Source organism: Micromonospora sp. RL09-050-HVF-A, assembly GCF_019374995.1.
Taxonomy (GTDB): Bacteria; Actinomycetota; Actinomycetes; order Mycobacteriales; family Micromonosporaceae; genus Micromonospora; species Micromonospora antibiotica.
The window spans coordinates 6,057,678-6,171,255 of sequence record NZ_JAGKQP010000002.1; the positions used below are offsets into that span (position 1 = coordinate 6,057,678).

Sequence of the window (113,578 nt, forward strand, 5' to 3'; positions counted from 1 at the left end):
CGGGCCAGGCTGGACTCCGGCTCGTGGCGGGTCAGCGCCCAGTCGGCGTGTTCGGGGTGGATGTGCCGGTAGGCCAGGCCGTCCAGGTCGGGCACCCGGCCGTCCCGGTCCACCTCGGTCGGGCGGCGCAGGTCGATCACGGTGCGGATGCCGAGGGCGCTGAACGCCTCCCGGTCGGTGCCGTCGATGCGGTGTGGGGAGTCCGACCGGTAGAGCCGCCCCCAGCGGACGGTCTGGGCGTCGTGGCCGGGATAGCCGCCGACGTCGCGGAAGTTGAACATCGCGGAGAACGGGATACGGCGGCTGTCCTCGGTGGGGTTCACCCGGACACGGTAACGGCCGGCGGGGCGTGGATGCCGCCCCGCCGGCCGTCGTCGTCGATCGACGGGTCTGGTGTCCGGGGTCTGCCGGTGCGTCGGAGCGCCCGCCTGTCGCCTACCGGGCGGTGCCCGGGGGGAGGTTGCCGTAGGTGTCGTCGTAGTAGCCGCCCAGCTTGTCCCGGTAGGCCGGGTCGCTGTGGCTGGTCTCGTCGTACTCGGGGGCGGCCTTGATCTGGTCCCTGGTGCGGTCGACGTGGACCTTGCGGTCGTCGTGGTCGACCTGGTTGATGGTGCCGGCGGGGAGCATCACCTTCTTGCCGAAGATCCACGGCCCGGTGTCGACGACCAGGTAGCTGCCGCCGACCTCGTGACTCGCCTCGTCGATCTTGCCGATGCCGCCGTCGGTCGCCTCGACCTTGTAGCCGACCAGGTCGGCGTCGGTGACCCCGGCCTCGTCGCGGTAGCTCCACGGGTTGAACGCCCCACCGGGGGCGCCGCCGGCGATCGCGCCCTGACCGTCGTCGACCATCGGGTCCGTGGTGCCGTGGGCGGTGTGCGGATCGAGCCTGTCCATCGGAACTCCTGCCTCGACTGTGGTAGTCGTTATCGGAGAAAAGCGCTTCGTGTCCGCATCTGGGGTACCCGAGGGGAGACGTCCCACACATCCCGTCCCGGGATGTGGATTCTGTCTCCCAGATTCGGGTGGGAGTGGCAGAGTGGCCACCGTGACCAGCTCCGCCCGCATTATTGGCAGCTAGCGCGCCGGCTTCCCCTCCGCCGAGCGCGCAGACCTCCCGCATCCGCGGGGGGTCTTTTTGTTGCCCCCCGCAAGGTTCGACGGTCCGAAGAAAGGGACTCGCGATGACGTTCCAGGTCTACGACACCACGCTGCGCGACGGCGCCCAGCGCGAGGGGCTCAGCTACTCGGTGATCGACAAGCTGGCGGTGGCCCGGCTGCTCGACGAGTTCGGCGTCGGTTTCATCGAGGGCGGGTGGCCGGGCGCGGTGCCGAAGGACACCGAGTTCTTCCGCCGCGCCCGCACCGAGCTGGACCTGCGGCACGCCCTGCTGGTCGCGTTCGGTGCCACCCGCAAGGCGGGGATCGCCGTCGCCGACGACCCGCAGGTGCGCGCGCTGCTCGACGCGCAGACCCCGGCCGTCGCCCTGGTCGCCAAGGCCGACATCCGGCACGTCGAACGCGCGCTGCGCACCACCGGCGCGGAGAACCTGGCGATGGTCCGGGACACGGTCGCCCACCTGGTCGCGCAGGGGCGGCGGGTCTTCGTCGACGGTGAGCACTTCTTCGACGGGTTCCGGCACGACCCGGCGTACACCGCCTCGGTGGTCGAGACCGCGCTCGCCGCCGGGGCCGAACGGTTCGTGCTCTGCGACACCAACGGCGGGATGCTCCCGTCCCGGGTGACCGCCGCGATCGCCGACCTGACCGCGCGGACCGGGATCGCCCCGGAGCTGTTCGGCATGCACGCCCAGAACGACACCGCCTGCGCGGTGGCCAACACGATCGCGGCCGTCGAGGCCGGGGTCCGGCACGTCCAGGGCACCGCCAACGGGTACGGCGAACGCCCCGGCAACGCCGACCTCTTCGCCGTCGTGGCGAACCTCCAACTCAAGCTCGGGCTGCCCGTCCTACCCGACGGCTGCCTGGAACAGATGGTGCGGGTCTCGCACGCCATCGCCGAGATCGCCAACATCGCCCCCGACACCCACCAGGCGTATGCCGGGGCCGCCGCCTTCGCCCACAAGGCGGGGCTGCACGCGAGCGCGATCAAGGTCGACCCGTTGCTCTACAACCACGTGGACCCGTCGGTGGTGGGCAACGACATGCGGATCCTGGTGACCGAGATGGCCGGCCGGGCCAGCATCGAGCTGAAGAGCCGCGAGCTGGGTCTTGACCTGGCCGGCCATCCGGACGCCGTGTCGAAGGTGACCACCCGGGTCAAGGAGCTGGAGGCGGGCGGCTGGTCGTTCGAGGCCGCCGACGCGTCGTTCGAGCTGCTGGTCCGTTCCGAGCTGCCGGACGCCGCCCCGGTGCGACCGTTCGCGCTGGAGTCGTACCGGGTGCTGGTGGAGCACCGGGAGGACGGTGCGGTGGTCTCCGAGGCGACCGTGAAGATCCGGGTACGCGGTGAGCGGGTGATCGCCACCGCCGAGGGCAACGGACCGGTCAACGCCCTCGACGAGGCGCTGCGGGTCGGGCTGTTGCGGTACTACCCGGAGCTGCGCCACTTCGAGCTGGCCGACTACAAGGTGCGCATCCTGGAGGGCACCCACGGCACCGGGGCGGTGACCCGGGTGCTGGTGGAGACCGCCGACGGGACCGGCCGCGACTGGACCACCGTCGGTGTGCACCCCAACGTGGTCGAAGCCTCCTGGCACGCCCTGGTCGACGCCCTCACCTACGGCCTGGACCGGGCCCGGGTCTGAGCCGCCGCCCCGGCCTCAGCGGGTGGGCAGCCGCAGGGTGGCCAGCACGGCACGGTGGTCGGTGGCGGGCACCCGGTGGACGGTGACCGCGCTGACGGCGATCCGGCGGTCGACCAGGACGTGGTCGATGGTCACCGGCGGGATCGGGGTGCCGTCGTACGGGCCCCAGGTGCCCACCAGGCCGGCCCCGACGGCGTCGGCGGCGTCCACGTAGCCGCTGGCCAGCAGGGCGCGCAGCGGGGCGTGGTCGAGGGTGGCGTTGAAGTCCCCGGCGAGGATGCCGAGCTGCCCGTCGGGGGTGGCGCGCGGCTGGCCGGCCAGGTCGGTGCGCCACTCGCCGACCACCTCGACCGACCAGGGTGCCGCCGGGTGGGCCGACTCCACTCGCAGCGGGGGTGCGTCCGGCACCGCCACCGTCGCGTACGCCTGGGTGAACGCGAAGCCGGCGTTGCGGCGGAAGCCGCCGTCGGAGAGCGGGAAACGGGCGTAGAGCCCGGAGCCGGTGGTGCCCACCTCCGGGTTGAGCTGGCGGTGGGGGAGCAGGCCGGCGAGGCCGGCCCGGTCGAGGGCGTCGCGCGCCGCCGGGGTGAACTCCTGCACGGTGAGCACGTCCACCCGGTGCCGGCGGACCAGCTCGACCAGGGTGGCCGCGTCGGCGCCGCCCTTGAGCAGGTTGGCGGTGAGTAGCCGCAGCTCGGGCCCGTCGACCGTCGGCTGCCCGGTGGGCAGGGCGCGGGGTGCCACCGCCCCGACCAGGGCCAGTGCCGCCACCGCCGCGGCCACCGCCGGCCACCGGCGTCGCAGGGCGAGGGTCAGCGTCAACACCAGCAGGCTCCACCCCGCCACGTACGGGGTAAACGCGAGCGCCTGCACCAGCGGGCCCCGGTCCAGCCCGGCGAGGCGGACCACCGCCCAGGCGAGGCCGGGGGCCACCGCCAGCCAGCAGAGCAGGGTGGCTGCGGGGCGACGGGTGGTGGGCGGCGTCAGGCTCGTGAGCACGGCGGTCAGCCTAGTGACCGACGCCGTCCGCAGCGCCCCGGCACCCATTCGTGAATGGTCGAGAGTTCATCTTTCGCAATTTTCAACATCGTTTTCGAGATGGCAAAACGGGTTGGTCCGCTATTGACGCTCCGCTTTTGTCGGTGTTAGGTTCCTCCTCGTTGAGGTGCCACAACAGAGCGTAGTAATCCCAGCTCAGGCCGGTCGGGAGTGTTGATCGGTCAACATTTCCGACGCGGATGGAGCTCTTCTGTCCGCGTCATTTCCGGCCCGTCCGCACCAGACCCATCCGGCTCTCCGAACGGTGGGCCGGCCGTATCGCCACGGTCACAAGAGGGAGACCTGTCATGGCCACATTCTTCAGGCGTAAGGCGGCGGCGGTGACGCTCGGCGTCCTGGCGCTCACCCTGGCCGGCGGCGGGATCGCCGCCGCCCAGCCCACGACCAAGGCCCCGGCCGAGGTGGCTCAGCCGGGGGCCCGGCTGGCCGGTGCCACCGGTCAGCCGCCGGTGACGGCAGCCGAAGCCAAGCAGGCCCGCGCCGCGCTGAAGGTTTCGCTCGCCCCGCCGGCTGCGGGTTCGGTCGCCTGGGCGGTCGTCACCAGCGGCGGCACCCTGCTCCAGCACTCGGCCAACGTCGTCTCGGCGACCAAGTACGGCACCGGCCAGTACCAGGTGCTGCTCGACTACAGCGTGGTCGGGAAGGCGTTCCAGGCCACCATCGGCACCAACGACCAGTTCAACGTGCCGCCGGCCGGTGAGATCTCGGTCGCGCCCCGCAACCAGACCCCGAACGGCGTCTTCATCCAGACGTACAGCTCCGGCGGATCGGCCTCGAACAAGCCGTTCCACCTGTTCGTCGCCAACTGACGCGCGGCCGCGTCGACGGTGCCGGCCCCCAGCCCGGGGGTCGGCACCGTCCGTTGTGGAGCAGGTTTCCCGCCGCCGGGCGGGGGTCGACGCGCGGCACCTGACGTACCGGTCCTGCCGTCCCACGGTGTTGCCGCCCCTACGGGCGGGTCGTCCCGGTCCGGCCGGGAAAGGGCCTGCCAGGGGCGGAAATTCCGACGTTTGCCTACCCACCGCCCCGGGAAGCAAGCACCGTGACGGACATCTCGGACACCCTGGCCAGCCTGCCCAGCCCGGTCGAAGCCGACGCGGCAGGCGCCGAGTTGGAACAGACCCTCTTCGAGGTCAGACGCGTGATCGTCGGGCAGGACCGGCTCGTCGAACGACTGCTCACCGCGCTGATCGCCGACGGGCACTGCCTCCTGGAAGGGGTGCCCGGGGTGGCGAAGACGCTGGCCGCGCAGACCCTCGCCACCGTCGTCGGCGGCACCTTCACCCGCATCCAGTTCACCCCCGACCTGGTCCCCTCCGACATCGTCGGCACCCGGATCTACCGCGCCTCGACCGAGAAGTTCGACGTCGAGCTGGGCCCGATCATGGCCAACCTGGTGCTCGCCGACGAGATCAACCGGGCCCCGGCCAAGGTGCAGTCCGCGCTGCTGGAGGCGATGGCCGAACGGCAGGTCACCATCGGCGGCCGGAGCTGGCCGGTGCCGGAGCCGTTCCTGGTGCTGGCCACCCAGAACCCGATCGAGTCCGAGGGGGTCTACCAGCTCCCCGAGGCACAACGCGACCGGTTCCTCATGAAGATCGTCGTCGACTACCCGGGCGACGCCGACGAGCTGGCCATCCTCTACCGGATGAGCAGCGACCGGCCCCGCCCCCGTCGGGTGCTCGACCCGGTCCGGTTGCGCGACTACCAGCGCCGGGCCGCCCACGTCTTCGTGCACCACGCGCTCGCCGAGTACGTGGTCCGGCTGATCCTGGCCACCCGCGACCCGGGCCGCTTCGGGCTGCCGGAGATCGCCCCGCTGCTGGCGTACGGGGCGAGCCCTCGGGCCACCCTCGGCCTGGTCGCCGCCGCCCGCGCCCAGGCGCTGCTGCGGGGCCGCGAGTACGTGCTCCCCGAGGACGTCCGCGAACTCGCCGTCGACGTGCTCGCCCACCGGCTGGTGCTCTCGTTCGACGCGGTCGCCGACGGGGTCAGCGCCGAGGCGGTGGTGCACCGGCTGGTCCAGGCGGTGCCGCCGCCGGTGCTCGCCACCGGCCACCCCGAGTACACGCCCGACCTGGCGGCGGCGTGAGACCCCGGACCGCCCCGGCACCCGCCGGCCCGACCCTGGCCGACCTCGCCCCCGAACAGCGGCTGCGCCGCCTCGAACTGACCGTCACCCGCCGACTGGACGGGCTGCTCCAGGGCCAGCTGCGTGGCCTGCTGCCCGGCCCCGGCAGCGAACTCGCCGGCAGCCGCGAGTACCGCCCCGGCGAGGACGAGGTACGCCGGATCGACTGGGCGGTCACCGCCCGCACCACCGTCCCGCACGTCCGCGAGGTCGACGCCGACCGGGAGTTGACCACCTGGCTGCTGGTCGACGCCAGCCCCAGCATGGAGTACGGCACCGCCGAGCTGGACAAACGGGAACTCTCCGTGGCGGCCGTCGCCGCGATCGGGTTCCTCACCGCAGGCACCGGCAACCGGCTCGGCGCACAGGTGCTCGACACCGACGGGCTGCGCCGGTTCCCCGCCCGCAGTGGGCGTACCCACCTGCTGAGCCTGCTCCGTGCGCTGCTGCACGCCCCCCGGGCGGACGCCGAGCCACCGGCCACCCCGCCGGTCGGCCCCGACCTGGCCGCAGCCCTCGCGGCGGTGCAACGGACCGCCGTACGGCGGGGGCTGGTGGTGGTGGTCTCCGACTTCCTCGACGGGCTCCCCGACGACCACGACACCCCGGCACCCTGGGAACCGGCGCTGCGCCGGCTCGCCGCCCGGCACCAGGTGCTCGCGGTCGAGGTGACCGACCCCCGCGAACTGGAGCTGCCCGACGTCGGCCTGATCACCCTGGTCGACCCGGAGACCGGCCGGCGGCGCGAGGTGTGGACCGGTGACCCGGGGCTACGCCGCCGGTACGCCGACGCCGCCACCGCGCAACGCGCCCAGGTGGCCCGCGCGCTGCGCCGCAGCGGAGCCGGTCACCTGGCGTTGCGCACCGACCGGGACTGGACCGCCGACATCGTGCGGCACGTGCACACCCAGCGTCGGCTGGCGGCCGCGCCCGCCGCCTCCCGGGGAGGTCTCGCGTGAACTGGCAGTCACCCGTCCGGCTCCTGCTGCTGCTGGGGGTGGTCGCGCTGGCCGCCGGCTACCTGCTGGCGCAGCGCCGACGCAGCCGGTACGCCGTCCGCTTCACCAACCTGCGACTGCTCGACCGGGTCGCCCCGCAGCGGCCCGCCTGGCGGCGGCACGTGCCCGCCGGGCTCTTCCTGGCCATGCTGGCGCTGCTGGTGGTCGGCTTCGCCCGGCCCACCGCCGAGGTACGGGTGCCCCGCGAGCGGGCCACCGTGATGGTCGCCGTGGACGTGTCCACGTCGATGCTCGCCACCGACGTCGAACCGGACCGGTTGACCGCCGCCAAGGAGGCCGCCCGGACCTTCGTCGACGGGCTGCCCGACGAATTCAACGTGGGACTTGTCGCCTTCGCCGGCAGCGCGGCGGTGCTGGTGCCGCCGAGCACCGACCGGGGCGCCCTGCACGACGGGATCGACCGGCTCGCCGAGGGGATCACCGGGGTGCAGGGCACCGCCATCGGCGAGGCGATCAGCGCCTGTCTCGGCGCGGTCAAGAGCCTCGACGACAAGGCGGCCAAGCAACCGCCGCCGGCCCGGGTCATCCTGCTCTCCGACGGGGCGAACACCTCCGGCGCGGACCCGATGGAGGCGGCCTCGGCGGCCGTCGAGGCGAAGGTGCCGGTGCACACCATCTCGTTCGGCACCCCGGGCGGGTTCGTCGACCGGGGTGGCCGCCCGATCCAGGTGCCGGTCGACGGGCAGACCCTGCGGGCGGTCGCCGACCAGACCGGGGGCGGATTCCACGAGGCGGGCAGCAGCGCCGAACTGCGCGACGTCTACGAGGACATCGGCTCGTCCGTCGGCTACCGCAAGGAACGTCAGGACATCTCCGCCCGGTTCATCGGGCTCGGGCTGGTCTTCGCCATGGGGGCGGCGGCCGGGTCGATGCGCTGGTTCTCCCGCCTGCCCTGAGGGGGACGACGCGGGCCCACCTGCCCCTGATCCGTCGCAACAGTGAGGAGCGGACGTATGGCAGTACAGACCGGTCTGGGGGAACCCCGGGGTCCCTGGTTCCTCTCACCCGACCTGGGGCCGGACGGCCGGCACCGGTGGGACGTACCGGATCCGGGGGAGGACCCGTCCCGGCGGCGCTGGCGTGGCCGGTTGTGGACCGCCGTGGCGGTGGTCGCCCTGTCCACCGTCTCCGGGGCGGCGGCCGGCGGTTGGGTGGCCGGCCAGGGCGGGGCGGGCCCGACGGCGGCCTCCGCCGCCCCGGTGCCGGCGGAACTGGTCACCGCCGCCCAGAAGACCGTCCCCGGGGTGGTGTCCGTGCTGGTCGGCGGGGGTGCCACCGGGCAGTCGGCGACCGGTTCCGGCTTCGCCATCGACAACGAGCAGCACATCGTCACCAACGACCACATCCTGGCCAAGGGGGGTGGTGGCGCGGTGACCGTGGAGATGCCCGACGGCCGCCGGTACGCCGCCGAGGTGGTCGGCCGGGAACCCGGCAGCGACCTGGCCGTGCTGAAGGTGCCGTCGGCCGCCGGGTTGGCCCCGTTGCCCCTGGCCAAGCCCCGGTCCACCCGCGTCGGTGAGCCGGTGCTCGCGGTCGGCTCGCCGCTCGGCCTGGCCGGCACGGTGACCGCCGGGATCGTCAGCGCCCTCAACCGGCAGGTACGACTGGGCACCAACCGGCGCAGCGCGGTGCAGACCGACGCGTCGATCAACCCGGGCAACTCCGGTGGCCCGTTGGTCAACGCCCGGGGCGAGGTGGTCGGGGTGAACACGGCGATCGCCACCATCGACGGCAGCGGCTCGATCGGCATCGGCTTCGCCATCCCCATCGACCAGGTGCAGCAGACCGCCGACACGATCATCGGCAAGGGCGGCTGAGCCTCCCGTGCGGGTCCGGCGGGCCGCGCCCCGGTGACCGCGCCGCACGGCGTCGGGCGGGGGCGTTAGCCTCGCGGGGTGGACGACGGACTGCGGGTGACCGATCGGTGGACCGTGCCCGCCGCCGAGCTGCGGGAACGGTTCTCCCGCTCGTCCGGGCCCGGCGGGCAGGGTGTCAACACCACCGACTCCCGGGTCGAGCTGAGCTTCGACCTGGCCGGCACCACCAGCCTGCCCCCGGTGCTGCGGGAACGGGCGCTGGAGCGGCTCGCCGGCCGGCTGGTCGACGGGGTGCTCACCATCGCCGCGAGCGAGCACCGGGCGCAACTGGCCAACCGGGAGGCGGCCCGGGAACGCCTCGCGGCGCTGCTGCGCGCCGCCGTCGCCCCACCGCCACCGCCCCGCCGTCCCACCCGGCCCTCGCGGGGTGCCAAGGAACGCCGTCTCGCCGACAAGAAGCGGCAGTCGCAGCGCAAGCGGGACCGCCGCGCCGACGGGGACTGAGCCGCCCCCACCGGAACCGGCCGTGCACGGCGAAACCCGGGCCGGTGTGGCCCGGCGCTGCCTAGGCTGGCGGGCATGTCCACCGACACCCTGGTCACCCTCGCCGGCACCACCGCGCTCGCCGGAGCCGCCGACGGGCCGAGGATCTGCGGCGGCGACGACGCCACCGGCGTGATCGGCGCGGCCCTGGGCCACGGGGTCGGCCTGGTGGTGCTGCCGGTACGCCGGCTCGCCGTCGAGTTCTTCACGCTGCGCACCGGGGTGGCGGGCGAGGTGGTGCAGAAGTTCGTCAACTACCGGCTGCGGCTGGCCGTGGTCGGTGACATCTCCGGGCACGTCACACGGAGTACCGCGCTGCGTGACTTCGTCGTCGAAGCCAACCGGGGTGGCCAGCTGTGGTTCGTCGACACCCTGGCCGCGCTGGAGGAGCGGCTGCGCGTCGAAGCGCTTCGCCAGGATGCGGGAGGGCGTTGAGTCGGGGCACCCGGTCTGCTGGGATGTCCGTGGGAGCAAACCGGGCCGTCACCGACCGCACGTCGTCACGTGACAGGAGTCCCCTCACCATGCTCCGAAGGCCGTTCCTCTCCGCCCTGCTCGCCGCGTTCGCGGCGGTCCCCCTCACCCTGCTCGTCGGGCTGGTCGCCGCCACCCCGGCCCGGCCCGCCGCCGCCACCCCGGTCCGTGTCATGCCGCTCGGCGACTCGATCACCGGCTCGCCCGGCTGCTGGCGGTCCATCCTCTGGAACCGTCTCCAGTCCACCGGTCACACCGACGTCGACTTCGTCGGCACCCTCGGCCCGCAGGGCTGCGGCCAGCCGTACGACGGGGACAACGAGGGCCACGGCGGTTACCTGGTGACGAACGTCGCCAACCAGAACCTGCTGCCCGGCTGGCTCGCCGCCACCCGCCCCGACGTCGTGCTGATGCACTTCGGCACCAACGACGTGTGGAGCAACATCGCACCGGCCACCATCCTGGCCGCGTACTCCAAGCTGGTGGACCAGATGCGGGCTAGCAACCCGGCGATGCGGATCATCGTCGCGAAGATCATCCCGATGGCCCCGTCGAGCTGCGCCGAGTGCGGGCAGCGGGCGGTGGCCCTGAACGCCGTGATCGACGGCTGGGCGGCGGGGAAGACCACCGCCGCGTCGCCGATCGTGGTGGTCGACCAGTGGACCGGATTCAGCACCAGCACCGACACCTACGACGGGGTGCACCCCAACGCGGCCGGCGACCAGAAGATGTCCGACCGGTGGTACCCGGCGCTGGTGGCCGCCCTCGGCGGCACCACCCCGACCGCCTCGCCCACCCCGACCGCCTCGCCCACCCCGACCGCCTCGCCCACCCCGACCGCCTCGCCCACCCCGACCGCCTCGCCCACCCCGACGGTCAGCCCCACCACCCCGCCCACCCCGACGGCGAGCCCCACGGTCAGCCCCACCGGGTCACCCACGGTGGACCCGCCGACCACCTCGCCGCCGGCGGGCGTCGCCTGCACCGCCAGCTACCGGATCACCAACCAGTGGCAGGGCGGGCACCAGGGTGAGGTGACCGTGCGCAGCACCGGCACCGTGCGGACCACCGGCTGGCGGGTCACCTTCACTCTGCCCGCCGGGCAACAGATCACCCAGACCTGGAACGCCGAGCTGACCCAGACCGGCAGCGCGGTCACCGCCCGCAACGTCAACTGGAACGGCGCGCTGGCCCCGGCAGCCGAGGCCACCTTCGGGTTCCTCGGCACCCACACCGGCACCGCCACCGCCCCCACGGCGACCTGCACCGCCAGTTGACCGGCCCACCCGTTCGCCGAAGAACATCCGCAACATCGTGCTGAACCCACGAAGTAGTGGCCTCCCGGACGACGGAGGCCACTACTTCGTGGTTCGAGCGTGATCACGCAGGAGACGGGCGGGCAGCCGGCAGTCGAGGCACGCGTCGGACGGTCAGCTGTGGACAGCCCCGACGAGGTCCAGGGCGGCCAGCAGCCGGGCGCGGAGCACGGCGGCCTGCTCGGCGAAACCCCGCTGCGCCGCCGCGTACTCGGCCCGGCCCTCGGGGGTCTCCACCCGGACCGGGGGATAGCCGAGGGCCGCCAGGTCGTAGGGGCTGGCCCGCATGTCCAGCGCCCGGATCTGCCGGGCCAGCGCGAAACAGTCCGCGACCAGCTCCGAGGCGACCAGCGGGGAGAGCTTGTACGCCCACTTGTAGAGATCCATGTTGGCGTGCAGGCAGCCCGGCTGCTCCAGCGCGTGCTGGGTCTCCCGGGTGGGCTGGAGCAGGTTCAGCGGCCGGGCCGGCGCGGTGAAGAACCGGAACGCGTCGAAGTGGCTGCACCGCACGCCCCGCTCGCGTACCACGGCGGCGGTGTCGTCCGGGCTGAGCCGCAACGGCCAGGCGTTGTGCCGTACCTCCTCCTGGGTCTGCCGGTAGACCATCGCCCACTCGTGCATCCCGAAGCAGCCCAGGTGCGCCGGCCGGCCGGCGGTCGCGGCCAGCAGACCCCTGATCCAGGCGATCGAGTCGGCGCGGCGGTCGCGTACCCCGTCGGTGTCGAGGGTGACCCCGGCGGGGCCGGCGCGGTAGTCCCGGCCGAACTCGGCCGGGTCCGCGTCGCGCAGCAGCACCCCCGCACCCGGATGCCAGCGGCGCAGCTGCGCCGGGCGGTGCGAGTAGTAGGTGAACAGGAAGTCCTCCACCGGGTGCCGGCCGCCGGTGCGACGCCGGGCCAGGTGCGGGTCCAGCCAGCCGGCCACCCGCGCCTCGTGGGCCGCCCGCCGGGCCCGCCAGTCGGCCGCGTCGAGAGCGGCGGGTGCGAGGGCGGCGGTCACACCCACCAGGGTACGACCGCCGCCCGCCCCCGGTCAGCGCACGTCGCTGCCGTCCGGCGTGTCCCGCCGGGTCAGGGCACGTCCACCCGGACACCGGCGGAGAACACCCCGCTGCGCAGCTCCAACTGCTCCGGCTTCTGCATCCCGTGCACGGTGAAGACCAGCGGCAGCACCACCCGGCTGCCCGCCGACACGGGTTGGGCGAAGACGTCCCGCCCCAGGTTCGCCAGCCGGGTGGCGTCCTCGTCGGTGCTGACCCAGGTGCCCCCCGGCAGGTACGCCCGCTGGAGCTGACCGTGCCAGCTCTGCTGCTCCGCTGTGACGTTGCGGACCCCGACCGTGGCCTGGCACTGCTGGCTCGCCGCGTTCGCGGTGCCGCAGGCCACCCGGTAGACGGTGAACTCGAACGCCTTCTCCCGCAGCGGGGTCCCCACGGCACCGGACATGGTGGTGCCCGTCCAGGCCCCGGCGGTCGGCTGCTTGGTGGTGTCGATCGCGGCGACCTCCCGGGTGGCCGTCCACGCGGCGGCGAAGACCACCCCGGCCAGCACGGTCGCGGCCACCCCCACCACCAGCCACACCGACGGGTTACGTCGTCGCGCGGGCTGTCCCGGGGCGGCGGGGCGCGGGTACACCGTCCCGCCACCCGGGGCCGCCGGCCCGCCGGCGTACGACGGGTGACCTGCGGCTACCGGCGCGGTGCCGGTCGGCTCGACACCGCTCACCCGTCGTCGGGCCCGCAGCCACCACCACGAACCGCCGGCCAGCAGCGCCAGCACCACCACGGCCGCCCCGAGCAGGATCGGCGGTTGCCGCCAGGCCGGCGTCGCGGGCACCGCCGCCTCCGGGACCGCTGCGCTGCGCCAGGTGGCGGTCGCGCAGTCGTACGGCTGGTCACCGTCGCTGGTGTACGCGCAGGCCGGTGCGGTCAGCGCCTGGCCCGGCGCGGTGGCGGCCAGGGCGGTGTCCAGGGTCCGGGTCGACCCGGCCGGCACGACGAGCCGCCAGGTGACCTCCCCGCCGCCGGTGGCCCCGCCCGGCCGGGTGGCCAGCCCACCCGCGCTGACCGCGGTGATCGAGGCGCCCGCCGGCACCTCCTGCCGGACCATGGTCTGCACCGTCGCGCTGCCGGTGTTGCGCACCATGATCCGGTAGCCCGGCACCGACGTCGCGGCGGGTGCCACGGCCACGGTGACCTGCGGAGCCGGTCGGGGTACGCCCGGGTTGCCGGCGGTGGTCATCCCCGGGGCGGGTGCCGTCGGGGTGACCGGCACGACCGCGCCGCTGGCCGCCACCCCGGGTGCGGCCGGGGCGGCCCGTGGGCGTACCGCCGGTGGTGGTGTCTCCCGGGCCGCCGCCACCGGCGTGGCCCAGGCGGCGAGACGGGCCGGTGCGGCGACCGCCGGGTCGAACTCACGGCCCCGGCGTGCCGCCGGGGCGCGGCCCGGATCCGCCGCGCCGGCCGGGTCTGCTGCCGGTGCCCGGCCCGGTGCCGTGGTACGTCCCGCCCCGGTGGCGGGCTCGGCGGCCGGTGCCCGGACCACGGGCGTGCCGGTCGTCGCCGGGGTGGCCGCGGCCGGGGTGGTCGTCGCCGGCGCGCGGGGCGCGGGGTCCGTGCCGGGCAGCGCCGGTACGGCGGCGAGAATGCCCAGGCAGTTCACGAAAACCGCGAGGGCCCTGTGGTGTCGTCTCGATGCAGGCATACCAACGAACCTCCGGAGCCGACGTTAGGAGCGGGGACCCTCCGGGCGGGTACGAAGCCCCGAACCCCGCCCGCAGCGCCGACCGATGGCCTACGCTGCGCCGACGTTTTCCGGTGGCCGACGGGCGACGCCGCCGTGGGGGATAGATTGGCCGGGTGCGTATCGCTCGTTTCGCTCATGCCAAGGGAATGTCGTTCGGGGTCGTCGAGGGCGAGTCGGAGGCCGGGCCGCAGGGCCTGACCATCGCCGAGATCGACGGCCACCCGTTCGGGCAGATCCAGTTCTCGGGCGCCCGCTGGGCGCTCTCCGACGTTCGGCTGCTCTCGCCGATCCTGCCGAGCAAGGTGGTCTGTGTCGGGCGTAACTACGCCGAGCACGCCGCCGAACACGGCAACGAGGTGCCGAAGGAGCCGTTGCTCTTCCTCAAGCCGTCCACCTCGGTGATCGGCCCCCGGGACGCGATCCGGCTGCCGATCTTCTCCAAGCACGTCGAGCACGAGGCGGAGCTGGCCGTGGTGATCGGTGCGCCGGGTGCCCGCCGGGCCGACCGGGCCGCCGCCGAGCGGGCCATCTTCGGCTACACCTGCGCCAACGACGTCACCGCGCGGGACCTGCAGCGTTCCGACTCGCAGTGGACCCGGGCCAAGGGCTTCGACTCGTTCTGCCCCATCGGCCCCTGGATCACCACCGGCCTGGACGTCTCCGACCTGGAGGTCCGCTGCGAGGTGGGGCGCAACCCCGACGAGATGGAGGTACGCCAGCTCGGTCGGACCAAGGACATGGTGTTCGACGTGCCGGCGCTGGTGTCGTACATCTCGCACGTGATGACGCTGCTGCCCGGGGACGTGGTGCTGACCGGCACCCCGGCCGGGGTTAGTCCGCTGACCGACGGGGATACGGTCACCGTGCGGATCGAGGGGATCGGCGAACTCACCAACTCGGTGGTCCCGGTCGCCTGAGCCGTACGACACCCCCTGTTTCCGCAGTTCAAGGGCGGTTTGGGGGATCGGATTTGGCCTGTTGGCGCGGGGAGGGTAAAGTTCCTTCCCGGCGCCACAAGGGGCCAATGGGGTATGGGGTAATTGGCAGCCCAACTGATTCTGGTTCAGTTAGTCTAGGTTCGAGTCCTGGTACCCCAGCGCAACCACAGGTTCACCCGAATCTGCGGACGCTGGATTCTGACGGTGATCGACACCGCTCCCGCCACGGGAGTCGAGTTGATCTCTGATAGAGTGCAGCTTCCCCGCCCGGCAGGGCAGGGAAGCACAAGCTATGTTCTGGCCCCGTCGTCTAGTGGCCCAGGACGCCGCCCTCTCAAGGCGGTAGCGCCGGTTCGAATCCGGTCGGGGCTACAACGCTGACAGCCCGTCCCACCTCGCTGGGGCGGGCTTCTTCGCATCCGTTCTGCCCGCCCGGCCGTTCTGCGCCGCCTGTCCGCCGGCCGTTCCGCGCCCGCCTGTCCGCCTGTCCGCCTGCCCCGCCTGCCCGCCCGGGCCGTCCTGCCCGCCCGGCCGGGCAGACCCGCACGTGGGGCGCTGTTGCGCCATCCCAGCCACCAGGCACCGCTACTTTGCCCCGGGGCGCTCACATCCCCGGGGCGCTTATGCCCCTGGGGTGCCCGCGTCCCCGATGCTGGCCGGCGATGGCCCGATCGGCGCACGACCGTAGGGCCCCGACCCCCGTCTTGGGGGCCGGACGTCGGTGCCGTTAGACTAATCCCGCGCCGCCCCCCGGGGCGGTGAAGCAGGAAAAGTGCCTGGCCCCGTCGTCTAGTGGCCCAGGACGCCGCCCTCTCAAGGCGGTAGCGCCGGTTCGAATCCGGTCGGGGCTACCACACGATCGGCCCGTCTCGCCCCGCGAGGCGGGCCGATCGTCATCTCTACCGCTCCCGCTCCCCGCCCCTGCCCCGCTCCCGGCCATCTCCCCTGCCCTCCCCGCTCCCGCCGGTCTCGCCTCGGTGATCAAGAGGTTTGCGTCAGTTGATCAAGAGGTTTGCGTCACTTTGATCTCTAAACATGACGCAAACTTCTTGATCACCGAGGCGGGGCGGGCGGGGGAGGGGTGGGGGTGGGTGGGGGTTAGAGGCCGGAGAGGCGTTGGCCGGCGCGGACGACGGCCATGGCGTGGCGTTCGCCGGGGCGGCGGCCGAGGCGTTCGATCGGGCCGGAGATGCTGATCGAGGCGATCACCCGGCCGGTGCGGTCCCGGATGGGGGCGGAGACGCTCGCCACACCGGCCTCCCGTTCGGCGACGCTCTGCGCCCAGCCCCGGCGGCGTACCTCGGCGAGGGTGCGGCCGGTGAACTTGGACCGGGGCAGCAGCGGCATGACCGCCTCGGGGGGCTCCCAGGCGAGCAGGATCTGCGCGGCGGAGCCGGCCGTCATGGGTAGCACCGAGCCGACCGGGACGGTGTCCCGTAGGCCGCTGGCCCGTTCGGCGGCGGCCACGCAGACCCGTTCGTCGGCCCGGCGCAGGTAGAGTTGGGCGCTCTCCCCGGTGGCGTCGCGCAGTGCGGCCAGGAGTGGCTCGGCGGCGGTCAGCAGGACGTCCGGGGCGGCGTTGGCCAACTCGCCGAGCCGGGGCCCGGGACGCCATCGTCCCTGGGTGTCCCGGACCAGCATCCGGTGGATCTCCAGTGCCTGGGCCAGCCGGTGTGCGGTGGCTCGGGGCAGCTTGGTGCGTTCGACTAGTTCGGCCAGGCTGGCGCCGTCGACACAGGCGGCCAGGATGACCACCGCCTTGTCGAGCACGCCGACACCGCTCATACTGTGTCCCACAAGCCGAAATTTACCTCCCAGAATTTAGGATGTCCAGATGGTGGGAGTCACTCAACCGAGGACCCTGGCCGAAAAGGTCTGGGACGCACACGTCGTACGGACCGCCCAGGGCGAACCGGACCTGCTCTACATCGACCTGCACCTGCTGCACGAGGTGACCAGCCCGCAGGCGTTCGACGGGCTGCGCCAGGCCGGCCGGCGGGTCCGCCGCCCCGATCTCACGCTCGCGACCGAGGATCACAACACCCCCACCGGGTACGACGATCCCGCGTTCCGCCTGCGCCGGGGCGACCTGTTGACGATCGCGGACCCGACCTCGCGTACCCAGATCGAGACGTTGCGCCGCAACTGCGCCGAGTTCGGCCTGCGGCTGCACCCCCTGGGCGACGAGAACCAGGGCATCGTGCACGTGATCGGCCCCCAGCTGGGCGTGACCCAGCCGGGGATGACGATCGTCTGTGGCGACTCCCACACCGCCACCCACGGCGCGTTCGGCGCGCTGGCCTTCGGCATCGGCACCAGTGAGGTCGAACACGTCCTGGCCACCCAGACCCTGCCGCAGGCCCGCCCGAAGACCATGGCGGTCAACGTCACCGGTCAGCTCGGCCCCGGCGTCACCGCCAAGGACCTGGTCCTCGCGCTGATCGCCCAGGTCGGCACGGGCGGCGGACGCGGTCACATCGTGGAGTACCGGGGCGAGGCGATCCGGGCGCTGTCGATGGAGGGCCGGATGACGGTGGCGAACATGTCCATCGAGTGGGGCGCCAAGGCGGGCCTGATCGCGCCGGACGAGACCACCTTCGCGTACCTCAAGGGCCGGCCGCACGCGCCGGCCGGGGCGGACTGGGACGCGGCGCTTGCCTACTGGCGGACGCTGCCCACCGACGACGACGCGACCTTCGACGCCGAGGTGACCCTCGACGCGAGCCGGATCACCCCGTTCGTCACCTGGGGCACCAACCCCGGTCAGGGCGTCCCGCTCGGCGCGGCCGTGCCGGACCCGGAGGAGTTCACCACCGACGCCGAGCGGACCGCCGCGCGCCGGGCCCTGGAGTACATGGACCTCACCCCGGGCACCCCGCTGCGCGACCTCGCCGTCGACGTGGTCTTCGTGGGTTCCTGCACCAACGGCCGGCTGGAGGACCTGCGGGCCGCCGCCGACGTGCTGCGTGGCCACCGGGTCGCCGACGGGGTACGCATGCTGGTGGTGCCCGGCTCCGCCGCCGTGCGGGAGGCCGCCGAGGCGGAGGGCCTGGACAAGGTCTTCGCCGACGCCGGAGCGGAGTGGCGGTTCGCCGGCTGCTCGATGTGCCTGGGCATGAACCCGGACACCCTGAAGCCGGGCGAGCGTTCGGCCTCGACCTCCAACCGCAACTTCGAGGGCCGGCAGGGCCGGGGCGGGCGTACCCACCTGGTGTCGCCGCCGGTCGCCGCCGCCACCGCCGTGACCGGCCGGCTCGCCGCCCCGGCCGATCTGTAGAAGGGCAGCCGAGAGATGGACAAGTTCACCACCCACACCGGCACCGCCGCGCCTTTGCGGCGTTCCAATGTGGATACCGATCAGATCATCCCGGCCGTGTATCTCAAGCGGGTGACCCGGACGGGCTTCGCCGACGGGCTCTTCCGGGCCTGGCGCGACGATCCCGCATTCGTGCTCAACAACCCGGCGTATTCCGGGGCCAGCATCCTCGTGGCGGGGCCCGAGTTCGGCACCGGGTCGTCCCGGGAGCACGCTGTGTGGGCGCTGCGCGACGGTGGTTTCCAGGCGGTCGTCTCGCCCCGGTTCGGTGACATCTTCCGGGGCAACGCGCTCAAGGAAGGGCTCCTCCCGGTCGAATTGGAACTGGCCGCGGTCGAGCAGATCTGGGACCTCGTGGAGGCCGATCCGACCACGCCGGTGACGGTCGACCTGACCACCCGTGAGGTCCGGGTCGGGGACTCCACCTGGCCGTTCCCGCTCGACGACCACAGCCGCTGGCGGCTGATGGAGGGCCTCGACGACATTGGACTCACCCTGCGGCACGTCGCCGACATTGAGGCGTACGAGGCCGGCCGACCGTCGTTCACCCCCGCCGTGGTCTAGCCGTACGCCGGGCCACGGCACCGTTTTCGCCCCCACCGGTTCATCCGGTGGGGGCGAATCCGTTACGACACAAGGGCTTTTTTCCACCGAATGTTTGTGTCCAGGCAGCACAGGGCATACGGTGCGCGCAGAATGGCTCGCGTCGAGTCAGTTGCACAATCGGGAGGAAGTCGTGAACAAGGCCGAGCTCATCGAGGCGCTCGCCGCTCGCCTGGGGGACCGGAAGTCGGCGACGGCGGCGCTCGACGCGGTCCTCGCCGAGGTCCAGGCGGCGGTCACCAAGGGCGACAAAGTGGCGATCACCGGATTCGGATCGTTCGAAAAGCGTGTCCGGGCGGCGCGAACAGCGCGCAACCCGCGTACCGGTGAGGCGGTGAAGGTCAAGAAGACATCCGTGCCGGCCTTCAAGCCGGGCGCCGGTTTCAAGGAGATGGTGGCCACCGGCAAGGTGCCGAAGAACGCCGCTCCGGCGAAGAAGACCACCACCACGGCGGCCGCCAAGGCCACCGGCACGAAGGCCACCGCCGCCAAGGCGGCCGGCGCCAAGGCCACCGGCGCGAAGGCGACCACGGCCAAGGCGACCACGGCCAAGAAGACGACCGCGGCCAGCAAGGCGACCGGGACGAAGGCGACCGGCGTCAAGGCCACCGCGGCCAAGAAGACGACCGCGGCCAGCAAGGCCACCGGTGCCGCCAAGACCACCGCGGCGAAGGCCACCAAGGCCGCCACCGCGACCAAGGCGGCCACGAAGAAGGCCGCTCCGGCGAAGAAGACCGCCACGGCGACCAAGTCGGCTCCCGCCCGGAGCACGGCGGCCAAGAAGACCGCTGCGGCCAAGAGCACCACCGCCAAGGCCACCACCGCCAAGGCCACCACCGCCAAGGCCACCACCGCCAAGGCCACCACCGCCAAGGCCACCACCGCCAAGGCCACCACCGCGAAGAAGGCGCCGGCGAAGCGGACCGCCGCCAAGCGCTGATTTCCCGGTACGACGAAACGGGCGCCCACCGTCACGGTGGGCGCCCGTTTCCGACCTCCAACCGGGGGCCGGCCTTGACTGTCCGGCGTCGGCCGGGTCGTGAGGGTCCTGCGTCTGGTCGGCCGCGAGGGCGCAGCGGCGTCCGGCCGCGACTGTCCGGCGTCGGCCGACCGTTAGGGTCCAGCGCCCGGTCGGCCGCGATGGTGCAGCGGCGAGTGTCCGGGGCCGGTCGGGGGTGGGTGTTCAGAGGCGGTCGGCGGCGAGTAGCCGGTCGGCGGTGAAGGCGAGCAGCCAACCGCCCCCCTTGGCGGTGCCGAAGTCGTCGTCGCGCCCGGCGAGCCGGGCCAACGCCCCCGGGATCACCTTGCCCTGGCTGCACACCCCGACCGGCTGCCCACGGGCGGCCAGCTCGGCCAACCGGCCGGCGGCGGCCAACGCGCACTCGTCGACCTGCTGACCCGGCTGCGGCTCGTCGAAGTCCCCGCACACCTCGATCGGCAGATCCAGCAGGTCGGCCACCGGGTCCAGGGTCTGCACGCAGCGGCGGGGCGAGGCCGACAGCAGCCGTACCGGGCGGACCAGGGCGACCAGCGGGGCCAACGCCCGCGCCTGGGTGACCCCCTCGGCGTCCAACGGCCGGCCGGTGTCCGGTCCGGACCAGGTCGCCCGCTTACCGGCGTGGGCGTGCCGGACCAGCGCCACCGTGCCGGTGACCCTGGGCAGGGCGGCGAACGCGGTCAGCACCTGCGCGTCGTGCGGGTAGCTGACCCGCCGGACGGCGGCGTCGACGTCGAGCCAGCACACGTCGTCGACCTCGGTGTCCGGCTGGAACCCGCCGGTGGCCACGGCCCGCATCGACCAGTAGTCGACCACCTTCGGCCGGCCCTCGCTGCGGTACCGCACGGTGGGCAGCCGGACCTGCGGCACCGCCCGCACGTCGGACTCCTCGGCCACCTCGCGGACGGCGGCCAGCAGCGGGTGCTCGCCGCGTTCCAGCTTGCCCTTGGGCAGCGACCAGTCGCCGTAGCGGGGTCGGTGCACCAGGCAGACCTCGACCCCGCCGTCACCGGCTGGCCGCCAGGCCACCCCACCGGCCGCCCGGATCCCGGCCGCCTCCTCGTCCACCATCTGGTCACCCTACGTCCGGAGAATCGGTCGTGCCGGTCGCCCGTCTGGCCCGCCGCCGCCCGCCTGGCCCGCCGCCCGCCCGGCCCGTCGGACGGGCGACCTGACGGTCAGCCGGCGGAGCTGCCCACCCGGCGCAGCAGCAGCTCCTGCAGGTCGTGCAGGGGCTGCTCGGCGCTGCCGGTACGCCGGGTCCAGTTGCCGTCGGCGGCCAGCTCGAACGCGTCCACGTCCGGGCTCATCGCGGTGGTCATCACCTGGTCCAGTTCGGCTCGGGCGACCGGGTCGCTGACCTGCACCAGCGCCTCGACCCGGCGGTCGAGGTTGCGGTGCATCAGGTCGGCGGAGCCCATCCAGAACTCGGCGTCGCCGTTGTTGCCGAACCGGAAGATCCGCGAGTGTTCCAGGAACCGGCCGAGGATCGAGCGGACCCGGATGTTCTCCGACAGCCCCGGCACCCCGGGCCGCAGCGTGCACATGCCCCGGATCAGCAGGTCCACGTGCACGCCGGCCCGCGACGCCCGGTAGAGCGCGTCGGTGATCTCCTCGTCGACCAGCGAGTTCACCTTGAACTGCACCAGCCCCGGCATGCCCAGCCGGACGTGCGCGATCTCCCGTTCGATCCGCTCGATCAGGCCGCTGCGGATGCCCTGCGGGGCGACCAGCAACCGCCGGTACGCGGTCTGCCGGCTGTAGCCGGTGAGCACGTTGAACAGGTCGGTCAGGTCGGCGCCGATCTCCGGGTCGGCGGTGAGCACGCCGAAGTCCTCGTACAGTCGGGCGGTCTTGGGGTGGTAGTTGCCGGTGCCGATGTGGCAGTACCGGCGGATCTGGTTGCCCTCCTGGCGTACCACCAGGGCGGTCTTGCAGTGCGTCTTGAGCCCGACCAGTCCGTAGACGACGTGGCAGCCGGCCCGTTCCAGGGTGCGCGCCCAGCCGATGTTGGCCACCTCGTCGAAGCGGGCCTTCAGCTCCACCAGCACCACCACCTGCTTGCCGGCGGCGGCGGCGTCGACCAGCGCGTCGACGATCGGGGAGTCGCCGCTGGTGCGGTAGAGGGTCTGCTTGATGGCCAGCACGTTCGGGTCGGCGGCGGCCTGCTCGACGAAGCGTTGCACGCTGGTGGCGAACGAGTGGTACGGGTGGTGCACCAGCACGTCGCCGTCGCGCAGGGTGGCGAAGACGCTGCGCGGCACCTCGCCCTCGGCCAGCCGGGGGTGGGTGGCCGGCACGAACGGCTTGTCCTTCAGGTCGGGGCGGTCCGCCTCGCCGTAGAGCTGCCACAGCGCCGACAGGTCCAGCAGGCCGGGCACCCGCAGCACGTCGTGCCCGTCCATGTCCAGCTCGCGGACGAGCAGCTCCAGCATGTGGTCGGAGATGGAGGCGGCCACCTCCAGCCGGACCGGGGGGCCGAAGCGTCGCCGGGCCAGTTCCCGTTCCAGGGCCTGGAGCAGGTCCTCGTCGCGGTCCTCGTCGACCTCCACCTCGGCGTTGCGGGTGACCCGGAACAGGTGGCACTCGACCACCTGCATGCCGGAGAAGAGCTGCCCAAGGTGCACCGAGATGAGTTCCTCGACGGGCAGCATCCGCAGCCCCGGCTGGTCGCGGGCCACCCGGACGAAGCGGGGCACGTTGTTGGGCACCTTGACCCGGGCGAACAGCTCCGAACCGCCGTCGGGGTCGCGCACCGCCACGGCGAGGTTCAACGACCGCCCGGAGATGTACGGGAACGGGTGCGCGGGGTCCACCGCGAGCGGGGTGAGCACCGGGAAGATGTGTTCCCGGAAGTAGGTGCGCAGCCGTTCCCGTTCCGGGTCGTCCAGCTCCGCCCAGCGCAGGATCCGGATGTCCTCCCGGGCCAGTTGCGGCAGCAGGTCGTCGACGAAGCAGGCGGCCTGCCGGGCGACCAGCCCGGCGGCGCACTCGGTGATCCGTTCCAGCTGGGTACGCAGCGGCAGCCGGTCCCCGCCGCGTACCGGCAGACCGGCGGAGAGGCGGCGCTTGAGCCCGGCCACCCGCACCATGTAGAACTCGTCGAGGTTGCTGGCGAAGATGGCCAGGAACTTCGCCCGTTCCAGCAGCGGCGTGCCGGGGTCCTCGGCCAGGGCCAGCACCCGGCCGTTGAAGTCGAGCCAGGACAGCTCCCGGTTGAGGAACCGGTCCGCCGGCAGCGGTTCGTCGGCGGGTGCCCCGTCGGCGGTGCTCGACCCCGTGGCGGTGGACGTGCCGTCGGCGGTGGGCCGGTCGCCGGTGTCGAGCACCTCGTCCAGGCCGGCGGAGGCCCCGGCGGCGCTGGCGGCGGGGGAGTCGGGTGCCGTGGCGGCGACGTCGGAGGGGGCGCGGCGGGTGCGGGAACCGCCCCGGCGGCGGGTGCCGTTGCGGGTCGGGTCGGTGGCGGCGGACGGGCTGGTGGGGTGCTCGCGAGGGGTGCTCACCCGCTCATAATCACCCGATTACGGTTAACGCAAAATGAACTTGGGCCGGGTTGTTCAGGCCATCGTCGGCAATGTCACCCGGACGACGCCGCCGTCCGGATCGGTTTCCACCCGGAGCCGCTGGCCGAGGCGGAGCAGGCGCAGCCCGGAGGCGTCGAAGGCGCGGGCCGGGAAGGGCAGCTCGGTGCCGTCGTCGAGGAGCAGCACGCCGGTGCGGGTCTGCGCGTCGAAGGTCGCCACGGTGCCCTGCATGTCAGCACCGTACACCTGTGGTGTCGCCGGGGTGGGTGGTCGGTCCGGGGCCGCCGGCCGGTTCAGCCGGGCCGGCCGGGACGACGCCGGTCAGCGCGCCGGTGGCCGGGCCGAGGCCGAGCCGGGCCGCGTCGGCCAGGTCGGCGGCGGTGTCGACGTCGCGCCGCAGGCTCGGCCAACCGCCCGGCAGCGGCACCGCCCCGGAGGCCAGGTGGGCGGCGGCCGAGTCGACCCCGAACCGGGGGTCCAGCGGCACCCCGGGAGGCGCGACGAGCAGCGTGGTGCCGGTGCCGGGGGCGTCGGAGACGAACCGGCGTACCCCCGCCGGGCCGGTGCCGACCGCGTGCAGTGCGGCGGCCAGTTCGGCCGGGCGCAACGCCGGCAGGTCCGCGGTGAGCGCCGCCACCCAGGTCCCGCACCCACCTCCGGCCGTATCGTCACCGTCGGTGACCGCCACTTCGACGCCGTGCCGTAGGGCGGCGTTCAGCCCGGAATCCGGGCGGTCCGGCACCACCCGGGCGCCCGCCGCGCCGACCGCCGCCGCCACCTGCGGGTCGGCGGTGACCACCAGCACCTCGGCGACCGCCGGGCAGGCCAGCGCCGCGCCGACCGTGTCGGCCGTCAACGCCAGCGCCAGCTCCTCGTGGGGTACGACCGGCAGCGCCCCCCGCAGTCGGCTCTTGGCCGCACGGAGCCGCTTCACCGGTACCACCACCACCCACCTCGCCTGGCCCACGTCGACAATCCTGCCAGCGCCGACGGCGGTACCCCTCACTGGCCGTACCGGGGACGAGCAGGCATGATTTCCGCTGCGGGCCGCAACGGTGGGGGTGCGGCGCGCGGGCGGGGTGACGAGGAGGCAGGGGTGACACGGCGCAGGCTGGGTTTCTGGCGACGGTTCGCCGTGGCGCTGGTCAAGCCCGTGATGCTGGCCTGGACCCGGCGCACCTGGCACGGGGCCGAGGAGCTGCGCCGTCCGGGGGGCGTCATCATCGTCCCCAACCACCTCTCGCACACCGATCCGCTGGTCTGCGCGCACTTCATCTACGACGCCGGCCGGTGGCCGCAGTTCCTCGGTAAGGCCAGCGTGTTCCGGGTCCCGGTGGTCGGCTGGATCCTGCACCGCTGCCGGCAGATCCCGGTGGAACGGGAGACGTCCGTCGCGGTCAAGTCGTTGGACCGGCTGGTCGCCGCGCTGGACGCGGGCGGCGCGGTGGTCATCTACCCGGAGGGCACCATCACCCGGGAGCCGCAGCTGTGGCCGATGCGAGGCAAGACCGGCGCGGCCCGGCTGGCCCTGGCCACCGGCGCACCGGTCATCCCGGTCGCGCTGTGGGGCCCGGAACGGCTCTTCGACCCGCGTACCCGCCGGGTGGGGTTGCGGCCCCGGACCCCGGTGACGGTGGTGGCCGGTCCGCCGGTCGACCTGAGCCGGTGGGCGGGGCCACCCCCGGCCGGGTGGTGCTGGAGGAGATGACCGACCAGATCATGTTGACCCTGCGTGACCTGCTCGCCGGCATCCGGGGCGGGACACCGCCGCCGCTGTGGGAACGTCCCGTCAGTCCGCGTACTCCCGAGGTGACCGAATGAGCGAGTGGATCGACCGGCACGACGCACGGACGGCAGGGGCATGAGCGGACGGACCGGGCGGACCGGCGCGTGGGCGTACGGCGTCACCGACGGTGGGGAGGCGACGGCGTGAGTGGCCACGTGGCGGTGCTGGGGGCCGGTTCCTGGGGGACGGCGTTCGCCAAGATCCTCGCCGACGCCGGCCGGGAGGTGACCATCCTGGCCCGGCGGGAACAGGTCGTCGAGGCGATCCGCACCCACCGGCGCAACCCCGACTACCTGCCGGAGCTGCGGCTGCCCGACCGGGTCACCGCGACCGGCGACGCGGCCAAGGCGATCTCCGGCGCGGAGCTGGTGGTGCTGTCGGTGCCGTCGCAGACGCTGCGCGGCAACCTCGCCGAGTGGGCCGGTCACCTCGCCCCGGACGCCACCCTCGTCTCCCTGATGAAGGGGATCGAGCTGGGCACCACCCGGCGGATGAGCGAGGTGATCGTGGAGACCGCCCGGGTCACCGCCGACCGGGTGGTGGTCGTCTCCGGCCCCAACCTGGCCCCCGAGATCGCCGTCGAGCAGCCGGCCGCGACGGTGGTCGCCGGCACCGACGCCCGCCGCACCGAACTGGTGCAGCAGTCGATCCGCACCCCGTACTTCCGGCCCTACACCAACGACGACGTGATCGGCTGCGAGCTGGGCGGGGCGGTCAAGAACGTGATCGCCCTGTCCTACGGGATCGCCACCGCGATGGGCTTCGGCGACAACACCCGGGCGATGCTGATGACCCGGGGGCTGGCCGAGACCGCCCGCCTGGGCGTGGCGCTCGGCGCCGACCCGATCACCTTCGCCGGCCTGGCCGGCATGGGTGACCTGGTAGCGTCCTGCTCGTCGCCGTTGGCCCGCAACCGCACCTTCGGCGAGCACCTGGGCCGGGGGGAGACCCTGGAGCAGGCGCAGGCGGCCACCCGACAGACCGCCGAGGGCGTGAAGAGCTGCCTGGCCATTCGGGACCTGGCCCGCGCGCACGGGGTGGAGATGCCGATCACCGAGCAGATCGAACGGATCTGCCACGAGGGGATGGACCCGAGGCTGGCAGTGGACACCCTGATGAGCCGTACCGCCAAGCCGGAGTCGTACGAGTGAGCGGCCAGCCGGTCCCACCGGGGGAGCACGGGCACTGGCACGACGGGACCCGGTGCGTGCACGCCGGGCTGCCGGAGCCGGCGCCGGGGCAGCCGTTCCTGCCCGGCCCGGTGTTCGCCGCGCCCTATCACCTCGACCCGTGGCAGGGGCCGGCCGGGGCGCCGAACGGCTACGGCCGCCCGGACAACCCGACCCGCCGGCTGCTGGAGACGGCCATCGGGGAACTGGAAGGGGGCGACTGCCGGGTCTTCGCCTCCGGGCAGGCCGCCATCACCGGAATGCTGCTGGCGGTGCTGCGCCCCGGCGACACCGTGCTGCTGCCCGCCGACGGCTACTTCCCCGTCCGGGCGTTCGCCACCGACACCCTCGCCGGGATGGGGGTACGGGTCAGCTTCGTGCCCACCGCCGGGCCGTACCCGTCGTTCGACGGGGTACGGCTGGTGCTGCTGGAGACCCCGGCGAACCCGGGCCTGGACGTGGCCGACATCGCCGCCGTGGCCGACGCGGCGCACGCGGCCGGCGCGCTGGTCGCGGTGGACAACACCACCGCCACCCCGCTCGGGCAGCGCCCGCTGGACCTGGGAGCCGACCTGGTGGTCGCCTCCGGCACCAAGGCGCTGACCGGCCACTCGGACCTGCTGCTGGGCTACGTGGCCTCCCGGTCGGCGCAACTGCTGGAGACGGTGACCGGGTGGCGGACCACCACCGGTGCGGTGCCCGGGGCGTTCGACGCCTGGCTGGCCCACCGGTCGCTGGCCACCCTCGACCTGCGGTTGGCCCGGCAGTCCGCCAACGCGGCGGCACTGGTCGAGCTGCTCGCCGGCCGGGCCGACGTGACCGGGCTGCGCTGGCCGGGCCGCCCGGAGGACCCGGCGTACCCGGTGGCGTCGCGGCAGCTGCGACGGATGCCCGGGGTGCTCTCGTTCGACCTCGGGGACGCCGACCGGGTGGCCCGGTTCATCGTCGCGTCCCGGCTGGTCACCGCCGCGACCTCGTTCGGTGGCCTGCACACCAGCGCCGACCGGCGGGCGCAGTGGGGCGACGACACGGCCCCCGGCTTCGTCCGGCTCTCCTGCGGGGTGGAGGACACCGCCGATCTGGTCGCCGACGTGGCCGCCGCACTGGACAGCGCGGGGGCGGCCGGTCCGCTATCGTGATGCCGGCCCGTACGGGCCCCGACCGGAGGAGGTGAGTCCGATCCACCAGACATCAGGACCGGCGCTCCCCGTCGAGTCCCCGTCGCTGCGGTAGCGACGGTGGGAGCGCCGACGTGCGCTCCCGAAAGGCATCACCATGGCATCCGACCTGTTTCCCCACGATCACGCCGCCCTCGTCGCCCGGCTGCGCGCCGCCGGCTGCGTCTATGCCGAGGACGAGGCGACGCTGCTCGTCTCCGCCGCCGACTCGCCGCAGGTGTTGACCGCCCTGACCGACCGGCGGGTCGCCGGTGAACCGTTGGAACACCTGCTCGGCTGGGCCGAGTTCTGTGGCCGTCGGGTCGCCGTCGACCCGGGGGTGTTCGTACCCCGGGCCCGGACCGCGCTGCTGGTGGAAGCCGCCGTGTCGGTCGCCGGGCCGGCCCCGGCGCTGGTCGACCTCTGTTGCGGCTCGGGCGCGATCAGCGTCGCGCTGGTCGACCGGCTCGCCCCCCGCTGGCTCGCCGCCGTCGACGTGGACCCGGCCGCCGTGGCCTGCGCCCGCCGTAACCTGGCCGGCCGGGACGTCACCGTCGTGCAGGGCGACCTGTACGACCCGCTGCCGCTTCAGTGGCGGGGCCGGTTGGACGTGGTGGTCGCCAACGCCCCCTACGTGCCCACCCCGGCGGTGGCTCTGATGCCGGCGGAGGCACGGCTGCACGAGGCGTCGGTGGCGTTGGACGGCGGCAGCGACGGGCTGGCCGTGTTGCGCCGGGTGGCGGCCGGTGCGGTCGACTGGCTGCGGCCCGGCGGTCACCTGGTGGTGGAGGTCAGCGCCGGGCAGGCCGGGGCGTTGTGCGAGGCGATGACCGGGCTGGGTCTGCTGCCGACGGTGCTGCGCGCCGAGGAGTGGGAGGCCACCGGGGTCCTCGCCCGCCGCCCGGACTGAGCGGCCCCGCCGCCGACCGGGTGCTCTTCGACGCCGACGACCGCTCCGAGGTCGAACGGCCGGTCGGGTCCGACCGGGGCGACCCGACGGCGGGTTCGCCCCGGTCGGGGGCGTGACGGGCGGCGGGAACGGGAACTAACCTCGCAGCAGACCCAGGTGGAGGTGGCGGATGGTCGGCGTGGACGTGCCGGTGGTGGTCGGCCTCGACAACGGTGGCACCAGCAACAATGCCACCGTGCTCCGCCTGGACGGCCGGTTCCTGGTCGATGGGCTGGTGGAGACCCCCAGCGAGGTGACCGCCGGGCCGCAGGTGGCGATCGAGGCGCTGGCCCACGCGTTCGACGGGGTGCTGGCCCACACCGGTGTGCCCCGCGAGCAGGTCCGGGCGGTGGGGTTGGACACCCCAGGGCCGGCCAGCGCCACCGGCGTCATCTCGTCCCGGGGGTCGACGAACTTCGCCCAGCCCGCCTGGCACGGGTTCGACGTGCGGGGCGCGCTGGAGCGACGTCTCGGCCTGCCGGTGATCTATCACAACGACGGCAACGCCGCCGCGCTCTACGCCCACCACGTCCACTTCGGAGCCGAGGCGGCGACCCGGTCGTCGGTCGCGGCGATCGTCGGCACCGGTCTCGGCGGCGGGCTGGTGATCGACGGCCGGGTGGTCACCGGCGCGGCCGGGATGGCCGGGGAGTTCGGCCACGTGCACATCCCGCTGGCCGGGCTGCTCGCCCCCGGTCAACCCGAACCGCGGTGCGCCTGCGGCTTCGTCGGGGACGCGGAGAGCGTCGCCTCGCTGACCGCGATCGGCCGCAACCTGCTGCCGTACCGGCTGTCCCGGCAGCCGGAGCATCCGTTGGCGCAGGAGCCGCCCGAGCGTGCCGCCAGGCTGCTACGGGGGTACGCCGAGCGCGGTGATCCGCTGGCCCGGGAGGTCTTCGCCCAGCAGGCGGCGGCACTCGGCCGGTTGTTCACCATCGCCGCGAACTTCGCCGACCCGCATGCGTACTTCGTCGGTGGTGGGGTGGTGGAGGCGACGCCGGAGTTCCGCGACTGGTTCCTCGACACCGTCCGGGCGCACACGGTGCTCCGGGCGGAGCAGGCCGCGCTGGTCACCTTCGCCCTGGTCCCGGACCGGGACATGGCCGGGGCGCGTGGGGTGGCCATCGCCGCGGCCGAGGCGGTCCGCCCTGCCGCCGCCCCGCCTGCTGCCCTGATCGACTGACCCGTCCGCCCCCGCACCGCTTCGGTGCGGGGGCGGTGCCGGGTCAGTGGCGCTGTGGGGCCGGCGGCGGGGCGGTGGCGAAGGCGGCCCAGGCCGTGGGTGGGAAGAGCAGCACCGGGCCGCCCGGGTCCTTGGAGTCGCGGATCGCGACCCGGCCCGGCAGTGACGCCAGCTCGACGCAGGCCCCCTCGTCCCCGCTGTGGCTGCTCTTGCGCCAGGCGGCCCCGGACAGGGCCACGCCGATCGTCGGTGTCATCGGTCTCCTACCGTCCCTTCATCAGTTGCAGCAGTCGGTCGCGGCTGTCCGCCGGGCTGAGCGCGACGGTCCGCAGATGTTCCATGATCTTGGTGCAGGTCCGCAGGTCACCCGGCCGGTCCAGGACCATCTGACCGGCCACGGTCTCCACCGAGGCGATCAGCGGGTCCTCGGGGTCGGCGAACTCCAGGATGTGCAGCGAGCCCCGGGTGCCCCGGTGGTAGCCGGCGGAGAGCGGGATCACCTGGACGGTGACGTTCGGCAGCTCCGCCGTCTTGAGCAGGTGGCTCAGCTGCGCCTCCATCACCGTGCGGTCGCCGACGGGACGCAGCAGCGCGCCCTCGTCGATGATCGCGTCGAAGATCGGGGGTTCGGCGGCGGTGATCCGTTGCTGCCGGTCCAGCCGGAGCTTGACCCGCTGCTCGACCTGGTCGTCGGTGAGGGTGTGCGGCCCGCCCCGCATCACGCCCCGGATGTAGTCGGCGGTCTGGAGCAGGCCGGGCACGATCGAGGGTTCGAAGTTGGCGATCGCGGTGGCTTCGGCCTCCAGCGCGATGAAGTCGATCGTGCGTTTGTCCAGTAGGTGTGAGTAGGGCACCCACCAGCCGGGTTTACGGGTGTCCTTGGCGAGCTGGACCGCTGCGGCGATCTCCTCGGGCCGTACCCCGTAGAGGCTGAGCAGCGCGCGGACGGTGGCCGGGTTGACCAGGGTCTGTGCGTTCTCGTAGCGGCTGAGGGTGCTGCGGGTGCTGTTGATCTCGTCGGCGGCGGCCTCCAGGGTGAGGCCGGCCGCTTCCCGGTGGGCGCGTAGGGCGATGCCCAGGCGGCGAGCCCGAGCGGTCTTGGGAGCCATACGTCGATGGTGGCATATGTCTTTGGGAACTTGTGCATGAGAGAACGTCGATGAGAGTTGCATTCACGCCTGTCCACCTGTCAATCTGTAACGGAGTCCTCACCAACGGTTGTCGTGGCGACGGCGGTGGTGAGTGACCGGAGGGGATGAGGCGCGTGGCGATCGGGTTTACTCCCCCGTTCCCGATCGCCACGTGCCGCCGCCGCCATCCATCGTCTGGAAAGGACTTCGGACTGTGAGGGGCCTGATGACGGCGATGACGCGGTTCCTGGTGGTGCTCAGTGACGTCCGGCCGGTGGAGGCGCAGGTGCGCGACGAACGGGCCTGCCCCGAGCGCCGTCGCCAGGTCGTCGGCGCGAACAGTCGGGAGGCGGCAGACCGGATCGCCGGGGCGTTCATGGCCCTGGGCATGGTCCGGGCCGGGCGGCAGCGGGTGAAGGTGATCGCCGTCGGGCGTCGCCGTCGCGTCCTGCCCGCCGACCCGGGCTGAGCGTCACGTACCGTATCGGGGTGGATGACCGTTTGCGAGGGCGGTTCGCGTCCTGCCGGGTATCACCATCGGGGTGTCGCCACCCACAGTAAGGTCAGTCGGGTGAGCGCAACTGACGGCTCCGCAGGCGCGTACCGAGAGGTGACCCGAGTGACCACCCCAGGCAAGACCCGCGTGGCGATCGTCTTCGGCGGCCGCAGCCCCGAACACGGCATCTCCTGCGTCAGCGCCGGCAGTGTGCTCGGCGCGCTCGACCCCGACGAGTACGACGTGGTGCCGGTCGGCATCACCCGGCAGGGCCAGTGGGTGCTGACCAGCGGGGACCCGGGCGAGTTGGCGATCCGGGCCCGCAAGCTCCCGGAGATCACCGCCGGGGCCGGGGCCGAGGTCGTGCTGCGGACCGACCCGACCGCAGGGGGCCTGCTGGTGCTCGACCCCACCGAGGGCCCCCGGGCACTCGCCGACGTCGACGTCGTCTTCCCGGTGCTGCACGGCGCATACGGCGAGGACGGCACCATCCAGGGCATGCTGGAGATGGCCGACATCCCGTACGTCGGCGCGAACGTCTTCGCCTCCGCCGCGGCGATGGACAAGGAGTTCACCAAGAAGCTCTGCGTCGCCGAGGGCATCCCGGTCGGCCCGTACGCGGTGCTGCGCAACGGGATGACCCTGAGCGAGACCGACAAGCAGCGGCTGGGGCTGCCGGTCTTCGTCAAGCCGTCCCGTGCCGGCTCGTCGTTCGGCATCACCAAGGTCGACGACTGGGCGCAGCTCGACGCCGCCGTGGCCACCGCCCGGGAGATCGACACCAAGGTGCTGGTCGAGGCCGCGATCGTCGGCCGGGAAATCGAGTGCGGCGTGCTGGAGGGCGAGGCCGGCGGGGCGCCGGAGGCGTCCGTGCTGGCCGAGGTGCGGATGGTCGGCGACCGCGAGTGGTACGACTTCGAGGCCAAGTACCTCTTCGCCGACGAGGTCTGCGAGTACGACGTCCCCGCCGGGCTGCCCGACCGGGTCACCCGTCAGGTCCAGGAGTACGCCACCCGCGCCTTCACCGCGCTGGACTGCGCCGGCCTGGCCCGGGTCGACTTCTTCGTCACCCCCGACCTGGACGTCTACCTCAACGAGATCAACACGATGCCCGGGTTCACCCCGACGTCGATGTTCCCCCGGATGTGGGCGGCCAGCGGCCTGGAGTACCCCAAGCTGGTCAACCGGCTGATCCGGACCGCCCTGCACCGGCACTGACCCCTGCACCGGCACTGACCCCTGCGCCGGCACTGACCTCCGTGCCGGCACTGACCTCCGCCGCCGGCCCTCCCGCAGACCGGCGTTCGGGCATCCTCCCGACGTCGGTCGACCATGTTGTCGGTCCCTGATTCGGGCGGTCCTGGCCGGGGCCATTCTGTCAATGGGCGAGAGTAATCCACCGGCATATCCCACGGGCAATAAATCCGATGGTGGTTATGGCAATTTTGGTGGGGTGGCACGGATTCCTGACAACCATTGTTCGGCGTTGTGATCAATAGTGAAAACTCAATATGCTGCCGGAGTTCGGATACCTGCAAGGGGCAAATTGGAGGTCCTCTTGAAATCCGCTCTGCGTTGGTCCGTGAGTGCCGGTGCGGCATTCACCCTGATCCTGACCGGTGCGCCGGCAGCCGAGGCGAATTCGACCACGGTCGACCAGAAGGGAAACATCACGGCAATTGCCCGTACCCTGGACGGCCGGGCGATCACCAATGAGAAGATCGCGCAGGAGGTCGCCGACTTCTGGACCCCGCAGCGCATGGCGTCCGCCGTCGACCTGGACTTCCCGAAGTCGGGCAGGGCCGCCGCGTCGTCGAGCCACGCGCCGAAGCCCACCGGACCGGCCGGTACGGTCGCGCCGGTGGCACCGAGCGTCGCCAGTGGCCCCAGGACGATGCTGAACGAGGCGGTGACCGTCGGCAAGGTCTACTTCACGGTCCCCGGCGGCGGCACCGCCTCCTGCTCGGCCAGCACCGTCGCCAGCGCCAAGCGGCGGCTCGTGGTGACCGCCGGCCACTGCGTGCACCAGGGCGGCGGTGGTCAGTGGTACACCAACTGGCAGTTCGTCCCCCGGTACCGCAACGGGGTGCGGCCGTTCGGCACCTTCGTGGCCTACAGCCTCTCCACCCGTGGCGCCTGGGCCAGCTCGTCGAGCTATGCCGAGGACATGGGCATCGCGGTGATGTCCAACGGCGGCATCTACAACGCGAAGGTCGTCGACACCGTCGGCGGCAACGGGCTCCGGTGGAACTGGGGCTACAGCGTCTCGGTCACCGCCCTCGGCTATCCGTCCAACCTCGGCGGCGGTGAGAGCCAGCAATACTGCCAGAGCACCACCTGGGACGCGGGCGGCCAGCAGATCCGGATGTACTGCAACATGACCTACGGTTCCAGTGGCGGGCCGTGGTTGCAGGAATACAACGACTCGATCGGTGCCGGCTACATCAACAGCACCGTCAGCCACGGCGACAATCCCGGCAACGGGCAATTCGACGGCCCGTACTACGACGACGACATCAAGAGCCTCTACGACTACGCAGAAGCCGGCTCTCCCGCGTAATTCCCTCCCCGGACAGCGCCCCGGCCACCGGCCGGGGCGCTGTCGTGCCGTGCGGCCCCCGGAATACGAATTGTCAGGGCCTCGGCGTAATCCGGGTGCGGGCCGTCGTGCGGGTGGGCTGACGCGGGGTGGCGCGCTGCGGCGGTTGCCGCCCCTGGTCCGCCGGCCGCACCCCGGCGCGCTGCACGAAGATGCTCCGCCGGGCCACCGCCCGGTCCCGGGCGTCGAGCTGGTAGACGTCCAGCCAGACCCACCCGTCGTACGTCGGCCGGTCGTCGATACGGATCAGCCGGCACCTGATCGGGCGGATGAACTGCACGCTGGCCGCCCGGGTGATCAGCAGCAGGTCACCGGGCTTCACGGCGCGGCCGGCCGCTGCTGCTCACCGGCATCGGGGCCGGCATCGGGGGCGGTGTGGTGGCGAGGTGGGTGGTCGGGCCGGTCGCGCCAGGCGCGGAGGGTCTCGGCGGCTGCGGTGAGGCGGCGGCAGGAGCCGTCGGGCTGGCAGCGGGGGCAGGCGTTGCGGTGGTGGAAGTCGACCACGTAGCCGGCCATCAGGACGCGGAACGGTGGTTCGGGTCGCCCCTCAAGCATGGCGGGTGCCCCGCTGGACGTGTCGTCCCTCGTCCCCGCTCGACCATGTGCGCCGGGGCGACGGCCTCATCGGCGGTGCTCCTCGACCGCGTGCCGGGCCCGCCACCGCGCGGCCAGGGTCATCAGTGGTCGGTCCCGCGCGAAGATCACCGTCGGGCTGTTCCGCGCCGGCCGTCCCGTCCCGCCTTTCCTGGGCTCCCCGCACCGTGTGCCGGGCAGGCCGTCCGGCGTGATCGACTCACGTGAGGCGATATTGCGGTTTCCTGGCGCGGCGATACCGCTGTTTCGCAGCAGCGTAGATCGCGGTCGGCCGGCTCCGGCCGAGGCGTCCACTCCGGTCGGTGGATCAGGCGGGTCTGTTCGTCGGGCAAGGGGCGGACGGCCCACGCCATCAATCGGATGATCTTTTCGCTGAAACCACTTCCATCGGGCCACGCGCCACCTCCACTGCTCGTCGACAGGCGCTCTATCAGCCACGATCCGAGAACAGCGGCGACCCGTGCAATGCTCCTGGTGAGACATTCACCTGTGAGGCACACCTTGCGGGTGACGAAGCGAAGGGCGTCGCACGGCGTGCCTGATGACGTGTCGTGGTGAGACGGGAAGGATGGTGTCCGTGACGGAGATCGGCTCGACCGTGCCGAGAAGGGAACTCGGCCGACTGTTACGACAGGCCCGGGAAGTGGCCGGCTTCGGCCTGGAGGCTGCCGCGTCCGACCTGGAGTGGTCACGCGCCAAGATGTACCGAATAGAGGCGGGGCAGACGCCGCTGCGCGCACTCGACGTCGACCAGATGTGCCGCCTCTACGGCACCCCGTCCGAGCTGACCGAAGTCCTCGTGAGCCTGGCCAAAGAGTCGAAGAGTAAGGGCTGGTACCACGCCTATGGCGAGGTCATCCCACGCTGGTTCCAGTTGTACGTCGGCTTGGAGGTGGCGGCCAGCCGCCTCCGCACCTACGAACACGCGCTGGTGCCGGGCCTGCTCCAGACCTCGGAGTACGTCGCCGAGGTGGCACGCACCAGACCCGGTATCGCGGATGAGGACGTGGTGAAGCTCGTCGAACTTCGACAGGAACGTCAACGCCTGCTCACCAGGAAGCGGCCGGCGGCTCCCGAGTTCGAGGCGATCATCGAGGAAGCGGTATTGCGCAAGCGGGTGCCCTGCATGGCTGGGCAGTTGGACAGGCTGATCGAAGCTAATCAGGCCCAGAACATCACGGTCAGGATCGTTCCGCTCGCCTCGGGGCTGAGTCGGGCAGCGATCGCAGGGAGCTTTGTCATCCTGGATTTTCCCACCAGGGGAGCCCGGTCCGCCGAACCGACGACGGTCTACAGCGAAGGGCTGTCCGGGGCGCTTTACCTTGATCGCATCGAAGAGGTCAAGGCTTACGCCCATGTGTGGAACACGCTCGATGTCCAGGCGCTGGGCGCGGAGGAGTCAGGCAAGCTGATGCAGGAGATCAAGGAGGAGTTCGGTGACTGAAATCAGCGGGCCGACCTGGCGTAAGAGTAGCCGCAGTAGTGACCAGGGCAACTGCGTGGAGGTCGCCGACAACCTGTCCGCTGCCGTGGGAGTGCGGGACAGCAAGGACGTCGCCGGCCCGGTGCTGGTGTTCTCCCCTCAGGCGTGGCGGAGCTTCCTCGCCACCATCGACCGCCACCACTGACCGACCCACCCGGCTCACCCGTCCGCGCCGGACCGGGCCTCCGGCCCGGTGGCCCGGGGCCCGCCAGAGGGTCCCCGGGCCGGTGGGCGTGGTGCGTTCAGTGGAACTGTCCGGGCTGGTAGGTGCCGGCCGGCTGCCGGGTGATGATGTTCATCCGGTTCGCCAGGTTCATGAACGAGACCAGGAGCACCAGCGCGACCAGTTGCTCGTCGTCGTAGTGCTTCGCGGCGTGCGCCCACACCTCGTCGCTGACCCCGCCGGCCGCGTCCGCCACCCGGGTCCCCTCCTCGGCCAGTGCCAACGCGGCCCGTTCGGCCTCGGTGAACACCGTGGCCTCCCGCCATGCCGCGACCAGGTTCAGCCGCACCGACGTCTCACCCGCCGCAGCGGCGTCCTTGGTGTGCATGTCGACGCAGAAGGCACAGCCGTTGATCTGGCTCACGCGCAGCGCCACCAGTTCCTGGGTGGGGGCCGGCAGCGCTGACTCCTTCAGCGCCCTGCCTGCCGACATCAGGTGCTTGAAGGCCTTGCCGGCGGTCGGGTCGGCGAGGAAGTTCAGTCGGGCGTCCATGGTGTGCTCCTCTGCGGTCGTTCGTGGCTGCACCTCCTCGGACGGGGTGGCCCGCCTCCCCGTGACACAGCTGAACGTGACCCGCGTCTCGCCGCTCGGCGGCTGACGTTGCCCGCTAACGGGGGCGGGAACCCCGGAGGAACTGGTCGACGGCGGTCCGGGTGATCCCGTCGAGCAGTTGCGGTGCGACCATGTTGCCGTTGACCAGCGTGGCGATGCCCTGCAACGTGGCGAACAGCACGATGCCGGCGAGTTCCGGCGGGCCGGGCGCCAACACGCCCTGGGCCTGCCCCTGGCTGATCAGATCGTGCATCAGACCGAACGGGCCGGCGGCGGCGACGACGAGATGGCCGGCCCCCTCGCGGTGCTTGGCGGCGAACATCAGCTCCAGCAGGGCGGCGTCCTCGGTGGCGAACCGCAGGTAGGCGGCGGCCATGGCGTGCAGGCGCGGCGCGAAGTCGTCCCCGGCGGCGACGAGCGCCGCGTGCAGTTCGGCGTGCAGCCGGGCGAATCCGGCCTCGGCGAGGGCGTCCAGCAGCGCCTGCCGGTCGGCGAAGTGCCGGCGCGGCGCGGCATGACTGACGCCGACCTCCCGGGCCAGTTCGCGCAGCGAGAGCTGGCCGGCGCCGTGCTGGCGCAGGCTGCGCTCGGCTGCGGCGAGCAGCGTCGAGCGCAGGTTTCCATGGTGGTACGCGGGCACGACGGTCATGGTAGTCGAAAAAATGTCGTCGTTGCCGACATTGTTGTCGCCGTATACATTGTTGGCCATGACAACATTCAGGAGTGCCCAGGTTCCCACCATGACCGGCCGTACCGTCATCGTCACCGGCGCGAACAGCGGCATCGGCCGGGTCGCCGCCGGGGTGCTCGCCGCCCGGGGTGCCCGCGTCGTCCTCGCCGTCCGCGACCTGGCCAAGGGGCAGTCCGCCGCCGCCGGCATGACCGGCGACGTCGAGGTGCGGCGGCTCGACCTGGCCGACCTAGCCTCGGTGCGGGAGTTCGCCGAGGGTCACACCGGGCCGATCGACCTGCTGATCAACAATGCCGGGCTGATGATCCCGCCGCTCGGCCGTACCGCCGACGGGTTCGAGCTCCAGTTCGGCACCAACCACCTCGGGCACTTCGCGCTCACCAACCTGCTGCTGCCGCAGATCCGGGGCCGGGTGGTCACCGTCGCCTCCTCCGCGCACCGGGGCGGAAAGATCGACTTCGCCGACCTGAACTGGGAGCGCCGGCCCTACCGGGCGTTCCCCGCGTACGCCCAGTCGAAGCTGGCGAACCTGCTGTTCACCGCCGAACTGCACCGCCGCCTCACCGAGGTCGGCTCGCCGGTGCTGGCGACCGCCGCCCACCCCGGTCTGGCCGCCACCAACCTGCTCGGGCACCTCGACGAGGATCGCTCCCTGTGGAACCGGCTCCAGACGACCCTGGTCCACCGCTTCGCGCAGAGCGGCGACGACGGCGCGCTGCCCACCCTCTACGCGGCGGTGGCCGACGTGCCGGGCGGCAGCTACGCCGGGCCGGACGGCCTCTTCGAGGGGCGTGGTGCGCCCAAGCTCGTCGGCCGGTCGAAGGCCGCCCGGGACGCGGCCGTCGCCCGTCGGCTGTGGACGGTCTCCGAGGAACTGACCGGCGTCAGCTTCCCGCTCGCCGCCCAGCCCACCCGGTAGGTGACCGTCGGCGGCACGGGCCGGACCCGCTGGTCGCCGACGGGGCGGTTCACCCTGCGGGGCAGCGGGCGTCGACACCGGGCAGGGTCAGGTCGACGAGGTACCTGTCGACCACGGCGACGGTGCACGCGTTGCGCAGGTAGGTCCCGTGGCCCGAGCCCTCGTAGGTGACCAGGCGTCCGTGCCGGCCCAGTTGCCGCGCGACGTGGGTGGCCCAGGCGTAGCCGGTGCGGGGATCGTGCCGGGCATTGAGCAGCAGCAACGGCGTGCGGGTCTGCACCCGTGGCTCGTGCGGTGGATTCCGGACCGGGGACTGCCAGCCCAGACAGGTGTGCACGGCCAGCAGGCCGGCACCGTAACGGACGTCCGGTGCGACGGCCCCGGCAGCCCGGACCAGGGCCGCGTACTCGCGGTGGTCGCGGACGGTGGCCGGCCAGTCCGCGCAGAAGACCGCCACGGCCACCGGGAGCTTCACCTCGGGCGGCGGCATGCCGGCGGCCATGTCCCGGACGGCCTCGGCCAGCTGCGGGAAGCGGGGGCCGGCGAGCATCCCGAGGGCCACGGCGGTGACGTCGAAGGCGGTGCGCGGGGCGTACCCGTCGTTGTCGGCGCGGGCCAGCACCGCAGCCCACACCGCCCGGACGTCCCGGCCGTGCAGCACGCACCCGGGCGAACTGTCGCACCAGGCCACGAATTCGTCGAAGGCGTCCTGGAGCGCCGCCGCCTGGGTACGGACGAAGGACCGCACGTCCAGGCTGTGGTCGAACACGCCCTCCAGCACCACGGCCCGTACCCGGTCGGGATACCGCTCGGCGTACTGCTGACCCAGCAGCGTGCCGTACGAGCTGCCGTGGAAGGTCAGCCGCCGCTCACCCAGCGCACGCCGCAGCGCCTCCAGGTCGTGCACGGTGCTGAGCGTGTCGGCGTACGCGAACACCGGGCTGGTCGGGCGACACCGGTTCCACAGCGCCCGGTTGTAGGCCACCGCTGCGTCGAAATCGGCCTGGCCGGTCAGCACGACGGGCGGCCTGCGCAGCTCCGGGTCGGGGGTGCAGACCGGGGCGGCGCTGCGGGCCACCGTACGTGGATCGAAGCTGACCAGGTCGAACCGGTCCAGCAGTTCGTCGCTGAACCGGTCCCCCCGGCGGATGCGTTCCACCCCCGAGTCCCCGGGGCCGCCCGGTCCGAACACCAGCGTGCCCACCCGCTGCTGCGCCACCCGGGCGGCCCGGCGGGCCACGACGAGCGTGAACGTGCGCCCGTCCGGCCTGGCCCAGTCCACCGGCAGGCGCAGCGGGGCGCACCGCACGCGCGGGTCGGGTGGGACGTCGGGCAGATCGTCGGGACACTCACCCCAGGTGAGGCCCGGCGGTGGCCCGGGACGCGCCTGGGCCACCGCCGGGAGAGCGGCGAGGACGGTGAGTACGGCGACGACGACGGTCACGGTACGACGGAACACGGCGGACCTCCCGGGCTGTGGCTATCCGTCCACCCTGGCCCCCCGGCCGACCCGAGTCATATGCGGAGGAACCCGGATCTCGTCCCTGAGGTTGCGCTCCGACCACCTCGACGGGGGGATGAGTCCTCTCGTCGTTTGTGGACGGTCCGACCGGGGAACAGGGCCGGTATGGCGAACGGACAGGTGAAGAACGTCGGTGGTCTGCTGCGGGTTCTCGGTGTGCTGCTGGTCGTGGTGGGTGTGCTGGGGGTGCTTGCCTCGCTGACCCAGGGCAACGTCGTCGGGATCGTCCTCGGTGTCGTCCTCGTCGTCGGGGGTGCGGTGCTGGTCAAGCGTTCCGGGCGGGCCGGCCGGTCGGGAGCGGTGGCGTCGACCCGGTGACCGCGCGGCGCGTGGTTAGGGTGGGGCCATGGTGTTCTGGCAACTGACTGTCGACGCGAACGACCCGGCCCGGCTGGCCCGGTTCTGGGCCCGGGCGTTGGGTTACCAGCCGACGCCGCCGGCCGAGCCGTCGACCACCTGGAACGCGCACTTCCGTGGCCGGTTGGGTGGGGCGGCGGCGTTCGAGGACCGGCTGTTCGACCCGGCCGGGCTGCGTCCGCCGCTGTGGTTCCAGCGGGTGCCGCAGGAGCATGCCGGGAAGAACCGGCTCCACCTGGACCTCTACCCCACCGGTCGGGACGATGCCCTGCCCCAGGCGCGGCGGATCGAGATCGTCGAGGCGAAGGTGGCCGAACTGGTCGCCCTGGGCGCGACCGTGCAGCGCCGGACCCGGGGCGACGACCCGGCGGACCTCTACTACTACGTCACTATGCACGACCCGGAGGGCAACGTGTTCTGCGTGAGCTGACCCCGGGCCGGTCGACCGGTGCGCGCGCCGACGCTCAGCGGCGGCGTAGCGCCGGGTCGAGCAGGGCCGGCGGGGTGTCGTGCTTCTCGCCGGGGGCGAGGTCGACGCCGGGGGCGACGATCGCGTCGATGGCGTCGAGCACGTCGGCGGTGAGCACGGTGTCGGCGGCGGCGAGTTGGCTGTGCAGGTGCTCCGGCGTACGGGGGCCGATGATCGCGCTGGTCACGGCGGGGTGTGCGGTGACGAAGCCGAGCGCGAGCTGGATCAGGGTGAGCCCGGCCTCCTCGGCGACCTTGGTCAGCTGCTCGACGGCGTCGAGCCGGGCCCGGTTGCCGGCGATGGTGAGATCGAAGCGCTCGGGCAGGACGTCGGCGCGGTGGGTGGTGATCTCCCGACCCGCCCGGACCGCGCCCGACAGCCACCCGGAGGCCAGTGGGCTCCAGGCGAGCACGCCCATGCCGTACTGCGCGGTGACGGGCAGGACGTGGGCCTCGATGCCGCGTTGCAGGATCGAATAGCTGGGCTGTTCGGTGACGTACCGACCCAGGTGGTGTTCCCGGGCGGCCCACTCGGCCTGCACGAGCCGGTACGCGGGGAACGTCGAGCAGCCGAAGTAGCGGATCTTGCCGGCCCGCTGGAGGTCGGTGAGCGCGGACAGCGTCTCCTCGTCGCTGGTCGTCGGGTCCCACCTGTGGATCTGGTAGAGGTCGATGTGGTCGACGCCGAGCCGACGCAGGCTGTCGTCGAGCGCGGTGACCAGCCAGCGTCGGGAGCTGCCCTGGTGGTTGCGCTCGTCGCCCATCGGCATGGTCGCCTTGGTGGCCAGCACGATGTCGTCGCGGCGGCCGGCGATGGCCAGGCCGACCATTTCCTCCGACTCGCCCTGGCTGTACCGGTCGGCGGTGTCGATCAGGTTGATCCCGCCCTCCAGGGCGGCGTCGATGATCGCGGTGGCCTCGGCCTGGCCGGTGCGGCCGATGGCGCCGAAGTTCATCGCGCCGAGCGCGAGGGTGCTGACCTGGACGCCGGTGCGGCCGAGGGTGCGGTACTGCATGATGGTTTCCTCCACGGGGTGACGGGGTGGCGGCCGGTCGGGTGGGCCGGTGCCGCCGGGAACCACGGCGCGTGCGGACGCGCCGTGGGCTGGTGGCGAGGGACGGGGCTGGTGGCCGGCCGTCCGGCTCTGGCATCATGGGGCAAGCGGAACGGTGTTCCGCTCTGAACTATACGGAACGCTGTTCCGTTTGCCAAGGGTGCCCGGAGGTGATGGCGCGATGGTCGACGGTGAACCGGGGCCGCCCACCCCACCCGGGCGCACCGGCGCACCCCGGAAACGGGCCGACGCCCGGCGCAACGAGGCGACCCTGCTGGAGGCCGCCGCCGCGGCCTTCCTCGCCGCCGGTGTCGACGTGCCGGTACGCGACATCGCCGCCCGGGCCGGCGTCGGCGTCGGCACCATCTACCGCCACTTCCCGACCCGGGCGGACCTGATCGTCGCCGTCTACCGGCACCAGGTGCAGGCGTGCGCCGCGGCCGCGCCGGCCCTGCTCGCCACCAGCGGCACCCCGCACGCCGCCCTGACCGCCTGGATCGACCTCTTCGTCGACTTCCTGGTCACCAAGCACGGCCTGGCCGGAGCGTTGAACTCCGACACCGCCGCCTTCGACACGCTGCACGGCTACTTCCTCGACCACCTGGTGCCCGCGTGCACCCGCCTGCTCGACGCCGCCGTCGCGGCCGACGAGATCCGTCCCGGCGTCGACGCCCGGGAGTTGTTGTTCGCCGTCGGCAACCTCTGCGCCGGCCGTGCCCCCTACTACGACGCCCGCCGCATGGTCGGGCTCCTCGTCGCGGGGCTGCGCCTGCGGTGAGGGGTGGCACGCGCCACCCCTCGGGCGACCGCGTCCGCTCAGCCGTGCCGCTCGGCGGTGGGCCGGCGCGCATGGTGCTCGGCGGCGGTGGGCCGGCGCGCGTAGTGCTCGGCGACGGCGGCGAACGCGGCCTTCGGCTCCCAGGGCAGCCCGGGGTAGGTCTCGCCGGTGCGGCCGTCGAGCACCTTGACGATCCCGGGGCTGGCGAGGTCGAGGTCGTACCGGGGATCGCCGTCGGGCCGGTGCGGCAGGCTGGGCAGCGCGAAGAGGTGGACGAAAGCGCTGTCGACCCCCTCGCTGTCAAAGATGTCGAGCAGTTCGCGCAGGTAGGCGGCCTGCCCCTCCTCGTCGCGCTCGTACCTGCCGTTCAGCCGGTGGGGGGCGCCGCTGGCGTCGTACTCGATGATCTCCATGCTGCGCGGCGCGACGTCCCCCGCGCCGCGCCAGGTCGCGGTGCCGAAGCCGGTGACGGCGACCGGCTTGTCCTGGTCGACCAGCCGGCGTACGCCGGCGCGGAACTGGTCGGCGACCTCGGCGGAGCGGATGAGTTCGAGGGTCACCACGTCGAACAGGTCCCAGTCGACGCCCTCGAACGGGATCGCGGCGTAGGTGACCCGCCCGTGGAAGCGTTCGCGGACCGCCGCCACGGTGGCGCGTAGGAACCGGTCGAGGCGGACGCCTGCCTCGGCGATGCGCTCGGCCCGGCCGTCCGGGTCGGCGAACAGGTGGTCGAGGCGGTCGGCGAGGCGGTCCCCGTCGACGAATCCACGGTTCATGAGGCTCAGCTCGGCGCCGGTGACGAAGACGACCTCCGCCCCGGCCGCGCGGAGCCGTTCGGCCCGCTCGGCGCAGTCGAGGAACAGGGCGCGGATCAGGTCGGGTTCCAGCTCCAGCGGGTACGGCGAGAACCAGACCTCCAGGCCGAGCGCGGCGGCGGTACGGCCAGCGGACTCCAGCCGCCCGGGATCCCCGCCGACCAGGTGGACGGCGGTGCAGTGCAGGTCGTCCCGGATGATCGTCAGCTCCCGCCGGACCACCTCGGGGTCCCAGTGTGGCACCGAGCTGACGCCGTCGGTGACGAAGCCGGTGTCGTAGGCCATGCCTCTGGCACGCATGTCGGTCCCTTTCCGTCGTGGTGCTGCGGAGGTTCGGGGGGACCGTAGCATAATTTTGCGTGCGCGCAATTTTGCGTGCACGAACCGTGTGTGCGACAGTGGCACCGTGACCGGTCCACCGACGTTGCGGGAACGGAAGAAACGGGCCACCCGGGAGGCGCTCCAGTCGGCGGCGCTGCGCCTCGCCCTGGAACGCGGACCGGACAACGTCCGCGTCGAGGAGATCGCCCAGGCCGCAGGCGTGTCGCCCCGGACCTACAACAACTACTTCGCCAGCCGGGAGCAGGCGATCGTCGCCGGGGTCGCCGCGGACCGCGCGGTCGCGGTCACGGCCGCCGTGCTCGCCCGGCCCACCGGGGTCAGCCTCGGCGACACGGTCGTCGACGCCGTCGTGGGTCTCTACACCGACCCCGGCGACCACCCGCCAGCCGCGCTGCTGATGATCGCCGCGAGCCCCGCGCTGCGAGCCTGCTACGTCGACGCCGTCACCACGATCGAGGAGCCGCTCGCCGAGGCGCTGACCGCCCGCTGCCCTGGCCTCGACCGGCTGACCGCCCAGGTGCTCGCCGCCGCCGTCGGCGCGGCGGTCAGAGTGGCGCTCCGGCAGTGGCTGCACGGCACGAACGAGGTGCCGGCGATGGTCGGTTTCGTGGTCCCGTCCCGGCCGCTGCCGGACCTCGTCCGGGCCGCCCTGGCGCCGCTCGCCCCCGCCCTCGACGCCGCGACGCCCTGACCACCCGCGACGCCCTGACCTGCCGCGACGTCGCGCCCCGCCGGGCCGCCGCCCGCTGTGCCCTCGGCGGTGGCTGGCAGCCACCTGCCGTGCCGTCGCCGGGGGCGGACCGCCACATCCGCCGTGCCGTCGCCGGGGGCGGACCGCCACATCCGCCGTGCCGTGGCGGTGGGCGGGCTGCCGTCCCGCGAGCCCGCCCCCGCCGGGCGGAGCGGGTCGCGCGTGGTGCCGACGCGCGACCCGGTCCCGGCCCGACGGGGGCGGGTGTTCGAGGTGGGACCGGACCGGCCCCGGACCGGCGGGGCAGACGCCCCCGCCGGATGATCAGGTACGGGACAGGGCGCGGTCGCTGACCGAGGACTGGAGCCCGAACTGGCGGGCCCGGCGCTCCGCGAAATCGGTCAGCCCCTGGCTGTCGGCGTAGTCGAGGCTGTAGAGGTCCAGCTCCAACTGGAGCAGCTGCTCGGCGATCTGGGCGTGGAACTCCAGCACGTCGGGCGGCCACGGCGCGTAACCCTGGTCGGTCCACCGGGCCGAGAACGACTCGAAGACGATCCCGTCGACGATCTCGGCCAGCCGGGGCAGCATCCCGAAGCCCCGGTTCGCCAGCAGGTACGCCGGTCGGGCCTCCTCCCGGATGGCGGCGACCAGGGTGAGCAGGTGCGGCACGTCCTCCGGGAAGGTCAGCTCGACGTTGAGCGTGTCCAGGAAGAGCCCCGCGAATCCCTGCGCGATCGCCTGCTTCGCCTGCCCGATCACGTGCGCCACCCAGAGCGGGTGGTCGACGTGGACGAACGCGCCACCCCAGTCCGGGTTGCGTTCCCGCCGCTGCCAGGGCGCGGGTGGCCCCTGGTCCTCCGACAACGACAGGTAGCCGAGGGTCTGCACGTCCTGCGCCGCGAGGTAGCGCAGTTCGGCCGGCCGGTAGAAGTCCGGTTGCAGGACCACCCGCACGTACCGGGACAGCTCGGGCAGTCGGCCGTCGCCGTAGTAGAAGCAGATGGGACGTCGGCTCATCACGCCCACCCGTGCTCCCGGTACCAGGCGAACGTGCTGCGGACGCCCTCCTCCAGGCTGACACCCGGCTCGTAACCGGTCAGCTCCCGCAGCCGGGACAGGTCCGGGCAGCGGCGGGCGACCGATCCCGGCGGCGCGCTCTCGGGTGCGATGGCGGGGCTCACCCCGGCCACCCGCAGGACCAGCTTGGCCAGGTCGCCGATGTTGGTCTCCTCCCGGTCGTTGCCGATGTGCACGATCTGACCGGCGGCGGCCGGTGCCCCCATCAGCCGCAGCATCGCCTCGACCGCGTCGTCGACGTGGCAGAACGCGCGGTACTGGTCGGCGCCGGGGACCGGGAACGGGTCGGCCCCCCGCAGGGCGCGCAGGGACATCTCCGGGATGACGTGGTCCGCGCCCATCCGGGGGCCGTACACGTTGTGGAACCGGCCCACCACCGTCTCGAAGCCCTTGGCGCGGGCCGTGTGCAGGAACGCGGCCTCACCGAGCAGCTTGCTGGCCGCGTACGCGAAGCGGGGGGCCGCGACGTCGGAGATCATCGCCGGCACCGTCTCGGCCGTCGGCACCGGCACCACCCCGGCCGTCACGCCCCCGGCGTAGACCTCGCTGGTGGAGGCGAAGAAGACCCGCTCACCCGGGGTCACCCAGTCGAGCAGGTGCAGCGCCGACAGGGTGTTGACCCGGATCACCCGGGCCGGGTCCTGCTCCACGTTGCGCACCCCGACCACGGCGGCGAGCAGGTAGATCTGGTCCCATCCGGTGGGCAGGGCGGCCCAGGTGTCCGGGCTGGTCAGATCGCCGGAGATCACCTGGACGGCCGGATCGGCGCGCAACCGGTCGAGGTCGGCGTCGTCGCGGCCCCGGGAGAAGTCGTCCACGATGGTGACCTGGTGACCGTCGGCGACGAGCCGGCGGGCGAGGTGCAGGCCGATGAAGCCGGCGCCGCCGAGCAGCAGGGCCCTCATGCCGACACCGCCCCGGCGGCCGACGTGCCCGCACCGGCGGCAGTGCCGGCCGCACCGCCGTCGCCCGGACCGGTCGGCGCGGGAGGCAGGTAGCCGAGTCCGGCGTAGCGGACCCCGGCAGCCCTGACCGCTTCGCCGTCGAGTACCCGCCACGAGTCGTAGACGAAGGCCGGCGGCGTCGCCCCGAGCACCTCCGGCACCCGCAGCGCCCGGTAGTCGGGGTGGTCGTTGATGATCAGCACGGCGTCCGCCTCGGTGAACGCCTTATCCAGGCTGACCGGCTCGCCGCCGTACTGCCTGATCACGTCGTCGGTGACCATCGGGTCGTGCCCCAGGACGGTGACCCCGGCGGCGGAGAAGACCCGCATCATCGGCTCGATCGGGGTGCCGCGCATGTCATCGGTGGCCGGCCAGCCCTTGTAGGCCCACCCCAGCACCGCCAGCCGGGCGCCGAGACTGCGCCCCCGCGCCTCGACCAGCATCCGGACCACGGTCTCGCCGACGTGGATCGGCAGGTACTCGTTGAGCTGGCGGGCCTTGCCGACGAGGAACGGCCGGCGGTCACCCGCACTGTCGATCATGATGTACGGGTCCTTGGAGAGGCAGCCACCGCCCACGTACCCGGGCTTGGCGAGATCCGGGCGCGGGTAGTCGACGTTCGTCGCCCGGATCACCTCCAGCGGGTCGAGGCCGTGCCGCTCGGCGATCAGCGCGATCTCGTTGCCGAACGCGTAGATCAGGTCGGTGTGGCAGTTGTTGGACAGCTTCACCAGCTCGGCGGTCTCCAACCCGGACACCGGGACGACGGTGCGCGCCAGCCCGTTGAAGAACGCGATCCCGGCGGCGAGGCTCTCCTCGTCCAGGCCACCGACGACCTGCGGCAGCTCGACGAGTTCCCGCAGCGCCTGCCCCTGGATGGTGCGCTCCGGGGCCATCACCAGCTTCACCCGCTCACCCCAGGCGGCCTGCAACTCGGGCAGCACCACCCGGCGGCTGGTGCCGACCGGCACGGTGCTGCGCACCACCACCAGGGTGTCCGGGCGGCAACTGCCGGCCACCACCCGGGCGGCGGCGGCGAGGTTCGCCAGGTTGGGCCGGTGGGTCATGTTGTCCACCGGCGTCGACACGCTGATCACCGCCACGTCGACGGTGTCCTTCGGCAGGTCGGCGGCGACGTGGATGTTCTTGCCCAGGTGGGCGGCGAAGACGTCGTCGATGCCGGGTTCGAAGATGTGTGGCCGACCGTGCGAGAGCGCGTCCAGCACCGCCGGTGAGACGTCCGCGCCGTACACCGTGAAGCCCTTGTCGGCGAGGGCGGCGGTGAGGGTGAGCCCCACGTAGCCCAGGCCCACGACCCCGATCTTCATGCTCATGCGTGTCCTCTCAGTTGTGCGGGTGTGTCGTGACGGGGGAGCGGTCGGCGCGGCTCACCGCGCCGCGCCCGCGGCCCAGATGTCCTTGATCGATGTCTCCAGGTCGCGTACCGGCGACCAGCCCAGCTCGCCGGCCCGGCCGATGCCGGCCTGGATCCAGTCGACCGCCTGCGAGCGCTGCGGTCCGACGCCCACCTCGCGGATCCGGCCGTCGTAGCCCGCCGCGCCGGCCAGCAACCCGACCGCCTCCCGGGCGGTGACCGCCCGGCCGCTGCCGGCGTTGACCACCCGGTGCGGCAGTTCGGGTGCGAGCGTCGCCGCGACGATCAGCGCGGCGAGGTCCCGCACGTCGACGAAGTCCCGGTACGCCGACAGCGGCCCCAGGGTGATCTCGGTGGCCCCGTCGGCCAGGGCGGCCCGCAACCGGTCCGCCGCCCGACCGAGCAGGTTCTCCTGCGACATGCCGGGGCCGATCGGGTTGAACACCCGCAACGAGACCGCGTCGACCTCGCCGGCCTCCCCGGCGAGCTGGAACAACCGGGTTCCGGCCAGGTGACTGACGCCGTACGCGCTGACCGGCCGGGCCGGGGCGTCCTCGGTGACCGGGAGCCGCTGCGGCACCGGCCCGTACTCCCCGGCCGAGCCGAGCCGGACCAGCCGGGCCTGCGGCACCGCGTCGGCGGTCGCCGCCAGCAGCTTCGCCGCGACCAGCGTGTTCGCCGTGACCAGTTGGGCGGCGGTGCCGGTGAGGGCGCCCACGCAGTTGACCACCGCGTCCGGGGCGACCTCGCGCAGCAATCCGGTGAGCGCGGCCGGCGTGCCGTCGAGCAGGTCGTGGGCGGCCCGCCCCGGGCAGATCACCTCGGTCACCCGGTGGTCCGCGGCCAACGCGTCGCGGGCGTGCCCGCCGATGAAGCCGGACGCCCCGAACAGCAGCACCCGGGTCACGTCAGCTCCCCGGCCCGCACGACGCCCGGCAGGTCCGCGACGCCCGACAGGTCGCCGACGGCCAGCGGCTCGGTCCCCTCGGCAACGGCCAGCGGTGTCGTCCCCTCGCCGATGGCGACCTCGACCGGCCCCGACCGGCTGGGTAGCAGGATCGGCTTGAGCTGGGGGAACGAACGGTTCGCCTCGTCGTAGTCCTCCGGCCGGCCGATGTCGAGCCAGAACCCGTCGAACGGGTACGTCATCGGCGGGTCACCGCCCGCGAGCAGGTCCAGCACCAGTTGGTCGAAGCCGAGGGCCAGCCCGGCCTGATAGGGCTCCAGGGTCCGCAGCGACATTCCGTAGACGCCCATGCTGACCGGGTAGCGCAGCGCCGGCTTCTCCCGGAACCCGACCACCCGGCCGGCGTCCACGTCGAGCACGCCGAAGTCGATCCGGTGCACCCGCTCGGAGGTCGCCAGGGTCAGGCCGGCGCCGGAGAGCTGGTGGCTGCGCAGCAGGTCGCCGTAGTCCAGATCGGTGAGGACGTCACCGTTCATCACCAGGAAGTCGTCGGGCAACCGGTCCTTCAGGCCGAACAGCGGGCCCACCGTGGACAGCGGCTTGTCCTCCTCGATGTAGTCGATGGTCAGGCCCCACCGGTTGCCGTCACCCACGAAGGCCCGGATCAGCGGGCCGAGATGGTTGATCGCCAGGGTCACCGAGGTGAACCCGCGCGAGGCGAGCTGGTCGAGCACGATCTGCAGGATCGAGTGGCTGTCCCCGATGGGCATCAGGGGTTTCGGCAGCGTCGTGGTGTACGGCTTCAGCCGCACCCCTTTGCCGCCGGCAAGGATCACCGCGTGCAACCGGACCTCCCCATAGGTCTCGAGTGGACTATCGGTAGTGCCGAACCTGCCCGATCACCGGAATCAGACCGAGCGCGAACAGTGCCTGGAGCAGCAGCACGCTGCCCAGGTACAGCGAGGTGTCGGTGACCGGGCTGCCGCCCTGCCCGAGCAGCGGGGCGACGCCGAGCAGCGCGCCGAGGCCGACGTGCAGCGCGACCACGACCGTCATGGACAGGCACAACCAGCCGTACCGGCCCTGCCCGGCCAGCAGGAAGGCCAGGTAGTACGCCCCGGCGAGGGCGACGTGCGCGGCCGTCATCACCACCCCGGCGGTGGAGAGCACGCCCAGCTGGGTCAGCCCGGCGAGCAGCAGCACCCCCAGTGCCGCCGGCACCGCGAGGCACGCCGCGACCTCCCGGCCGATCGCCCGCCAGATCCCCACGACGAAGCTGCGCGGGAGCCGGGCCCGCCGGGACAACGCCACCCCGGCCGCCCAGAACCGGCTGGTCCGCCACTCGACGAACCCCATCGACAGGATCAGCGGCACCGCCGACGCCGCGACGTCCCACTGCCCCAGCAGGTACGGCGCCTGCGCGTGGAAGAGCAACGCCGCCGAGCAGAACCCGTAACCGGCGACGCCGAGCAGGGTGGACACCGGTGGCCAGAGCGGGTCCCGGGGCGCCGGCTCCGTCGACCGGGCGGCGGAGCGGGTGGCCCAGAGCCCGGCGGCGAAGGCGACCAGCACGCCGAGGGCCGCCGCGCCCACCGCCCAGCGCCGCTCGGTCGCACCGCCGGTGCTCAGGAAGACCGCGCTGCCCAGCACGGCCGGGACCATCGCCCCGGCCAGCCAGCCCTCCCGCCGGTAGAAGATCAGCAACGTGCTGGCCAGCTGGTACGTCAGTTGACAGAGCATCATCGCGGCGAGCGGCAGGCCACCGTAGGGCAGCATCACCGCACCGGCGGTCAGGCCGAGCAGGGGAGCGGTCAACGCGGCGATCCGCAGCACCCGGCTGGCCGAGCGGGCCCGACCGAGGCCGAGCAGGCGGAACGCCGCGTAGGCGACCATCCCCGACCAGATCCAGCCGACCGTCCCGGCGAGGATCAGGCCGACCACCAGGCCCGGTCGTCCCACGACCGACAACACGGCGGGGAACGCGGCGCTCGGCAGCACGTACAGCAGGCCGTGCGAGATCGTCCGCAGGTCGGCCCACCGGTCGCGGTCGGTCGCCGACGTGGTGCGCGGCCCGTCCACCATCTCCGGGGTCGGCCCCAGCCGCCGGAACACCTCCAGGGCCAGGACGAAGACGTCCCGGTAGCCGTACTCGACCTGGGCGGCCCGGTCGGTGTGCCCGTCGGCCTCCAGGGCGGCGGCGACCTGGAGCGCGTCCACCGCCCGGGTCAGCTGGGGCCGGACCCGCTCGACCAGGTCGTCGACCGGGTCGGTGGAGATCCGGGGCAGCAGGATCGTGCGCTCGGGGTTGTCCGCCCGCCCGTCGGACGGCCCCGGCTCGGTGGTCATCGTGGCGGCGGGGCGGAACAACGGGTCGGTGACGTCCGGGTCGTTGGCTCCGGTCATCAGCGGCCACCGCGCAGGATGGCGATCGTCTGCTCGTCGTCCGGGCCCGGCGTGGTCGGTTGCGGCAGCTCCGGCCCGGACGAGTTCGGGTCGTGGTGGGTCCGGTATGCGGCCGACGAGTACTGCTCGGGTCCACGCTGGCGGGGCACCCGCCCGGCCACGGGAGACATCTCGGGCCGGACGGTGACCGGGGTCGGCTCGGGCCGGGCGGCGACGGGCGTCGGCTCGGGCCGGGCGACGGGGGCCACCTCGGGTGGGGCGGCGAACCCGGCGGCGGGGCGGGCGGTGACGGACGCCACCCCGGGGCGGGTCGGCCGGTTCGGGACGCGTACCCAGCCCTGGGCCTGACCGCGCAGCCGCTTCGGCGCGGGGGAGGTGGTCCGGGGCGCGGCGAGTCCCTCGTAGATGTCGCGGTACGCCTGCAACGAGCGTTGCAGGGTGAACCGCTCCAGCACCCGGCCCCGGGCGGCCACCCCGAGGCGCAGCCGCAGCTCCCGGTCGTTGAGCATCGTGACGCAGGCGGCGGCGATCGCGGGAACGTCACGCGGCGCGACGACGAACCCGGTGTCACCGACCGCCTCGGCGACCCCGCCGACGTTGGTGCACACCGTCGGCCGGCCGCACGCCATCGCCTCCACCACCGTGTAGGGAAAACCCTCGGAGATGCTGGTCAACGCCACCAGGCTGCCGGCGTGGTACGCCTCGACGGCGCTGCCGACCCGGCCCTCCAGGACCGCGTGCCCGGTGAGCCCGAGTTCGTCGATCAGCGCCTCGCAGCTCTCGTGGTAGACCTTGTTGGCGGCCGGCGTCCCGCCGAAGATGCGCAGCCGGGCCTCGGGGATCTCGGCCCGTACCAGCGCGAACGCCCGGATCAGGGTGTGCAGGTCCTTGAGCGGGTCGATCCGGCCCATGAACGAGATGGTCGGCACGTCCGGCTCGCCGGCCGCGGGTGGGAACTCGTCCGGGTCGACGCCGTTGTACATCGTCCACATCCGCTCGGGGTCGGCGCCGTTGTGTAGCTGCCACCGCCGGTTGTACTGCGAGTGCGGTGCGAGCGCGCCGGTGATCAGGTAGGCCGCGCCGGCCAGCGAGCGGAAGAAGCTCAGCACCAGCACCCGGACCGGGTGCGGTGCGTCGTCGTGCAGGTAGGAGATGTAGCGCTCGCGCAGGTAGATGCCGTGCTCCGAGAGCACCAGCGGGGTGCCGTACGTCCAGGTGGCCGCCATGCCGACGAGCGTGGCGAGACCGTTCATCGACGAGTGCACGATGTCGGCGCGTACCGGTGGCGCGCTCAACGGCCGCAGCATGTGCGAGATGAGCCAGGCCGCCTCCAGCGCGTCGGCGACGGTGGGCGCGGGCCCGGTCTCCTCGACCCGCAGGGTGTGCCAGGCCTCCAGCATCATCCGCAGCGCCTCGTTGGACAGCAGGGCCGCGCCCAGGTCGCCGCCACCGGAGGCGTACTCGAACATGCCGCGCAGGGCGAGCAGGAAGGTGCTGCGGTTGACCGCGCCGGCCTGGGAGCGGGTCGACTCCAGGGGGGTGACCAGCGCCCGCAGGAACACCTCGTAGGACTCGATGAACTCCGCGCCGGGCCGCCCGGAGGGGACCAGCACCCCCGCCGGGGGCGGCGGCCTGTCGGCCGGCCGCCCCACAACGGGATCGAGTGCACGCGGTCGAGGTTCGCCGGCCGGTCGAACACCGGCTCCTCGGTGCCGTCCACGGTGAGCGCCACGACCTCCCACCGGTAGTCCGGCATTCCTCGGATGAGCTGTTCGCACCAGATGCTCACCCCACCCATCGCGTACGGGTAGGTGCCCTCCGAGACCAGCGCGATCCGCACCGGTTCCCCCCGTTTCTCTGTGCTTGGCTGAGCCGTCCCGCGCTACGCGCGGGGAGCGGCGTTGAACGTCACGGCGGTGTTGGCCGCCAGCGTCACCGGGACGGTGACGTCGGTGCCGTACGAGCCGGCACCGGCGGTGGCCGCGGTCACGCCACCGAGTTGCAGCGAGCCGGCGGCCGGCGAGGTCACCGTGATCTCCCCGGTGGTCCGGTCGTAGATCGCGGACGCCCCGGCGCTCAGCGCCGCGAAGTGGGCCGTCCGGGTCCTGGTGTAGGCGGCGATGTCGGTCCACGCCGAGTTGAGCAGCGGCACCGAGTAGAACGAGTCGTACTTGGTCAGCACGGCGCCGACCCAGTCGGTGAGCAGCGTGTTGCCCGAGCCGTAGTCACGCACGTTGGCGATGTGGAACGTGTGCGAGTAGATCGAGCCGGACGACACGTGCTGCAGGCCCACCGTGGACTCGTAGTCCAGGACCTGGGCGTAGGTGCGGTCGGTGGGCCAGTACGGGAAGACGCCGGTCGGGCCGTAGAAGGAGTTGTAGAAGTGCGCCTCCTCCGCCTGGTTGGTGGTGTGGTAGGCGATGTTCGTCGGCCAGCACGGCACCACCACGATGCTCGGGTCCAGCGGGTGCGCGGTGGAGCCGTTGAAGTTCGCCGGCACGTGGCTGGCGAACGACATGTTGCCGGCCACCGTGGTGACGCCGAGATCCGCCGCCGCCTCGATCAGGTCCGGGTTGGACGCGGTGAGGCCGTGGTCGGTGAGCACGCCGCTGGAGTTGTTGTAGACCCCGAGACCGGAGTACTCGGGGGTCTTGAGCACGGTGGCCGGGGGGTTCAGCCCGATGGCGGTGCCCGCGGTCTGGTTCTCGCTGATCTCTTCGTGGTTGGTGGCGTAGTCCGTGGTGTTCAGCGCCGGGTGGCTCAACGTGTGGTTGATCCACCGGAAGTTGTTCTTCAGGCACTTCGTGGTGGCGGTGAGGGTGTTGGCATCCCCGTTGGGGCTGCACGTGTTGCCGGCGAACGGGTCGATCTGCGCGCCGTTGTAGGGGATGTTGAAGGTGAAGCCCGAGGCCAGCGGGTGCGCGGTGCGCAGCGCGGTCTGCTTCGCGTCGAGGTTGACCGCGTCGTGCCCGGTGACCCGGATCGCGGGGCCGTAGTCGACGGTGCCGTCGTCCATGTAGTGGGCCGAGGCGGCGAACCAGTCGTCGATGTCGACGTTGAGGTGGTGCTTCTGCTCACCGAGGAACAGGCCCTTGGTCGCCCACCGGAACAGGCCGTAGACCAGCAGGTCCGCGTGGAACAGGTACTGGTTGGCGGTGAAGGTCAGCGCGATCCGCTCCCGGCCGTCGGTCGAGGTGGTGCGCACGGCCAGCACGTCGGAGCCGTTGGTCATCAGGGCCTCGGCGTTGCAGCCGGCCCGGATCGAGGTGCGGTAGACGTACGACTGGGTGATCGGGATCTGGGCGGTGCTCTTGAGGTAGTCGAAGACCGCCGCGCCGCTGCTGGTCAGCGAGACGGGCAGCGGGGTCTCGCCGACCGCGCCCTCACTGACGGAGTTGAGGCAGTAGTCCTCCGGCCAGGTGCCGTAGCTGGTGTAGAGGGCGACCTGCCGCACCTCGAAGTTGCGCTCGTAGGACCAGAGGGTGTTCCACTCCGTGCTGGTCAGGCCGCTGAGGTAGTTACCGCCCGACTCGTAGAGCTGCATGCTGTTGGTGAGGATGACCGCGTTGTACTTGCCCACCCCGTTGCCGTCGACGAGCGTGCTCGCCGAGAGCGTCTGGGTGGTCGTGTAGAGGATGTCGTAGCTCGCGCCGACGCGGTTGAGGGTGGTGGTGAGCGTGGCCACGCCGAAGTCCGCCGGGTCGGTGGCCAGGATCAGCGTCCGGAGCGCGACCTTGTCGTTGATCGCCTGGGTGCCGACGCCGCCGCTGCGGGCACCCGACGACGACGGGGCGACCTTGACGGTGCCGGCCCGGGTGGGCAGCGGGCCGGGGCGGGACTCCTTCTTGCTCGCGACCTGGCCGAGGCCGGGTGCGCTCGGCGGCTGGGCCAGCGTGCGCGGCGCGGTCGGCGGCTGGGCGAGGCCCGGGGTCTGGGTGCCGAGCAGGACCGTGAGTGCGGTCAGCCCGGCGAGGGCGAATCGGTTCGCGCGACGACGGGTAGGTCCGGTGTGGACCATGTGGTGACCTCCGATGAGGAGATGTGAACAATGCCGCCGATCCTGTATGGATGACGGGGTTGCCATCGAAGGCTAGCAATTGTTGGTGCGGATTCCGTGCATGATCCTGTCGCATGTGGACCATTGACGCAAGCGGGGTCGGGTGTTAGTGCCGGGCACCCGGGCGTGACTTCCGGTAACGCGTTTTTTGCTGATCTTGACGGTGTTGCCGGTCGGTGCCAGCCATGCTGACGTGCTCTTTTCCAGAGGAGCCGAAACACCTCATTCACGTTCACTTCACACCGCTGTAGCCGGCGGTGGCCAGAATGTGGGCCGTGGTCGGGCGTGGAACCGGGCTTACCTCAGCCATTCGCTCGGGTTGCGGCAATTGAGGTGCGGCAAGAATGGCCGATCAGTCCATGCTGGCCCGCCGATCAGCCGATTACCCGACCATCCCTTCGGTTGACGGTGCACCGTGCGGCCGGTACGCGGCGGGCCGGGACCTGGAGTGATCGACGTTTTCCCAGCTCAAATCCCTGTTTCGGTGGTGCGGGTGGGGTCGGGCGTGCCTTTTGTCGGGCAATCGCTTGATCGGCGGCACATAGTGGAGAATGTTGAGTTTCCTCGACCCTGCGGGTGTGTGAACTCGACCGGAAATGGCGAATACCACGGCGCTGACCGCCGAATCAGCCAGTTTCGGCAGAAGCGGTTCCCAGCGTCAGGAGTTGCCCATTCCCATCCTTTGGAAGTCGTCCACTGTCTCCCCTATCAGCACCGTCCGGGCCAAATCGTTTTACTATCCGATCGGTTTCGTGGAACTTCCACGGGACGCAAATGCAGGAGTAGATGTGCGCGTCCTGAGCCGAAGGTGATGCCGGGACGAAACGGCAGACGCCGGATCGGCGCATCCCCGGCGCGGTCCCACTCGGCGACTCGGTGGACAGGGCCCGACACCATCGGCCGCGCAGTTTCTCCCGGGCCCGGCCGCCCGGCTGCCCGCCGGTGCCACCGCCGACGTGGGCCGACCGGCAGCTCCGGACGGCCCGACGCCTGTGGGTGACACCGGCGTCGACAGGTCAGGGCCGGTGCAGGTCGGGTGTCGTGGCCAGCAGGAGCGTCGAGCCGGCCGCCCAGCCGGCCGCCCCGGCGAGGACCAGGCCCGGCGACGCGTGGGACAGCGACCAGGCGAAGACCGCGCCGGCCAGGACCGGCACCACCGACTCGGCGGCGGCCCCGATCCCGGTCAACGCCCCCTGCACGGTGCCCTGCTCGTCGGCCCGCACGATCCGGGAGAGCCACGCCTGCGCGGCGACGCCGCCGACCGTGGCGAGCACACCCACCGCCTGGAGCACGTGGAGCAGCCAGGGCGTCGAGACGAACGCCGTACCCGCCAGGGTGGCGACGCCGAGCACGCCGCCGAACACCGCGGCCCGCTTGTCCCCGAGCCGGCGCACGATCGGCCCGACGGCCCTGGCCTGGAAGAGCGCGCCGGCCAGGGCCCCCGCCGCCAGCACCACGCCGACCCGCGCGGTGCCCCAGGCGAACTGGTGGGTGAGGAAGAACGTCCAGGTCGACTGGTGGGTCATCCGGGCGACGTCGGCGCAGAACCGGGCGTACGCGAGCCGCCCGAGCACCGGTCGACGCAGCACGACGACGATGGCGCTGACCGGGTTCGCCGTCCGCAGGGTCAACGGGGTGCTGCGGTCGCCGGGCCGCGACTCGGGCAGCACGAGCCAGCCGTACCCGACGTTGGCGAAGGACAGCGCGGCGGCGGCGAGGAACGGCAGGCGTACGTCGACGGTGCCGAGCAGGCCGCCGACGACCGGCCCGGCCACGAAACCCAGCCCGAACGCGGCACCCACCGCCCCGAACGCACCGGCCCGGTCCTCGGGCGCCGTGACGTCCGCCAGGTATGCGTTGACCACGGTGTAGGTGCCCGCGCAGGCGCCGGCGAGGCTGTGGAACACCAGCAGCGTCCACGGGCCGGGGGAGCTGGCGTGGGCCAGCCAGTCGACGCCGAGGCAACCCAGCGAGACGAGCAGGACCGGCCGCCGGCCGTACCGGTCGGAGAGTTGGCCGAGCAGCGGCGAGACGACGAACTGCAACAGGCCGTAGAGCGAGCCGAGCAGGCCGGACCAGCGGACCGCGGCGGCGGCGTCGGCGGTGACGGCGGTCAACAGGGCCGGCACCGTCGGCACGATCAGGCCGAGCCCGAGCATGTCCAGGAAGACGGTGACGAGCAGGAAGGAGAGGGCGGGCGTCCGACGCATGGCGGCTCCTGGGCGGTGAGGGGGCAGGGCCCCCTCGCCACCCACGGTCAGCCGCAGGTACGGAGGATCAGATTATCGGTGCCGTCAAACGATTTTCCGGACCGTCGCGTCGCCCTCACCCCGGTCCGGTCGACCGATGCGGGCACGGGCACACGGCCCGGTGCGGGCAAGGACACGTACCGGTCGGGCGGGCACGCAGGCCGGGACCGGACCTCAGCGTCGGCACCCGGACGGGCCGTCGCCGCCGGACGGCACGGAGGCGACCACCGCGTCGGAGACCGGGGTGAGCCACTGCAACGGCCCCTCGTACGCCCGGGGCACCGTCACCGTGACCGCCGTCTCCCGGTCGAGCGTGGTGAGCACCGTGGCATCCGACCGTTCGTCGGCATACCAGCAGACCCCGTTGACGGTCCACACGTCGGCGGTGGCGTCCACGGTCGGCTCGGGGCCACCGCAGGCGACGGTCAACGCCGGGTCACCGTAGGCGGCGTTCTGCTCGGCACCGGCGGTCACCGGGCGCTGGGCGAGTTCCCGGACGGTGGCCGGCAGCTGCGACACCAGCGCCCGGCACACCACCCCCGGGCGCTCGGCCAACGCCGGGGCGGCCATCTCGACCGGGGCGCTGGACTGGGGGCGCAGGGTGGTCGGCGAAGCGCTCGGCGCGGCGACCGGCGGGTCCGGGGACAGCTTGGCGAAGGTGAACCCCGCCACGGCCACCGTCACCGGCACGGCGACCAGGGTGGCCCACAACGCGGCCCGCCGGGTCGACCGGTCCGCAGCGGGCCGGTCGGTGCTGTCCCGGTCGCTGGTGGGTTGGCCGGTGCTGGGCCGGCCGGTGCTGCCCTGGTCGGTGCTGGGCCGGCCGGTGCTGCCCTGGTCGGTGCTGGGCCGGTCGGTGGTGGGTGCGCCGGTGGCGGGCCGGTCGGTGCCGGGCGCGGCGTCGGTCGGGATCTCGGGGGAGGGAGTCTTCTCGTCCACTTACAGGCGCACCACCGAACACGTGAGGGTGCGGGTGATGCCGGGCACCATCTGCACGTTGCTGACGATCAGTTTGCCGAGCTCGTCGACGGTGTTCGCCTCGGTGAGGACCACCACGTCGTACGGCCCGGTGACGGCGTCGACGCGTACCACGCCGGCAAGGTCCGCGATCAGACCGGCCACGTCCCGCGCCCGGCCCACCTCGGTCTGGATGAGGATGTACGCCTGTACCACGACTCGACCTCCGTCCGTCGCCGCCCAGGGGCGGCCCGAAGGGTGAAAATACCCTACGGAGCAGGCGCGATCCCTATCGGTGGTCGAGGTCAAGCAGCTAGCGAGCGTGTCGGAAGGAAGACATGGGTGTCGCGGACGTGGGCGAGTTCGGTCTCATCGACCGGGTGACCGCCCGGCTGACGTACGGAGCGTCATGCCTGCTCGGGCCGGGTGACGACGCCGCCGTGGTGGCCGCCCCCGACCGGCGGGTGGTCGCCTCCACCGACGTGCTGGTCGAGGGGCGGCACTTCCGGCGGGACTGGTCGAGCGCCCGCGACGTCGGGCACCGGGCGGCGGCGGCCAACCTCGCCGACGTCGCCGCGATGGGCGCGACCCCCACCGCCCTGCTGGTGGCCCTGTGCATCCCCGCCGACCTGGACACCGCCTGGGCGGAGGAGCTGGCCGACGGGCTGGCCGCCGAGGCTGCGCTGGTCGGCGCGGGCGTGGTCGGCGGCGACATGTCCGCCAGCCCCACCCTGACCATCGCGGTGACCGCCCTCGGCGACCTGGCCGGCCGGGCACCGGTGGTCCGCTCCGGTGCCCGGCCGGGTGACGTGGTGGCGCTGGCCGGCCGGACCGGGTGGGCCGCCGCCGGGCTGACCGTGCTCTCCCGGGGGTTCCGGACCCCGCGCCTGCTGGTCGAGGCGTACCGGCGGCCGGAGGTGCCGTACCCGGCCGGACCGGAGGCCGCCCGGCTCGGCGCCACCGCCATGATCGACGTGTCGGACGGGTTGCTGGCCGATCTGGGTCACCTGGCGAAGGCCAGCGGCGTCGGGGTCGACCTGCGCCGGGACGCCTTCGAGGTGCCCCCGCAGATGCGTGACGCCGCCCAGGCGCTCGGCGTCGACCCGTACACCTGGATCCTGGCCGGTGGCGACGATCACGCCCTGGTCGCCACCTTCCCCCCGGCGGTGACCCTGCCGTCGTCGTGGCGGACGGTGGGCCAGGTGGTCGAGGGCGTCGGGGTGACCGTCGACGGTGACGCGTACGACGGACCGGCCGGCTGGGAGCACTTCCGGTAAGGGGCAGTCGTACCCTTCACCCGTGAGTGAGATCGAGATCCGGCCGCTCGGCTTCGACTCGCCGGTGGCGCAGACGCTGATCCGGGCGACCATGGCCGACCTGGGCGTCCGGTACGGCGGCAGCGGCGACGACACCCCCATCGACCCGACCGAGTTCGTCCCACCGCACGGTGAGTTCCTCGTCGCCCACCTCGACGGTGCCCCGGTCGGCTGCGCGGGGTGGCGCAGCCACGGCGACGACGCCGCGGAGCTGAAGCGGATGTACACCGTGCCGGCCGTGCGGGGGCGCGGTGCGGCCCGCGCCCTGCTCGCCGCCGTCGAGGAGTCGGCCCGCCGGCACGGTCGCCGGCGGATCATCCTGGAGTGCGGCGACCGGCAGCCCGAGGCGGTCGCCCTCTACACCTCGGCGGGGTACGAGCGGATCGCCAACTTCGGCTACTACGCCGACGCTCCCGGCTGCCTGTCGTTCGGCCGGCCACTCTGACCCGCCCGCCGCAGGGCCGTGCCACCGGGTGAATCCCCGACCCACCCGGCCGGTGCGGCGGTGTCAGGCGACGGTGAAGCGGAACCGGTCGGCACCGGCGCGGGCCGTGGCGGTCGCCTCCGCCGGGTCGGCGCCCCAGGCCAGCACGTGCCCGCCGCGCCGCACCGACGAGGTGACGTCACCGACCCGGTCGCCGACCGCCACGTCGAGCTGCACGGCCAGCACACCGGGCACCCGCCGGGCGTCGCGCAGCCCGTCGATCGCGGTGAGCGTCCCCGGCGGTGGCAGCAGGAACTCCACCGCCGCCGCCCCGGACGGCCGGGCCGGGAGCCGGGGCCGCTCGCCGCGCAGCGTCCGCAGGTAGGCGTCGATGAAACCGCACTCGTACGCCACCGAGACCAACGCGGAGATCATGTCGCCGGGCAGCCGGGCGGCGCACTCCACAAGCGTCGGCACCCCGTCGGCGACGATCCACTCGCTGTGCAGCACTCCGGTGCGGAAACCGGCCGCCGTCGCCAGCCGGGTGGCTGCCTCGACCAGTTCCGCCCGGCCGGCCGCCGGCAGCGCCGAGGGGACCGTGTGCCCGGTCTCCACCGGGCGACGACCCGGCAACACCCGCTTGTCGGTGACGTTGCCGAAGCACACCTCGCCGTCGGCGACCAGCAGCTCGACGCTGTATTCCGGGCCGACCAGGGCCTGCTCGACCAGCACCTCGGTGGGCAGGTCGCTGGCCGCCTCCACCGGTTCCTCCGGGGTGGCGGTCGCCGACCAGGCCGCCGACACGTCGTCACCGGGGGCGATCAGTTGCACGCCGAGGCTGCCGGAGCGGCGGGTCGGCTTCAACACGCAGCGGCCACCGAACCGGGCCGCGAACGTCGCCGCCCGCTGCGGGGAGTCGACCAGCTCGTACGCCGGATTGGCCAGCCCGGCCCGGTCGGCGAGCAGGCGCATCCGGTGCTTGTCGGAGAAGACGTCGGCGGCCTGTGGGCCGGCCCCGGGCAGGCCCAGCCGGTCGGCGAGCCGGGCGGCGGCACCGACCGCGTACTCCAGGCCGGGCATCACCAGCCGGGCGGTGGTCAGCCCCGGCTCGCGGGCGAGCAACTCCTCGACGTCCAACCCGGTCTGGTAGCGGGCGGACACCACGCGCGAGATCACCGGCAGGCGGGTCACCGTCGTGGTGACGGCCCGCCGGGCGATGATCTCCGGCTCCTCGACGAGTACCACGCTGCCCGGCGGCAGCTCCTCGGCGAACCAGTGCATCATGCCGATCGAGGCGCCCACCACGATCATCTCGTCAGGGCCCAGGTCAAGGTCCAACGGTCGTCCTCCGTACGGGTCGGCCACCGGGTGCGGGGACACGACAGTACCGGCGGGCCAGGACGGCCCGCCGGTACTGTCGGAGCTGGAGCGGTGGTGGTGTTACCTGGTCAGGCGCGGGTGACCTTGCCGGCCTTGATGCACGAGGTGCAGACCTGGAGCTTCTTGGTGTTGCCGCCACCGGCCGGGGTACGCACCGACTGGATGTTCGGGTTCCAGCGGCGGTTGGTCCGCCGGTGCGAGTGGGACACGTTGTGGCCGAAGCCCGGCCCCTTGCCACAGACGTCGCACACGCTAGCCACGGGATACTCCTGAGATTGATACGTTCATGAGGTCGCCGGCAGGCGCTGCCCGGACAACCTGGCCAGGTTACCCGATGCACCCCCGCCCCGCCCAACCGGCCCGTCCCGGCCCCCTGCGGCGGGCAGCCGGCCACCGTCCCGGACGGCGGTGGCGGCCAGCCCACCACCGTCCCGCACGGCGCGCGGACCGGGCCGGCCACCGTCGGAAGGCGTCGCCGCCGGCCGGCCCAGGGACACGCCGGCCGACCCCGGCGGGTGTCGGCCGCCGCCAGTAGGCTTCTGGCCGTGCTGGACACCCTCGACGCCGCCGCGGTACGCCGCTGGTGCGCGAGCGGTCTCGCCGCGCTGCGCCGGCACCAGGGTGAGATCGACGACCTCAACGTCTATCCCGTGCCCGACGGGGACACCGGCACCAACCTCGTGCTCACCCTCACCTCGGCCCAGCAGGCGCTGTCGGTGGGCCTCGGCACCCTGCCGGAGGACGGCGACACCGCGCACGGGCACGCGCTGCGGCTGATGGCCAGGGGTGCGTTGCTCGGTGCCCGGGGCAACTCCGGGGTGATCCTCTCGCAGCTCCTGCGCGGGCTCGCCGAGGCACTCGGCGGTGTGCCCACCGTCGCCGGCCGGGCGTTGGCCGGTGCGCTGCGCGACGCCACCACCGCCGCCTACGCCGCGGTGGCCCAGCCGGTCGAGGGCACGGTGCTCAGCGTGGTCGCCGCCGCCGCGACCGCCGCCGAGCAGGCCGACAGCGACGACCTGCGCACGGTTGTCCGGGCCGCCGCCGGGGAGGCGGCCCGCGCGCTGGCCCGTACCCCCGACCAGTTGCCCGCGCTGGCCCGTGCCGGGGTGGTCGACGCCGGTGGCCGGGGACTCTGCCTGCTGCTCGACGCCCTGGTCGAGGTGGTCACGGGGGAGCCTGCGGCCGGGCCTGCGCCGGTGACCCGTCCGGCCCGTGGGCCGCTGACCGCCGTCCGGGAGACCGGCTCCTCCGACTACGCCTACGAGGTGCAGTTCCTGCTCGACGCGCCGCACGAGGCGGTGACCCGGATGCGCGCCGAGCTGGCCACGCTGGGCGACTCGCTGGTGGTGGTAGGTGACGCCGGTACGCCGGCGGAGTCCGGCACCTGGAACGTCCACGTCCACGTCAACGACGTCGGGGCGGCCGTCGAGGCCGGGGTGGCCGCCGGCCGGCCGTACCGGATATCGGTGACCCGGTTCGCCGACCAGGCCGCGCCGGCCCGGCGACCCGGCCCCGCCGCCGACGGCCGGGCGGCCGTGGTGGTCGCGCCCGGCGTCGGCATCGCCGAGCTGTTCGGCGGGGAGGGCGCGACGGTGGTGCCGGGCAACCCGTCCACCGGCGAGCTGCTGGACGCGATCCGGGCCACCGCCGCCGCCCGGGTGGTGGTGCTCCCCAACGACCCGAACACCCAGGCGGTGGCGAACGCCGCCGCCCGGGAGGCGCACCGGCTCGGGGTGGAGGTGAGCGTGGTGCCGACCCGCTCGCCGGTGCAGGCGCTCGCCGCGCTCGCCGTCCGCGACCCGCAGCGCCGGTTCGCCGACGACGTCATCGCGATGGCCGAGGCCGCCGGTGCCTGCCGGTACGCCGAGGTGTGCCACGCCAGCCGGGAGGCGCTCACCGTGGCCGGCCCGTGCCGCCCCGGTGACGTGCTGGCCCTGGTCGAGGGGGAGGTCCACCTGATCGGCAGCGACCTGGTCGACACCTGCGCCGCCGTGGTCGACCGGATGCTCGGCGGCGGCGGTGAACTGGTCACCCTGCTCACCGGCGCGGACGCCCCCGCCGGCCTCGCCGAGGCGGTCCGGGCGCACGTGACCCGGCGCTGGCCCTTCGTCGAGGTGCAGGCGTATTCGGGTGGGCAACCGCACTATCCGCTCCTGGTGGGGGTCGAATGACGACGTCCGAGCCGGCCACGGTGGACACCGCGCTCACCAAGCTGGTGGGGGAGAAGACCGCCAAGGCGCTCGCCGGTCACCTCGACCTGCACACCGCCGGTGACCTGATCTACCACTTCCCGCGCCGGTACGACGAGCGCGGCGAGCACACCGACATCCGTTCGTTGGACGTCGGTGAGCAGGTCACCGTCCTGGCCCAGGTGCAGCGCACGGCGGTCCGCCCGATGCGGCAGCGGCGGGGCAACCTGCTGGAGGTGACCGTCGGCGACAACTCCGGCGGGACGCTGACGCTCACCTTCTTCGGCAACCAGGCGTGGCGGGAGCGGGAACTGCGCCCCGGCCGGTGGGGGCTGTTCGCCGGCAAGGTCACCGAGTTCCGGGGCAAGCGGCAGCTCAACGGCCCGGAGTACGTCCTGCTCGGTGAGGGGGGCGAGGGTGAGGTGGCGGCCTCCGAGGAGGTCGAGGAGTTCGCCGGGGCGCTGATTCCGGTCTACCCGGCCGCCGCAGCCGTGCCGACCTGGGTGATCGCCCGCTGCGTCCGGGTGGTGCTGGACACCGTCACCCCGCCGGACGACCCGCTGCCCACGCCGATGCGGGTCGGCCGGAAGCTGGTCGGCATCGACACCGCGCTGCGCGAGATCCACCGGCCGTCCAGCAAGGAGGAGCTGTACCGGGCCCGCCGCCGGCTCAAGTGGGACGAGGCGTTCGCCGTGCAGCTGACCCTGGTGCAGCGCAAGCTGCGGTCGGCGTCCTCGCCGGCCACCCCGCGCCCGGCGAAGGCGGGTGGCCTGCTCGACGCGTTCGACGCCCGGCTGCCCTACGAGCTGACCCCCGGCCAGCGTGACGTCGGCGTCGAGATCGCCGCCGACCTGGCCACCCCGCACCCGATGCACCGGCTGTTGCAGGGCGAGGTCGGTTCCGGCAAGACGGTGGTGGCGTTGCGGGCGATGCTCCAGGTGGTCGACGCGGGAGGTCAGGCGGCACTGCTCGCCCCGACCGAGGTGCTCGCCGCCCAGCACCACCGGGGCATGCTCGACCTGCTCGGCCCGCTGGCACAGGCCGGTGAGCTGGGGGCGGCCGACGACGCGACCCGGGTGGAGCTGGTCACCGGCTCGCTGGGCGCGGCAGCCCGACGGCGGGCCCTGGCCGAGGTGGCGCAGGGGCGGGCCGGCATCGTGCTCGGCACCCACGCCCTGCTCTACGAGGGGGTCGACTTCGCCGACCTGGGCCTGGTGGTGGTCGACGAGCAGCACCGTTTCGGCGTGGAGCAGCGCGACGCCCTGCGCGCCAAGGCCGACCAGCCACCGCACGTGCTGGTGATGACCGCCACCCCGATCCCCCGCACGGTGGCGATGACCGTCTACGGCGACCTGGAGACCTCCACCCTGTCCCAGTTGCCGCAGGGACGCTCCCCGATCGCCTCGCACGTGGTGCCGGTGGCGGAGAAACCAGCCTTCCTGGACCGGGCCTGGCGGCGGGTGCGCGAGGAGGTCACCGCCGGCCACCAGGCGTACGTGGTGTGCCCGCGCATCGGCGAGGGGCCGGCGGCCGAGGAGGAGCCACCCCGCGAGGACGACAACGGACGACGTCCACCGCTGGCGGTGACCGAGGTGGCGCCGCTGCTCGCCGAGGGGCCGCTGCACGGGCTGCGGATCGGCGTCCTGCACGGGCGGCTGCCCGCCGACGAGAAGGACGCGGTGATGCGGTCCTTCGCCGACGGCGACCTGGACGTGCTGGTCGCGACCACGGTGGTGGAGGTCGGCGTGAACGTGCCCAACGCCACCGTGATGATCGTCCTGGACGCAGACCGGTTCGGTGTCTCCCAGCTGCACCAGCTGCGGGGGCGGGTCGGCCGGGGCGCGGCCCCCGGGCTCTGCCTGCTGGTGAGCGAGGCGGCCGAGGGTTCGTCGGCGCGGGAACGGTTGGACGCGGTCGCCTCCACCACCGACGGGTTCAAGCTGGCCGAGCTGGATCTGGAGCAGCGCCGGGAGGGTGACGTGCTGGGGGCGACCCAGTCCGGTCGTCGCTCGCACCTGCGGCTGCTGTCCCTGCTGCGCGACGCCGACCTGATCCGGGACGCCCGCGCCGAGGCGCTCACCCTGGTCGAGCAGGACCCGCAGTTGGCGCGGCACCCGGCGCTGGCCGCCTCGGTCGCCGCCCTGGTCGACGAGGAACGCGCGGAATACCTGGAGAAGGGCTGACCGCCGCCCCCGGGCGTGGGGGACGGCGGTCGGCCGTCGGGGTGCCGGTCGACCCGTCGGCCGGCGTCCCCGGGACGGGGGGCTACCGCCCGGCGGCGTCCCCCGGACGGAGGGCTACCGCCCGGCGGCTCAGGGGCGGCGTTTCTCGACGACGGTCCAGCCGGTCCAGCCCCGGTCGGCGACGAGTCTGCGCAGTCGCCTGACGACGGGATGGGCGGCGTCGGCGAACGAGTCCATCAACCGGACGAACGCGGGGTCCGGGGTGACCTCCTCCTGCATCTCCAGCTCCCCGGCGGCCTCCGCCTGCGCGAACAGGTCGGCCATCAGGTCGGCCGTCTCGCGCAGCAACTCCTCGTCCTGCCAGTTCTCGGCGACCCGGCCGATCAGCCGGTAGAGCTGGATGACCTGGGGGTTGTCCAGCTGGGCCACCTTGTCGGCCATCAGCCCCTTGATGGCGTCCGGCCACCGCGCCGCCATCAGGATCCACCCGTCGCGTTCGGCCTCGACGGCGACCGGTGGCACCCCGGCGGCGCGGAGCCGGTCCAGGTAGTCGACCACCTCCGCGGGGACGGCGAGGGTGTCACCGCCGCTGAGCCGGGCGATCCGCCGTCGGTGCTCCTGCAGCGCCCGGATCTGGGCCCGCAGCTGGCGGTCGATCTCGGCGGTGGCGGCGGTGAACGTCTCCGCGTCGGCGTCGAGCAGTTCGCGGACCCGGGCCAGCGGGACGCCGGCCTCGGCGAGGGTCCGGATCCTCACCAGCCGGACCACCGCAGCCGCGTCGTACGTCCGGTAGCCGGAGGCGTCGCGTTCCGGCTCCGGCAGCAACCCGATCTGGTGGTAGTGCCGTACGGCGCGGATGGTCACCCCGGCGTAGGACGCCAACCGTCCGATCGTCAACATGGCCTCAGCCTGCCCGACCCGGGAGCACCGTCAACCGACCTTGCGGTGGTGGACGGCCATCGCGCCGGCGTACGCGAGGACGAGGAGGCCGGCGCACCAGGCGAGCGCGGTCCAGATGTCGCCGCCCACCGGCTGGCCGGCGAACAGGGCGCGGATCGTGTTCACGATGGACGTCACCGGCTGGTGTTCGGCGAACGCGCGCACCGGGCCGGGCATGGTGTCGGTGGGCACGAAGGCCGAGCTGACGAACGGCAGCAGGATGAGCGGGTAGGAGAACGCGCTCGCACCGTCGACGGAGGTGGCGGTGAGGCCCGGGATGACCGCGAGCCAGGTCAGCGCCAGGGTGAACAGCAGCATGATGCCGGCGACCGCCAGCCAGCCCAGCACGCCGGCCCCCGAACGGAAGCCCATGGCCAGCGCCACCAGCACCACCACCACGAGTGAGATCAGGTTGGCCACCAGCGAGGTCAGCACGTGCGCCCAGAGCACGGCCGAGCGGGCGATCGGCATGGACTGGAACCGTTCGAAGATGCCGCCCTTGAGGTCCAGGAAGAGCCGGTAGGCGGTGTAGGAGATGCCGGAGACGACGGTGATGAGCAGGATGCCGGGCAGCAGGTAGTTGACGTACCGGTCGGACCCGGTTTCGATCGCGCCGCCGAACACGTAGACGAAGAGCAGCAGGAACGCGATCGGCATGATCGCGGTGGTGATGATGGTGTCCGGGCTGCGGCTGATGTGTCGCAGTGACCGCCCCAGCAGGGCGGCGGTGTCACCGAGGAAGTGTCTGGTCATCGGGGTTCCTCAACTGCTCGTGCCGTCGGGGCGACGGCGTCCACGGTGTCGTCGGTGCGGGTGCGGGTGCGGGTGCTGGTGCCGTCGTCGCCGCCGTCGCCGACGATGGCGAGGAACACGTCCTCCAGGGTGGGCTGCTTCTCGACGTACTCCACGGTGGCGGGCGGGAGCAGCCGGCGGAGTTCGGCGAGCGTGCCGTCGGCGATGATGCGCCCGTGGTGCAGGACGGCGATCCGGTCGGCGAGCTGCTCTGCCTCGTCGAGGTACTGCGTGGTGAGCAGCACCGTCGTGCCCTGCCGGGCGAGTTCCCGGACGGCCTGCCACACCTCCAGCCGGCCCTGCGGGTCGAGCCCGGTGGTCGGTTCGTCGAGGAAGATCACCGGCGGGTCGCCGATGAGGCTCATCGCGATGTCGAGGCGACGGCGCATCCCACCGGAGTACGTGCCCACCCGCCGGCCTCCCGCCTCGGTGAGCGCGAAGCGGCCGAGCAGGTCGTCGGCGACCCGACCGGGGTCGCGCAGGTGGCGCAGCCGGGCGACCAGCACCAGGTTCTCCCGGCCGGTGAGGATCTCGTCGACGGCGGCGAACTGGCCGGTGAGGCTGACGGACTCCCGTACCCTCGCCGCCCGGGTGGTGACGTCGAGACCGTGCACGTGGGCCGTCCCGCCGTCGGGTTTGAGCAGGGTGGCCAGGATGCGTACCAGGGTGGTCTTCCCCGCCCCGTTGGCGCCGAGCAGGGCGAGGATGCTGCCCGGTGCCACGTCGAGGTCCACCCCGCGCAGCACGCGCAGTTCCCGGTAGGACTTCGTCAGGCTCCGGACCTGGATGGCGGGCCCGCGGGCCGGCGACATTGTCGATTGATCGGCTGACATGGCGTCAGCATCCGGGGTTGACGCTGCGGCAGGGTCAACCCCGAAACGCGCGGGGCGCGTCGACCGGTCGGTCGACGCGCCCCGGGGGCGTGCTGCGGTCAGACGGTGAAGTGGATCCGTCGGCGTCGGGCGACGAGGAAGAGCACCGCGCCGGCCACCAGCAGGGTGGCCGCGCCGGCGGCGATGGCGCCGGCCGCCGCACCGGTCACCGGGAGGCCGCCGTCCTGGTCGCCGCCGCCACCGCCACCACCGGTGGACGGGCAGTCCTCCGGCTGCTCCCACTTCACCGGGCCGCCGGAGTCGAGGTCACCGGTGACGGTGACGGTGAGCCCCTTGGTGGCGGGGAAGCTGACCGTCCCGGTCCGTCCCGGTTCGACGGTGAGCTTCTTCGGCTCGCCCTTGTTGGGGGTGAAGACCGAGGTCAGCGGGGTGCCGTCCTCCGGGTTGCTGATCCGGAAGACCATCTTGTCGCAGCTGGACTCATAGCTGGCGTCGGGCGTGCCGACCTCGGGCTGCTGGCAGTCCTCGGGCTTCTGCCACCCACCGGTGAAGTCCTTCATGCCGGCGGCGGCCACGGTGATCTCCTGCGCCTCCCCGGCGCTGAGCTTGCGGGTCTCGATCTTGCGCAGGGGGACGGTCACCTTCTCGGTGAAGCCGCCGCTGCCGGTGATGGTGAACGTCGCCGCGGCGTTGCCGCTGCGGTTGACCAGGGTCAGTTCGACGTTGCCGTCGCAGTCGGACTCGGCGATCACCTCGGGGGCCGCCGAGCAGGTGCCCGAACCGCCGTTGAACCAGGCACGCGGGCCGGTGGAGCGGGCGCCGATGCCGGACGGGCTGCCGACCTTGCGGTCGCCGTACCGGTCACTGGTGTCGGTCAGCGGGTCGATCAGCTTGCTGCCGAAGACGAAGTCGACCTGGGTGTGGCAGTTCGGCACCTCGACGGCGAAGTCGAGGGTGGCCACCCCCAGCTCGCCCGGGGCGACCCCGGTGAACTTCTTGATCGACTTGTCGAGCACGTACTGCGGCACGGCGAACGTCGCCGACGGCGTCACGTACGACACCAGGGCCAGGTCCTGCTCCTCGCCCCGGCAGAGTGGGCCGTTGGTCAGGGTGATCGAGGCGCGGCCCGCCGGACCGTCGAAGGTGTGCGTGTAACGCGCGTCGGCGGCGGCGACACAGGACGACGTGGACTGCCCGCCCGCCGGGGTGGTGGCGGTCGCGCTCGCCGTCGTGGTGGGCGTGGGGGACGGCGAGGGTGAGCTGGCGCCCGCCGGGGTGGTGCAGGCGAGGACCGTGGCCAGGCCGGCCAGGGCGGCGGCGGTCACGGCGAGCGGTCGCCGGAGCGACAGCTGGGGACGGATCACGCGTACTCCCGGGGTGAGGGTGCGTCAGGGCGCGGCGGGGGTGGCGTTGCCTGGTCACGGCGCGTGTCGGGAGCGCCGTGACGACGCCGTGCGACGCCCTGGCCGGCGGAGCGGCACCGGCACCGGGCCGACCCTAGTGGGCCCGTCGATACGGACATAGTGCACGGCGGGCACCGGGAGTGTTGTTATGTATTTGAGATCATTGATTCACTGGGGGTGATGTTTCGGTCACCCGGACGGGGCGCACCGCGCCGCCGGCCCGCGTCGGTGGTCGCGTAGCGTCACAGGCATGCGCAGGGAAAGACGGTGACCCGGATCGTGGCCGGCACGCTCGGCGGTCGGCGGATCGCCGCACCCCCCGGCGCCGGCACCCGCCCCACCTCCGACCGGGTGCGCGAGGCCCTGTTCAGCGCCGTCGCCGCCGAGGTGGACCTGGTCGGCGCGCGCTTCGCCGACCTGTACGCCGGCTCCGGCGCGGTCGGGCTGGAGGCGCTGTCCCGGGGGGCCGAGCACGTGCTGCTGGTCGAGTCCGATCCCCGGGCCGCCCGGGTGATCCGGGAGAACGTCGCCGCGCTCCGGGCCGCCCCGGCCGCCCGGCTGGTCACCGGCAAGGTGGCCGGCGTGCTCGCGGCCGGCCCCGGCGACGCGTCGTACGACGTGGTCTTCGCCGACCCCCCCTACGCGGTGCCGGACACCGAGATCGCCGCCCTGCTGACCGCGCTGGTGGAGCACGACTGGCTCGCCCCCGACGCGCTGGTGGTGGTCGAGCGGTCCACCCGTACCGGCCCGGTCGACTGGGTGCGGGGCATCACCGCCGAACGCAGCCGGCGTTACGGCGAGACCACTCTTTGGTACGGTCGCCGATCATGAGACGTGCGGTGTGTCCCGGCTCGTTCGACCCGGTCACCAACGGACACCTCGACATCATCGGACGGGCCAGCCGGCTCTTCGACGAGGTGATCGTCGGTGTGCTGGTGAACCAGTCCAAGAGTGGCCTGTTCACCGTCGAGGAGCGGATCGACATGCTCCGCGAGGTGACCTCCTCGTACGGCAACGTGCGGGTGGCGTCCTTCCGTGGGCTGCTCGTCGACTTCTGCCGGGCGCAGGAGGCGAGTGTGCTGATCAAGGGCCTGCGGGCGGTCAGCGACTTCGACTACGAGTTGCAGATGGCCCAGATGAACATCGGCCTGGCCGGCGTGGAGACCCTGTTCATGCCGACCAACCCGCTCTACTCGTTCCTCTCCTCCAGCCTGGTCAAGGACGTGGCCAAGTGGGGCGGCGACATCTCCTCCCACGTCCCCGACACCGTCCGGCAGGCGCTCGCGGCCCGGCTCACCACCCCGCGCCCCTGACCGCCCGCCGCCGGCCCACCGACGCCGGGGCGGCGGATCGGAGCCGGGGCGGCGCGTCGTGGCGGGGTGGTGAGGGCGGTGGTGGCCCGGGCACGACATCATGTGGTGCAGCGCCGAAGTCGGGCGCAGGCCGCATCATGTAGGTCGGCAGACGAACGACAGGGGTGAGGTACCGGTGGACCCGCTCGATCGCATCGACGAACTGATCGGCGTGCTGGAGCAGGCGCGCTCCGTCCCGATGTCGCGCAACAACTGCATGGTCGACCGGGGCGAGATGATCGCGGCGCTCGACGAGATGCGCGCCGACCTCCCCGCCGACCTGCGTCGCGCCGCCGCCCTCCTGGAGGAGCGCGACAAGATCATGGATGCCGGTAAGCGGGAGGCCGACCGGATCATCAGCGAAGGTGAGGCGGAACACGCCCGCCTGGTCTCGGTGAACGAGATCACGGTCTCCGCCGAGCACGAGGGGGCCCGGATCATCGCCGAGGCCCGCGCCGAGGCGCAGCGGCTGCGGGAGGAGGTCGACGACTACGTCGACACCGCGCTGGCGAACTTCGAGCAGTTCCTCACCCGGGCGCTGGCGTCGATCGAGCGTGGGCGGGACAAGATGCACGCGCTGCGGGAGATCGGCACCTTCGGTGGGGACGAGGCGGAGCGCCCGCTACCCTTCTGAGCGGCACCTCATCGCACCGACGGACGGGTCGGGCGTCGCCCCCGGTTCGACGATCCGGCGGTCGCCCAGGTAACCTTTTTTGTCGGCCTCTCACCGGCCGGAGTCTGACTATGCCCAAACACTCGCCTTCATCACTCAACCCCAGGGCGCCGCTGGTCCTCGACACGAGGGACCTGCCGCGTCGCCCTGGTGCGTTGCGTACGCATCGGCGGGTCGTGCCGGCACCGGCGGACCTCGGCGGAGAGTTGATCAGCGTGCCGGAGGGTGCGGACCTCGACCTCGACCTGAGGTTGGAGTCGGTGTCCGAGGGCGTGCTCGTCTCCGGGACCATCACCGGTCCCGTCCAGGGCGAGTGCGGTCGTTGCCTGCGCGCGATCGACTACTCGTTGACCGTGAACGTCCAGGAGCTGTACGCGTACGAGAACAGCACCACGGACATCACGACCGACGAGGACGAGGTGGGCCGGATGCAGGACGATCTGATCGACCTGGAGCCGGCGCTGCGGGACGCGGTGGTGCTCACGCTGCCGACCAACCCGCTCTGCCGGGAGGACTGCCCAGGACTGTGCCCCGAGTGCGGGGTGCACTGGGACGATCTGCCGGCCGATCACAGCCACCAGCAGATCGACCCGCGTTGGGCGAGCCTGTCGCAACTGAACCGTACAGAGGAGTAGGAACCGTGGCCGTCCCGAAGCGCAAGATGTCGCGCAGCAACACCCGGTCCCGCCGGGCGAACTGGAAGGCGGCTGTGGTCGCGACCGTGGCCTGCCCGCAGTGCAAGTCCCCCAAGCTGCCGCACGCGGCGTGCTCCGTCTGCGGCACGTACAACGGCCGCCAGGTTCTCGAGGTCTGACCTGGACGCCGAGTGACACCCCCGACCACAGGTCGGGTGGCGCGCGCACCCCGGCGATCGCCCGGTGCCCCGGCTCCCTCCGACGTCGACCGGCCCGCTCCGGCCGGCGTGGCGATGGAGCCGGGCACCGCGCGGATCGCCGTTGACCTCCTCGGCGGGGACGATGCTCCCGCCGTCGTGGTTGACGGCGCTCTGCGGGCGGTGCGTGCCGACCCGGACCTGCACCTGCTGCTCGTCGGCCCGACCGAGGTCGCGGCCGGGGTGGTCGACGCCCTGACCCCGGAGCAACGGACCCGGATCACCATCCGCGCGACCCGTACCGCCGCCGGGCCGGCCGACCACGCGCCACGGGCCGACAGCACCGTCCGCGCGGCCGTGTCCGCCGTCCGCGACGGCGCCGCCGACGCCCTGGTCTCCGCCGGGTCCACCGGCGCCACCGTCTCCGCCGCCGCCCTCGGCTTCGGCCGTTGGGCCGACGTGCGCCGGCCCGCGCTGGTGGCGAGCCTGCCGGCCGTCTCCGGCCCGGTGATCCTGCTCGACGTCGGCGGCTCGCTGGAGCCCCGCCCCGCCACCCTGGCCCGGCACGCCGTGCTCGGCGCGGCCTACGCCGCCGTCGCGCACGCCATCGTCGCACCCCGGGTCGGCCTGCTCTCGGTGGGCACCGAGACCGGCAAGGGGGACCGCCCCCGCCGCACCGCCGACCCCCTCCTCGCCGCCGCCCCACTGCCCTGCGCCGCCCGCTACGTCGGGCTGGTCGAGGGCTACGACGTGACGCTCGGCCTGCGCGCCGACGTGGTGGTAACCGACGGTTTCACCGGTAACGTCCTGCTCAAGGCCATCGAGGGGGCGTACACGATGACCGGGGGCCCACCCGCAGGCGGTGACGCCCCGCGGGCGGCGGCCCTGCTCGGGGTGGCCGGCACCGTGGTGGTCTGCCACGGCGCGGCGACCCCCGACGACGTCGCCTCCGGCATCGCCCTGGCCGCCCACCTGTGGCGTCGCCGGGCCACCGACCGGGTCCGGGAACAGGTCGCCGGCCTGCCGACCGGCGGCGGCACCGACCAGGAGGACCCGCAGGCATCGGCCGGGTCCGATCCTCCCGGTGCGGATCGCCGCGAGCCGAGGAGACGGCCATGAGCACCAGGTGTGCGCCGGCCAGCCTCGCAGTCCTGAACGAACAGGTCACCGGCGTACGGGCCATGAGTCCGCGTACCCCGCCGGCGGGAACGGAGCAGAGGTAGGAGCATGACCAACGACAAGCGGCGGCGCGCGCCCGTCGCCCACCTGGAGACGGCGTTCGGGGTGACCCTCGACCCCGAGCTGCTGGAGCGGGCGTTGACCCACCGGTCGTACGCCTACGAGAACGGTGGGCTGCCCACCAACGAGCGGCTGGAGTTCCTCGGTGACTCGGTGCTCGGCGTGGTGATCACCACCGCGTTGTTCCGCAACCACCCGGACCTGCCCGAGGGGCAACTGGCGAAGCTGCGGGCCAGCGTGGTCAACATGCGTGCCCTGGCCGACGTCGCCCGGGGGCTCGGCCCCGACGGGCTCGGCGCCTACCTGCTGCTCGGCAAGGGGGAGGAGAGCACCGGCGGCCGGGACAAGGCGAGCATCCTCGCCGACACCCTGGAGGCGTTGCTCGGCGCGATCTACCTCCAGTACGGGCTGGACACCGCGGCGGAGGTCATCCACCGGCTGTTCGATCCGCTGATGGCCGAGTCGGCGGGCCGGGGCGCCGCCCTGGACTGGAAGACCAGCCTCCAGGAGCTGACCGCCGCGCTGGGGCTGGGCGTGCCCGAGTACCGGATCGAGGGCACCGGACCCGACCACCTGAAGACCTTCACCGCCTGGGTGGTGGTGGCCGGCAACCGCTACGGCGGATCCGAGGGGCGCAGTAAGAAGGAGGCCGAACAGCGGGCCGCCGACGCGGCCTGGCGGGAGCTGACCGCGCAGGCCGAGCGGGACCGCGCGGACGCCGCACCACCCGACGCGCAGGAGCCGGCGGCCGACGAGACCGCCGAGGCGGGTCTGGGTCGTGCCTGAACTGCCCGAGGTCGAGACGGTGCGGCAGGGGCTGGCCCAGTGGGTCACCGGTCGACGGATCTCGACGGTGGAGGTGCGCCACCCCCGGGCCGTGCGGCGACACGTCCCCGGCCCGGCGCACTTCGCCGACGTGCTCGCCGGCCGGACGGTGACCGACGTACGCCGGCGCGGCAAGTACCTCTGGCTGCCACTGGACAGCGGTGACGCGCTCGTCGGCCACCTGGGCATGTCGGGGCAGTTGCTGCTCCAGCCGGCCGAGGCGGCCGACGAGCTGCACCTGCGGGTCCGGTTCCGGTTCACCGACGACGGCCCGCAACTGCGCTTCGTCGACCAGCGGACGTTCGGTGGGCTCGCGGTCAGCGAGGGCGGCGCCGTTCTGCCCGCCGAGATCGCGCATATCGCCCGCGACCCGATGGACCCGGAATTCTCCGACACCGGATTCGTCACCGCCCTGCGCCGACGGCGTACGGAGGTCAAGCGGGCCCTGCTGGACCAGACGCTGATCTCCGGGGTGGGCAACATCTACGCCGACGAGGCGCTGTGGCGGGCCCGGCTGCACGGGGCCCGCCCCACCGACGCGGTGACCGCCCCCGCCGCGGGTCGGCTGCTCGGGCACGTACGGGACGTCCTGGCCGAGGCGATCAAGCAGGGCGGCACGAGCTTCGACGACCTGTACGTCAACGTCAACGGGGAGAGCGGCTACTTCGACAGGTCGCTCAACGCCTACGGCCGGGAAGGGGAACCCTGCCGGCGTTGCGGGGCGCCGATCCGCCGGGAGGCGTTCATGAACCGGTCGTCGTACAGCTGCCCGCGCTGTCAGCCCCGCCCCCGGGGTGCCCTCAGGGGGTGACCCCGACCCGGTTCGGGGTTGCACCGGTGTGCCGCGCCGACGGCACTCCGGGCCGCTGCCGGATTTACGCTGATCCACCCGGTCGGTCGTCCCGGGCGGCCCGGCCCGGCCGCCTCCGCGGCGTCCGGGGTGGGCCGGGGCCGATCCCCGATGTGCCCCGGCGTCGCCGTCCCTAGCGTCAGCACGGTCGGCAGGGCGCCGACGGGAAGGGGGCCCGACGGAGATGGGCGGCAGACCGGTGACGGTGCGGTTGGCGCGGTGGAGCGCCGAGCACCCGTGGCGCGCGATCGCGCTCTGGGTGGTCTTCGTGGCGGTGTGTTTCGTCGGTGGCAACGCCGCCGGCCTGAACGAGGCCACCCAGGCGGACCAGGCGATCGGCGAGTCCGGTCACGCCGACGTGATCGTCACCGAGGGGAAGTTCACCGATCCGGCGGTGGAGAACATCCTGATCACCCCGCGTACCGGCACCCTGGACCGGGCCGCCGCGCAGGCCGCGGCGACCGACGCGGCCGACCGGCTGCGGCAGATCACCGGGGTGGCGTCGGTGGGCGAGCCGGTGCCGTCGCGCGACGGTGCCGCGCTGCTGGTGCCGGTCACCATGGCCGGCGATCCGGAGACCGCCGCCGACCGGGTGCAGCCGCTGCGTGACGCCACCGCCGCCGCCCAGGCCGCCCACCCGCAGTTGCGGATCGAGCAGGTCGGCGGCCCGTCGATCAACCAGGCCCTGGACGACACCCTGGGCCGGGACTTCAAGCGGGCCGAGCTGCTCAGCCTGCCGGTCACCCTGGCCATCCTGATCGTCGCGTTCGGCGCGCTGATCGCCGCCGGGGTGCCGGTGCTGCTGGCGCTCTCCTCGGTGGCCGCCGCGATGGGGCTGTCCACCCTCGCCTCCCACCTGGTGCCCGCCACCGACACCACCTCCAGCGTGATCCTGCTGATCGGGATGGCCGTCGGGGTGGACTACTCGCTGTTCTACGTCCGACGGGAACGGGAGGAACGGGCCAAGGGTCGGTCCGGGCTGGACGCGGTGGAGATCGCCGCCGAGACCTCCGGGCACGCCGTGGTCGTCTCCGGCTTCGCGGTGATCATCTCGATGGCCGGCCTGATGCTCGCCGACGACGTGGTCTTCTCGTCCCTCGCCGTCGGCTCGATCCTGGTGGTCGCCGTCGCGGTGACCGGCTCGCTGACCGTGCTGCCGGCACTGCTGGCCAAGCTGGGCCGCTGGGTGGACCGCCCCCGGGTGCCGCTGCTGTGGCGGCTCACCGCGCCCCGCACCGGACGGCACGGGCAGCCGGCCCGGCCCCGGTTCTGGCCGGCGGTGCTGCGGCCCGCGCTGCGCGCGCCCCGGGCCACCCTGATCGTCTCGGTGGGGCTGCTGCTCGCCCTGGCCGCCCCGGCGCTCGGCATGAAGCTGAAGTTCCCCGGCATGGAGGACCTGCCCCGGACCACCCCGGCGATGCAGGCGTACGACCGGCTGACCGCCGCCTTCCCGAGCACCGGCACCAGCCACACGGTCGCCGTCCGGGCCCCCGCCGACCAGGCCGAACAGGTGCGCGCCGCGCTGACCGGGCTGGCCCGCACCGCCGCCGCCGACCCGCTGTTCGCCCCCCTGGAGGCGGACGGCCCGAAGATCGAGGTGTCGGCGGACCGCCGGGTGTCGGTGCTGGAGGTGGCCACCCCGTACGCCAGCCGGGACGACCGGTCGGTGAGCTCCCTGCACGAACTCCGCGACGACCTGCTGCCCGCCGCACTGCGTGGCATCCCCGGCGTCGAGTACGCCGTCGGTGGCGGGGTGGCCGCCAGCGAGGACTACGCCCGGCACATCCGGGAGAAGCTGCCGCTGGTGATGGCGTTCGTGCTGGCGCTGACCTTCCTCGTGATGACCTGGACGTTCCGGTCGGTGGTGGTCGCCCTCACCTCGATCCTGCTCAACCTGCTCTCCGCCGGGGCCGCCTACGGCCTGCTGGTGCTGGTCTTCCAGGGCGACTGGGCGCAGGACCTGCTCGGTTTCACCTCGATGGGGGCGATCGTCTCCTGGCTGCCGCTGTTCCTGTTCGTGGTGCTCTTCGGGCTCTCCATGGACTACCACGTCTTCGTGGTCAGCCGGATCCGGGAGGCGGTACGCGCCGGCCGGTCCAACGCCGACGCGGTCGCCTACGGCATCACCTCCTCGGCGGGGGTGGTGACCAGCGCGGCGATCGTGATGGTCGGGGTGTTCGCGATCTTCGCCTCGCTCAGCACGATCGACATGAAGCAGCTCGGCATCGGGCTGGCCGCGGCGATCCTGCTGGACGCCACGATCATCCGGGCGGTGGTGCTGCCGTCGGTGATGACCCTGCTCGGCGAGGCCAACTGGTGGGCGCCCCGCTTCCTGCGCGGGCGCAGCCGGCCCGCCGCCACCCCACCGGCCGACCCGACGCCGGAGCTGGTCGGGGCACACTGACCGGCCGTTCCACCAGCGCCGGGGCCGCCGCCCCGCCCACTCGCCGCCGGTGACCGCCCTTGCGGGTGGTGCAGCGCCGTGGCCGGCGGCGCGGGTGACCCGGACCGCAGCTCGCGGTCCGGGTCACCCCGGCGTGCCGGGGACCGGCCCGGGGACGGTGGGACAGGGCACGCGCCAGGCGTCCAGGGTGCGGTTCTTGCGGATCGAGGCGAAGCCGTAGCCGACGGTCGTCACGCAGAAACCCGCCGGGTCCCCGGCGTACTCGACCTGGAAGACCGGCTTGTCCGCGTCGGCGAAGGGGAGCAGCTTGGCGCAGCGGCGCAGCCGGACGCACTCCTCGTCGACCGCGAAGTCGAAGTCCGGGGCCAGCGCGGCCACCTGCGCGACGTCGCCGACCAGGCCGGGGGAGAGACCCAGGGCCCGGGCCAGCGCGGCGGACCGCCGGTTGAAAGCCAACTGGTCGTCGAAGTCGAGCGGGAAACCCGACCGGTGGGCGTACCCGTCGGCGTCGACGAGGGCCACCGCGCCGAAACCCTTGCCCCGGCAGAGCCGGAACCGGTCGGCCAGGACGGGACGCAGCAGGTCCCACCGCCGGATGTCGACCCACCGGCTCCCGGGCCGCCCGGCCGCACCGCCGCCGACCGCCGCCGGGTAGCGCGCGGCGTCCGGATCCGTCCCGGCGTACGTCCCGACCGGCACGTGACAGATCAGCCGCCGGTCGCGCCGACGCAACGCCCCGGTCTCGGCGGTGCTCACCCGGACCGGGTCGAGGAGGAAGACGTCGGCGTCGACGGTGGTGTCGACCGGGCCGGTGAGCTGCCACTGCCACCGCCACTGCCGGGCCGTACCGGGCGGCCACGGGGTCGGTGCGCCGGGCGGGCCGAGGTCGGGACGGCAGGCGTACACCGGGGTCAGCAGGGTGAGTGCCAGCGTGGCCGACAGCACCCGGCGGGCCGGGTGGCGCAGTGGTGGCCGGGTGGGCAGCGGCGACCCGCCGCGCGTCGCGGACGCTGACGGCCGGATGCGCATCGGCGGCTCCCGGGTCCCGTGCGGTACGTCGCACGCCTCACCCGGTCAAACGAGAAGCCCCCGGCGACGACGCGGTCACGTCGTCGCCGGGGGCCGGCCGTCCCCGGTCAGCGCGGGGCGGCGAAGTCCTGCGTCCAGTACGGCCCGTTGCTGTCGGCCACACCCACGCCGATCTCGGTGAACGCGCAGTTGAGGATGTTGGCCCGGTGGCCGGAGCTGTTCATCCAGGCGTCCATCACCGCAGCCGGGGTCTGCTGGTTCCAGGCGACGTTCTCGCCGTAGGTGCGCCAGGTGTAACCGGCCCGGTCCAGCCGCTGGCCGGCGTCGCTGCCGTCGCTGCCGGTGTGCGTCATGTTCTTGTGGTCGGCCTGGTCCTGGCTGTGCTGCTGGGCGGCGAGGGTCAGCTTGGCGTCCACCGTGACGGCGGCGCAGCCGGCCTTGGCCCGTTCGGCGTTGACCAGGTCGACGACCTGCTGGACCTGGCTGCCCCCGCCGCCGCTGACCGCGGCCCGGGTGGTGGTCGCCGCGGTGGGGATGTTGCCGCCCCGGGTGGTCTGCCGGGACGCCGGCTGGGTCCGGCTCGGGGCGGGCGTCGGCGTGACGCTGCGGCTCGGCGACGGGCTCGGCGACGCCGCTGACGGGCTCGGTGACGGGCTGGGGGAGGTCGGTGCGGTGGTGCTCGGTGCGGTGTCCGGGATGACCGGCGCGGTGGCCACCGGTTCGTCGAGGGCGGCCGGGTCGGTGCGCTCGTCGTCGTCGGGCAGCATCAGCGCGCCGATGCCCAGGCTCACCACCAGGGTCGCCGCGGCGGCGGCCCCGCCGATGAGCAGTGGACGCTTCAGCCGGCGACGCGGCCGGCCGGGGCCGGTGGGGGTCGGCCGGCCGTTGCCGGTGGGTGTCGTCGGTCCGCCGGCGGGCACGACCGCCGGGGCGAGCGCGGTGGCGTCCCGGTCGGTGGGCCCGCAACCGGCTCCGCTCAGGTACGCCGGCCGCCCGTCCGGTTCGCCCACCCAGGGCCCGTCCTGCCCGGTGGCCGGGTGCGTGTCCCCGCCCCACGTCCCGGCCGGTTCGCCCTGCCACCGCCCGGTCTGCTCGTCCTGCCACCGGTCGGCCGGCTCGCCGGGCGTGTCCTGCCAGCGGTCGGCGGCATCGCCGTGCCACGGCCCTGCCTGCTCGCCACCCCACGGCCCGGCCTGCTCGCCGTGCCACTGGTCGGTCTGCCCGCCCTGCGTGTCCGGCCACCGGTCGGCGTGCCCGCCCTGCCAGCCACCGGCCGGTTCGCCCTGCCACTGCCCGTCGGTTTCGCCCTGCCACTGCCCGTCGGTTTCGCCGTGCCACGGCCCGGTCGGCGTGTCCTGCCACGAACCGGCGGGCCCGCCCTGCGTGGGACCGGTCTGGTCAGCCTGCCAGCGGTCGGTCCGGTCGTCCTGCCAGGTCCCGGTCGGTCCGTCCTGCCAGGTCCCGGTCGGTTCGTCCTGCCGACGGTCGGTCCGGTCGGCGGTCGGCAACTGCCCGACGGCCGCTGCGGTCCACCGGCCGGTCGGCTCGTCGCGCCACCGGTCCGCCGGCTCGTTCCGCCACGTTCCGGTCGGTTCCGCCGGGTGCTGGCCGGGTGCCGCGTCGGGCCGGTGGTCACCGGCGGGTGGCGGTCCGGCGGCCCAGCGGTCGGGTCCACCCGCGAAGCGCCCGGCGGAGGTGCCGGCCGGGTCGGGGCCGGTCCGATCCGGGCCGTCCGGCGTCGGGTCGTCACCGAAGAGGTACGCCGAGCGGGGCTCGGGACGGTCGGTCAGCCAGGCCGGGTCGTCCGCCAACGGCTGCGGCCGTCGGTATGCGGCGTCCGGGTCGTTCGGATCGGTCGAGCCGTACACGCCTGTCGCCTCCACGGGTCGGTTGCGGGCCGGGGTGACGCTACGGCGGCAACGGGAACAGCGGCAACGCGGCTAAGGAAGAGTTAAGGCCGGGCAGACATCCAGGGTCACCGTAGCCGCCGGGGAAGGCGTAGAGTCAAGAAGTCCGGACAGAGAGTGTCCGAGCCTTACGGCCCCCGGCGCAGTCGTCAGGGTAGGCGTGTAGATGATCTACGGCCTGCGAGAACTTGACGAACGGCGGATTATCGCTCAATATGTAGGTGTCGCCAGTCGCGCCCAGCCACGCCCGGAACTCGGTGGCCCGGTAGTAGTCGCGAACACGAAATGGGCGCGCGTTGGCCGGCTTTTCCGGCAGCGCATATCAAGGAGTTAGCATGGCGAAGGCCCTGTACGGCCACGTAGGTGCAGCGCCCGACCGGCGTCTGCTCGACGAGGTCACCCGACTGCGTTCCAGGGTGCAGGCCCTGGAGTTCGAGATCACGCGCCTGCGCGCCGACAATGATCGGCTCGCGGCGGCTGCGGCGGAGGTGGACGACCTCCTCCGGCTGGCCGAGCCGGCGCTCACCTGATCTTCGGCACCGCAGAAAACTGAACAGCACCACCGCGAAATAGCGCGCCGACACTTTTTTGTGCCGGCGCGCAGTGCTGTCGCCGGCAATTCTCCCGGGCGTCAATTCGTGATCTTGTCACTCGATGTGGCGTAGCACACCCGATCATTTTCCGGACCGTACGGGGTGCGGCACCGGGGGCCGGGGCGGGTCGCGTGCCGGCCACCGCGTACCGACGGGTTAGTCTGCGGGTTCACCAGGTCCGCGCAGCCCGCGACGCCTGCGGTGGCCACCGGACGAGGATCGGACAGGTGCATCTCAAGAGTCTGACGGTGAAGGGGTTCAAGTCCTTCGCCTCCGCCACGACGTTGAAGCTGGAGCCCGGGATCACCTGCGTGGTCGGCCCGAACGGCTCCGGCAAGTCCAACGTCGTCGACGCGATCGCCTGGGTGCTGGGCGAGCAGGGCGCCAAGGCGCTGCGCGGCGGCAAGATGGAGGACGTCATCTTCGCCGGCACCGCCGGGCGGGCGCCGCTGGGCCGGGCCGAGGTCACCCTCACCATCGACAACACCGACGGCGCGCTGCCGATCGAGTACACCGAGGTCTCCATCACCCGCCGGATGTTCCGCTCCGGCGAGAGCGAGTACGAGATCAACGGCGACTCGTGCCGGCTGCTCGACATCCAGGAGCTGCTCAGCGACTCCGGCATCGGCCGGGAGATGCACATCATCGTCGGTCAGGGCCGGCTCGACGGCATGTTGCACGCCAAACCGGAGGACCGCCGCTCGTTCATCGAGGAGGCGGCCGGCGTGCTCAAGCACCGCAAGCGCAAGGAGAAAGCGCTGCGGAAGCTCGACGCGATGCAGGTCAACCTCAACCGGCTGACCGACCTCACCGCCGAGCTGCGCCGCCAGCTCAAGCCACTGGGCCGGCAGGCCGAGGTGGCCCGCCGGGCCGCCGCCATCCAGGCCAACCTGCGCGACGCCCGGCTCCGGCTGCTCGCCGACGACCTGCACACCCTGCGGGTCACCCTGGACAAGGAGATCGCCGACGAGACGGCGCTGCGGGAGCGGCGCGAACAGATCGAGGGCGAGCACACCGAGGTGCAGGGCCGTCTCGGTGAGCTGGAGGCGGCGCTCGCCGAGGACGCGCCGCTGCTCGCCGCCGCCCAGGACACCTGGTACAAGCTCTCCGCCCTCGCCGAACGGTTCCGCTCGGTGGAGCAGGTGGCCCGGGAACGGCTGCGCCACCTCAGCGCCACCGGCGACGACGAGCGACCCGGCCGGGACCCCGACCAGCTGGAGGCCGAGTCGCAGCGGGTCCGCGAGCAGGAGGAGGAGCTGCGCGCGGCGCTCACCGACGACCAGATCCGGCTCGCCGAGGCCGTCGAGCACCGGCAGGAGCTGGAACGCCAGCTCGCCGCCGCCGAACGGGAACTCGTCGCCGCCGCCAAGGCGATCGCCGACCGGCGGGAGGGCCTGGCCCGGCTGACCGGGCAGGTGAACTCGGCGCGGGCCCGCACCACCAGCGCCGGCGAGGAGATCGACCGGCTCGCCGCCGCGCATGCCGATGCCCTGGCCCGCGCCGACCAGGCCCAGGCCGAGCTGGACGCGGTCGCCGAACAGTCCACCGAGGCCGACCGGGACAACGCCGAACTCGACGACCGGCACGCCGAGGCGGTGGCCGCCCACGAACGGGCCCAGGCCATCGTCCGGGCGTTGACCGACACCGAGCGGGCCGCCGAGAAGGACGCCGCGACGTGGAAGGCCCGCGAGGAGGCGCTCGCCCTGGGCCTGCGCCGCAAGGACGGTGCCGGGGCGCTGCTGGCCCGCGCCGACGAGGTGCCCGGCCTGCTGGGCAGCCTGGCCGGGCTGCTCACCGTCGCCGCCGGCCATGAGGCGGCGCTCGCCGCCGCGCTCGGTGGGCTCGCCGACGCGGTGGCGGTCACCGGGGTGGACGAGGCCGTCGAGGCGATGCGGCTGCTGAAGATCTCCGACGCCGGCCGGGCCGGCCTGCTGGTCGGCGGCCCCGCCGGACCCGGCATGACCGGCTCCGCCGACGCGCTGCGCCCCGGCTTCCGGAGTCCGCCCGGTGGGCGCCGGACCTGGTGGAGTGCGCCCCCGAGCTGCGTCCCGCCGTACACCGGGCGCTGCGTGACGTGGCGCTGGTCGACGACCTCGCCGCCGCCGCCGAGCTGGTCGCCGACAACCCGGAGCTGCGCGCGGTCACCCCGGACGGTGACGTGGTCGGGGCGTACGCGGCGGCCGGCGGGTCGGCCAAGGCGGCCAGCTTCATCGAGGTGCAGGCCGCCGTGGAGGAGGCCCGCACCAACCGGCTCACCGCCGAACGGACCGGTGCGGAGCTGCGCGACCAGCTCGTCGACGCCCGCGCCGAGGTGGCCGCCGCGAAGGAGGCGGTGCAGCACGCCGCCGCCGCGAAACGGGAGGCGGAGAGCCACCGCAACGCCGCCGCCCGCCGGCTGGCCGAGCTGGGCGCGGCGGCCCGTTCGGCCAGGGCGGAGACCGACCGGCTCGGTGAGAGCCGGTCCCGCGCCGAGGCGGCCCGGGAACGTGACCTGACCGCCCTCGCCGAGCTGGCGGAGCGGCTGCGGCTCGCCGAGGACACCCCGATCGACGCGGAACCCTCCACCGAGGACCGGGACCAGCTCGCCGCGATGGTGCCCCGGGCCCGGCAGAACGAGATGGAGGTCCGGCTCGCGGTGCGTACCGCCGAGGAGCGCGTCGCCTCGATCGCCGGCCGGGCCGACTCGCTGGCCCGGCAGGCCACCGCCGAGCGGGCGGCCCGGGAGCGGGCGGCGGCCCGGCGGGCGGCCCGGACCCGGGGTGCGGCGATCGCCCGAGCCGTGGTCGGCGGGGCCCGCGAGGCACTCACCCGGCTGGGCACCTCCGTCGCGCGCGCCGAGGAGCACCGCGACGCGGTCGCCCGCGAACGCGCCGCCCGGGAAGCCGAACTCCAGGAGGTACGCGGGGCGGCGAAGCGGCTCGGCGCGGAGCTGGAGCGGTTGACCAGCCAGGTGCACCGCGACGAGGTGGCCCGCGCCGAGCAGCGGCTGCGCATCGAGCAGTTGGAAGCCAAGGCCGCCGAGGATTTCGGCCTGGACCTGGAGACCCTGCTCGCCGAGTACGGCCCGGCGCAGCCCGTCCCGCCGACCCCGGTGGACGTCGCGACCGCCGAACGCGACGGCCTGCCGGTGCCCGAGCCGGTCCGCTACGAGCGGCCGGTGCAGGAGAAGCGGGCCGCCAAGGCGGAACGGGAACTGGCCCTGCTCGGCAAGGTCAACCCGCTCGCGCTGGAGGAGTTCGCCGCCCTGGAGGAGCGCTTCAAGTTCCTCTCCGAGCAGCTGGAGGACCTCAAGGCCACCCGGCGTGACCTGCTCACCGTGGTCAAGGACGTCGACGAGCGGATCCTGGAGGTCTTCGCCAGCGCGTTCGCCGACACCGCCCGCGAGTTCGAGCAGGTCTTCACCGTGCTCTTCCCCGGCGGCGAGGGCCGGTTGATCCTCACCGAACCCGACGACCTGCTCACCACCGGCGTGGAGGTGGAGGCCCGGCCACCCGGCAAGAAGATCAAACGGTTGTCGCTGCTCTCCGGTGGTGAGCGGTCGCTGACGGCGGTGGCGATGCTGGTGGCGATCTTCCGGGCCCGGCCCAGCCCGTTCTACATCATGGACGAGGTGGAGGCGGCCCTCGACGACGTGAACCTGGGTCGGTTGATCACGCTGCTGGCCCAGTTGCGGGAGAAGAGCCAGCTGATCGTCATCACCCACCAGAAGCGGACCATGGAGATCGCCGACGCGCTCTACGGCGTGACCATGCGCAGCGGCGTCACCCAGGTGATCAGCCAACGGCTCAACCGGACCGACGACGAGCGGTCCGACCGAACTGAGGAGAATCAGTAGTGGCACGGGAACGGCCGACGGCGCTCCTGCTCGACTTCGACGGCGTGCTGCGCCACTGGGACCCGGCGGTGGCCGCCGGCATCGAGCGGGAGTACGGCCTCTCCGCCGGGGTGCTCGGCGAGATCGCCATGCACTGGGGGAGGCTGCAACCGGTGCTGACCGGTCAGGTCAGCCACGCCGACTGGGTGTCCAGCGTGGCTGACGCGCTGACCGAGTCGGTCGGCCCGGACCGGGCGCGGGCGGCGGTGCAGCAGTGGCAGCGCTACCGGGGTGAGCTCGACGCCGACGTGCTGGCGTTCGTCCGCGAGGTGCGGGCCGCCGGGGTCCGGGTGGGTCTCGGCACCAACGCCACCGACCTGCTCGACACCGACCTCGCCGAGCTGGGCCTGGTCGGCGAGCTGGACGTGGTGGTCAACTCCTCGGTCGTCGGGGTGCACAAGCCGGCGAAGGAGTACTTCCAGGCGGCCTGTGCGGCGCTGGAGACCCCGCCCGCGCGGGTGCTCTTCGTCGACGACGAGGACTGGGCGGTCCGGGGAGCGCGGGCGGCCGGGCTGTCGGCGTACCGGTGGAGTGGGCCGGAGGGGCTGCGCTACCTGCGGGCGGCGTTGGCCCACTGACCCGACCGGACCGGCCGGCGGCGGACGGGTGGGCCGCGCCGACCGGCGGCGGGGTCACTCGCCGGTGACCCCGTCGAGGCGTTCCCGGAGCAGGTCGGCGTGACCGTTGTGCCGGGCGTACTCCTCGATCAGGTGCAGGTAGACCCAGCGCAGGCTGAAGGTCCGCCCCTTGGTGCCGACCTCGGTGAACGTCTCGTCGAGCGAGCGGCCCACGGCGGCGGCCCGGGCCAGCTCGACCTGCTCGTGGTAGGTGGCGAAGTCGGCCTCGGCGTCGGCGTGGCTCACGTCGAGGTCGGCGTCCGGGTCGTCCACGGAACCGTACGGGTAGTCGACCTGCTGCCGGGCGAAGTTCTCCCGGAACCACCAGGCCTCCACCTCGCCCAGGTGCCGGACCAGGCCGAGCAGGGTGAGCTCGGACGGCGGCACGCTCGGGGTGCGCAACTGCTCGCCGGTGAGCCCGGCACACTTGAGCAGCAGGGTCTGCCGGTGGTAGTCGAGCCAGCTCTCCAGCATGGCCCGCTCGTCGCCGACGGGGAGTTCAGGGGTCCGGGTGATGTCCGGTGCTCGCCAGGTCATGCCCGGCATCCTCGTCGCCCGGTCCGACATTCCGCGACCGTTATTCGTCGCGTCGTCGGCGGCACCACCCGGCCCGGATGCCCGGCGACGACCCGGCGCAGGCGGCGGTCGCCGACCCTGCCCCGGTCAGGGGACGACGAGGACCGGCCAGCGGCCGGTGCGGACCAGGCGGGTGGCGACGGAACCGACCAGCCGGTGCCCGGCCTGCTCGGAGGAGCCGACCACCACCAGGTCCGCCCGGGACTCGTCGGCTGCCGCCCGCAACTCGGTGTACGCGTCGCCGCGCCGGCACAGGAACGTCACCGGCAGCCCCAGTTCCTCCGCGCCCCGGCGGCACTCCTGTCGCAGGTCGTCGGCGAGTTCGTCGTGGGTCTGCTGGACCGCCCCGGCCACCACCCCGGGCATCAGGCTGGTGTAGCCGGCCGGTGCGCTGACGAAGACCACCACCAGTCCGGCGCCCTGTCGACGGGCCAGCCCTGCCGCGTAGGAGGCGGCCCGTAGCGAGGTGCGGCTGCCGTCGACCCCGACCAGCACGACCCGGGGTCCGTCGGTGCCCCGCTCGAACTCCTGCGGGCGGGCCTGCGGGCCGTACTGCTCACGCTCGACGGGGACGCTCACCGGTCGGTCCCGGTGCGGACCACCGCCGCCCCGGCAGCCGCCGCGACGGTGGACTCCTGCGCGACGGTGTCGGTCCGGGCGTCCCCGGTGTGCTGGCGTAGCGGGATCTCCTTGATGAAGATCACCGCGATCAGGGAGATCAGCCCGAACGGGGCGGCAACCAGGAAGATGTCACCCGCGCCGTGGCCGTAGGCGCTCTCCACCACGGTCCGGATCGGCCCCGGCAGGGTGTGCACGTTGGGCAGCACGCCGCCGCTGCCCGAGCCGGTGGCCGGGATGCCCAGCGCGGTGAGTCCGTCGGCGATGTAGTCCTTGACCCGGTGGCTGAGGACCGCGCCGAGCACGGACACGCCGACCGCGCCGCCGAGGCTGCGGAAGAACGCCACCACCGAGCTGGCCGCGCCGAGTTCGTGGGCGTCGACGGTGTTCTGCACGGCGAGGACGAGGTTCTGCATGGTCATGCCGAGCCCGAGCCCGATCAGCGCCATGTAGATGGACAGGTGCCAGTAGGGGGTGTCGTAGCGGATCGTGCCCATCAGCGCGAAGCCGGCGGTGAGCAGCGCCGATCCGGCGACCAGGTAGCGCTTCCAGCGGCCGGTCCGGGTGATGATCCGGCCGACGACGACGGAGGAGATCAGCAGGCCGAGGATCATCGGCATGGTCATCAGACCGGACATGGTCGGGCTCTCGCCCCGGCTGATCTGGAAGTACTGGCCGAGGAAGACCGATGCGCCGAACATCCCGACGCCGACGGCGATGCTGGCGACGACGGCGAGGGTGATGGTCCGGTTGCGGAACAGCCTCGGCGGGATCATCGGCTCGCTGGCCCGGTTCTCGACGCGGACGGCGAGCACGCCGAGGGCGATCGCGCCGATCACCATGGCGGCGCTCTGCCCGGAGATCCAGTCGTACTTGTCGCCGGCCAGGGTGACCCAGATCAGCAGCAGCGACACGGCGGCGGTGATCAGGGTCGCGCCCCACCAGTCGATCTTCACCTGGCGCCTGACGACCGGCAGGTGCAGGGTCTTCTGGAGCACCACCAGGGCGGCGATGGCGAACGGCACGCCGACGTAGAAGCACCAGCGCCAGCCGAGCCAGGAGGTGTCGACGATGACGCCGCCGATCAGCGGGCCGCCGATGGTGCCGACGGCCAGCACCGCGCCGAGGTAGCCGCTGTACCGGCCGCGCTCGCGGGGCGCGATCATCGTCGCCATGATCACCTGGGCCAGGGCGGTGAGGCCGCCCGCGCCGACGCCCTGGAGCACCCGGCAGGCGATGAGCTGCTCGGTGGACTGGGACAGGCCGGCCAGCACGGAGCCCAGCACGAAGATGGCCAGGGAGAGCTGGACCAGCAGCTTCTTGCTGGTCAGGTCGGCGAGCTTGCCCCAGATCGGGGTGGTCGCGGTGGTCGCCAGCAGGGTCGAGGTGACCACCCACGTGTAGGCGGACTGGCCGCCCTTGAGTTCGGTGATGATCCGCGGCAGCGCGTTGGAGACGACCGTGGAGGAGAGGATCGCGACGAACATGCCCAGCAGCAGTCCGGAGAGGGCCTCCAGGATCTGCCGGTGGGTCATCTCGACGCCGGTCGCCCGGGTGGGCGCTGTCGCCTGGGTCATCGTCGTTGCCTCCGCTGGTGGTGAAAAGGGTGCCTCGGGCAACCGTAAGCGTTCGTTGCCCCAAGCAACAACCGGAGGTGACCTGGCTCTATTCCCTTGACCCCGGGCCGGGCCGGGCGGGGTCGGGCCGGGGCGCGGCGGGCCGGGGCGCGGCGGGGTCGGGCCGGGCCGGGGTGCGGCGGGGTCGGCGCGTCGCACCGCCGGGCCGCAACGGGGTCAGCAGGTGACGCCCGCCGGAGCCGGGGAGTGGCGCGACAGGGTCAGAAGGTCTCGTTGAACCGGTGCATCAGGCGGGCGAACTCCTCGACGTCCCGCTTCGGCCAGGTCTCCATCGACCGGTTGATCTGGTCCATCCGGGCGGACCGGGCGGCGTCGAACCGCCGGGTGCCCTCCTCGGTCAGCCGCAGCTGCGCCGCCCGCCGGTCGACCGGGTCCGGATCGCGGCGCACCAGGCCCAGCGCCTCCAGCCCCTGGATCTGCCGGCTCAGCGTGCCCTTGCCGATGCCCAGCTCAGCGGCCAGGTCGGTCAGTCGGGTCGACCCGGACCGGCGCAACCACAGCAGCAGGCCGTACGCGTTCGGCTCCAGGTTGGGGTGCACCTCCCGGGCGATCTCCCAGGACAGTGCCCGGCCCCGGCGGAGCAGCGCCGTGAGTTCGTGCTCCAACACGCGCAGCGTCTCGGGCAGATGATCGTCCACGGCACGAGGGTACGTGGCGGAGGTCACTTCGCCGAGGAGAGCCGCTGCCGGGCCACCTCACGCAGGTGCCCGTCGCTGGTGGTGCCCTCGATCAGCACCACCGCCTCCCGCCCGGTGTGCCGCAGCGTGCTCACCGCGTTGCCGAAGTACGGGCCGGCCAGCTTCTTCCAGCGCACCGTCGGGCGGCGTACCCCGGCGGAGCGGGCCAGCGCCCGGGTGGCCGCCGCCGGTCCGGCGCTCCAGCCCAGCTTCATCAGCGGGCGCATCGCCGCCGGCACCTGGTTGTGGATCGGGGAACAGGTGAGCTGGTGCACCGGGGTACGCACCGCCGGGTCGTCGAACCGGGCGCGGGCCACGTACGAGTGGTGCACGTCGCCGGAGAGCACGCTGATCGACGCCGGCGCCGGGTACGCGGGCCCCGCGCCGATCCGGTCCCCGGTGCTGGCCGGGGTGCCGCTGCCCAGCCGCACGAACAGCGCGCCGAGGGCGTCGAACGAACGGCGGAACGCGGCCCAGTGCTCCAGGTCGAGCGCCCGGCGCAGCTTCTCGGCCAGCCCGGCGACCCACGGCCGGCCGGAGTCGGCCAGTTTCTCGTTCCACGCCTCCACGTGGTGGATGCCCGGCGGCAGCAGCCAGGGCAGCGACGCGCCGATCACCAGGTGGTCGTAGACCCCGTGGGCCCGGTCCAGGAACCAGGACCACTCACCGGCGGGCAGCATCGACCGGACGCCCGGTTCGAGCACCCGGCTGCACCGGTTGTCCAGCATGACCAGCCGGGTCCGGCCCAGGTCCAGCGCGTAGCTCCACTGGTACTGCACGGCCCGCCAGCGTTCGGTGTCGTGCGCCTCGTCGGCCTCGGAGTCCACCCGCTCGCCGAACTCGCGCAGCACCGCGGTGGCGTCCTCGGCGGCGACCACCTTGGCATAGAGCGGGTCGGCGGCGATCTCGTCCGGGGCGAGGTTGCCCAGGTGCTGGTAGACCCAGTAGGAGGCCAGGCCGCTGCGGATCCGCTCGGCCCACCAGGCCTGCTCGCGCATGTCGGCCCGCCACGACTTCGAGGTGTTCCAGTCGTCGATCACCTCGTGGTCGTCGAAGATCATCACGCTCGGCACCGTGGACAGCAGCCAGCGGATCTCCGGGTCGCGCCACGACTCCAGATAGAGCTTGGTGTACTCGTCGAAGCTGACCACCTGGTCGGCCGGGGCGTCCTTCGGCCGCCGCCGACGCCGCTTGAGCAACCGTTTGACCGTGGGCGAGGTGACGTCGGCATAGACCTGGTCGCCGAGCAGCACCAGCAGGTCGGGCAGGTCGTCCGGGTCGGGCGCGGCCATCAACCGCCGGGCGTACGCGTCAAGCGCGTCCGGGGGCAGCTTGCGGGTGGTGTTGTGCTGGGTGGTCTCCCGGCACGACCCGAAGATCAGGCTGACCGGCTGGTCCCGGTCGTCGGCCGCCCTGGTCCGGATCACGCTGGGCGGGAACCCGTCCCGGGCCACCGGCCAGACCAGCTCGTCGTCGACCAGCACCTCGTAGCTGGTGGTGTGGTCCGGGGTGAGCCCCTCCACCACCACCAGCGCGTAGTGGTGCTCGTACGCGGAGAAGGTCGGCGCGGAGCCGGTGGCGTCGTCGGCCGTGCGGACGGTGACCACCGCGGGCCCGCTGGTCTCCACCCACACCGTCGCCCGGGTGCCGACGACCCGGCGCAGCAACGGGCCGATGAGCAGACGGGGCTCAGCCATGGGTGGCACCTCCGAGGAGAGGACGATTCATCTTTTCTGCCCCGTGGGCGGGTGGGTCACCCCCGGCAGCGGCGAGCGTACCCGCAGCTCGCTCAGCTCCGGAGGCGGTGAGTGGGACGCCGTCGCCGGCATCTGACAGGATTTCGGCATGACGGACTACCTCCTCGTCGCACTGGCCCTGCTCGGCGTGCTGATCCTCGGCGGCCTCGGCCTGGTCGTGCCCCGGCTGCGTCGGCGTGCCGCACCCCCGCTGCCGCAGACCGAGGTCGACACCCGGGCCGAGGAGGACCTCGCCGGGCCACCCGTCGAGGCGGCGGAGTCCGACCTGTCCACCGGTGTCCTGATCGAGCCGCCGGTGGTCACGGCCCCACCGCTGGAGGTCCCCGAGCCGACCGCGGGCCGGCTGGTCCGGCTGCGGTCGCGGCTGGCCCGCTCGCAGAACGCCTTCGGCAAGGGCCTGCTCGGCCTGCTCGCCCGCGACCACCTCGACGAGGACGCCTGGGAGGAGATCGAGGACAGCCTGATCACCGCCGACGTCGGCATCGACGCCACCCGGGACATCGTCGACCGGCTCCGCGAGCGGACCCGGGTGCTCGGCACCCGCTCCGCCGGTGAGCTGCGCGACCTGCTCGCCACCGAGCTGGTCACCGCCCTCGACCCGGGACTGGACCGCTCGTTGCGCACCACCGGCCGCGACGGCATGCCGGCGGTGCTGCTGGTGGTCGGGGTCAACGGCGCCGGCAAGACCACCACCTGCGGCAAGATCGCCCGGGTGCTGGTCGCCGACGGCCGCTCGGTCACCCTCGGCGCGGCCGACACCTTCCGCGCCGCCGCCGCCGACCAACTGGAGACCTGGGGCGGCCGGGTGGGCGCCGAGACGGTCCGGGGCGCCGAGGGCGCCGACCCGGCCAGCGTGGCCTTCGACGCGGTCCGCCGGGGCATCGACGCCGGCACCGACACCGTGCTCATCGACACCGCCGGCCGGTTGCAGAACAAGATCGGCCTGATGGACGAGCTGGGCAAGGTCAAGCGGGTGGTGGAGAAGCACGGCCCGATCGACGAGACGCTGCTGATCCTGGACGCCACCACCGGGCAGAACGGGCTGGAACAGGCCCGGGTCTTCACCGAGGTGGTGAACGTGACGGGCGTGGTGCTGACCAAGCTCGACGGGACGGCCAAGGGCGGCATCGTGATCGCCGTCCAGCGCAAGCTCGGCATCCCGGTCAAGCTGGTCGGTCTCGGCGAGGGCGCGGACGATCTGGCCCCGTTCGACCCGGCGCAGTTCGTCGACGCGCTGCTCGGCACCGAGCCGCTCGCCCGGGACGCGTAACCTCGCGGTGAGCAACGACGATCGCGCGTACGCCGGGTGGCGTGACCCCCGCCATGCGGCGCCGGGCCTGGGGAGACCGTACGTGACCTCGCAGGAGATCCCGCTGCACGGCGGGAACGTGAGCACCGTGGTCCGGGTCGGCGACACCGTCCGGCGCAACGCCGGCCCGTGGACGCCCTCGGTGCACGCCCTCCTGCGCCACCTGGAGTACGTCGGGTTCACCGGCGCTCCCCGGGCGCTGGGGATGGACGAGCGCAACCGGGAGGTGCTGTCCTACCTCGAAGGGGAGTGCGGGGAGTACCCGCTGGCCCCGCACTGGGTCACCGACGAGGCGCTGGTGACGGTGGCCACCATGCTGCGGATGTTCCACGACGCCCAGTACGGTTTCGCCCCGCCGCCCGGCGCGGTCTGGCGCTCGTTCGGGCCGCCGCCACCGGACACCGAGGTGATCTGCCACCACGACGCCGCCCCGCACAACGTGATCTGGCGGCCCGACGGCACTCTCGGCCTGATCGACTTCGACCTCGCCTCGCCCGGGGCCCGGATCTACGACGTGGCGTACGCGGCGTGGACCTGGGTGCCGATCTTCGCCGACCGGGACTCGATCACGCTCGGCTGGAAGCACCCGGACCGCCCCCGCCGGCTGCGGCTGTTCGCCGACGCGTACGGGCTGATCCCCCGGGACCGGCACCGGCTGATCCGGACCATCCGCAAGCGGATCGTCGACCACGTGGAGGGCATCCGGCGGATGGCCGCGGCGGGGGAGCCGGCGTTCGTCCGGATCGTGCACAAGGGTCACCTTCGGCGCCCGATGCGCGACCTGCGCCTGCTCGACTACGAACGGCACGCCCTGGAGCACGCCCTCCGCTGACCGTTCGGGCCGGTGCACGCCCGGCGCGTCCCGCGCGCGCGGCCCGGCGGGCCCACGCGAGCCGGGCCCGGTCACCCCACGCGCCCACCACCCGGACCACCCCGGCGATCAGCCGCCATCGGGGAAAGAGCGGCCGTTCGTCACCGGACGGCCACTCTTTCGTTTCCCGGTTTTCATGATCGAGGTTCTTCACACGCCGGAAACAACCCGTCACGTGTCGGAAATCGAGGGGTGTCGGTCCAGGAAACAGCCGCCGACCAAGCTTCCGCCCAACCGGCGTACGGGCGACGCTGCCCCGGAAGCCGCGAAGGAGGGAACTTCACCTTTAGGAGGCCAGCGTGCCTGAAGCACCGACGATCGACGGCGGCAACACCGTTTGGCTGCTGGTTTCGACCGCTCTCGTGCTGCTCATGACCCCGGGACTGGCGCTGTTCTACGGCGGCCTCAACCGGGCCAAGGGCGTGCTCAACATGATGATGATGAGCTTCTCCGCCATCGGGCTCATCTCTGTTCTGTGGTGGTTCTACGGTTTCAGCATCGCCTTCGGGACCGACGTCAACGGTTTCTGGGGCGACCCCGGTGCCTACCTGGGCACCAAGACCTTCCTCGCCGAGACCGACCTGTGGGGCGCCACGGCGGAGAACCCCAGCGGCATCGGCGTCCCGCTGTACGTGTTCATGGCGTTCCAGATGGTCTTCGCGGTGATCACCGTCGCGCTGATCAGCGGCGCGATCTCCGACCGGGCCAAGTTCGGCGGCTGGCTGCTGTTCGCCTTCGGCTGGGCCACCCTGGTCTACTTCCCGGTCGCCCACTGGGTGTGGGGCGGCGGCATCATCGGCGCCAAGATCCACGCGTTGGACTTCGCCGGTGGTACCGCGGTGCACATCAACGCCGGTGCGGCGGCTCTCGCCGTCGCCCTGGTGCTCGGCAAGCGGCTGGGCTGGCCGCGTGAGGGCATGAAGCCGCACAACATCCCGCTGGTCGCGCTCGGCGCCGGCCTGCTGTGGTTCGGCTGGTTCGGCTTCAACGCCGGGTCGGAGCTCACCGTCGACTCGGTCGCCGGGCTGGCCTTCATCAACACCCAGCTCGCCACCGCCGCTGCGGTGCTCGGCTGGATCGCGGTGGAGTGGATCAAGGACAAGAAGCCGACCATGGTCGGTGCCTCGTCCGGTGCCGTCGCCGGTCTGGTCGCCATCACCCCGGCCTGTGGGTTCATCGCCCCCTGGGCGGCGGTCCTGCTCGGCATCGTCGCCGGTGTGGTCTGCGCCCTGGCCATCAGCCTGAAGTACAAGCTCGGCTACGACGACTCGCTCGACGTGGTCGGCGTGCACTTCGTCGGTGGCTGGATCGGGTCGCTCTGGCTCGGCCTGTTCGCCACCAACTCGGTCAACGCCGCGATCAGCGACGTGGTCGGCGCCTCCGACGGCCTGTTCTACGGCGGCGGCGTCACCCAGTTCGGCCGCCAGGCCCTCGCCGGCCTGATCGTGACCGCCTGGTCGTTCGGTGTCGCCTGGGTGCTCGCCTTCGTCATCGACAAGACCCTCGGTTTCCGGGTCAAGGCCGACGACGAGGTCGAGGGCATCGACATCAGCGAGCACGCGGAGAGCGGTTACGACCTGTCCCCGAGCACCGGCGGTGCCGGTGGGGGTGCGTTCGCGATGGCCGGGATCACCCCCGGCGGCGCGAAGCCGGCCTCCCCGGGGCCCCGAACCGGCCACCGCACCCGTGGACGAGAAGGTCGCCGGTTAACGTTCGGAGAATGGAGGGCTTGGACATGAAGCTGGTGACCGCGGTCATCAAGCCGTACCAACTGGACGCGGTGAAGGAGGCCCTGCACGCCCTCGGCGTGGCCGGCCTGACCGTCAGCGAGGTCCAGGGGTACGGACGTCAGAAGGGGCACACCGAGGTCTACCGGGGTGCCGAGTACACGGTCGAGTTCCTGCCCAAGATCCGGGTCGAGGTGCTCACCGACGAGATGGACGTCGACAAGGTCGTCGACGCGATCGTGGCCGCCGCCCGGACCGGCAAGATCGGTGACGGCAAGGTCTGGGTGACCGGCGTGGAAGAGGTCGTCCGGGTCCGTACCGGCGAACGCGGCCTCGACGCCCTGTAGGAGGACCCCCCAGATGACCCCGTCGATCAAGAGGAACACGTCGGATGACACCGGAAACGGAGACGGGAACCTCTTGGTCGACGGGGTCGTCGGGGTCCCGGCGGGGATCGGGGAACCGGCCCGGGTGGGCCGGGCGGAGGCCTTCGACACCTGGCTGCGCGGGCTGCTGCCGAAGCGGGAGGGCATCGCGCTGATCGCCGTCGGTGGCCTCGGCCGTCGACAGTGCGCCCCGTACGGCGACCTCGACCTGGTGCTGCTGCACGCCGGGGTGGCCGGGGTGGACGAGCTGGCCGCCTCGCTGTGGTACCCGATCTGGGACGCCGGGGTCCGGCTCGACCACTCGGTGCGTACCCTCGCCGAGGCGCTGTCGGTGGCCCAGGACGACGTCAAGGTCGCCCTGGCCCTGCTCGACGCCCGCTTCGTCGCCGGTGACCCGGCGCTGGCCGACACCCTCACCCGCACCGCCACCGACCACTGGCGGCGGACTGCCGTCCGCCAGCTGCCCGCCCTGCGGGAGATCACCGAGGTGCGCTGGCGTACCCACGGTGAACTGGCCTTCCTGCTCGAAGGTGACCTGAAGGAGGCCGCCGGCGGGCTGCGCGACGTGGGCATCCTGCGGGCCATCGCCACCGCCGGGATCACCGACGCGCTGCGTCCCGCCGTCCGCGCCGCCCACCTGCGGCTGCTGGACACTCGCGACGCCCTGCACCGGCAGGTGGGCCGCCGGGTCGACCGGCTGGTCGCCCAGGAACGCGCCGGGGTGGCCGCGCTGCTCGGCCTGCGCCAGCCGACCCCGGAGGCCACCGACGCCGGGACGCGGGCGGAGACCGGCGACGGCGACGCCCTGCTGCGCCGGGTCGCCGGTGACGCCCGCACCGTCAGCCACGCCCTCGACGACGCCTGGCGGGCCGCCGACCGGCTCCGCTCCGGCCGCCGCCGGGGCGCCGACGGCCGGCCGCTGCGCCGCCCGGTGGCCCGGGACGTCGTCGAGCACGACGGGGAGCTGGTGCTCGCCCGGACCGCCATCGGGGCCCGCCCCGACCCGAGCCTGTCGCTGCGGATCGCCGCCGCCGCCGCCACCACCCGGCTGCCGATCGCGCGGGCCACCTGCGAGTGGCTGGCCGCGTACTGCCCGCCGCTGCCCGCGCCCTGGCCACCGGCCGCCCGGTCCGCGTTCGTCACCCTGCTCGGTGCCGGCCCCGGCCTGGTGCCCGCCTGGGAGACCTGCGACCGGTACGGCCTGATCGACGGCTGGCTGCCCGAGTGGACCCGGCTGCGCAGCCTGCCGCAGCACAACCCGGTGCACCGGTTCACCCTCGACCGGCACCTGGTGCAGGCCGCGTACGAGGCGAGCCGGCACACCCGTGACGTCGAGCGCCCCGACCTGCTGCTGATCGGCGCGTTCCTGCACGACATCGGCAAGGGGCTGGACGGCGACCACTCGACCGTCGGTGCCCCGCTCGCCCAGGCGGTGGCCACCCGGATCGGCCTGCCCGCCGGGGAGGCGGCGCTGATCGGCACGCTGGTCCGGCTGCACCTGCTGCTGCCCGACGTGGCCACCCGCCGCGACCTGTCCGACCCGAAGACGATCGCCGGGGTGGCCGAGCGGGTCGGTGACACCACCACCCTGGAGCTGCTGCACGCCCTGGTGCTGGCCGACGCCGCCGCCACCGGCCCGGCCGCCTGGTCCGGCTGGAAGGGGCGGCTGATCGCCGAGCTGGTCGCCCGGGTACGGACCACCCTGGACACCGGCGTGGTGCCCGCCCCGCCGGACCCCGACCCGGCGCTGGTCGCCGGGCCGCTGCCGGTCGTGCACCTGACCGACGACCGGGTGGCGGTGGCCGCAGCCGACCGGCGGGGACTGCTCGCCACGGTGGCCGGCTGCCTGGCCCTGCACCGGCTGGACGTGATCTCGGCGGACGCCGCCACGGTCGACGACCGGGCCCTGGTCGAGTGCCGGGTGCAGCCGCGCTACGGGATGGCCCCGGACCCGATCGCGCTCAGTGCCGACCTGCGCCGCGCGGTCACCGGCGACGTCTCGGTCACCCAGCGGCTGCGGGGCCGGGCGCTCGCCGCGCGCAGCCAGGGTGCCGCGCCGAGGGTGGTCTGGCACCGGGAGGCGGCCACCGACGCGGTCCTGCTGGAGCTGCGCGCCGCCGACGCGGCGGGCCTGCTCTACCGGGTCACCTGCGCGTTGGACGAGGCCGGGGCGCAGGTGCGCGCCGCCCGGATCTCCACCCTCGGCGGTGACGTGGTCGACGCGTTCTACCTGGTCGGTGGTTGGCCGTCGGACGAGCAGCGGGCCCACATCGAGGCCGCCGTCCTCGCCGCGGTGTAGGACCGCGCCGCCGTCTCCCCCGGCCTTGCCGGGCAACTTCCGGGCAGTGCGGTACGCCCGTCGACGTATGCCGGGAGCCGCCGCCGGGCCGACGCGCCGAAGGCCCGGCGACGCGATCCTCGGGGCATGAACCTGCCAGTGCAGACCGAAGCGCTCACCAAGCGGTACGGCGGACTGACCGCCGTGCGGGATCTCGACCTGACCGTCCGGGCCGGCGAGGTGTACGGCTTCCTCGGCCCCAACGGCGCCGGTAAGACCACCACCCTGCGCATGCTGCTGGGCCTGGTCCGTCCCAGCACCGGGGCGGTGCGGCTGTTCGGCCGTACGCCTGGTGCGGGGTGGCTCGCCGGTGTCGGCGCGCTGATCGAGGGGCCGGCCTTCTACCCGTACCTGTCCGGGCGGGAGAACCTGCGGGTGCTGGCCCGCCTCGCCGGGGTCGGGGCGGACCGGGTCGACGCGGTCCTCGGCCTGGTCGACCTCGCCGACCGGGCGGGCGACCGGTACGCCGGCTACTCGTTGGGCATGAAACAGCGGCTCGGGGTAGCCGCCGCCCTGCTCAAGGACCCGCCGCTGCTGATCCTGGACGAGCCGACGAACGGCCTGGACCCGGCCGGCATGGCGGACATGCGGACGTTGATCCGGCGGCTCGGCGCGGCCGGTCGCACCGTGCTGGTCTCCAGCCACCTGCTCGGCGAGGTCGAGCAGGTCTGCGACCGGGTCGGTGTGCTCGCCCGGGGTGCACTGGTGGCCGAGGGCAGCGTCGCGGAGTTGCGTGGCGCGGCCGGGCTGCGACTGCTCGCCGACCCGTTGGACGAGGCGGCGGCCCGGGCCCGGGAACTCGTCGGCGTCGACCGGGTCCGGATCGTCGACGGTGGACTGGAGCTTTCGGTCGAGCCGGAGCGGGCGGCGTGGCTGAACACCGAACTGGTCGGTGCCGGCCTGGCCGTACGCGAACTGCGGCCCCGGGAACGGGATCTGGAGGAGGTCTTCTTCGACCTGGTGGGAAAGGGGACGGCCGATGTCGCGTAGTTTCCGCGCCGAACTGGTCAAGCTGGTCCGACGCCCGGCCGGCTGGCTGCTGCTGGCCGTCGCGCTGGCGCTCTCGCTGATCTTCACCTACCTCTTCCCGTACGCCGGGGTGGCCGGCGACGCCGACGGACCGAACACCGACCGGGCGCTGCCCGCGATGCTCCCCGACCACCTGGTCGGCAACTCCCTCGGCGGGTTGCCGATCTTCCTCGGCGCGATCCTGCTGATCCTCGGCGTGCTCACGGTCGGCGGGGAGTACGGCTGGGGGACCTGGAAGACCCTGCTCACCCAGGGACCCACCCGGCTCCAGGTGTACGGCGGCAAGCTGCTCACCCTCGCGGTCGCCGCGCTGGCCGTGGTGCTGGCGGTGTTCGTGGTCGGCGCGGTGGCCGCCGCGCTCATCGCGTCCGTCGAGGGACAGCCGGTGCGTTGGCCGTCGACCGGTGACCTGGTGACCGGTATCGGCGCGGGCTGGCTCATCGCCACCATGTGGGCCATGCTCGGTGCCGTACTGGCGGTCGCGCTGCGTGCGGTGGCGCTGCCGGTCGGCCTGGGACTGGTGTGGATGCTCGTCGTGCAGAATCTGCTCGCCGCGATCGCCGCGCCGCTTGTCGACTGGGTGGCGACGGCTCAACTGGGGCTGCCCGGCCCGAACGCCGGGGCGCTGGTGGCCGCGTTGGGTGCGCCCGGCGACACCCCCGGCGTCGCGGCCACGGTCGGTGGTGGGCAGGCGGCGCTGGTGGTCACCGCGTACCTGGTGGGTTTCGCGGCGGTCGGCGCGGTGCTGCTGCGCCGGCGGGACATCGGCTGAGCCGGGACGGGGGAGGGACGTGGCGCGTGAGAGCGGGGACCGGGGACGGTGGCTCCTCGACGGCCTGCTCGCCCTGGTCCTGCTGGCGATCGGGTTGGTCGGCACCGCGCCGGCCGGCCTGAACCAGGGCGTGCCCGCAGGCCCGGGCGCCTACCCGCTGGTCGTGGTGGCGGCGCTCGTGGTGGCGGTGCGCCGGCGCTGGCCGGCGGCCACGCTGGCGGTGGCCGCCGCCGCGACCACCGGCTACCTGGTGCTCGGGCAGCCGTACGGGCCGATCCTGCTGTCGTTCCTGGTGGCGGTCTACACGGTGGCTGCGCACCGGCCGGTCCGCGTCGCGGCGACGGCCGGCGCGGTCGTGCTGGCGGCGCTGCTGGTCCAGGTGTTCGTCGGCGTGCGTCCACTCGGCCCGGTCGCGTTGATGCCGGTCGCCGCGTGGGTGGTGGTGCCGTTCGCGGTGGGGGCGGCGGTGCGGCTGAGCCGGGAGGGCGCCGCCCGGGGGCGGGCGGACGAGGCCCGCCGGCTGGCCGACGCGGAGCGGCTGCGGGTGGCCCGCGAGGTGCACGACGTGGTGGGCCATGGCCTCGCCGCGATCCACCTCCAGGCCGAGATCGCGCTGCACCTGCTCGCGCGCCGGCCGGAGCAGGCCGAGACGGCGCTCACCGCGATCAGCCGGACCAGCAAGGCGGCCCTGGACGAGCTGCGGGTCACCCTCACCGTGGTGCGCCGCGAGGAGGCGGTCGGCGGGCGCGGGCCGACACCCGGGCTGGCCCAGCTCACGCAGTTGCGCGAGCGGCTGGCCGGCACCGGCGTGTCGGTGGCCGTGGCGACGACCGGGACGCCGCGGCTACTGCCGGTGGCGGTGGACCTCGCCGTGTACCGGGTGGCGCAGGAGGCGCTGACCAATGTGCTGCGGCACGCCGGGCCGGCCACCGCCGAGGTCCGCATCGGCTATGCCGAGGACGAGGTCACGGTGGAGGTCACCGACACTGGCCGGGGCCGGCCCGCCGTGCCCGAGCCGTCCACCGGTTTCGGTCTGGCCGGCATGCGGGAGCGGGTCACCGCGCTGGGCGGTACCTTCAGCGCCGGGCCGGCCGCGTCCGGCGGTTTCCGGGTGTACGCCACGCTGCCGACGCGGGAGGTCGCATGATCCGGGTGCTGCTCGCCGACGACCAGGACCTGGTCCGGATCGGGTTGCGGACGCTGGTGGAGAGCGAGGACGACCTGACCGTCGTCGGGGAGGCCGCCGACGGGCTCGCCGCCGTGGAGGTGGCCCGTCGGGAACGCCCCGACGTGGTGTTGATGGACGTGCGGATGCCCGGCGTCGACGGCATCGAGGCCACCCGGCGCATCGTCGGGGATCCGACGCTGGCTGGTACCCGGGTGGTGGTGCTGACCACGTTCGAGCTGGACGAGTACGTCTTTGACGCCCTCCGGCACGGGGCCAGCGGTTTTCTCACCAAGGACACCCGCCCGGTCGAGCTGCTGCGGGCGATCCGCCTGGTCGCCGAGGGTGAGGCGCTGCTGTCGCCGTCGGTGACCAGGCGGGTGGTGCGGGAGTTCGCCACCCGCCCGGCCCGGGTCCCGCGTCCGCATCCCCGGCTGGGGTCGCTCACCCACCGGGAGCGCGAGGTGGTGGCCCTGGTCGGCGAGGGGTTGAGCAACGCCGAGATCGCCGACCGGCTGTGGGTCAGCCCGGCCACCGCGCGTACCCACGTCAGCCGGGCCATGGTCAAGCTGGGTACCCGGGACCGGGCCCAACTGGTGGTCTTCGCCTACCAGTCGGGACTGGTGGTGTCCTGACCCGGGTGGTGCCGGCGGGGGGTGGGGAAACGCGCGTCCGCTGCCTTCGGCGTGGCGCGGGGCGTGGCGTGCGGGGCCGGAGCGGGCGTGCGGCCGGCGGGCTACCCTAACGGTGGGCTGGACAGCCGGCCCGGCCGCACCTGTGCCCGCCGCTGACGACAAACGGGATGTTCGCGTGTTTGACACCTTGAGTGACCGCCTGTCCGGAATCTTCACCAAGCTCCGGGGCAAGGGCCGGCTCACCGATGCCGACATCGACGCCACCGCCCGTGAGATCCGGCTGGCGCTGCTGGAGGCGGACGTCGCGCTGCCGGTGGTCAAGGGCTTCATCACCAACGTCAAGGAGCGGGCCCGCAGCGCGGAGGTCTCCCAGGCGCTCAACCCGGCCCAGCAGATCGTCAAGATCGTCAACGAAGAGCTGATCAACGTGCTCGGCGGCGAGGGCCGCCGGCTCCAGTTCGCCAAGCAGCCGCCGACCGTGATCATGCTGGCCGGCCTCCAGGGTTCCGGTAAGACCACCCTCGCCGGCAAGCTGGCCCGCTGGCTCAAGGCGCAGGGGCACCAGCCGCTGCTGGTCGCCGCCGACCTCCAGCGTCCCAACGCCGTCGGGCAGCTCCAGGTGCTCGGTGGCCGCGCCGGCGTCGAGGTGTACGCCCCGGAGCCCGGCAACGGCACCGGTGACCCGGTGCAGGTCGCCCGCGCCTCGATCGAGCACGCCAAGCGGGCCGCCCGGGACATCGTCATCGTCGACACCGCCGGCCGGCTCGGCATCGACGCCGAGATGATGCAGCAGGCCGCCGACATCCGCGACGCGGTCGACCCCGACGAGGTCATCTTCGTCATCGACGCGATGGTCGGTCAGGACGCGGTCCGCACCGCCGAGGCGTTCCGCGACGGCGTCGGCATCACCGGCGTGGTGCTGTCCAAGCTCGACGGCGACGCCCGGGGTGGCGCCGCACTGTCGGTACGCGAGGTCACCGGCCAGCCGATCCTGTTCGCCTCCACCGGTGAAAAGTTGGAGGACTTCGACGTCTTCCACCCCGACCGGATGGCCAGCCGGATCCTCGGCATGGGCGACGTCCTCACTCTGATCGAGCAGGCCGAACAGGCCTTCGACACCGATCAGAAGGAGAAGATGACCGCCAAGCTGATGGGCGGTGAGCAGTTCACCCTGGAGGACTTCCTCGACCAGCTCATCGCGGTGCGGCGGATGGGCCCGATCGCCAACGTGCTGGCCATGATGCCCGGCATGGGGCAGATGAAGGACCAGCTCGCCGAGCTGGACGACAAGCACTTCGACCGGGTCACCGCGATCATCCGGTCGATGACCCCGGCCGAGCGGACCAACCCGAAGATCATCAACGGGTCCCGGCGGGCCCGTATCGCCGGTGGTTCCGGGGTGACCGTCATGGACGTCAACCAGCTGCTCAACCGCTTCGCCGACGCGCAGAAGATGATGAAGCAGATGGGCGGCATGATGGGTCTGCCCGGCGGGGGCCGGCGCAAGGCCACCAAGTCGCCGAAGAACAAGCGCAAGGGCACCAAGGGCGGCAACCGGCCGCGTAGCGGCGCGGGCGCCGGGCTGCCGGGCGGCTTCCCGGGTGGCATGCCGCAGCTCCCGCCGGGGATGGACCCGAACGACCTGGCGGGCGGCCAGGGCCTGCCGCCGGGCTTCAAGCTTCCGAAGATCGACTTCAACAAGCTCGGCAGGGGCGACAACCGGCCCCGCTGACGCGTGTCGGTTACGGTGGGCGACGGGGCGGGCGCTTAGGGTGGTTCCGCCCCCTGGAAGGAGATGTCATGACCGCAGCCCCGATCCTGCCCGAACGGCACGAGTGGACGGTCGACGACCTCGGCGACCTGCCGAAGGACCTTCCGTACGAACTGATCAACGGAAGGTTGATCGTGCCGTCGCCGACTCTGCTGCACCAAGACATGTGCGTCGAGCTGCTGCTCGCTCTTCGAGTGAACTGCCCGAGGGAATACCAGGTCGGAATCGATCTCTCGATGCGGGTGGACCGACGCAACGAGCCCCGGCCGGACGTCGTCGTGGTCCGGCGGGGGAACGCTACTCGTAGCCCGCTGCCCGTCGAGGACGCTCTGCTCGCCGTGGAGATGGTGTCACCCACCTCCACCTTCCGCGACATGTACGACAAGGCGAAGGTCTACGCGCACGCCGGAGTGCGTTCGTACTGGGTGGTCGACCCGCTCCAGGACCGGATCACGCTGACCGAGTACGCGCTCGGTCCCGGCGGCCGCGACTACGAGCAGCTCACCCACACCGAGGACCTGTTCGTCACCGAGCAGCCGTGGAAGGTCTCGGTCGACCTGCCGGCGTTGACCGCCCGGAAGAACGACCTGCTCGCCCCCGAGGGGCCGTGATCGGGTAGGACTGTGCGCATGGCTCTGCATGTGCGCGGTGTGCTCCTGCCCGACGACGAGGTCCGGGACGTCTGGCTCGACGGCGACCGGGTCACCTTCGACCCGGTGCCCGATGCCGAGACGGTCGCCGACTCCGGATTCGTGCTGCCCGGACTGGTCGACGCCCACTGCCACCTCGGCATCGCCCGGGGTGCCACCCCGGTCACCTCCCTCGACCAGGCCCGTACGTTGGCCCGTACCGACCGGGACGCCGGGGTGCTCGCGCTGCGCGACGCCGGCTCGCCGTACCCGTACCCCGAACTCGACGACGAACCGGACCTGCCGCGACTGGCCCGCGCCGGGCGGCACGTCGCCCCACCGAGGCGCTACCTGCGCGACATCGGCCTGGAGGTCGACGCGGCGGAGGTGGCCGCGACGGTCACCGCGCAGGCCGCCGCCGGCAACGGCTGGGTCAAGCTGGTCGGCGACTGGATCGACCGGGGCGTCGGCGACCTCGCCCCGGCCTGGGACGCCGACACGATGGCCGCCGCCGTGGCCGCCGCACACGCCGCCGGGGTACGCGCCGCGGTGCACACGTTCAGCGAGTCGGCCGTGGAGATCATGGTGCGCGCCGGGGTGGACTCGGTGGAGCACGGCACCGGGCTGAGCCTCGACCTGATCGACCTGATGGCCCGGCAGGGCACCGCGCTGGTCCCCACGATGATCAACATTCGGACCTTCGGAGGCATTGCCGCCGCGGCCCGCCCCAAGTTCCCCGGCTACGCCGACCACATGCTCGCCCTGCGCGACCGCTTCCCCGAGGTGGTGCGCGCCGCCCACGAGGCCGGGGTGCCGATCTACGTGGGCACCGACGCGGGCGGCGGCATCGACCACGGGCTGGCCGCAGAGGAGATGCTGCTGCTGCACGAGCAGGCCCGCATGCCCGCCGTGGACGTCCTCGCCGCCGCCTCCTGGCGGGCCCGACAGTGGCTCGGCTTCCCCGGCCTGGTCGAGGGCGGCCTGGCGGACCTGGTCGTCTACCCCGAGGATCCGCGCCGCGACCTGCGGGTGGTCCGGGCGCCCAGCCGGATCGTCCTGCGCGGCCGGGTGGTCCGCTGACCGGCCGGGTGGTCCGCTGACTGTGAGCATGGCGGGGTCGGTTCATCAGTGGTGAGCTGATGGTCGGCAGTAGCAGGTGTGACCCTTCGCCTGACTGGTTTCGTGCCTTCGGCCGGACTTGTCCGTCTGCTACTGCCGGCGTCCGACCCGGCGGGAGACGTTTGGCCTGATCAGGAGCTTGACCGCCAGTTAGCGGCTGGCGTGTCTCATCACAGTCCTGCCATCTCCGCACCGGACCGGACCCTTGCGTCCCCACGGTTTGGAGAGAACGCATGTCCATGCTGGCAGATCTGGTCGAGGTCGTCATCGGCGTCGACACCCACAAAGACACCCACACCGCCGCCGTGCTCGACACCCGCACCGGCGGGGTCCTGGCCAGGGTCACGGTGAGCACCGATCCCGACGGCTACGCTGAGCTGGTGGCCCTGGCCGATGGGCAGTCGGGGTTGCGGGCCTGGGCACTCGAAGGCACCGGCGGCTACGGCGCCGGCCTTCACCGCCACCTGGCCGATGCCGGTGAGCTGGTCATCGAGCTGGACCGCCCGAAGCGGCCCGCCCGCCGGGCCGGGGCGAAGTCCGACCCGATCGACGCCGAACGCGCCGCCCGCGACGCCCTGGCCCGCACCACACTGGCGCAGCCCAAAACCGGGCCTCAGCGGGCCGCGTTACAGATGCGACTGACCGCCCGCAGAGCGGCTGTCGAAGCCGCCACCGCCGCACAACGGCAGCTACACGCGATGGTCATCACCGCCCCGGAGGCAGTACGCACCCGCTTCCGCGGGCAGAGCACCCGCGCGATGATCACCACCGCCAGCCGGCTGCGACCCACCACCACCAGCGGTGACATTGAGGCCACCACCGCGCTGACAGTGCTGCGTGACCTCGCCCGACGCATCCGGACACTGGAAGCAGAAGCCGCCGGCCACGAAACGGCGATCCGCGCGATCGTGCGTTCCTGGCGGCCCGACCTGCTCGACCTCACCGGCGTCGGACCAATCGTCGCCGCTACCGTACTCACCGCCTGGTCCCACCCCAGACGCTGCCGCAACGACGCCGCGTTCGCCATGCTCGCCGGCACCGCCCCGATCCCCGCCTCCTCCGGCAAGACCACCCGTTACCGCCTCAACCGCTCAGGCGACCGGCAACTCAACCGCGCACTACACACCGTCGCACTGTCCCGACTGCGCTACGACGAACGCACCCGCGCCTACGCCGACCGCCGCCGAGCCCAAGGCAAAACCGACCGAGAGATCAAACGCTGCCTCAAGCGCTACATCGCCCGAGACCTCTACCGACGCCTCGAAAACCCACCCCACCCACTTGACACGCCATAGGAGCGTCCGGCCGGGTCGCCCGCGGCCGGCCCGCCCGCCGACGACGGTGGTCGACGGCCACGGATGCTGCTCAGCGCACGTCGAGTTCGTACTCGGCCTCGACCCAGAACCGCGCGCCGTCGTGCCCGGCGAAGGTCAGCCGGTGCGTGCCCGGCGTCGGCGGCGGCACCAGCCCCCACAGGCCCCAGCAGGAGACCTGCACCGGCCACGGCCAGGTGGTGACGACGTTGTTGAAGAACCCCCGGACCGGGAACGAGGCGGCGGAGCCGGCCGGCCGTACCGGCACCGCGGCCCCGTCCAGTTCGGCGTGCCCGCTGGCGTCGGGCATCGGCTCGGCCGGCTCGTCGCGGCGGCCGGGCTGCCAGTAGCTGAACGCCGGGAAGAACAGGGGACGGCCCGCCGGCACCACGCAGCGCCGGCTGACCCCACCGCCGAACGTGCCCGCGAGGAACCACACGTCGTCCGGCTGGTGACGTCCGCCGTGCCGGCCGGTGTCGTCCTTGACCGGGTTGACCGGCTGACGGTGCGCGGCCACCCAGGCCACCCAGCGGGCGGCGAGCGGGGCCAGGGCAGGTGCCGGGTCGCAGAGCATGACGGCAGATGGTAGTGCGGGCACGCCCGGCTGCGCCGACCCGTCGGGGGGCGCATAGGATGTGCGGTCATGGCTCGCGTGCTCACTCCCCGTGCGGAGGACTTTCCCCGCTGGTACCAGGACCTGATCGCCAAGGCGAAGCTGGCCGACAACGGCCCGGTCCGGGGGACCATGGTCATCCGACCGGCCGGCTACGCCATCTGGGAGCGGATGCAGGCCGAGATGGACGCCCGGATCAAGGCGGCCGGCGCGGAGAACGCGTACTTCCCGCTGTTCATCCCGGAGAGCTACCTCAAGCGGGAGGCCGAGCACGTCGAGGGCTTCTCACCGGAGCTGGCGGTGGTCACCCACGGTGGCGGCAAGCAGCTCGCCGAGCCGGTGGTGGTGCGTCCCACCAGCGAGACGGTGATCGGCGAGTTCATGGCCAAGTGGATCGACTCGTACCGGGACCTGCCGCTGCTGCTCAACCAGTGGGCCAACGTGGTCCGCTGGGAGTTGCGCCCCCGGATCTTCCTGCGCACCAGCGAGTTCCTCTGGCAGGAGGGGCACACCGCGCACGCCACCCGTGCCGACGCCCGCGCCTACGCCCGCAAGATCCTGCACGAGGCGTACGAGGACCTGATGGTCAACGTGCTGGGCATCCCGGTGGTGGTCGGGCTGAAGACCGCCCGGGAGCGCTTCGCCGGGGCGACCGCCACCTACACCTGCGAAGGCATGATGGGCGACGGCAAGGCGCTGCAGCTCGGCACCAGTCACGAGCTGGGGCAGAACTTCGCCAAGGCGTTCGACATCAGCTACTCCTCGGCCGAGGGTGGCCGGGAGCACGCCTGGACCACCTCCTGGGGCACCTCGACCCGGATGCTCGGCGGGCTGATCATGGCGCACGGTGACGACAACGGGCTGCGGGTGCCGCCGAGGCTGGCCCCGATCCAGGCGTACGTCATGATCGTCAAGGCGGGCGACGGCGTGGGCGAGGCGGCGGCCAAGCTGCGCGACGCGCTGCGCGACGCCGGGGTCCGGGTCGCGCTCGACGACCGCACCGACACCGCGTTCGGCCGTCGGGCCGTCGACGCCGAGCTGCGCGGCTATCCGGTACGCGTCGAGGTCGGCCCCCGCGACCTGGCCGCCGGCAACGCGGTCGTGGTCCGGCGGACGGACGGCTCGAAGGCCCCCACCCCGGTCGCGGACGTCGTCGGCGCGGTCCTGGCCGCTCTGGAGGCCGACCAGCAGGCGTTGCACGACGAGGCGCTGGCCCACCGGCGGTCTCGCACCGTCGAGGTGTCCACCCTCGCCGAGGCGATCGAGGCGGCTGCCACCGGCTGGGCCATGGTGCCGTGGTCGGCCGTCGGCGTGCCGGGCGAGGCTGAGGCCAACGGCCAGGGCGTCACCGTCCGGTGCCTGCTGCGCGCCGACGGTTCCGTCCCGGACAGCGAGGACGAGCCGGACCTGACCGCCATCCTGGCCCGCGCCTACTGAGGCGGCCCACCGCAGCCCGGGGCCCGCAGGTCCGGCTCCCGGGTCGCCGACCGGCCTGGGCGCGGCGACCGCGTCGCCGCGCAACCGGCCCCGGACCCGGCTGCCCCGTTCGTCGCGGGTACGCCGAAAGCCGGCCCGCACTGTTCGTCCCGGGTGCGGCGGTGGGCCGGGGCGCAGGAAGCCCGTCCAGACCTGTGGAGGTGTGATGCGTTTCGCGCCAGGTCAGTTGATCATGCACCGCAACGTGCGGCGGGGCCGGATCGGGTGGGTCCGGCCGGCCCGGGTGGTCGGCGACGACGACCGGGGTCTGCTGCTCTGGGTGGCCCGGGACACGCCGGTGGCGCACGAGGTGTCCGAGGCGGGCCTGGGCATGCGGGCGATGCCGTTCACCGAGTGGATCGCCTCGTCCTACCGGCTGGCCCGGGGCCGGTGGGACGGCCCTGCGCTGCTGGAGTTCCTGCCCACGGGGGCGGCGCACTCGGTCTGGTTCTTCCGCGACGAGCAGGACCGCTTCGTCGCCTGGTACGTCAACCTGGAGGAGCCCGGTGTCCGGTGGGACGACGGGTCGGTGGCCGGGGTGGACGTGGTCGACCAGGACCTGGACGTGGTGGTCCGTCCCGATCTCAGTTGGCAGTGGAAGGACGAGGGCGAGTTCACCGAGCGGCTGGCCTTTCCCGACCACTACTGGGTGACCGACGAGCAGGCGGTCCGTGCCGAGGGGGAGCGGGTGATCGCCCTCGCCGAGGCGGGGAAGTTCCCGTTCGACGGCACCTGGTGCGACTTCGTCCCGCCGGCCGACTGGACGTCCCCGACGGAGCTGCCGCCGGGTTGGGACCGACCGCCCGCGCGGTGAATGTGTCGTAGCTCACCTGGCTGGGCCGTCGTCGGGGCGCGTGGCGGCGGTGGTCGGATGGCCCCGCCGGGACCGACGCCTGCCGTCGGGCCGGCCCGATGTGAGCATCCGGTGCGCGATCTGGCAGAATGGGTCGCTGGTATCCGGCGCGCGTCCGGCGCCCTCTAACCCGGGCGCGTCGCCAGTCCACCGAGCAGTCTCCGGCCCAACCCCACTGTGCCGGTCGACGCTCACCCGTGCACCGCCCGTAGCCGGGTCGGTGAAATCGCAACAGGAGCGAAACAACTGTGGCCGTAAAGATCCGGCTCCTGCGGATGGGCAAGATCCGCAACCCGCAGTACCGCATCGTCATCGCGGACTCGCGCACCAAGCGCGACGGTCGCGCGATCGAGTTCGTGGGCATCTACCAGCCGAAGGAAGACCCCTCGATCATCGAGGTCAAGTCGGAGCGGGTCCAGTACTGGCTCTCGGTCGGCGCGCAGCCGAGCGAGGCCGTCCAGCGGCTGCTGGAGCTGACCGGCGACTGGCAGAAGTTCAAGGGCCTGCCGGCCCCGCCGCCGCTCAAGGTCGCCGCCGAGCGCGCCGACCGCAAGGCGGCGTACGAGGCCGAGGCGAAGGCCGCTGCCGGCCTGGCTCCGGAGACCCCGGCCAAGCCGGCCCGCAAGGCCGCCAAGGCGGAGTCCCCGGCCGAGCCCGAGGCGCCGAAGACCGAAGCGCCGAAGACCGAGGCTCCGGCCGAGGCCCCGGCCGCTGCTGCCGACTCCGGTGAGCAGGCCTGACATGCCGCTGCGTCCCGCCCTGGAGCACCTGGTCAAGGGGATCGTCGACCACCCGGACGACGTGCGCGTCCGCATGGTCGACTCCCGTCGGGGCAAGCGGCTGGAAGTCCGCGTGCACCCGGAGGATCTCGGCACGGTGATCGGGCGGTCCGGTCGGACCGCCAAGGCGCTGCGTCAGGTGATCGGCTCCATCGGAGGACGCGGGGTACGCGTCGACATCGTCGACTCGTACTGATGCTGCTCATCGTCGGCAGGATCGGCAAGCCGCACGGCATCCGCGGTGAGGTCACCGTGGAGGTGCGGACCGACGAGCCCGAGGCGCGGTTCGCCCCCGGCGCGGTGCTGAGCACCGAGCCGGGGGTGCCGCCCCGGGTGGAGACCCCCCGTCGGGGCGGGGCCGAGCCGGCCGCGACCGCCGACCCGGGGGTGGCGTACCTGGTCCCCGACGAGCTGACCATCGAGGCGGCCCGTTGGCACCAGGGCCGGATGCTGGTGGCCTTCGAGGGGGTCCTCGACCGGGAGACCGCCGAGGCGCTGCGCGGCACCCTGCTCGGAGTGGACAGCGCCTCCGTCGCCCCACCGGAGGACCCGGAGGAGTTCCACGACCACCAGTTGGTCGGCCTGGCCGTGGTGACCCCGGCCGGTGAGCACCTCGGCGAGGTGGTCAAGATCGACCATGCGCCCGCCTCCGACCTGCTCGTCCTGCGCCGCCCGCAGGGGGGCAGCGCGCTGATCCCGTTCGTCAAGGCGATCGTCCCGGAGGTCGATCTCGCCGGCGGACGCGTCGTCGTCGACCCGCCGGCCGGTCTGCTCGACCTCTAGACCGGAAGCCACCCTCATGCGCGTCGACATCGTGTCGATCTTCCCGGACTACTTCGCCCCACTGGATCTGTCCCTGATCGGGCGGGCCCGGGAACAGGGCCTGCTCCGGTTGGCCGTGCACGACCTGCGGACCTGGACCCGCGACGTGCACCGCACGGTCGACGACACGCCCTACGGTGGCGGGCCGGGCATGGTGATGCGGCCGGAGCCGTGGGGCGAGGCGCTTGACGCGTTGGCCCCCGACGAGTTGGCTCCGGACGGCCTGACCCTGCCCCGGCTGCTGGTGCCCTCCCCGGCCGGCGTGCCGTTCACCCAGGCGATGGCGCACGAGTTGGCCACCGAGTCGCACCTGCTCTTCGCCTGCGGCCGGTACGAGGGCATCGACCAGCGGGTGCTCGACCACGCCTCGACCCGGCTGCGGGTCACCGAGGTGTCACTCGGCGACTACGTGCTCTTCGGTGGCGAGGTGGCGGTGCTGGTGATCCTGGAGGCGGTCACCCGGCTGTTGCCCGGGGTGCTCGGCAACGCCGGTTCGCTGGACGACGAGTCGCACGCGCACGGCCTGCTGGAAGCCCCGATGTACACCAAACCGGCGAGTTGGCGGGGGCACGAGGTGCCCGAGGTGCTCCGCTCGGGCGACCACGGCCGGATCGCCCGCTGGCGACGGGACGAGGCGTTGACCCGTACCGGCACCCGGCGACCGGACATGCTCGCCGCGTTGCCCCCGGAGATCCTTGACAAACGGGACGTGGCGACGCTGGAGCGGGGTGGGTTTCCGCTGCCCCCGGGGGATGTGGCAAAGTAGGGGGGTTGCCGCATCCGTCCGCGCCCGTGGGCGGCTGCGAGGATCCCCGGACAGGGTCGGCCCGCCGACCGGCACCGGGGATCAGAATCACCCATCCGCGCACCGACTGACGGTGCGCCGTGAGCATCACGAGGACGCAGCGATGAACATCCTGGACGCCCTTGACGCCCAGTCGAAGCGCACCGACCTCCCCGACTTCCGTGCCGGTGACACCGTCAAGGTGCACGCGCGGGTCGTCGAGGGCAACCGGTCCCGGGTCCAGATCTTCCAGGGCGTCGTCATCCGCCGCCAGGGTGACGGTCTGCGCGAGACCTTCTCGGTCCGCAAGGTCAGCTTCGGGGTGGGCGTGGAGCGGACCTACCCGCTCAACGGCCCGGGCATCGACCGGATCGAGATCGTGACCCGTGGCGACGTCCGCCGGGCCAAGCTCTACTACCTGCGCGAGCTGCGCGGCAAGAAGGCCAAGATCAAGGAGAAGCGGGAGAAGCAGCCCAGCTGACTTCCCGCTCGCCAGGCCGCCTGACCTGCGCGGATGTCGTATCGACCAGAGCGCACTACGCTGATCGGTACGGGCGCAGTCCGGCAGGTGGTGTCGCGACCCAGATCGCGGCACTCCGATCGTCCGCTGCCGCCCGTGGGGCCTCGACGAGGCTCCCGGGCGGTAGTGTCGTTTCTGCGGACCGGGGAGTGGCGTGGTGCAGGTGCTCGACTCGAACGGCACAGCCGACCCGTGGCGTCGGCGGACCCGACCCACCCGTCGGCAGATGCCCCTCTGGCAGGAGCTGCCGCTCCTGCTGATCGTGGCCTTCTGTCTGGCGGTGCTGATCCGCACCTTCCTGCTCCAGGCCTTCTTCATCCCGTCCAGTTCGATGGAGGACACCCTCCTCATCGGCGACCGGGTGCTGGTCAACAAGGTCGTCTACGACGTACGTGACCCGCTGCGCGGTGAGGTGGTGGTGTTCCGGGGCACCGACAAGTGGGTCGCCCTGGAGAGTCCCGTGCCGCCGACCGGTGCCGTCGGCAAGATCGGGCGAACCCTCGGCGACCTGGTCGGCGTGGGTCGCCCCGGCGAGAAGGACTTCATCAAGCGGGTGATCGGGTTGCCCGGCGACCGGGTCAAGTGCTGCGACGACCAGGGTCGGGTGCTGGTCAACGGCATCCCGCTGGACGAGCCGTACGTGGTGCGTGACTCACCGCTGGACGTGCCGCCGAACCCCAAGGAGTGCCGGTCCCGCCGGTTCGACGAGGTGGTCGTACCCCCTGGTCAGATCTTCGTGATGGGCGACCACCGGCTGGTCTCCCAGGACGCCCGCTGCCAGGGGCCGGTTCCGATCGACAACGTGATCGGCCGGGCGTTCATGGTGGTGTGGCCGTCGTCGCGGTGGGCGTCGCTGCCCGTGCCGGCCACCTTCGAACGGCTGTCGGACTCCGCTGCCGCGCCCAACGCCCCGGCGCCGGTCCGGCCGACCCCCACCGGTGACGTGGTCCTGCTCCTGCCGGTCGCCGCGCTGCTCGCGGCCGTCGTGCGCTCCGGGCGACGGGTGTGGCCCCCCGGCCCCGGGCGGCCCCACGCCTGCGCCGGGAACGGCTGCGGCGCTCCGGGTGGCCGGGACGCCTCCGGCGTTCCGGGCGGCCCGGGCGGCTCCGGCGACGTAGGCTCCACCCGTGATTGACGAGCAGACCGACAAGCCGCGCAGCTCCTTCTGGAAGGAGCTGCCCATTCTCCTGGGCGTCGCGATTCTGGTGGCGGTGCTGGTCCGCGCATTCGTGCTGCAGACCTTCTTCATCCCGTCGCCGTCCATGGAGAACACTCTCAAGATCGACGATCGGGTGCTGGTCAACAAGCTGGTCTACGACTTCCGCTCACCGCACCGGGGTGAGGTGGTGGTGTTCAAGGCACCGACCGAGTGGAGTGGCAACCCCGACGGCGAGGACTTCATCAAGCGGGTGATCGGGGTCGGCGGCGACCACGTGGTCTGCTGCGACGCGCAGGACCGGCTGACGATCAACGGCAAGTCCCTCGACGAGCCCTACATCTACTCCGCCAACGGCCAGCAGGACAAGCCCGCCGACCAGGAGTTCGACATCACCGTCCCGGCGGGGCGGCTCTG

The 113,578-nt window shown here is 73.0% G+C and carries 107 protein-coding genes, 3 tRNA genes and 4 pseudogenes (2 of these 114 only partly in view); 69 read left to right on the forward strand and 45 right to left on the reverse strand.

Features of this window, described 5'->3' with window-relative positions; translation table 11 throughout:
• Positions 1-323, reverse strand: the 5' portion of a protein-coding gene (locus J7462_RS26825; RefSeq protein WP_219468122.1) for a tyrosine-protein phosphatase. Its footprint begins 433 nt before the window's first position; only the first 323 of its 756 coding nucleotides appear in the window; it begins with the start codon at positions 321-323; its stop codon lies off the left edge, out of view.
• A gap of 112 nt (positions 324-435) precedes the next feature.
• A complete protein-coding gene (locus tag J7462_RS26830) occupies positions 436-894 on the reverse strand; it encodes a PRC-barrel domain-containing protein (RefSeq protein WP_219468125.1) in 459 nt (152 codons plus the stop codon).
• Between the two features lie 287 nt (positions 895-1,181).
• Here J7462_RS26830 and cimA point away from each other — a divergent pair, with 287 nt between their 5' ends.
• Entirely contained in the window at positions 1,182-2,765 is a 1,584-nt protein-coding gene (gene cimA / locus J7462_RS26835) for a citramalate synthase (RefSeq protein ID WP_208567269.1), read from the forward strand.
• A gap of 15 nt (positions 2,766-2,780) precedes the next feature.
• Here the strand turns inward: cimA and J7462_RS26840 are convergent, their stop codons facing one another.
• Positions 2,781-3,716 (reverse strand): endonuclease/exonuclease/phosphatase family protein, encoded by a 936-nt coding sequence (locus tag J7462_RS26840; RefSeq protein ID WP_255599088.1) that lies wholly within the window; start codon positions 3,714-3,716, stop codon positions 2,781-2,783.
• A 395-nt stretch (positions 3,717-4,111) separates the two neighbouring features.
• Here J7462_RS26840 and J7462_RS26845 point away from each other — a divergent pair, with 395 nt between their 5' ends.
• From J7462_RS26845 to J7462_RS26880, 8 genes are all read left to right on the forward strand, one after another.
• Positions 4,112-4,633 (forward strand): hypothetical protein, encoded by a 522-nt coding sequence (locus J7462_RS26845; RefSeq protein WP_219468129.1) that lies wholly within the window; start codon positions 4,112-4,114, stop codon positions 4,631-4,633.
• A gap of 233 nt (positions 4,634-4,866) precedes the next feature.
• Entirely contained in the window at positions 4,867-5,916 is a 1,050-nt protein-coding gene (locus J7462_RS26850) for a MoxR family ATPase (RefSeq protein WP_219468131.1), read from the forward strand.
• Positions 5,913-6,914 carry a DUF58 domain-containing protein gene (locus tag J7462_RS26855; protein ID WP_219468134.1) on the forward strand — a complete coding sequence of 334 codons (1,002 nt, stop codon included), beginning with the start codon at positions 5,913-5,915 and terminating at the stop codon, positions 6,912-6,914. The genes J7462_RS26850 and J7462_RS26855 overlap by 4 nt, the downstream gene beginning before the upstream one ends.
• On the forward strand, positions 6,911-7,870 hold the full coding sequence (locus tag J7462_RS26860; protein ID WP_219468135.1) for a VWA domain-containing protein: 960 nt from the start codon (positions 6,911-6,913) through the stop codon (positions 7,868-7,870). Before J7462_RS26855 ends, J7462_RS26860 begins: the two co-directional genes overlap by 4 nt.
• A gap of 57 nt (positions 7,871-7,927) precedes the next feature.
• Entirely contained in the window at positions 7,928-8,791 is an 864-nt protein-coding gene (locus tag J7462_RS26865; protein WP_219468138.1) for a S1C family serine protease, read from the forward strand.
• Between the two features lie 78 nt (positions 8,792-8,869).
• Positions 8,870-9,295: an alternative ribosome rescue aminoacyl-tRNA hydrolase ArfB gene (gene arfB / locus J7462_RS26870; protein ID WP_219468141.1), complete on the forward strand. Its 426-nt coding sequence runs from the start codon at positions 8,870-8,872 to the stop codon at positions 9,293-9,295.
• Positions 9,296-9,370: 75 nt separating this feature from the next.
• A complete protein-coding gene (locus tag J7462_RS26875; protein ID WP_219468144.1) occupies positions 9,371-9,769 on the forward strand; it encodes a DUF4180 domain-containing protein in 399 nt (132 codons plus the stop codon).
• 89 nt (positions 9,770-9,858) lie between these two features.
• Complete coding sequence (locus J7462_RS26880; RefSeq protein WP_219468147.1) at positions 9,859-11,085, forward strand: cellulose binding domain-containing protein; 1,227 nt, start codon at positions 9,859-9,861, stop codon at positions 11,083-11,085.
• Positions 11,086-11,238: 153 nt separating this feature from the next.
• On the opposite strand, the gene J7462_RS26885 is transcribed toward J7462_RS26880, so the two are convergent.
• Together J7462_RS26885 and J7462_RS26890 are read right to left on the reverse strand one after the other, a co-directional pair.
• Positions 11,239-12,123: a 3-methyladenine DNA glycosylase gene (locus tag J7462_RS26885; RefSeq protein ID WP_219468150.1), complete on the reverse strand. Its 885-nt coding sequence runs from the start codon at positions 12,121-12,123 to the stop codon at positions 11,239-11,241.
• A 71-nt stretch (positions 12,124-12,194) separates the two neighbouring features.
• Entirely contained in the window at positions 12,195-13,826 is a 1,632-nt protein-coding gene (locus tag J7462_RS26890) for a hypothetical protein (RefSeq protein WP_255597916.1), read from the reverse strand.
• Positions 13,827-13,981: 155 nt separating this feature from the next.
• Between J7462_RS26890 and J7462_RS26895 the strand changes: the two genes are divergently transcribed.
• The 4 genes from J7462_RS26895 to J7462_RS26910 all read left to right on the forward strand — a co-directional run bounded on the left by J7462_RS26895 (position 13,982) and on the right by J7462_RS26910 (position 15,660).
• Positions 13,982-14,785 carry a fumarylacetoacetate hydrolase family protein gene (locus J7462_RS26895; RefSeq protein WP_208567257.1) on the forward strand — a complete coding sequence of 268 codons (804 nt, stop codon included), beginning with the start codon at positions 13,982-13,984 and terminating at the stop codon, positions 14,783-14,785.
• 108 nt (positions 14,786-14,893) lie between these two features.
• Positions 14,894-14,965, forward strand: a tRNA-Gln gene (locus tag J7462_RS26900).
• 140 nt (positions 14,966-15,105) lie between these two features.
• A tRNA-Glu gene (locus J7462_RS26905) sits at positions 15,106-15,178 on the forward strand.
• 406 nt (positions 15,179-15,584) lie between these two features.
• Positions 15,585-15,660, forward strand: a tRNA-Glu gene (locus tag J7462_RS26910).
• A 244-nt stretch (positions 15,661-15,904) separates the two neighbouring features.
• Here the strand turns inward: J7462_RS26910 and J7462_RS26915 are convergent.
• Positions 15,905-16,591: an IclR family transcriptional regulator gene (locus J7462_RS26915; RefSeq protein WP_088646078.1), complete on the reverse strand. Its 687-nt coding sequence runs from the start codon at positions 16,589-16,591 to the stop codon at positions 15,905-15,907.
• A 49-nt stretch (positions 16,592-16,640) separates the two neighbouring features.
• On the opposite strand from J7462_RS26915, the gene leuC reads away from it, so the two are divergent.
• The 3 genes from leuC to J7462_RS26930 all read left to right on the forward strand — a co-directional run bounded on the left by leuC (position 16,641) and on the right by J7462_RS26930 (position 19,665).
• Complete coding sequence (gene leuC / locus J7462_RS26920) at positions 16,641-18,083, forward strand: 3-isopropylmalate dehydratase large subunit (protein WP_219468153.1); 1,443 nt, start codon at positions 16,641-16,643, stop codon at positions 18,081-18,083.
• A gap of 15 nt (positions 18,084-18,098) precedes the next feature.
• A complete protein-coding gene (leuD, locus tag J7462_RS26925; RefSeq protein WP_219468156.1) occupies positions 18,099-18,686 on the forward strand; it encodes a 3-isopropylmalate dehydratase small subunit in 588 nt (195 codons plus the stop codon).
• Between the two features lie 172 nt (positions 18,687-18,858).
• Positions 18,859-19,665 carry an HU family DNA-binding protein gene (locus J7462_RS26930; RefSeq protein WP_219468159.1) on the forward strand — a complete coding sequence of 269 codons (807 nt, stop codon included), beginning with the start codon at positions 18,859-18,861 and terminating at the stop codon, positions 19,663-19,665.
• A gap of 243 nt (positions 19,666-19,908) precedes the next feature.
• Here J7462_RS26930 and J7462_RS26935 read toward each other — a convergent pair whose 3' ends face one another.
• The 4 genes from J7462_RS26935 to cofC form a co-directional block, all read right to left on the reverse strand.
• Positions 19,909-20,793 (reverse strand): NUDIX hydrolase, encoded by an 885-nt coding sequence (locus J7462_RS26935; protein WP_219468161.1) that lies wholly within the window; start codon positions 20,791-20,793, stop codon positions 19,909-19,911.
• Between the two features lie 107 nt (positions 20,794-20,900).
• On the reverse strand, positions 20,901-23,060 hold the full coding sequence (locus tag J7462_RS26940) for an RNA degradosome polyphosphate kinase (RefSeq protein WP_255599094.1): 2,160 nt from the start codon (positions 23,058-23,060) through the stop codon (positions 20,901-20,903).
• A 219-nt stretch (positions 23,061-23,279) separates the two neighbouring features.
• Positions 23,280-23,477, reverse strand: a complete 198-nt coding sequence (locus tag J7462_RS26945) for a cold-shock protein (RefSeq protein WP_219468168.1) — start codon at positions 23,475-23,477, stop codon at positions 23,280-23,282.
• A gap of 1 nt (position 23,478) precedes the next feature.
• Entirely contained in the window at positions 23,479-24,213 is a 735-nt protein-coding gene (cofC, locus tag J7462_RS26950) for a 2-phospho-L-lactate guanylyltransferase (protein ID WP_219468169.1), read from the reverse strand.
• Positions 24,214-24,342: 129 nt separating this feature from the next.
• On the opposite strand from cofC, the pseudogene J7462_RS26955 reads away from it, so the two are divergent.
• The 5 genes and pseudogenes from J7462_RS26955 to J7462_RS26975 all read left to right on the forward strand — a co-directional run bounded on the left by J7462_RS26955 (position 24,343) and on the right by J7462_RS26975 (position 29,490).
• A pseudogene (locus J7462_RS26955) lies at positions 24,343-25,067 on the forward strand (lysophospholipid acyltransferase family protein).
• Between the two features lie 108 nt (positions 25,068-25,175).
• The gene (locus tag J7462_RS26960) at positions 25,176-26,183 is read left to right on the forward strand and encodes an NAD(P)H-dependent glycerol-3-phosphate dehydrogenase (protein ID WP_208567249.1); all 1,008 of its coding nucleotides are present in this window, start codon (positions 25,176-25,178) and stop codon (positions 26,181-26,183) included.
• Positions 26,180-27,340 (forward strand): cystathionine gamma-lyase, encoded by a 1,161-nt coding sequence (locus J7462_RS26965; RefSeq protein ID WP_219468171.1) that lies wholly within the window; start codon positions 26,180-26,182, stop codon positions 27,338-27,340. Before J7462_RS26960 ends, J7462_RS26965 begins: the two co-directional genes overlap by 4 nt.
• 136 nt (positions 27,341-27,476) lie before the next feature.
• Complete coding sequence (locus J7462_RS26970) at positions 27,477-28,268, forward strand: putative protein N(5)-glutamine methyltransferase (RefSeq protein WP_208567247.1); 792 nt, start codon at positions 27,477-27,479, stop codon at positions 28,266-28,268.
• 169 nt (positions 28,269-28,437) lie between these two features.
• Positions 28,438-29,490 (forward strand): ROK family protein, encoded by a 1,053-nt coding sequence (locus tag J7462_RS26975; protein ID WP_208567246.1) that lies wholly within the window; start codon positions 28,438-28,440, stop codon positions 29,488-29,490.
• A gap of 43 nt (positions 29,491-29,533) precedes the next feature.
• On the opposite strand, the gene J7462_RS26980 is transcribed toward J7462_RS26975, so the two are convergent.
• Both J7462_RS26980 and J7462_RS26985 read right to left on the reverse strand, forming a co-directional pair.
• Positions 29,534-29,746, reverse strand: a complete 213-nt coding sequence (locus tag J7462_RS26980; protein WP_219468173.1) for a DUF397 domain-containing protein — start codon at positions 29,744-29,746, stop codon at positions 29,534-29,536.
• A gap of 7 nt (positions 29,747-29,753) precedes the next feature.
• Entirely contained in the window at positions 29,754-30,599 is an 846-nt protein-coding gene (locus J7462_RS26985; RefSeq protein WP_208567244.1) for a helix-turn-helix transcriptional regulator, read from the reverse strand.
• A gap of 256 nt (positions 30,600-30,855) precedes the next feature.
• On the opposite strand from J7462_RS26985, the gene J7462_RS26990 reads away from it, so the two are divergent.
• The 3 genes from J7462_RS26990 to J7462_RS27000 all read left to right on the forward strand — a co-directional run bounded on the left by J7462_RS26990 (position 30,856) and on the right by J7462_RS27000 (position 33,676).
• Positions 30,856-31,089 (forward strand): hypothetical protein, encoded by a 234-nt coding sequence (locus J7462_RS26990; RefSeq protein ID WP_208567451.1) that lies wholly within the window; start codon positions 30,856-30,858, stop codon positions 31,087-31,089.
• A gap of 150 nt (positions 31,090-31,239) precedes the next feature.
• The gene (locus tag J7462_RS26995) at positions 31,240-32,334 is read left to right on the forward strand and encodes a D-alanine--D-alanine ligase family protein (protein ID WP_208567243.1); all 1,095 of its coding nucleotides are present in this window, start codon (positions 31,240-31,242) and stop codon (positions 32,332-32,334) included.
• A gap of 340 nt (positions 32,335-32,674) precedes the next feature.
• Entirely contained in the window at positions 32,675-33,676 is a 1,002-nt protein-coding gene (locus J7462_RS27000; RefSeq protein WP_219468176.1) for a hypothetical protein, read from the forward strand.
• A 73-nt stretch (positions 33,677-33,749) separates the two neighbouring features.
• On the opposite strand, the gene J7462_RS27005 is transcribed toward J7462_RS27000, so the two are convergent.
• Both J7462_RS27005 and J7462_RS27010 read right to left on the reverse strand, forming a co-directional pair.
• Positions 33,750-34,037, reverse strand: a complete 288-nt coding sequence (locus J7462_RS27005; RefSeq protein WP_219468177.1) for a hypothetical protein — start codon at positions 34,035-34,037, stop codon at positions 33,750-33,752.
• A complete protein-coding gene (locus tag J7462_RS27010) occupies positions 34,034-34,270 on the reverse strand; it encodes a hypothetical protein (RefSeq protein ID WP_219468182.1) in 237 nt (78 codons plus the stop codon). The genes J7462_RS27005 and J7462_RS27010 overlap by 4 nt, the downstream gene beginning before the upstream one ends.
• Before the next feature lie 607 nt (positions 34,271-34,877).
• Here J7462_RS27010 and J7462_RS27015 point away from each other — a divergent pair.
• Together J7462_RS27015 and J7462_RS27020 are read left to right on the forward strand one after the other, a co-directional pair.
• Positions 34,878-35,753, forward strand: a complete 876-nt coding sequence (locus tag J7462_RS27015; RefSeq protein ID WP_219468185.1) for a helix-turn-helix transcriptional regulator — start codon at positions 34,878-34,880, stop codon at positions 35,751-35,753.
• Positions 35,746-35,937 (forward strand): DUF397 domain-containing protein, encoded by a 192-nt coding sequence (locus tag J7462_RS27020; protein WP_219468188.1) that lies wholly within the window; start codon positions 35,746-35,748, stop codon positions 35,935-35,937. The genes J7462_RS27015 and J7462_RS27020 overlap by 8 nt, the downstream gene beginning before the upstream one ends.
• A gap of 97 nt (positions 35,938-36,034) precedes the next feature.
• Here the strand turns inward: J7462_RS27020 and J7462_RS27025 are convergent, their stop codons facing one another.
• Positions 36,035-36,508, reverse strand: coding sequence for a carboxymuconolactone decarboxylase family protein (locus J7462_RS27025; protein ID WP_219468190.1), 474 nt, complete (start codon positions 36,506-36,508; stop codon positions 36,035-36,037).
• Between the two features lie 115 nt (positions 36,509-36,623).
• On the reverse strand, positions 36,624-37,277 hold the full coding sequence (locus J7462_RS27030) for a TetR/AcrR family transcriptional regulator (RefSeq protein ID WP_255597917.1): 654 nt from the start codon (positions 37,275-37,277) through the stop codon (positions 36,624-36,626).
• Here J7462_RS27030 and J7462_RS27035 point away from each other — a divergent pair.
• Complete coding sequence (locus J7462_RS27035; protein ID WP_219468193.1) at positions 37,276-38,178, forward strand: oxidoreductase; 903 nt, start codon at positions 37,276-37,278, stop codon at positions 38,176-38,178. The two genes, J7462_RS27030 and J7462_RS27035, sit on opposite strands and share 2 nt — an antisense overlap.
• Before the next feature lie 49 nt (positions 38,179-38,227).
• Here the strand turns inward: J7462_RS27035 and J7462_RS27040 are convergent, their stop codons facing one another.
• Positions 38,228-39,637, reverse strand: coding sequence for an alpha/beta fold hydrolase (locus J7462_RS27040; protein WP_219468196.1), 1,410 nt, complete (start codon positions 39,635-39,637; stop codon positions 38,228-38,230).
• A 168-nt stretch (positions 39,638-39,805) separates the two neighbouring features.
• Between J7462_RS27040 and J7462_RS27045 the strand changes: the two genes are divergently transcribed.
• Positions 39,806-40,018, forward strand: coding sequence for a hypothetical protein (locus tag J7462_RS27045; protein WP_219468199.1), 213 nt, complete (start codon positions 39,806-39,808; stop codon positions 40,016-40,018).
• 28 nt (positions 40,019-40,046) lie between these two features.
• Entirely contained in the window at positions 40,047-40,487 is a 441-nt protein-coding gene (locus tag J7462_RS27050) for a VOC family protein (protein ID WP_219468202.1), read from the forward strand.
• 34 nt (positions 40,488-40,521) lie between these two features.
• On the opposite strand, the gene J7462_RS27055 is transcribed toward J7462_RS27050, so the two are convergent.
• Positions 40,522-41,541 carry an aldo/keto reductase gene (locus J7462_RS27055; protein WP_219468204.1) on the reverse strand — a complete coding sequence of 340 codons (1,020 nt, stop codon included), beginning with the start codon at positions 41,539-41,541 and terminating at the stop codon, positions 40,522-40,524.
• A 220-nt stretch (positions 41,542-41,761) separates the two neighbouring features.
• Between J7462_RS27055 and J7462_RS27060 the strand changes: the two genes are divergently transcribed.
• Positions 41,762-42,358, forward strand: coding sequence for a TetR/AcrR family transcriptional regulator (locus J7462_RS27060; protein ID WP_219468208.1), 597 nt, complete (start codon positions 41,762-41,764; stop codon positions 42,356-42,358).
• A gap of 38 nt (positions 42,359-42,396) precedes the next feature.
• On the opposite strand, the gene J7462_RS27065 is transcribed toward J7462_RS27060, so the two are convergent.
• Positions 42,397-43,473: a hypothetical protein gene (locus tag J7462_RS27065; RefSeq protein WP_219468211.1), complete on the reverse strand. Its 1,077-nt coding sequence runs from the start codon at positions 43,471-43,473 to the stop codon at positions 42,397-42,399.
• A gap of 106 nt (positions 43,474-43,579) precedes the next feature.
• On the opposite strand from J7462_RS27065, the gene J7462_RS27070 reads away from it, so the two are divergent.
• Positions 43,580-44,206: a TetR/AcrR family transcriptional regulator gene (locus J7462_RS27070; RefSeq protein ID WP_308291047.1), complete on the forward strand. Its 627-nt coding sequence runs from the start codon at positions 43,580-43,582 to the stop codon at positions 44,204-44,206.
• Between the two features lie 324 nt (positions 44,207-44,530).
• On the opposite strand, the gene J7462_RS27075 is transcribed toward J7462_RS27070, so the two are convergent.
• The 12 genes and pseudogenes from J7462_RS27075 to J7462_RS27125 all read right to left on the reverse strand — a co-directional run bounded on the left by J7462_RS27075 (position 44,531) and on the right by J7462_RS27125 (position 58,391).
• Entirely contained in the window at positions 44,531-45,223 is a 693-nt protein-coding gene (locus tag J7462_RS27075; protein ID WP_244252298.1) for a hypothetical protein, read from the reverse strand.
• On the reverse strand, positions 45,223-46,188 hold the full coding sequence (locus J7462_RS27080; protein WP_219468215.1) for an NAD(P)-dependent oxidoreductase: 966 nt from the start codon (positions 46,186-46,188) through the stop codon (positions 45,223-45,225). The genes J7462_RS27075 and J7462_RS27080 overlap by 1 nt, the downstream gene beginning before the upstream one ends.
• Positions 46,185-47,561, reverse strand: coding sequence for a nucleotide sugar dehydrogenase (locus J7462_RS27085; RefSeq protein ID WP_255597918.1), 1,377 nt, complete (start codon positions 47,559-47,561; stop codon positions 46,185-46,187). The genes J7462_RS27080 and J7462_RS27085 overlap by 4 nt, the downstream gene beginning before the upstream one ends.
• Positions 47,562-47,615: 54 nt before the next feature.
• Positions 47,616-48,509 (reverse strand): NAD(P)-dependent oxidoreductase, encoded by an 894-nt coding sequence (locus J7462_RS27090; protein ID WP_219468218.1) that lies wholly within the window; start codon positions 48,507-48,509, stop codon positions 47,616-47,618.
• On the reverse strand, positions 48,506-49,345 hold the full coding sequence (locus J7462_RS27095) for a sugar phosphate nucleotidyltransferase (protein ID WP_308291132.1): 840 nt from the start codon (positions 49,343-49,345) through the stop codon (positions 48,506-48,508). The genes J7462_RS27090 and J7462_RS27095 overlap by 4 nt, the downstream gene beginning before the upstream one ends.
• Positions 49,346-49,382: 37 nt before the next feature.
• Entirely contained in the window at positions 49,383-50,912 is a 1,530-nt protein-coding gene (locus J7462_RS27100; protein WP_219468223.1) for a hypothetical protein, read from the reverse strand.
• On the reverse strand, positions 50,912-52,525 hold the full coding sequence (gene pelF / locus J7462_RS33040; RefSeq protein ID WP_308291048.1) for a GT4 family glycosyltransferase PelF: 1,614 nt from the start codon (positions 52,523-52,525) through the stop codon (positions 50,912-50,914). Before pelF ends, J7462_RS27100 begins: the two co-directional genes overlap by 1 nt.
• A gap of 68 nt (positions 52,526-52,593) precedes the next feature.
• Positions 52,594-52,710: pseudogene (locus J7462_RS33045) on the reverse strand (DUF3492 domain-containing protein); the annotation flags it as partial.
• Between the two features lie 84 nt (positions 52,711-52,794).
• Positions 52,795-54,930, reverse strand: coding sequence for a hypothetical protein (locus tag J7462_RS27110; RefSeq protein ID WP_219468228.1), 2,136 nt, complete (start codon positions 54,928-54,930; stop codon positions 52,795-52,797).
• 1,055 nt (positions 54,931-55,985) lie between these two features.
• Positions 55,986-57,179 (reverse strand): MFS transporter, encoded by a 1,194-nt coding sequence (locus J7462_RS27115; RefSeq protein WP_219468231.1) that lies wholly within the window; start codon positions 57,177-57,179, stop codon positions 55,986-55,988.
• Between the two features lie 213 nt (positions 57,180-57,392).
• Positions 57,393-58,130 (reverse strand): DUF3515 family protein, encoded by a 738-nt coding sequence (locus tag J7462_RS27120; protein WP_219470752.1) that lies wholly within the window; start codon positions 58,128-58,130, stop codon positions 57,393-57,395.
• Between the two features lie 27 nt (positions 58,131-58,157).
• Positions 58,158-58,391: an Lrp/AsnC ligand binding domain-containing protein gene (locus tag J7462_RS27125; protein ID WP_088646044.1), complete on the reverse strand. Its 234-nt coding sequence runs from the start codon at positions 58,389-58,391 to the stop codon at positions 58,158-58,160.
• Between the two features lie 122 nt (positions 58,392-58,513).
• On the opposite strand from J7462_RS27125, the gene J7462_RS27130 reads away from it, so the two are divergent.
• Entirely contained in the window at positions 58,514-59,452 is a 939-nt protein-coding gene (locus J7462_RS27130; RefSeq protein ID WP_219468234.1) for a thiamine-phosphate kinase, read from the forward strand.
• A gap of 22 nt (positions 59,453-59,474) precedes the next feature.
• Positions 59,475-59,936, forward strand: coding sequence for a GNAT family N-acetyltransferase (locus J7462_RS27135; RefSeq protein ID WP_219468236.1), 462 nt, complete (start codon positions 59,475-59,477; stop codon positions 59,934-59,936).
• A gap of 63 nt (positions 59,937-59,999) precedes the next feature.
• Here J7462_RS27135 and J7462_RS27140 read toward each other — a convergent pair whose 3' ends face one another.
• Together J7462_RS27140 and rpmB are read right to left on the reverse strand one after the other, a co-directional pair.
• Positions 60,000-61,253, reverse strand: a complete 1,254-nt coding sequence (locus tag J7462_RS27140; protein WP_219468238.1) for an ATP-grasp domain-containing protein — start codon at positions 61,251-61,253, stop codon at positions 60,000-60,002.
• 110 nt (positions 61,254-61,363) lie between these two features.
• Positions 61,364-61,555: a 50S ribosomal protein L28 gene (gene rpmB / locus J7462_RS27145; protein WP_007456456.1), complete on the reverse strand. Its 192-nt coding sequence runs from the start codon at positions 61,553-61,555 to the stop codon at positions 61,364-61,366.
• A gap of 285 nt (positions 61,556-61,840) precedes the next feature.
• On the opposite strand from rpmB, the gene J7462_RS27150 reads away from it, so the two are divergent.
• Together J7462_RS27150 and recG are read left to right on the forward strand one after the other, a co-directional pair.
• Complete coding sequence (locus J7462_RS27150) at positions 61,841-63,466, forward strand: DAK2 domain-containing protein (protein WP_219468241.1); 1,626 nt, start codon at positions 61,841-61,843, stop codon at positions 63,464-63,466.
• On the forward strand, positions 63,463-65,667 hold the full coding sequence (recG, locus tag J7462_RS27155) for an ATP-dependent DNA helicase RecG (protein WP_219468245.1): 2,205 nt from the start codon (positions 63,463-63,465) through the stop codon (positions 65,665-65,667). Before J7462_RS27150 ends, recG begins: the two co-directional genes overlap by 4 nt.
• A gap of 129 nt (positions 65,668-65,796) precedes the next feature.
• On the opposite strand, the gene J7462_RS27160 is transcribed toward recG, so the two are convergent.
• The 4 genes from J7462_RS27160 to J7462_RS27175 all read right to left on the reverse strand — a co-directional run bounded on the left by J7462_RS27160 (position 65,797) and on the right by J7462_RS27175 (position 69,595).
• Entirely contained in the window at positions 65,797-66,567 is a 771-nt protein-coding gene (locus J7462_RS27160; RefSeq protein WP_219468248.1) for a MerR family transcriptional regulator, read from the reverse strand.
• A gap of 30 nt (positions 66,568-66,597) precedes the next feature.
• A complete protein-coding gene (locus tag J7462_RS27165) occupies positions 66,598-67,359 on the reverse strand; it encodes an ABC transporter permease (RefSeq protein ID WP_208567217.1) in 762 nt (253 codons plus the stop codon).
• Positions 67,356-68,231: an ABC transporter ATP-binding protein gene (locus J7462_RS27170; RefSeq protein WP_255597919.1), complete on the reverse strand. Its 876-nt coding sequence runs from the start codon at positions 68,229-68,231 to the stop codon at positions 67,356-67,358. The genes J7462_RS27165 and J7462_RS27170 overlap by 4 nt, the downstream gene beginning before the upstream one ends.
• A gap of 98 nt (positions 68,232-68,329) precedes the next feature.
• Positions 68,330-69,595, reverse strand: coding sequence for a cell wall anchor protein (locus J7462_RS27175; RefSeq protein WP_219468250.1), 1,266 nt, complete (start codon positions 69,593-69,595; stop codon positions 68,330-68,332).
• A 306-nt stretch (positions 69,596-69,901) separates the two neighbouring features.
• Here J7462_RS27175 and rsmD point away from each other — a divergent pair, with 306 nt between their 5' ends.
• The 9 genes from rsmD (at position 69,902) to J7462_RS27220 (ending at position 77,809) form a co-directional block, all read left to right on the forward strand.
• A complete protein-coding gene (gene rsmD, locus J7462_RS27180; RefSeq protein ID WP_219468253.1) occupies positions 69,902-70,465 on the forward strand; it encodes a 16S rRNA (guanine(966)-N(2))-methyltransferase RsmD in 564 nt (187 codons plus the stop codon).
• Entirely contained in the window at positions 70,462-70,947 is a 486-nt protein-coding gene (coaD, locus tag J7462_RS27185; RefSeq protein ID WP_219468256.1) for a pantetheine-phosphate adenylyltransferase, read from the forward strand. The genes rsmD and coaD overlap by 4 nt, the downstream gene beginning before the upstream one ends.
• Before the next feature lie 175 nt (positions 70,948-71,122).
• Complete coding sequence (locus J7462_RS27190) at positions 71,123-71,620, forward strand: hypothetical protein (RefSeq protein ID WP_208567212.1); 498 nt, start codon at positions 71,123-71,125, stop codon at positions 71,618-71,620.
• A 110-nt stretch (positions 71,621-71,730) separates the two neighbouring features.
• On the forward strand, positions 71,731-72,294 hold the full coding sequence (locus J7462_RS27195) for a DUF177 domain-containing protein (protein WP_208567211.1): 564 nt from the start codon (positions 71,731-71,733) through the stop codon (positions 72,292-72,294).
• 5 nt (positions 72,295-72,299) lie between these two features.
• Positions 72,300-72,473, forward strand: a complete 174-nt coding sequence (gene rpmF / locus J7462_RS27200; protein WP_088646032.1) for a 50S ribosomal protein L32 — start codon at positions 72,300-72,302, stop codon at positions 72,471-72,473.
• 114 nt (positions 72,474-72,587) lie between these two features.
• Entirely contained in the window at positions 72,588-73,610 is a 1,023-nt protein-coding gene (locus J7462_RS27205) for a phosphate acyltransferase PlsX (RefSeq protein ID WP_219470756.1), read from the forward strand.
• A 108-nt stretch (positions 73,611-73,718) separates the two neighbouring features.
• A complete protein-coding gene (gene rnc / locus J7462_RS27210) occupies positions 73,719-74,516 on the forward strand; it encodes a ribonuclease III (RefSeq protein ID WP_244252296.1) in 798 nt (265 codons plus the stop codon).
• A complete protein-coding gene (gene mutM / locus J7462_RS27215) occupies positions 74,509-75,366 on the forward strand; it encodes a bifunctional DNA-formamidopyrimidine glycosylase/DNA-(apurinic or apyrimidinic site) lyase (protein ID WP_219468259.1) in 858 nt (285 codons plus the stop codon). Before rnc ends, mutM begins: the two co-directional genes overlap by 8 nt.
• A 223-nt stretch (positions 75,367-75,589) precedes the next feature.
• Positions 75,590-77,809 (forward strand): MMPL family transporter, encoded by a 2,220-nt coding sequence (locus J7462_RS27220; protein ID WP_219468262.1) that lies wholly within the window; start codon positions 75,590-75,592, stop codon positions 77,807-77,809.
• 123 nt (positions 77,810-77,932) lie between these two features.
• Here J7462_RS27220 and J7462_RS27225 read toward each other — a convergent pair whose 3' ends face one another.
• Complete coding sequence (locus J7462_RS27225; RefSeq protein ID WP_219468266.1) at positions 77,933-78,838, reverse strand: endo alpha-1,4 polygalactosaminidase; 906 nt, start codon at positions 78,836-78,838, stop codon at positions 77,933-77,935.
• A gap of 107 nt (positions 78,839-78,945) precedes the next feature.
• Positions 78,946-80,706, reverse strand: coding sequence for a CAP domain-containing protein (locus tag J7462_RS32660; protein ID WP_308291049.1), 1,761 nt, complete (start codon positions 80,704-80,706; stop codon positions 78,946-78,948).
• Between the two features lie 374 nt (positions 80,707-81,080).
• Here J7462_RS32660 and J7462_RS27235 point away from each other — a divergent pair, with 374 nt between their 5' ends.
• From J7462_RS27235 to J7462_RS27245, 3 genes and pseudogenes are all read left to right on the forward strand, one after another.
• Positions 81,081-81,275: a hypothetical protein gene (locus tag J7462_RS27235; RefSeq protein ID WP_067305353.1), complete on the forward strand. Its 195-nt coding sequence runs from the start codon at positions 81,081-81,083 to the stop codon at positions 81,273-81,275.
• Between the two features lie 290 nt (positions 81,276-81,565).
• Positions 81,566-85,173, forward strand: a pseudogene (gene smc, locus J7462_RS27240) (chromosome segregation protein SMC).
• Entirely contained in the window at positions 85,173-85,790 is a 618-nt protein-coding gene (locus J7462_RS27245; RefSeq protein ID WP_219468269.1) for an HAD family hydrolase, read from the forward strand. The pseudogene smc and the gene J7462_RS27245 overlap by 1 nt, the downstream one beginning before the upstream one ends.
• Before the next feature lie 54 nt (positions 85,791-85,844).
• Here the strand turns inward: J7462_RS27245 and J7462_RS27250 are convergent, their stop codons facing one another.
• The 5 genes from J7462_RS27250 to J7462_RS27270 form a co-directional block, all read right to left on the reverse strand.
• Complete coding sequence (locus J7462_RS27250) at positions 85,845-86,366, reverse strand: DinB family protein (protein ID WP_219468274.1); 522 nt, start codon at positions 86,364-86,366, stop codon at positions 85,845-85,847.
• Positions 86,367-86,492: 126 nt separating this feature from the next.
• Positions 86,493-86,984 (reverse strand): universal stress protein, encoded by a 492-nt coding sequence (locus J7462_RS27255; protein WP_219468277.1) that lies wholly within the window; start codon positions 86,982-86,984, stop codon positions 86,493-86,495.
• Complete coding sequence (locus tag J7462_RS27260; RefSeq protein ID WP_219468280.1) at positions 86,981-88,600, reverse strand: MDR family MFS transporter; 1,620 nt, start codon at positions 88,598-88,600, stop codon at positions 86,981-86,983. The genes J7462_RS27255 and J7462_RS27260 overlap by 4 nt, the downstream gene beginning before the upstream one ends.
• 260 nt (positions 88,601-88,860) lie before the next feature.
• Positions 88,861-89,298, reverse strand: coding sequence for a MarR family transcriptional regulator (locus J7462_RS27265; protein WP_307826066.1), 438 nt, complete (start codon positions 89,296-89,298; stop codon positions 88,861-88,863).
• A 23-nt stretch (positions 89,299-89,321) separates the two neighbouring features.
• Positions 89,322-91,034, reverse strand: coding sequence for an alkaline phosphatase D family protein (locus J7462_RS27270; RefSeq protein WP_219468283.1), 1,713 nt, complete (start codon positions 91,032-91,034; stop codon positions 89,322-89,324).
• 148 nt (positions 91,035-91,182) lie between these two features.
• Between J7462_RS27270 and ftsY the strand changes: the two genes are divergently transcribed.
• From ftsY to J7462_RS27335, 13 genes are all read left to right on the forward strand, one after another.
• The gene (gene ftsY / locus J7462_RS27275) at positions 91,183-92,364 is read left to right on the forward strand and encodes a signal recognition particle-docking protein FtsY (protein ID WP_219468288.1); all 1,182 of its coding nucleotides are present in this window, start codon (positions 91,183-91,185) and stop codon (positions 92,362-92,364) included.
• Between the two features lie 7 nt (positions 92,365-92,371).
• Positions 92,372-93,235, forward strand: a complete 864-nt coding sequence (locus tag J7462_RS27280; RefSeq protein ID WP_172898393.1) for an aminoglycoside phosphotransferase family protein — start codon at positions 92,372-92,374, stop codon at positions 93,233-93,235.
• Positions 93,236-93,573: 338 nt separating this feature from the next.
• Entirely contained in the window at positions 93,574-95,013 is a 1,440-nt protein-coding gene (locus tag J7462_RS27285; protein WP_219468290.1) for an ammonium transporter, read from the forward strand.
• Positions 95,010-95,348: a P-II family nitrogen regulator gene (locus tag J7462_RS27290; protein WP_067307311.1), complete on the forward strand. Its 339-nt coding sequence runs from the start codon at positions 95,010-95,012 to the stop codon at positions 95,346-95,348. Before J7462_RS27285 ends, J7462_RS27290 begins: the two co-directional genes overlap by 4 nt.
• Positions 95,349-95,361: 13 nt before the next feature.
• Complete coding sequence (locus tag J7462_RS27295) at positions 95,362-97,686, forward strand: [protein-PII] uridylyltransferase (protein WP_219468292.1); 2,325 nt, start codon at positions 95,362-95,364, stop codon at positions 97,684-97,686.
• Between the two features lie 126 nt (positions 97,687-97,812).
• Positions 97,813-98,715 carry an ABC transporter ATP-binding protein gene (locus J7462_RS27300; protein WP_219468294.1) on the forward strand — a complete coding sequence of 301 codons (903 nt, stop codon included), beginning with the start codon at positions 97,813-97,815 and terminating at the stop codon, positions 98,713-98,715.
• A complete protein-coding gene (locus J7462_RS27305; RefSeq protein WP_219468297.1) occupies positions 98,705-99,526 on the forward strand; it encodes an ABC transporter permease subunit in 822 nt (273 codons plus the stop codon). Before J7462_RS27300 ends, J7462_RS27305 begins: the two co-directional genes overlap by 11 nt.
• A 19-nt stretch (positions 99,527-99,545) precedes the next feature.
• Positions 99,546-100,673: a sensor histidine kinase gene (locus J7462_RS32670; protein ID WP_219468300.1), complete on the forward strand. Its 1,128-nt coding sequence runs from the start codon at positions 99,546-99,548 to the stop codon at positions 100,671-100,673.
• Positions 100,670-101,326, forward strand: a complete 657-nt coding sequence (locus tag J7462_RS27315; protein ID WP_219468303.1) for a response regulator transcription factor — start codon at positions 100,670-100,672, stop codon at positions 101,324-101,326. The genes J7462_RS32670 and J7462_RS27315 overlap by 4 nt, the downstream gene beginning before the upstream one ends.
• 175 nt (positions 101,327-101,501) lie before the next feature.
• On the forward strand, positions 101,502-103,058 hold the full coding sequence (gene ffh / locus J7462_RS27320; RefSeq protein ID WP_208567196.1) for a signal recognition particle protein: 1,557 nt from the start codon (positions 101,502-101,504) through the stop codon (positions 103,056-103,058).
• Positions 103,059-103,126: 68 nt separating this feature from the next.
• Positions 103,127-103,708, forward strand: a complete 582-nt coding sequence (locus J7462_RS27325) for a Uma2 family endonuclease (protein WP_219468306.1) — start codon at positions 103,127-103,129, stop codon at positions 103,706-103,708.
• Positions 103,709-103,726: 18 nt separating this feature from the next.
• On the forward strand, positions 103,727-104,806 hold the full coding sequence (locus tag J7462_RS27330) for an amidohydrolase family protein (RefSeq protein WP_219468309.1): 1,080 nt from the start codon (positions 103,727-103,729) through the stop codon (positions 104,804-104,806).
• Positions 104,807-105,078: 272 nt separating this feature from the next.
• Positions 105,079-106,140 (forward strand): IS110 family transposase, encoded by a 1,062-nt coding sequence (locus J7462_RS27335; RefSeq protein ID WP_219468313.1) that lies wholly within the window; start codon positions 105,079-105,081, stop codon positions 106,138-106,140.
• 70 nt (positions 106,141-106,210) lie between these two features.
• Here the strand turns inward: J7462_RS27335 and J7462_RS27340 are convergent, their stop codons facing one another.
• Positions 106,211-106,732, reverse strand: coding sequence for a hypothetical protein (locus J7462_RS27340; protein ID WP_219468316.1), 522 nt, complete (start codon positions 106,730-106,732; stop codon positions 106,211-106,213).
• Between the two features lie 69 nt (positions 106,733-106,801).
• On the opposite strand from J7462_RS27340, the gene proS reads away from it, so the two are divergent.
• From proS to lepB (J7462_RS27385), 9 genes and pseudogenes are all read left to right on the forward strand, one after another.
• Positions 106,802-108,208: a proline--tRNA ligase gene (gene proS, locus J7462_RS27345; protein WP_219468320.1), complete on the forward strand. Its 1,407-nt coding sequence runs from the start codon at positions 106,802-106,804 to the stop codon at positions 108,206-108,208.
• A 205-nt stretch (positions 108,209-108,413) separates the two neighbouring features.
• Positions 108,414-109,061 (forward strand): DUF402 domain-containing protein, encoded by a 648-nt coding sequence (locus J7462_RS27350; RefSeq protein WP_219468322.1) that lies wholly within the window; start codon positions 108,414-108,416, stop codon positions 109,059-109,061.
• A 287-nt stretch (positions 109,062-109,348) separates the two neighbouring features.
• Positions 109,349-109,840, forward strand: a complete 492-nt coding sequence (gene rpsP, locus J7462_RS27355) for a 30S ribosomal protein S16 (protein WP_208567192.1) — start codon at positions 109,349-109,351, stop codon at positions 109,838-109,840.
• Positions 109,815-110,075, forward strand: coding sequence for an RNA-binding protein (locus J7462_RS27360; protein ID WP_172862164.1), 261 nt, complete (start codon positions 109,815-109,817; stop codon positions 110,073-110,075). Before rpsP ends, J7462_RS27360 begins: the two co-directional genes overlap by 26 nt.
• 2 nt (positions 110,076-110,077) lie before the next feature.
• Positions 110,078-110,662, forward strand: a complete 585-nt coding sequence (gene rimM / locus J7462_RS27365; protein ID WP_219470760.1) for a ribosome maturation factor RimM — start codon at positions 110,078-110,080, stop codon at positions 110,660-110,662.
• Between the two features lie 16 nt (positions 110,663-110,678).
• Complete coding sequence (gene trmD, locus J7462_RS27370) at positions 110,679-111,467, forward strand: tRNA (guanosine(37)-N1)-methyltransferase TrmD (protein WP_219468325.1); 789 nt, start codon at positions 110,679-110,681, stop codon at positions 111,465-111,467.
• A 142-nt stretch (positions 111,468-111,609) separates the two neighbouring features.
• The gene (gene rplS / locus J7462_RS27375) at positions 111,610-111,966 is read left to right on the forward strand and encodes a 50S ribosomal protein L19 (RefSeq protein ID WP_007456548.1); all 357 of its coding nucleotides are present in this window, start codon (positions 111,610-111,612) and stop codon (positions 111,964-111,966) included.
• 193 nt (positions 111,967-112,159) lie between these two features.
• Positions 112,160-112,981: pseudogene (lepB, locus tag J7462_RS27380) on the forward strand (signal peptidase I); the annotation flags it as partial.
• 151 nt (positions 112,982-113,132) lie between these two features.
• Positions 113,133-113,578 carry the 5' portion of a signal peptidase I gene (gene lepB / locus J7462_RS27385; protein WP_208567189.1) on the forward strand. Its footprint extends 190 nt past the window's final position, so the window shows 446 of its 636 coding nt (coding positions 1-446); the start codon lies at positions 113,133-113,135; its stop codon lies beyond the right edge, outside the window.

Excerpts from the sequence above, each read along its gene's own strand:
- rplS (WP_007456548.1), top strand. The coding sequence starts at position 111,610 with ATGAACATCCTGGACGCCCTTGACGCCCAGTCGAAGCGCACCGACCTC.
- J7462_RS27305 (WP_219468297.1), top strand. The coding sequence starts at position 98,705 with ATGTCGCGTAGTTTCCGCGCCGAACTGGTCAAGCTGGTCCGACGCCCG.
- J7462_RS27065 (WP_219468211.1), bottom strand. The coding sequence starts at position 43,473 with ATGCGTGCCAGAGGCATGGCCTACGACACCGGCTTCGTCACCGACGGC.
- ftsY (WP_219468288.1), top strand. The coding sequence starts at position 91,183 with ATGACGGACTACCTCCTCGTCGCACTGGCCCTGCTCGGCGTGCTGATC.
- J7462_RS27075 (WP_244252298.1), bottom strand. The coding sequence starts at position 45,223 with ATGAGCCGACGTCCCATCTGCTTCTACTACGGCGACGGCCGACTGCCC.
- J7462_RS27270 (WP_219468283.1), bottom strand. The coding sequence starts at position 91,034 with ATGGCTGAGCCCCGTCTGCTCATCGGCCCGTTGCTGCGCCGGGTCGTC.
- J7462_RS26970 (WP_208567247.1), top strand. The coding sequence starts at position 27,477 with ATGGCATCCGACCTGTTTCCCCACGATCACGCCGCCCTCGTCGCCCGG.
- J7462_RS27235 (WP_067305353.1), top strand. The coding sequence starts at position 81,081 with ATGGCGAAGGCCCTGTACGGCCACGTAGGTGCAGCGCCCGACCGGCGT.
- J7462_RS26975 (WP_208567246.1), top strand. The coding sequence starts at position 28,438 with ATGGTCGGCGTGGACGTGCCGGTGGTGGTCGGCCTCGACAACGGTGGC.
- J7462_RS27225 (WP_219468266.1), bottom strand. The coding sequence starts at position 78,838 with ATGCGCATCCGGCCGTCAGCGTCCGCGACGCGCGGCGGGTCGCCGCTG.
- J7462_RS27250 (WP_219468274.1), bottom strand. The coding sequence starts at position 86,366 with ATGACCTGGCGAGCACCGGACATCACCCGGACCCCTGAACTCCCCGTC.
- J7462_RS27335 (WP_219468313.1), top strand. The coding sequence starts at position 105,079 with ATGTCCATGCTGGCAGATCTGGTCGAGGTCGTCATCGGCGTCGACACC.
- J7462_RS27325 (WP_219468306.1), top strand. The coding sequence starts at position 103,127 with ATGACCGCAGCCCCGATCCTGCCCGAACGGCACGAGTGGACGGTCGAC.
- J7462_RS27315 (WP_219468303.1), top strand. The coding sequence starts at position 100,670 with ATGATCCGGGTGCTGCTCGCCGACGACCAGGACCTGGTCCGGATCGGG.
- recG (WP_219468245.1), top strand. The coding sequence starts at position 63,463 with ATGACGACGTCCGAGCCGGCCACGGTGGACACCGCGCTCACCAAGCTG.
- J7462_RS27060 (WP_219468208.1), top strand. The coding sequence starts at position 41,762 with ATGGTCGACGGTGAACCGGGGCCGCCCACCCCACCCGGGCGCACCGGC.
- rnc (WP_244252296.1), top strand. The coding sequence starts at position 73,719 with ATGACCAACGACAAGCGGCGGCGCGCGCCCGTCGCCCACCTGGAGACG.
- J7462_RS26845 (WP_219468129.1), top strand. The coding sequence starts at position 4,112 with ATGGCCACATTCTTCAGGCGTAAGGCGGCGGCGGTGACGCTCGGCGTC.
- proS (WP_219468320.1), top strand. The coding sequence starts at position 106,802 with ATGGCTCGCGTGCTCACTCCCCGTGCGGAGGACTTTCCCCGCTGGTAC.
- leuD (WP_219468156.1), top strand. The coding sequence starts at position 18,099 with ATGGACAAGTTCACCACCCACACCGGCACCGCCGCGCCTTTGCGGCGT.
- J7462_RS26830 (WP_219468125.1), bottom strand. The coding sequence starts at position 894 with ATGGACAGGCTCGATCCGCACACCGCCCACGGCACCACGGACCCGATG.
- J7462_RS27205 (WP_219470756.1), top strand. The coding sequence starts at position 72,588 with ATGGAGCCGGGCACCGCGCGGATCGCCGTTGACCTCCTCGGCGGGGAC.
- J7462_RS27080 (WP_219468215.1), bottom strand. The coding sequence starts at position 46,188 with ATGAGGGCCCTGCTGCTCGGCGGCGCCGGCTTCATCGGCCTGCACCTC.
- J7462_RS27050 (WP_219468202.1), top strand. The coding sequence starts at position 40,047 with ATGGTGTTCTGGCAACTGACTGTCGACGCGAACGACCCGGCCCGGCTG.
- J7462_RS27045 (WP_219468199.1), top strand. The coding sequence starts at position 39,806 with ATGGCGAACGGACAGGTGAAGAACGTCGGTGGTCTGCTGCGGGTTCTC.
- J7462_RS27340 (WP_219468316.1), bottom strand. The coding sequence starts at position 106,732 with ATGCTCTGCGACCCGGCACCTGCCCTGGCCCCGCTCGCCGCCCGCTGG.
- J7462_RS26880 (WP_219468147.1), top strand. The coding sequence starts at position 9,859 with ATGCTCCGAAGGCCGTTCCTCTCCGCCCTGCTCGCCGCGTTCGCGGCG.
- J7462_RS27290 (WP_067307311.1), top strand. The coding sequence starts at position 95,010 with ATGAAGCTGGTGACCGCGGTCATCAAGCCGTACCAACTGGACGCGGTG.
- J7462_RS27170 (WP_255597919.1), bottom strand. The coding sequence starts at position 68,231 with ATGTCAGCCGATCAATCGACAATGTCGCCGGCCCGCGGGCCCGCCATC.
- J7462_RS27010 (WP_219468182.1), bottom strand. The coding sequence starts at position 34,270 with ATGCTTGAGGGGCGACCCGAACCACCGTTCCGCGTCCTGATGGCCGGC.
- J7462_RS27055 (WP_219468204.1), bottom strand. The coding sequence starts at position 41,541 with ATGCAGTACCGCACCCTCGGCCGCACCGGCGTCCAGGTCAGCACCCTC.
- J7462_RS26915 (WP_088646078.1), bottom strand. The coding sequence starts at position 16,591 with ATGAGCGGTGTCGGCGTGCTCGACAAGGCGGTGGTCATCCTGGCCGCC.
- J7462_RS27030 (WP_255597917.1), bottom strand. The coding sequence starts at position 37,277 with ATGGCCAACAATGTATACGGCGACAACAATGTCGGCAACGACGACATT.
- trmD (WP_219468325.1), top strand. The coding sequence starts at position 110,679 with ATGCGCGTCGACATCGTGTCGATCTTCCCGGACTACTTCGCCCCACTG.
- J7462_RS27015 (WP_219468185.1), top strand. The coding sequence starts at position 34,878 with ATGGTGTCCGTGACGGAGATCGGCTCGACCGTGCCGAGAAGGGAACTC.
- J7462_RS27115 (WP_219468231.1), bottom strand. The coding sequence starts at position 57,179 with ATGCGTCGGACGCCCGCCCTCTCCTTCCTGCTCGTCACCGTCTTCCTG.
- leuC (WP_219468153.1), top strand. The coding sequence starts at position 16,641 with ATGGTGGGAGTCACTCAACCGAGGACCCTGGCCGAAAAGGTCTGGGAC.
- J7462_RS27025 (WP_219468190.1), bottom strand. The coding sequence starts at position 36,508 with ATGGACGCCCGACTGAACTTCCTCGCCGACCCGACCGCCGGCAAGGCC.
- J7462_RS27300 (WP_219468294.1), top strand. The coding sequence starts at position 97,813 with ATGAACCTGCCAGTGCAGACCGAAGCGCTCACCAAGCGGTACGGCGGA.
- J7462_RS27100 (WP_219468223.1), bottom strand. The coding sequence starts at position 50,912 with ATGACCGGAGCCAACGACCCGGACGTCACCGACCCGTTGTTCCGCCCC.
- J7462_RS27165 (WP_208567217.1), bottom strand. The coding sequence starts at position 67,359 with ATGACCAGACACTTCCTCGGTGACACCGCCGCCCTGCTGGGGCGGTCA.
- J7462_RS26875 (WP_219468144.1), top strand. The coding sequence starts at position 9,371 with ATGTCCACCGACACCCTGGTCACCCTCGCCGGCACCACCGCGCTCGCC.
- J7462_RS27195 (WP_208567211.1), top strand. The coding sequence starts at position 71,731 with ATGCCCAAACACTCGCCTTCATCACTCAACCCCAGGGCGCCGCTGGTC.
- J7462_RS26890 (WP_255597916.1), bottom strand. The coding sequence starts at position 13,826 with ATGCCTGCATCGAGACGACACCACAGGGCCCTCGCGGTTTTCGTGAAC.
- cimA (WP_208567269.1), top strand. The coding sequence starts at position 1,182 with ATGACGTTCCAGGTCTACGACACCACGCTGCGCGACGGCGCCCAGCGC.
- J7462_RS26935 (WP_219468161.1), bottom strand. The coding sequence starts at position 20,793 with ATGGTGGACGAGGAGGCGGCCGGGATCCGGGCGGCCGGTGGGGTGGCC.
- J7462_RS27350 (WP_219468322.1), top strand. The coding sequence starts at position 108,414 with ATGCGTTTCGCGCCAGGTCAGTTGATCATGCACCGCAACGTGCGGCGG.
- J7462_RS26980 (WP_219468173.1), bottom strand. The coding sequence starts at position 29,746 with ATGACACCGACGATCGGCGTGGCCCTGTCCGGGGCCGCCTGGCGCAAG.
- J7462_RS27260 (WP_219468280.1), bottom strand. The coding sequence starts at position 88,600 with ATGACCCAGGCGACAGCGCCCACCCGGGCGACCGGCGTCGAGATGACC.
- J7462_RS26945 (WP_219468168.1), bottom strand. The coding sequence starts at position 23,477 with ATGCAGGGCACCGTGGCGACCTTCGACGCGCAGACCCGCACCGGCGTG.
- J7462_RS27330 (WP_219468309.1), top strand. The coding sequence starts at position 103,727 with ATGGCTCTGCATGTGCGCGGTGTGCTCCTGCCCGACGACGAGGTCCGG.
- J7462_RS27035 (WP_219468193.1), top strand. The coding sequence starts at position 37,276 with ATGACAACATTCAGGAGTGCCCAGGTTCCCACCATGACCGGCCGTACC.
- J7462_RS27295 (WP_219468292.1), top strand. The coding sequence starts at position 95,362 with ATGACCCCGTCGATCAAGAGGAACACGTCGGATGACACCGGAAACGGA.
- J7462_RS27220 (WP_219468262.1), top strand. The coding sequence starts at position 75,590 with ATGGGCGGCAGACCGGTGACGGTGCGGTTGGCGCGGTGGAGCGCCGAG.
- J7462_RS27130 (WP_219468234.1), top strand. The coding sequence starts at position 58,514 with ATGGGTGTCGCGGACGTGGGCGAGTTCGGTCTCATCGACCGGGTGACC.
- J7462_RS27160 (WP_219468248.1), bottom strand. The coding sequence starts at position 66,567 with ATGTTGACGATCGGACGGTTGGCGTCCTACGCCGGGGTGACCATCCGC.
- J7462_RS27110 (WP_219468228.1), bottom strand. The coding sequence starts at position 54,930 with ATGGTCCACACCGGACCTACCCGTCGTCGCGCGAACCGATTCGCCCTC.
- J7462_RS26865 (WP_219468138.1), top strand. The coding sequence starts at position 7,928 with ATGGCAGTACAGACCGGTCTGGGGGAACCCCGGGGTCCCTGGTTCCTC.
- coaD (WP_219468256.1), top strand. The coding sequence starts at position 70,462 with ATGAGACGTGCGGTGTGTCCCGGCTCGTTCGACCCGGTCACCAACGGA.
- J7462_RS27085 (WP_255597918.1), bottom strand. The coding sequence starts at position 47,561 with ATGAGCATGAAGATCGGGGTCGTGGGCCTGGGCTACGTGGGGCTCACC.
- J7462_RS26990 (WP_208567451.1), top strand. The coding sequence starts at position 30,856 with ATGACGCGGTTCCTGGTGGTGCTCAGTGACGTCCGGCCGGTGGAGGCG.
- J7462_RS26985 (WP_208567244.1), bottom strand. The coding sequence starts at position 30,599 with ATGGCTCCCAAGACCGCTCGGGCTCGCCGCCTGGGCATCGCCCTACGC.